Genomic DNA, 114382 nt, shown 5'->3' on the forward strand with positions numbered 1-114382 from the left:
GATCACAATTGTTCGGAAACGCCAAGAGATTAGGCATGCATCTAGACTCGTTTCACCGGGCTGTAGGCGCACGTTACGGCATTAGTCGCCCACTTTCCAAGCCGCGATTAAGCGCAGCTATGCGCAATTTCATCGTTGCCGAGGTAGCATCTACATTGAACGCTATCAGTGGTTTGACCGAAGAGACGGTTCGGATTCTCCTCGAACCTCATCGGAAGAGCCCACACGCTCTACAGGAGCACTTCAGCATCCCCCTGCCGGCAAAAGCCGTCACCAAAATTCGTAGTTCCGTGGAAATTCTTACGGCGAAAGTGAAGCCCGAACGCCAGATGTTCTCTCACCGGACCGTACGAACTGCTCAGTAGGCTCACCGTTGAATAGTTCAGAAACCTATCCTTGTGTAGGTTTCTGAACTGATGCGGCAGCATTTAGGTAGTTGCAGGCGGATAGAGACTCAGAAGGAAGCGCTCGACTTCGTCACAGCCGCCGACTGACTCCATAAAGTCGATGGGCCTGTTTCCCATCAGCTGGTGTCTGAACGGTGTTGCGAACCATCGTTGTGCTGCTCCTCGGGATCCCAGTAATTTGTCGGCGAGTGCACGCACTTCCAACCGGCGCTCTAAAAGCTCCCTTGAGAAGCGGGATTCGCGGCCCATCGATGGTGGCAGAGATCCGTTATATCCAGGTGGAGCTAGTGGAGTTAAGGTGGCTGGAAGAGCTCGCCTTAGGATGCTGGTGATATCTGTTGGCTCTCCAATAACATCCTTGCTGTACAGATGGGATTTTAGGTCTGATTGTGCATGCGACTGCTCATCCAGAGGCTCATGGCTGATGATAGCTCCTTCACACTTCCAGTTGGCGTAGAAATCAGTGACGGCACGCATAGCAATGTCATCAGCGGTTTCCTGGGGCTTTCCCTCGTCGTTGTCGAAGTCGTCGGCATCCGTAGTCATGAGCATCGTACTTTCAAAAAATGGCAGATGCTTGATATTGTGACTCAAAAGCGGCTGACTTAAAAGCGTCACCTTGCAAGACTGCTGGCATGCCTTCCTCGTCGAAACATGCCCATCTAGTACGTCGCACTGCACGAGCTGTGCTGGCGGAGAACATGGTTCGGCTGCGCCGCAAACAAGCATGGTCGCAGGAACAACTCGGGTTCGAGGCAGGCCTTCATCGAACGTTCATCGCTCATGTTGAGCGCCAGTCTCGAAACCTATCGCTGGACAGCCTAGAGCGAATCGCTGTTGCACTGCAGGTGGAGCCGTATGAACTTCTGACTCCAGAGACTGAAAAAGAGACTCAGTAGGCCTCGGCCTCGTCGAGAATTGCAGTTCGGCTGGTTCGGCTGGCAACTATCAATGGTAGAGTTCGTTCTTTTGGCGCACTTAACGATGGATCCGCAAATTCCTCCGCACTACCGTCGTCCGCACTGGGAGCGACCGTTGCATTTTCATTGCATGCGTAGCAGCCCTGTCGATCCTCGGTGGGGCCTAAGTCGATGGCAACGCTTTAAATATGCGCTCAAAATACTGACAGGACGCGAATCTTTCGAGGAACGCATGGCGCGCAAGTACTACGACTAATTGGCTTTCAGGGCAGCTTGATGCGGCCCATTTGGCAAAAAACGCAAATGGACCCCACTGGACAGCTGAAATAGCAACCAAGGCTAAACGGAGACACGCAATCGCTTGGCTCGCTCCTTGAACGCATGTTTACCGCCCTCTAAGATTGCACAGACGGCTTCTCGGATCTCCGGCTCTTCCAGCCCCCCAGCCTGGTAACTCATCTGAGGCAACTGTCCCGGCTCATGGCTTCCACAACGAGCGACGATCACTTGGTCAGCGTCAGTATTGACGACCAAATTTGCGTTGTGTGTAACGATGATCACTTGCCGACGTTTCTTAGCACGTTGGAACTCAGTCACCAATTCGTCATAGATCGATTGGGGGTCAAGATTTTCCTCCGGCTGGTCAACAATCAAGGGCCTGTCGTCCTGCGCATCTAGCGCCAGATAAACGAGCAGCAGAACGATCCCGCGTGTACCCGGAGACAACCGTTCGATTGCAACTCCGTCGAACTCAAGACCGTATCCGACCGAAATATGGTCCGTACTAAATAACCAGCTTGAGACGCGCCGCGCCCACTCCTTGGGCTCGACTTGTGCGGGCCGCTGCGCCCGAAGATCTCCAGAATGTTCGGAGACAAAGTTTAAGAGCGCCTCTCCGGCCTGTGAAGCGTCCCCCTTCTCCCAAGCTTTCAGGAGGCCGTTGCTAGCTACCGCGCGTAGACTTCCTTTACCCTTAAACGCACCTCCGGCTCGAAGGTCTAATAACGACTCCCCTGATTCACACCAAGCGGTCACATCAACTTGACGTTTCACTATGAACGCAAGCTTTGAGAGCGAGCCTGACGCGGCTGCAATTCGTTCTTTAAGCGGTTGGTAAAGGTCTTTAAGTGCCTTTTCCTCTTCTACAATTGCTTGGAAGACCCCCATGTAAGCTACGCTTCGATCCGTACGTAGCGCATCAATACGTTCGCTCGCCGTCCTACCTTTCTCAATCTCGCCATCGAGTCTGCCCAGAACAACCTTTGCCTTTGCAATCTTGTCCGCTAACTGTTTGAAACGACGCGCATTCTGCCCATCTAGGCCAACGAGTTTGCGAAGCCGGGCAAGCTCAAGCTCTAGCAGCTCAAGGGGAAGTTCGGCAAGATCTGCCCCCGGCTCTACTAACGGGAGGTTAGGGTCCTTACTGCTTTCTTCGTTTGGCTGCGCCGATTCCCCTTGAAGAGACGCGATTTCCTTTAGAGCCTGCTGAGTTCGCTCCATGAGGATGGTGTGAACGTCGCCGGCAAACTGGAAACCAAACTGATCCCAATCCCTGCGCGAAAGTCCTGCCTCAGCCCATTCTTCACTAAGATTCCTTGCCATATCCGGCAGTACATGCTGCTCATAGTTTTCCACATCTTCAGCCAGATCGCAGAGCGCTTTGTGCCTGACCTTGGCCTTGACCAACAGAACTCGCTTTGCTTCAACTGCTTGCGTTAGCTTTTCATGACGGCTCGCACGTTCTTCGCTACCTTTAGGTATCAGTGACCTCAGGTCGGTTTCGTCCTTCTCAAGCGCCTTCTGCTGATCTTCGCGGTTCTTGATTAAACCAGGCAGACCATCCTTCCGAACCTGCTCAAGGGTCATCGACTCTGAAATCTTTCCAATTAGCTCAACGTTACGAGCGCGACTCACCCGCGCGCTCCTTAAACGAACCGCGAGCATCTCGTCGAATGTTGCCGCATCGAGGCGATCTGCCTCTGAATGCGCGTCGAATACCACTCGTTCGATCTCCCTTACCAACGGATCCTCAATGCCTTCCGCCGAGCACAACTGATCAACGAATTGCTGGGAGAGGTATTGGACCTGGGGCGCATCTACAAGGTTCTCATGCTCGATATCTGAGAATTCGTTAGAAGTCTCGTCATTCGACTCCCACACGAGTGTCGCGGCGGACTTGGTTAGATGCTGCCTCGCCCGGCGGAGAAAGGATTTATCACTCAGATGATCAGAGACTGCGCAGCCACCCATAGCGATAAAGTCGGCCAGTGCGGTCTTGCCGGAGCCACGGGCGCCGATGATGGCGATGAGTCCAGGGTTGACCTGTATAGTCGAAGGCGACATCCAAGGAGCGTTGCTCAGCGTGATAGAACGTATGGTGTTGCTTGGCAGCGCTCCGCGTGGCGGCTCTTTCCCAATGAAGGCTCGCCCGGCAGGATTCATGCAAGCCTGCCGGAGCGTGTCGAAAGTTGGCGCACCTTTCAGCCAACACAGCCGATCGAGATCGGGATTTCCTATTTTTTCGTGGGCATGCGCATCTGACCCGTGTAAGCATGGCTTGACACCATTCCACTTTGCATTGAGTTCCTTCAAGGAAACAGCCCCCTCGCCAAGATAAAAAGCCACCTGCTTGGGATTGCTACTGAAGATGATCTGCGCGAAGGCTTCGATATTGAGTCGCATCGCGTCAAAGGAACCTTTTCCATCACGTAAACCGGACGTCCCGTCTTTTCCTCCCACAGCAACTGCGACAAGACAGTTGCGCTGTGCCCAGTCGTTATTCTCCAGTGTCGAGCGTAGCTCGCCAAAATCAATTTTGAACTGGTTCACGCCAGCAGTTAGCGCAGCGCGCTCGTCGCGAATGCTCGGGTCATGCGCTTTCCCCAAACGAATCAGCTCAGACCGCTCGCAGCGAAATTCGTCGTTCAAGTAACGGAATTTAAAGGAGGCCATCAGTCGCCTGATGCGATCAAGGTGGTCATCAGAATCTGGCGAAAACAGCAGGTGAGCATTGATTGCTGCGTTGCTAGCTGTTCCAGTCGATAAACGGATTTCAACGTTGGGAAACAGCAACTGGACACCACCCAGACGGCCTGTAGCCTTTGCCTTCAAGCGGAACGTGTCAATGAATTTGAAACACCTGGTGGAATCGTGAGCGTCTAATTTTTCCTGTTCAGGCTGCTTTTTTCTCCGTGGCTGGCGGATTGATCCACGCTGCGGTCGGCAACTTGGCCTGGCGTGGCACGCGGTGCTTGAAGCGGCCCGGCGTGCGTTCGTAGGCGCTCTCGAGCGTTGCCTGGCGCAGCTGTCGGATCTCGGAGGCACGGCCGGTATGGACGCTTTCCGGGGTCATCATCCCGATGCCGGAATGGCGATGCTGCTGGTTGTACCAGGTGAAGAAGGTCGCGCAGTGGGCGCGTGCGTCAGCGAGCGAGCCAAAGCGCGCCGGGAAGCCGGGCTGGTACTTCAAGGTCTTGAATTGCGCCTCGGAATACGGGTTGTCATCCGAAACGTAAGGGCGGCTGTGCGATTTGGCGATGCCCAGATCGCACAGCAGCGTAGCCACCGGCTTGGAGCGCATGCTGCTGCCGCGGTCGGCATGCAAAGTCAATGTGCCGGGCGCGATGTTTTCCTTTGCGGCGCTGTCGGCGATCAGCTGTTCGGCCAGTTCGGCGGTTTCCCGTTCAGCCACCATCCAACCGACGACGTAGCGGCTGAAGATGTCGAGAATGACGTACAGGTGGAAGCAGGTGCCCCGGACCGGCCCTTTGAGTTTGGTGATATCCCAGCTCCACACCTGGTTCGGCGCGACGGCCAGTAGCTCCGGCTTGGTGTACTCCGGATGGCGCAGCTGGTTACGGCGTTCGCGCACGGCAGCGCAGCCTTGCAGCAGGCGGTACATCGTGCGCACCGACGCCACATAGCGCCCCTCGTCGAGCAACTGGGCATGGATTGCGGCCGGCGCACAGTTGGCGAAGCGCGGGCTGTTGAGTACCTCCAGTACGACGCGCCGCTCATGTTCGGACAACGCGAGCGGTGGACGTCGGGCTGGAGCAGCCGGCTTCACAGGCGTTGATGAACAAAGCCGTTGTGCGGTCCGATGGCGATACAACGCGCTGCGCGGCAGCTGCAACGCGCGGCAGGCGGCGGCCACGCCAACTTCGCCGGCGAGGTGTTCGGCGGCGCTGATCACTTCGGTTCGCTCGGCGTATCGTTGGTGCTCAGTCCCAGCAGGGTGGAAAGTTTTTTTTGGACGTCGATGATCAGGTCGGCCTTGGCCAACTTGTCGCGCAGGCGCGCTACCTCTGCCTCCAGGTCGCGCACCTTGCGGTCCTGCGCGGCAGTTGGGTCGACCTTGGGGCCACGCTTGCGCTCGAGGACTTGGGATGCCGCAGCGGCCTGGCGTTGCTTGCGCCAGGTCGCCAGATGGGACGAATAGATGCCTTCGCGGCGAAGCAAGGCACCGATGTCGCCTGGGGCCTGACAGGCGTCGGCAGCGGCAAGAATGCGCAGCTTCTCGTCGTTGGAAAAAGTGCGCCGCTTGGCGGTCGGAACGACCTCGGGATCGGGGCGGGACGCTGGCGTGGCTGGACTGCTGGGTTCGACAGGATTGCTGATTTGATGCTTTCGGCTGTGCATGTTGGGGACCTACCGTTGTACTCTAAATTAATCGGGTAGGTGTCTCAAGTTATATTGGCACAGGGGGAAGGCCTCCTCGTACGTATCGACGAGAAAGTAATCAGTGATTCCAAGTGCTCGAATGGGTGGATCCTGCCCCTCCACCCTATCTAAGAACTCGTTCCAAGGATCAGGCCCGGAAAACTGATCATTCAGCGCAGTCCCGGGCGCATGGATGTGAGGGTCCCACCGGTTCCAAAGCGAACCGCGAGAAGCACTGGGATCGTTCACGCACATTTCTCATCTCCTCTGAAATTTAACGCGTCAAATTGTCATTCTTATACAGAGCCCACCGATCGGAATCACTCGAAAGCCTGCATCGACTCAGCATATCATCTTGACAAGCGGAAAAAATCACGCAGCATCACACTGTCCAAAAACGACCGTTTATGAACACGAACCCACACCTACCTCTTGGGGTGTTCAAAAAATAATGAATTTACTTTTGAACATGTTCATATAGAATATGATGTTAATGAACACCTATGAACTACGTGCCGAGGGGAAAATGGCGGTTTTTGGATACGGTCGGGTTAGCACAAAAGAACAGACCACGGAAAACCAACGTCGCGAGATTGAGGGCGCCGGCTATGCTGTCGAATACTGGTTTGCGGATGAGGGCGTATCTGGCAAAGTTTCGGCGACTCAGCGCCCGCAGTTTGTAGAGATGCTTGGCAAGATCCGCGACGGTGAAACTTTGGTGGTAACGAAACTCGACCGGCTGGGTCGAGATGCTCAGGACGTGGGCGCCACGATCAAGATGCTGGCTGCTCGTCGCATCGAGGTAGTTGTCTTGCAGTTAGGTAAACTCGACGTCACCAGCGCGGCAGGCAAGATGATGCTGACCATGCTGGCCGCCGTCGCCGAGATGGAGCGCGACTTGTTGGTGGAACGAACCCAGTCCGGCCTTGCGCGCGCGAAGGCGGAGGGCAAAACCTTGGGGCGACCTACCAGGACGACCCAAGAGCAGCGCACTCTGATGGCTAAACGCCATCTAGAGGGGGAGTCAATTAGCGCGCTGGCCAAGGAATATCGCATCTCCCGAGCAAGCGTAATGAGGGTGGTGAAGCCGGCAGGCGCAGTTAGCACTTTAAGAGTTAGCGGGGAGGTTAGTGCCCGCTAACGACTCTGATCGCCTAATTTTCTTTTGCTTAGCAGTAATGTCTTGCTAAGGTTGTTACTCATGCACGATACGCGTGCACAGCCATTAATCGATCGTCCTGCTTTCGGCCCCCTCAATGCAACACTACGACACCATAAGCACGTCCGCTGGCGGCCCTAACGCAGAAGTTTTGCTGCGCCGCCTGGCCCAAACCACCTCAGGACCTTATTTGCGGCCCTTTACGCCTGACGCGGCCTGGCGTTCGGCCCGCGTGTTCATTGTTGGCACTAACCCGGCAACGCCTCTACGTGACGAGTTCGGTTCGTTCGATAAATATTGGCATGCGCTGACCTGCGACCCAGCAGCCTTCAATGCGGTGTACTTGGCTAAGCGCAGCGGGAAGCCCAGCAAGACGACTGCTCGAGCCAAGTGCTTCGAGACGCCCTTAACTGGCATGGGCGTATTGCGTGCAAACGCCTGCGCACTCCCGTCCAGACGCTGGTCTGAACTGCCTGCTGGGGAACGCCGCGAACAGCTGGCGACCGGTCTTCAGATCCTGCGCGCCTTGGTTGATATCTGCCGGCCAGCGGCGATCCTGGCTCATGGAAAAGAGGGAGTTCGCGCTGTATCGACTTTATTCGCGGCGACGCTGGACCCATATGCCCCGCTGCTTCGCCAGTCGGTGCGTGCTTCGCTGGTGTCAGGTATGGAACCTGTCCAACTGTTCGCCTATCCGCACCTTTCTGGCATCGGCGTAGAGAAGGGGTTCGCTGTCAGCCGTATGAACGACGAGCTGGAAGCACTTGGCCGCCAGTTGGCATTGACGCTACAAGTCGCCTGAACACAAGCTAGTGTACGCGCATACGTCCACAGCTATGGTCTAGGCCTGTGGAGGTTTCGTGCACGAATCGCGGTTAGGGACTTCATATGCGGCCGTTCGTTCAACCAGAAGAATAGCCCGTTCAGTCACGATTATTGCTGAGCCGTCAGAGAAGTACTGTGTCTTGCACGCTGGCGAACTGTAACCCGCTGGGGGATTGTATGTGCCCCTTCTGATGACCTTGGGCTCCATTCAGTCCCACCGTTTCTTAGCAAGTGTGATGGCAAGGCGCTCCTCCTTGGATTTGGGTCGGAAGTACTCACGCACATGCCAACGAATCCTACCGAGAAAGCTGATTCCTGGCTTTGGCTCAGGAAGAACGGGGGAGTAAGAGTCCCGCACCATGGCAGCCGCCACAACGCTGTTGGAAATTCTCAAAGCTATCCGGGGTTCATCAATCGACCTCATGAGCATTGTTGCTCAGCAGTTGTACCGCTGAATCGCCACACCGGCCTCCACGAAAGCCGGGGCAGTTCAGTGAGCCCACATCATAGCGGCGTTCCACTCCGCCACAACATCCGTCCCGTGAATGCCTATTCGACATGACCAAGATTCTTGGTGGCAAGTATGAAAATTGTGTACTATCCTGTCGTCTTTTTCCTGCGTAATTGGCCTTGCGATGACCAGAAACAACAGCGAAAGCGGCATCTTAACGATCAAGGAGGTCGCTGAGTATCTGAAGGTCACAGAGCGAACGATCTACCGGCTGGCAGCGGCCAAGAAGATACCGGCCTTCAAAGTTGGCGGGACATGGCGCTTTCGGACGGCGGACATCGATGGCTGGATAGCCGACCAGTCGACGAAGTCGGAGGGCACCGATTGATCTCAGCCTACCATGCCAAGTACTACGCTCACGAACTAACCCGGCGGCACGCTGCTGATGGCGTAGATCGCCTCTCCCAGTCGTTGTTCGACGCCAGCGTTGATCTGAACCCGCATCAGATCGATGCGGCCCTGTTCGCTCTTCGGAACCCCTTGCAGGAAGGCGTACTGTTGGGTGATGAAGTAGGTTTGGGTAAAACCATCGAAGCCGCATTGGTGGTTTGCCAGTACTGGGCTGAGCGTCGTCGTCGCTTGCTGGTCATTTGCCCGGCTAGTTTGCGCAAGCAATGGGCGCAGGAGCTGCACGACAAGTTCGCCGTACCCACCACCGTGGTGGATTCGGTTTCGCTGCGCAAGCACTCCGCCGGAGATATGCTCACCACCATGCAACGGCTGGTTGGCAAGGCAGTCGTGATCATGTCTTATCAGTTTGCCGCGAAGCTGGAAGCCGAGCTGCGGGCCGTGCCCTGGGATGTGGTGGTCATCGACGAGGCGCACAAGTTGCGCAACGCGCATCGCGCCAGCAACCGCACCGGGCAGGCGCTCAGGCGCGCACTGCAAGGCCGCAAGAAGCTGCTGCTCACCGCCACGCCGCTGCAGAATTCGTTGATGGAGCTGTACGGCTTGTCCACGCTGATCGACGAGCACCTGTTCGGCGACGAAACCGCTTTCCGCAAGCAGTTCATGAACAGTGCGGCTGGCCTGGACGAACTGCGCGAGCGTCTTGCCTGCTTCGCGAAACGCACACTGCGCCGTGACGTGCTGGAGTACATCAAGTACACTGAACGCAAGGCGCTCACCCAGCCGTTCAATCCCACCGACGACGAGCAGGCGCTGTACGAGCGCATCTCAGCCTTCTTGCAGAAGGAAGACTCCTACGCTCTGCCCAAACAGCAGCGCCATCTCACGGCGCTGATCTTGCGCAAGCTACTTGCGTCCAGTTCGCACGCCGTCGCTGCCACGTTGGTCACCATCCGCGAGCGCCTGCAGGGCTTGCTCACGGCAGAGCAGACGGAAGAAGACGGCGGCCATCTTGTCGAACAGCTCATTGCCGAGGACGATCTGGAGCAGAACTATCTGGACGAGGAGGCTAGCGAGGCCGAAGAAGACTCCGAACTCCCCCTCCCTGCACCAGCCGAAGGCAGTAAACCGGGACCTGCAAAAGATGCCCATGCCGTCCGCGCTGCCATTACCACTGAAATCGCGGAGCTGACGGCGTTCATCGATGCTGCCCAGGCTCTGCAAACCGACACCAAAGCGCAGGCGCTACTGAAGGCGCTCGCCCTGGGCTTCGGCAAGATGGCCGAGCTGCGCGCGCCACGTAAGGCCATCATCTTCACGGAATCCAAGCGCACGCAGGAATACCTGCACCGCTTTCTCTCAGCCAACGGTTACGCAGACAAGCTGGTGCTGTTCAGCGGTACCAACAACCATGAAAGCTCCACCGTCATCTATCAACACTGGCTGGAAGAGTATAAAGGCACGGATCGCATCACCGGCTCCCCACAGGTGGATCGCCGCACCGCGCTGATTGACCACTTCCGCAAAGACGACGGCACCGGCGCAGAAATCATGATCGCCACCGAAGCCGCCGCCGAAGGCGTTAACCTGCAGTTTTGTGCGCTGATCATCAACTACGACCTGCCGTGGAACCCGCAGCGCGTTGAGCAGCGTATTGGCCGTTGCCACCGCTACGGCCAGCGTTTCGATGTGGTGGTGATCAACTTCCTCAACACCCGCAACCAGGCCGACCAGCGTGTGCTGGAACTGCTTACCGAAAAGTTCAAGCTGTTCTCCGGCGTGTTCGGCGCGAGCGACGAAGTTCTGGGCCGCATCGAAGGCGGTCTCGATTTCGAGAAACGCATCCTCCAGATCTACGACACTTGTCGCCAGCCGGAGCAGATCGAAGCCGCCTTCAACGCTCTGCAAGCGGAGCTGGAAGAAGTGATCGCCGACCGCATCAAAGACACACAGTCCCAACTGTTGGAGAACTTCGATGAGGACGTTCACGATCGCCTTAAGCTGCGCCTTCAGGACGCCGAAGCGCGGCTCGACAAGCTAGGGCGCTGGTTCTGGGGCGTCACCTGCTATGCATTGGATGGCCGCGCGCGCTTCGACGAGCAGTCGTATGCGTTTTCTCTGAGCACGCCGCCGACGGGAATCGCCCCCGGCCGTTATCAGCTCATTCGTGGTGCTGCGCAGCCGGATATGCTGGCACACGCCTACCGCCTCAGCCACCCGTTGGGGGAATGGAGCATTGAGGCCAGCTTGAGTGCGGACACACCTATCGCCAACCTCAAGCTGGACTACGGCAAACATGGCGCACGCGTCTCTGTCATCGAAAAGCTGCGCGGCAAGGCTGGCTGGCTGACGCTGGCCCGGGTGGAAATTACCGCCTTCGAGACTACCGAGGCGCTGTTGTTTTCCGGCCTCACCGACGAAGGTCAGGTGCTGGATCAGGAAACCTGCGAAAAGCTGATGGCCATTCCAGCGGCAGGCAAGCCCGCGCCGTTGAGCAGCACCGTGCCCCAGGCCCTGCTGGCCGACAGCCAGCAGGCGGTTGCGGCAACCATAGCCCAGGTGCTGGAAGCCAACCAGCGCCTGTTCAATGAAGAGCGCGACAAACTGGAACGCTGGGCCGACGACAAGCTTCTGGCCGCTGAAGAAGCGCTGAAGAACACCAAGGCCAGTATCGCTCAATTGAAGCGTGACGCCCGCAAGGCTGCCACCTTGCAGGAGCAGGACGGCATCCAGCGCGAACTGTCTGAACTGGGACGCAAGCAACGCCGCCTGCGGCAGGAAATTTTCGCCGTCGAGGACGAGATCATCTCCAAGCGTGACGAGCTCATTACCTCACTCCAGCAGCGTCTCCGAGAAAAAACAAGCAATGAAACCCTGTTCAGTGTGCGCTGGCAGGTAGTTTAACTAGAATCAAAAAGCCCAAGATAAGTGCAACCGATGACCAACAAACAAAACCCAAAGTTCCAAGAGCTTGTCGCCAAATTGCGCGAGATCTTCCAGATAGACCGTCCGGAACTAGACTTCGGCATCTACCGCATCCTCAACGCCCGTGCGAGCGAGATCAACGATTACCTGCAAAACCGGCTCGCCGAGAAGGTGCAGGCAGCCCTCTCTGCAGGCAGCGCCGCCAGCGGACAGCAATTGCAGGCAGAACTGCAGGATGCCGAGAAGAACGCCCAGGCCCTGGGCGTCAGCCCCGACTCCGTACCCGAGGTGCAGGAACTGCGAGTCAAGCTGAAGAATGCCAGCGCAGGTAGCAGCGAACACGAAAACGCTGTGTTCTCGCACCTGCTGGCCTTCTTCTCTCGCTACTACGAGCAAGGCGACTTCATCAGTCAGCGCCGCTACAAGGGCGACACGTACGCCATCCCCTACGCCGGCGAAGAGGTGATGCTGCATTGGGCCAACAAGGATCAGTACTACACCAAGAGCGGCGAAAACTTCAGTAACTACAGCTTCAGGCTCGATGACGGTCGCACCGTGCATTTGCGCCTGGCCGCTGCCGACACCGCCAAGGACAACCGCAAGGATAACGACAAGGAGCGCCGCTTCGCCCTCGTGGCGGCCAAGACCATCACTCGTGTGGATGAAAACGGCGACGAATACGAAGAAGAGCTGGTGCCGGTGGAGGAAGTAACGGGCATCGACGGCAGCAAGGAGCTGATCATCCGCTTCGAGTACGCCGCCCATCCCAAAGGCACCAAGCAGGAGGCGCTGGTCACCAGGGCGGTGGGGGCCGTGCTGACGGACGCCGCCGTCAAAGCCCGCTGGCTGGCCCTGGGCAACCGCGCACCTACCGAAAAGAACCCGCAGCGCACCCTGCTGGAAAAGCACCTGTCCGCCTACACCACCAAGAACACGGCAGACTACTTCATCCACAAGGATCTGGGCGGTTTCCTCCGGCGCGAGCTGGATTTTTACATCAAGAACGAAGTCATGCACCTGGACGATGTGCAGAACGCAGGCGCGTTCGCCGACATCGAAAAAAATCTGCGCATGATCCAGTGCCTGCGCAGCATTGCGCTGGAGCTGATCGCCTTCCTGGCCCAGTTGGAGGACTTCCAAAAGAAGCTGTGGCTGAAAAAGAAGTTTGTGGTGTCCAGCCACTACTGCATCACGCTGGATCGGGTACCGGAAGCGCTGTGGCCGGAGGTGGTGGCGAACGGGCAGCAGTGGGCGCAGTGGAAACAGCTGGGCGTTTGGAATGGTGATGCGCCAGGGACGATGGGCGACTTGAAGGTGTCTCCGTATCGGATTGTGGATACCAGCTTGTTCAGCGCCGATTTTCGCAATCGTTTTCTGGCTTCAATCGAGGACCTCGACTCCGTTGCAAATGGACTTGTTGTTAAAAGCGATAACTTCCAGGGTCTGCGGTTTTTGGCTGAAAAACACAAATCATCCGCGAAGTGTGTTTACATCGACCCCCCTTACAACACGGGTAACGACTCGTTCCTCTATCGTGACCAGTACCGGCACTCTTCCTGGTTGGCTCTTCTGAACCAGACCTTACAAGCCACCATGCCGTTGCTGGCTGGCGGAGCCAGCTTCTTTGCGAGCTGCGACGACAACGAGTCGTCCAGGATGAAGACGCTTTTGGACAATCAGTTTGGGGAAGGCAACCTTGAGTCCCAGATGATCGTGCAGTCCAATAAGCGCGGGCAAACATACAAGTCCGTGGCAAAGACCCACGAGTATCTGTTTGCGTACGACAGTGATGCGGAAACAATATTGAATGGCTTGCCGCGCGATGTCGAAGATGCGGAAAAGGACGAGCATGGCCCGTATGAGCTTTGGGAACTGAGAAACCGGAATCCAAAATTTGGCCGGTTCAATCGACCGAATTTGTTCTTCCCTCTCTACGCATCCGAAAGTCAACTAAGCGGAAGTGGATTCTCCTGTGTCTCCACGCAGAAGACCGCAGAGTATTCCGAGGAAATATACCCACGAAACAGCGAGGGCGCCGATTCGTGCTGGCGCTGGGGGATTCCCACGGTGCGAAAAGAATCAGGAGAAGAGTCAGGCAAGCTTACGGACAAAAATCTGGTCGCTAGAAAAACGCGGAACGGCGAGTGGCGTGTGTTCGAGAAGGCGAGGATGTCAGTGAAGGCCCCGAAGTCCATCCTGTTTGATGTAGATGTCATCAACGAAAAAGGGACTGTGGAACTCGGCTCGCTCGGCTTCTCCGACTTTAGTTTTCCCAAGCCCTTGGGATTGATGAAAACGGTTGTCCGCCTTGGCACGAAGGAAAACGAGCTGATCCTGGACTATTTCGGAGGTACAGGAACCACGGCCCACGGCGTGCTCGCCATGAACCGGGAGGACGGTGGGGCAAGGCGTTATGTGCTGGTCGAGCAAGGGGACTATTTTGACAGCATCCTCGTTCCCAGGATCAAAAAGGTCGTGTTTTCGGATGCATGGGCAGATGGGAAGCCATTTGCGCAAGAAACCGGCATCTCCCACTGTTTCAAAGTCCTCAAGCTCGAAAGCTACGAAGACACACTGAACAACCTGCAACTACGCCGCACGGCCGCGCAAGGTGATCTGCTGCACACGCTGCCGCAGCAGGCCAGAGACGACTACCTACTTAACTACCTGCTGGACGTGGAAAGTCGTGGCTCGCTGCTGTCTGTGGAGGATTTCAGGAAGCCCTTCGACTACACCCTCAACGTGGCCCTGGATTCCGCAGGCGCGTTCGCGCCGCGCAAGATTGATCTGGTCGACACCTTCAACTACCTGATCGGCCTGCGCGTGAAGCACATCGACGCCCAGCCCCAGCGCGGCTTTGTTACCGTCACCGGCACGCTGCCGAGCGGTGGAAGCTGCCTAGTGCTGTGGCGCGACTGTGATGTGCTGGATTACGAAGGCGTCAGCAAGCTCTGCGACAAGCTTGCCATCAACCCGGCGGACAACGAGTTCGACGTGGTCTATATCAACGGCGACCACAACATCCCCACCGAGCTAACACAGACGGCCGAGGAAGGCGGAGCCACCCGTGCACTCAAGCTGCGCCAGATCGAGCCAGAGTTTCTAGATCGCATGTTCTCGGTGGAGGACATCTAATGGCACGACCACGTAAGACCCCTGCCGCTGGTTCAGGCACAAGCGGCGCAGCCCGCTCCAGTCGCGGCGGCAAGAAGCGCAGCTTTCATCAGGAATTGGTGCTCAACCGCTGGGTGCTGGGTTTCTTTCAGGGCGGCACGCTGGCGGCACTGAAGATGCGCTTGGGCGATGACCGCTTCGAGGGCATTGACGAGGACGGACAAACTAGGTTCTTCCATGAGCTGACTCGAGGCTTGTTCGATCCCAACAAGGTGCCCGAAGCTGACCTGCGGCGCTACGACCTGAACATTGTCGCCCACTGGCAGGCCATCACCGTCCAGCGCAACAAGTTGGAAGGCCACGAATTGCAGATGAAGTACTTCCAGTATCTCTCGCTGTTGTTTACCGAACTGTATCTGGACTGGTACTTCAACCACCGTCAGGACTTGCTCGATGGCCTGAACGAGGAATTAACGCGCTACCGCACCGAGACGGGCGCGGAACCGTTCCGCGATTTCGAGGCGGACGACCTGAACAAGATCGCCTTCTGGAACGCCACCGGCAGCGGCAAGACCCTGCTCCTGCACGTTAACATTCGCCAGTACCTGCACTACTTTCAGGCGGGCCGCAGTGACCACTACCCGAGCAAGATCATCCTGCTCACGCCCAACGAAGGATTGAGCCGCCAGCATCTGGAGGAGCTGCACCTGTCCGGCTTTGGATTCTCGCAGCTCTTCAACAAGGCCCAGTCACCTGCGCGAGGCACCATCGAAGTCATCGACATCAACAAACTGGGTGATGAGATGGGCGACAAGACTGTTGCCGTGGATGCCTTCGAGGGTAACAACCTGGTGCTGGTGGACGAAGGCCACCGGGGTACGGGCACGGCGGCGGGCGCGTGGATGGCGCGGCGCGATGCGCTGGTGCGAGGCGGTTTTGCGTTCGAGTACTCGGCCACCTTCGGGCAGGCGGTGGCCAAGGGCATGACCGTGGCGGCGGCCGAAGAAGACATCCAGAAAAAGCGCGCCAAAATGCTGTTCAACACCACCAGCCTGCGTAGTCTGGATGATGGGCAAATGGCGCAGTTGGCGCTATCGGCAGAGGACAAGCGCCGCGCGCGCCTCACCGCTACCCGGGAGATCTACGCCAAGTGCATCCTGTTCGATTACTCGTACAAGTTCTTCTATGAGGACGGCTACGGCAAGGAGTCGCTGATCCTCAACATGAATGGCGAGGCCTACGAGCAGGCGGACAACGCCCGTAAGTATTTCACCGCCTGCCTGCTCGCCTACTACCAGCAGCTTTGGCTGTGGAGCACGCACCGCTCGGCGCTCACCGACTTCAACATCGAAAAGCCGCTGTGGGTGTTCGTAGGCAACACCGTGTCAGGCGAGGAGTCGGACATTCTGGAAGTGGTGAGCTTCCTCGCCGACTTCCTGAACAACGACGCGCAGATCAAGAGCTGGCTGGCCGATCTGATTGCCGACAAAGCGCAGATCCTCGACGCCAAGGGCAACAACATCTTCAGTGGGCGCTTCACTCCTTTGATGGACTTCAGCGGTCGCGTGGATGAGCTGTACGCCGACATCCTGCTGCGCGTGTTCAATGCTTCGGCCCGCCAGCGCCTGAAACTGGTCAACATCAAAAGCAGCAAGGGTGAGCTGGCGTTGCGCGTAGGCGATGCCGATCCCTTCGGCCTCATCAACATCGGCGACGATGCTGGCCTCTTCGGGATGGCGGAGGATGTGGAAGCCTTCGATAGCGAACGCGACGACTTCGGCAGCGCGCTGTTCGGCACGCTGAACAACAAGGATAGCCGCCTCAACGTGCTGATCGGCTCGCGGAAATTCACGGAAGGCTGGAGCAGTTGGCGGGTGTCCACGATGGGTCTGTTGAACATGGGCCAGGGTGAAGGTTCGCAGATTATCCAGTTGTTCGGACGCGGGGTGCGCCTCAAAGGCAAGGGCTTCTCGCTCAAGCGCACCTCGTTGCAGGACCGACCCAAGGGCGTGCATCTCGACAAGCTGGAGGCGCTGAACATCTTCGGCGTGCGCGCCAACTATATGGCAGCGTTCAAGAACTACCTGCGCGAAGAAGGCATTACGCCCAGTGACGAGATGCTGCAGCTGGACTTCCCGACACGGACCAATCTGCCCAAAGGCAAGCTCAAGACCCTGGCGTTGAAGGACGGCTACAAGGACAACCAGAAACTCGGGTTCAAGCGCACGCATTTCCCGTGGCTGTACGAAATTCCCATGCAGTTTCAGGGCAAGATCAAGCCACCCCATGTGGTGCTCGATCTGTACCCGCGTGTCGAGGCACTGTCCAGCAAGGACAAGGCCACGACTCCCACGACGGAAGCACGCAACAAGGGCAAGCTGAACCAGACCCTGTTCTCGGGGTTCAATTGGGATCGCGTCTACCTGGCCTTACAGGATTACAAGCTGCAGCGCAGCTGGAGCAACCTGCGCCTGGATAGGCAGAAGCTGGTCGACTTCTGCGCGGGTGCGCAGGATTGGTACACGCTGTTCATCCCGGCGACAGAACTAAAGGTGACGACGTTCGCCGACATCCGCAAGCAGGAAGACATCCTGCTGCGACTGCTGACGGACTACACCGACCGCTTCTATAAAGCTCTGAAGACCGGCTATGAAGGGCAGTTCTACGACATCACCCACATCGACGACGATCACGGATCGATGCTCAAGCTGTACCGGTTCGAGATCGAGAACAGCGACGACGGTCTGGAGTATCAGGCGAAGCTGGAAATGCTGAAAAAGCTGGTAGCGGACGGCAAGATTGGCGAGGCCAGCAAATGGAACGCGCCGCACATGGTTGCCATCAGCTTCGACCGGCACTTGTATTACCCGCTGTTGGCATTGGAAGACAAGGATGCTGTGCCGCTGAAGCTGCGTCCGCTAGCGTTTGACGCGCCGAGCGAATTGGAGTTTGTCCGCGATCTGGAGGCCTTCTATAACTCCGGCGAAGGCAAGGAAGCGATTGGCCCGCGCAGTCTGTATCTATTACGCAACGCGGATCGAGAGGAGAAAGGCTTGGGCTTCGCTTTGGCAGGCAACTTCTATCCCGATTTCCTGCTGTGGCTAGTGGACGATGTCAGCGGCAAGCAATGGCTGACCTTTGTCGATCCGAAGGGACTGCGCAATCTCGACTTGTCACACCCTAAGCTGGGGTTGTACAAGGAAGTGAAGACGCTGGAAACGACGCTGGCATCGCAGGCTAAGGCAGGCGACTCGCCGTTGGTCTTGAATGCCTTCGTCCTGTCGCCCACGAAGTTTGCGGAACTGCTCAACGTGGGCGACCCTGCGAAGAAGGCTGATCTGGAAAGCCGCCACATCCTCTTTATGGAAGAGGGGGGAAAGACTTACTTAAAGAAACTGTTCGCGGCGTTGACGTGACAGGCTGTAACGCTTGATGCCCGATGCGATAGACGCATTCGGCATATCAACTGAATGCTCCCATTTGTTAATTTCAGCAAATGGGAGCCTTTCTCAACACCTCGCGACACTGAATCTAACGAGCCAACATGAATCGGCCTTAGTTGAAACACCTACACAGCGCCTACATGCAGACAAACATCGGAATGAATCAAGGGCTCACATTACCGTAAGCCCTTGATTTTATTGGTAGGCCTCCCGTGAGTCGAACACGGCACCAACGGATTATGAGTCCGCTGCTCTAACCAAGCATGAGCTAGAGGCCCAGAAACTGGTACGGTGGAAAGTGAACTCGCCACCTGCTCACCGGCTGGACACCAGATGAGCGAAGTGGCGAGAGCATATTGCCTTTACTGCCAGTACGTCAAGCCTTCACGACCAATCAGCTGCTGCCCTCGAGGAAGCTCTTCAGCTTGTCCGAGCGCGATGGGTGACGCAGCTTGCGCAGCGCCTTCGCTTCGATCTGGCGAATCCGCTCGCGGGTCACGTCGAACTGCTTGCCCACTTCTTCCAGCGTGTGGTCGGTCGACATCTCGATGCCGAAGCGCATGCGCAGCACCTTGGCTTCGCGTGGCGTCAGCGAGTCGAGCACGTCCTTCACCACGCCGCGCATCGAGGCATGCAGGGCCGCATCCGACGGCGCCAGGGTGTTGTTGTCCTCGATAAAATCGCCCAGATGCGAATCGTCGTCGTCACCGATCGGCGTTTCCATGGAGATTGGCTCTTTCGCAATCTTCATGATCTTGCGAATCTTATCTTCCGGCATTTCCATCTTGATCGCGAGGGTCGCCGGATCCGGTTCGGCGCCGGTCTCTTGCAGGATCTGGCGCGAGATCCGGTTCATCTTGTTGATCGTTTCGATCATGTGCACCGGAATACGGATCGTGCGCGCCTGGTCCGCGATCGAGCGGGTGATCGCCTGGCGAATCCACCACGTCGCATAGGTCGAGAATTTATAGCCGCGACGGTATTCGAACTTGTCCACCGCCTTCATCAGGCCGATATTGCCTTCCTGGATCAGGTCGAGGAATTGCAGGCCGCGGTTGGTGTACTTCTTGGCGATCGAAATCACCAGACGCAAGTTCGCCTCGGTCATTTCGCGCTTGGCCTTGCGGGCCTTCATTTCACCAGCCGCCATTTGACGGTTGATGTTGCGCAGGTCTGGCAATGGCAGCACGACGCGCGCCTGCAGGTCGATCAGGCGTTGCTGCAGTTCCTTGATCGTCGGGATATTACGGCCCAGGATGGCGCTATAGGCGTGGCCGGCGTCCACTTCGCCGTCGACCCATTCCAGGTTCGTCTCGTTGCCCGGGAAGACCTTGATGAAGTGGGCGCGCGGCATGCCGCAGCGGTTCACCGCGACGTCGAGGATCTGCTTCTCGATGTGGCGCACTTCGTCGACCTGGCCGCGCAAGGTGTCGCACAGCTTCTCGACCACCTTGGCCGTGAAGCGGATGCCCAGCAGCTCGTTGGAGATCGCTTCTTGCGCCTTGACGTAGGCTTTCGAGTTGTAGCCGTCCTTCTCGAAGGCCTTGCGCATCTTGTCGAATTGCTGGCCGATCTCGTCGAACTTGCCGAGGGCGGCGGCTTTCAGGGCCTCGAGCTGCTCGGCCGAGTAGCCCGCGGCGGCGCCGGTGCCGGTCGAGGCTTCTTCTTCCTCTTCCTCTTCTTCGGCGTCCTCTTCGTCTTCTTCATCCTCATCGGAATCGGTCGAGGTCGGGGCGACCGCGCTCGGCGAGGTTTCTTCGCCTTCTTCGGGGTCGACCATGCCGTCGACGATTTCGTCGATCTTGATTTCGTCGCGCTCGATCTTGTTGGCGGCGTCGATGATCTCGGCAATGGTCACCGGGCAGGCGGAGATCGCCTGGATCATGTCCTTCAGGCCGTCCTCGATGCGTTTCGCGATCTCGATCTCGCCTTCGCGCGTGAGCAGCTCGACCGAGCCCATCTCGCGCATATACATGCGGACCGGGTCGGTGGTGCGGCCGAAGTCGGAGTCGACCGTCGACAGCGCGGCCTCGGCGGCAGCCTCGGCCTCGTCGTCGCTCGTGACGTTAGGAACGTTATCGGACAGCAGCAGCGTCTCGGCATCGGGCGCGTGCTCGTACACGGCGATGCCCATGTCGTTGAAGGTGCCGATGATGCCTTCGATCGCTTCCGGATCGACGATATTCTCGGGCAGGTGGTCGTTGATCTCGGAATACGTGAGGAAGCCGCGCTCCTTGCCCGACTTGATCAGGGCCTTGAGCTTGTTGCGGCGCAGCTCGAGCTCTTCCTCGCTGGCTTCGGTATCGGACGAGAACGCGTCTTTCAGCAGCGCTTTTTCTTTGGCCTTGCGGTCCTTGGCCTTGGCCTTGTCCGCCGCCTTCAGCTCGGCGCGCTCGACCGCGTTCAGTGCGGCGATCTCGTCGTTTTCGGGGGTGAATTCCTTCGGCTTGCGGCCACGCCGTCCCGGCACCTTGACGGAAGGCAGGACGTAGCCCGACGTGTCGATCGCGGCCAGGGTAGCCGCATCGGTCGTCTGACTGACAGGCGCTGGGTTCGCCGTACGAACCTCGGCCTTGTCTTGCGAATTGTCCGCCTTGGCGGCAGACGCTCTCGTGGTTTTCGCAGCCACGTTGGTTTCGGGTTTCTTGGTTGGCACAGGCGCTTTCGATGTCACAACGACTAACTTTACGATGGTTAAAAATAAAGTTTTGTTACCTTACATCATCCTGCAGGCACAAATCCATGGGCCTCGCTAACTGAAACACCACGCGTCCGATTGAACCGAAAATCGTTTCAACAGTTGCAATAGTTAGCGTTTTATTATAGCACGCACCCCACCTTTTTCCAGTTGCGAGCGCCTGGGCGTCCAGGGCGGAGCCAGGTGATCATCGGGGTGCCATCTCGGCAGCAGCCTCGCGGGCCAGAAGGTCCTGCTGAGCAACAATCTCGCGGTAGCGAGCACTCACCTGATCTGGGGTCAATCCAGAAGAAAACAACTGGTTAAGCTCCTGTTTTAACGAATCCATCTTGATCTGTCGCACAGAACTTAACAGAACAATGCGGTCTCCATCGACCTCATTTTCCGGCTCCGCCGCGATTTCTGCGATCATCGCGTCGTATTCATTCGTCACTTCCCTGAGCTGCTGGGACAGGGCCGCGAAGGTGCCGTGTTCGCCCAGGGCCTGCGCGGTCTCGACCAGGTGGCGCAGGCGATCGGAACTTTCTTCTCCAAAATAATCGAAGGCCTGCAGCGCCTGCTCGTCGAGCAGCAGGGCCAGGTGCGGGTGCGCGACCAGGATGCGCAGCATCTTGAGCTCGAGTCCCACCGGCTCCGGCCGCCCCTGGCGCGGCGGCGCGCGGCGCGCGGTCGCCACCGGCTTGGACAACTCGAACAGGCTTTCGATCTCCGCCGGCGTCGATTGGGTCATGCTGGCCAGGCCGCGCACGATCTGCAGGCGCAGGCTCGACGGCGTCATCGCCTGGAGCAGCGGCTTGGCCTCGAACTGGGCGTGGGCGCGTCCTTCCGGCGTGTCGAGGTCATGTTCCTGCGTCACTTCGCGCAGCAGGAATTGCGACAACGGCATCGCGTCGGCAATTTCTTGCTCGAAGGCTTCGGCCCCGCGCTCACGCACGAAGCTGTCCGGATCGTGCTCCCGTGGCAAGAACAGGAACTTGATCGTCTTGTCATCGCTCACCTGCGGCAGGCAGGCCTCGAGGGCGCGGCGCGCGGCGCGGCGGCCGGCCTTGTCGCCGTCGAAGCTGAAGATCACGTCGTCGGTCTGGCGCAGCAGTTTTTGCACGTGGGTCGTGGTGCAGGCGGTGCCGAGGGTGGCGACCGCTTGCGGAAAGCCCAACTGGGCCAGCGCAACGACGTCCATATAGCCTTCGGTCACCAGCACGTAGCCGGCGTCGCGGATCGCCTGGCGCGCCTCGAACAGGCCGTACAGTTCCAGGCCTTTCTGGAACAGCGGCGTTTCGGGCGAGTTCAGGTATTTCGGTTCGCCGCCGTCGAGCACCCGGCCGCCGAAGCCGATCACCTGGCCCTTGGTATTGCGGATCGGGAACATCACGCGCTCGCGGAAGCGGTCGTAGCGGCGCTGGTGATTGCCCTGCTCGTCGACCTTGTCGATCACCAGACCGGATTCGACCAGCACGTGGGCGTCGTAGTCGGGGAAGATCGCGCGCAGGCTGTCCCAGCCGGACGGCGCGTAGCCCATGCCGAAGCGAGCGGCCACTTCGCCCGTCAGCCCCCGGTTCTTGAGATAGGCGATGGCATTTGGCGCATCCCGCAACTGGGCGCGGTAAAAATTGCAGGCCTGGGTCAGCGCATCGGTCATGGCCAGCGTCTGCGCCTGCTGGGCGGCGCGCTGGGCCGGCGGGATACGGTCGTCGGCGTCGGGCACGATCATGCCGACGTTCTGGGCCAGGTCCTTGACGGCGTCGACGAAGCCCATGCCGGAATACTCGATCAGGAAGCCGATCGCGGTGCCATGGGCGCCGCAGCCGAAGCAGTGATAGAACTGCTTGGTCGGGCTGACCGTGAAGCTGGGGGATTTTTCGTTATGGAATGGGCACAGGCCCATGAAGTTGGCCCCGCCCTTTTTCAGCTGGACGTAGCGGCCGACGATGTCGACGATGTCGACACGGTTGAGCAAATCGGTAATGAAAGTTTGCGGAATCACTTGGCGTTACACAGTGTTTGTCTAGAGTCAGACTATACCGCAGCGCTTGCTGCAAGTTGATATGCAACAAGATGATGTCCCCGCACGGTAGCGCGCGGGAACAGCATGTGGCAATCAAGCGCCGGCGAGGGCCTTCTTGACCAGGCCTGATACGACGGTCATGTCGGCACGGCCCGCCAGCTTCGGCTTGAGCACGCCCATCAGCTTGCCCATGTCTTGCGGACCGCTGGCGCCAGTGGCGGCCACGGCGGCGGCGACTTCGGCGGCGATTTCTTCGTCAGACAGGCCGGCAGGCATATAGGTCGACAGGATGGCCATCTCGGCCTTCTCGACGTCGGCCAGGTCGGCGCGGCCGCCGGCTTCGAACTGGGTGATCGAATCCTTGCGCTGCTTGATCATCTTTTCGATCACGGCCAGCACCTGGGTGTCGTCCAGCTGGGTCTGCTCGTCGAGTTCCTTGCGCTTGACTTCGGCGATGATCAGGCGCACGGCGGCCAGGCGGCCGCTTTCCTTGGCGCGCATCGCGGCTTTCATATCTTCGGTCAGTTGTTCTTTCAAGCTCATGGAATCTCCGTATTCGGTGGTGTGACTGGATGTGCGACGCCACTGACGAGACCGGCTATGGCGTGGCACAAACGACAAAACCCGCTGCGGCGAAACCGAAGCGGGTTTGCGGACATCAGCGACTCGCCGGGACAGACATGGCCGTCACCGGGTCTTGGCCGGCTGAGCTGTAATTAGTACAGTTTCTTCGGCAGTTGCTGGCTGCGGATGCGCTTGTAGTGGCGCTTCACGGCAGCTGCCAGCTTGCGCTTGCGCTCTGCGGTTGGCTTTTCGTAGAACTCGCGCGCGCGCAGTTCCGTCAGCAGACCAGTTTTTTCGATGGTGCGTTTGAAGCGACGCATTGCGACTTCGAACGGCTCGTTTTCTTTAAGGCGGATAGTGGTCATGTAAAAATCAAACCGTTGGATTTAGATAAGAACGAAATTCTAGCACCGTTTTTCGATCAATGGAAGCGTTTATCACGCCGTCAACTGCGGTGTGCCGCAATTGACACATCAGCCATTGGCAATGGCCAAGCCTGCCGCGACGCCCGATGCCCAGGCCCACTGGAAGTTGTAGCCGCCCAGCCAGCCGGTGACGTCGACCGTTTCGCCGATGAAGTACAAACCCGGCACCTTATTGGCCATCATGGTTTGCTGCGACAATTCCCGGGTATCGACGCCGCCCAGGGTCACCTCGGCCTTGCGATACCCTTCCGAGCCGGTCGGCACGATGGACCAGCGATTGATCGCGTCACCCAGCTTGCGCAATTTCGCGTCGGCCATGTCGGGCAAGCGCGCGGCTGGGTCGAAGCCATTGGCTGTCAGCAAGCCGTCGGCCAGGCGCGCCGGCAGCCATTGGGCCAGCACATTGCCCAGCTGCTTTTTCTCGGTCTTCTTCAGGCCGATCAGGGTCTCCGCCACGTCCATCTCGGGCAGCAGGTCGAGCACGATCGGCGTGCCCGGCTGCCAGTAGCTGGAAATCTGCAGGATCGCCGGGCCGGACAGGCCGCGGTGCGTGAACAGCAAATCTTCGCGAAAATGGCCGCGCAGCGAGCCCTTCCCTTTCGCGCTGCCTGTGCTCACCTCGACCTCGAGCGCGATGCCGGCCAGCGGCACGAAGGGCTCCCAGCTGGGACCGTCGAAGGTCAGCGGCACCAGGCCGGGACGGGTTTCCACCAGTTTCAGGTCGAACTGTTTTGCGATGCGGTAGCCCAGGTCGGTCGCGCCGATCTTCGGGATCGACAGGCCGCCGGTGGCCACCACCACGCTATCGACCAGCAGTTCGCCGCCGTCGGTGTCGATGGAAAAACCGCTCTCCAGTTTTTGCACGCCGGCCACCTTGCATGGCATGCGCCATTCGACGCCGCCCAGTTCGCACTCGGCGCGCAGCATGGCGATGATCTGCTCGGCCGAATCGTTGCAGAACAATTGACCTTTGTGCTTTTCGTGGTGGGCGATGCGGTATTTCTTCACCAGCGCCAGGAAGTCCTGGGCCGTGTAGCGCGACAGCGCGCTCTTGCAGAAGTGCGGATTCTGCGACAGGTAGTTTTGCGGGCCGGCATTGATATTGGTGAAATTGCAGCGACCGCCGCCCGAGATGCGGATTTTCTCGGCGAGTTTGACGGCATGGTCGATCAGCACCACGCGCTTGCCGTTCTGGGCCGCCACGGCCGCGCACATCATCCCGGCCGCGCCCGCGCCGATCACCGCCACATCGTATTGTTTTGCCATGCCTGCTGCTTCCTGCCTTGCGTCGAACCCGCCATTGTAATGCCAGCGGCGGGTCCCGGTCAGCACTCACGTAAGCAACTAAGCCAGCGGCTGGCTGCGCGCGCGGATCTTGCGCGACACTTCCACGCAATACGCCACCTGGGTCGCGATCGAGGCCGGCACCGGCACCTCGCCGCGCAGCGCGGCGCCGATCCAGGCCGCGGTGGTGGCCGCGTCACGGCCATCGGGCACCTCGGACAATGCGTCGGTCGGCGCATCGCGCTCGACCAGCAGCGCGCGCTGGCCGGCATGGAACCAGTCGATGCGCTGGGCGCGATGCGGATGGGCCACGGTCTCGCCCTCGGTGCCGCGCATCAGGAAGGCGTCGCCCTGGCTTTCACTGTCCACGCCCTCGAAGAAGCCGCCCAGGGTTTCCAGGTATTCGGGATGGGTGTACGACACCAGGCGCAGCGCCGGGCCGTCGAAGGGCTGCAGGATCTTGACCAGGGTGTGGGTCGAGTTGCGCACGCCCAGCACCCGCCGCAGCGACAGCATCTGGGCCAGCCGCGGGGCCAGGTGCTCGATCGGCATGAAGGCCGGACGCAGGTGGGCGAACTCGTTCTGCACCTCGGCGGCGGTGGTTGCTTCAAGCAGCCCCAATTCACGCAGGATCTCGGCGGTGGCCACGCGCCCCGGGTCGGTGCGCACGCCGTGCACCAGGGTCGGCACGCCCTCGCGCGCCAGCAGCAGGGCCAGCAGCGGCGTCAGGTTGGCCAGCTTGCGCGCGCCGTTATAGGTCGGGATCAGGACCGGGGCGAACTCGCCGCGCGGCGTGGGCAGCGGCGCGAACGAGGCTGCGGCGGCGTCCATGAAGCCGGCCAGCTCGTCCACGGACTCGCCCTTGATGCGCATGGCGAGCAGGATGGCGCCCAGTTCCAGGTCCGAGACCCGGCCTTCCAGCATGGCGGCGTAGAGCGCGCGCGCATCCTCGCGCGTCATGCTGCGCGCGCCTTTGACGCCGCGGCCGATTTCCTTGATGAAGGGGGCCGCGACAAAGCGTTCGATGTCATTCGTGTCGGTAGTCATGGCAAAAGGATACACGGGAACGGGACTGGCCTGCAGCACAGGGCGGCACCGGGGCATGGATTTTGCGATATCGCTTATGCACGTGCAGCAATTTCCGTCTACACTGGTCGATCCACCTGAAGAATTTTAGATAGCACCATGACCAGCACGCCACAAATCGAAAATACCAACGTCAGCTCGTTCACCCGGATGCCCACGCCGGTCGAACTGCATGCGGCCCTGCCGCTGAGCGAGCGCGCCTATGCGACCGTCATGGGAGGCCGCGAGACGCTGCGCAATATCCTCGACCGCAAGGACAAGCGCCTGTTCGTCGTGGTCGGCCCCTGCTCGATCCACGACCCCGAAGCCGGCCTCGACTATGCGCGCCGCCTGAAAGCGCTGCAGGACGAAGTCAGCGACACCATGGTGCTGGTGATGCGCGTGTATTTCGAGAAGCCGCGCACCACCACCGGCTGGAAGGGCTATATCAACGATCCGTTCATGGACGACTCGTTCCGCGTCGACGTCGGCATGGAACGCGCGCGCCGCTTCCTGCTCGACGTGTGCGAGCTGGGCTTGCCGACCGCGACCGAGGCGCTGGACCCGATTTCTCCGCAATACCTGGGCGACCTGATCGCCTGGACCGCGATCGGCGCGCGCACCACCGAATCGCAGACCCACCGCGAGATGTCGTCCGGCCTGTCCACGCCGGTGGGCTTCAAGAACGGCACCGACGGCGACGTCAGCATCGCGATCAATGCGGTGCTGTCCTCGGCCAATCCGCACGCCTTCCTGGGCATCAATGGTCAAGGCTCGGTATCGGTCGTGCGCACCAGCGGCAATGCCTACGGCCACGTCGTGCTGCGCGGCGGCGGCGGGCGGCCGAACTACGATTCGGTGTCGGTGGCGATTGCCGAGCAGGCACTGACCAAGGCCAAGTTGCCGGCCAACCTGGTGGTCGACTGCTCGCATGCGAACAGCTACAAGAAGCCGGAACTGCAGCCGCTCGTCATGTCCGACGTGATCCAGCAGATTCGCCATGGCAATCAATCGCTGGTGGGCGTGATGATCGAGTCGAATATCGTCAGCGGCAACCAGGCGATTCCCGCCGACCTGTCGCAGCTGACCTATGGCTGCTCGGTGACCGATGGTTGCATCGGCTGGGAAGAGACCGAGGCCATGTTGCGACAGGCGCACAAGGAGTTATTGCAGCGTCCGTGAATTCGAACGAACCGTACGGTAAAATCGACGGTTCTGCCTAATTCACACTGCTCCTCCCATGATCGTTCTCGGCGTCGAATCCTCCTGCGATGAAACCGGCTTTGCTCTGTATGACACCGAGCGCGGCCTGCTGTCCCACGCCCTGCACTCGCAGGTCGCCATGCACGAGGAGTATGGCGGCGTGGTACCGGAACTCGCTTCGCGCGACCATATCCGGCGCGCCATTCCGCTATTGGACGAAGTCCTGAAGCGCGCCGACCTGCCGGCATCGAACATCGACGCCATCGCCTATACGCAAGGCCCGGGCCTGGCCGGCGCGCTGCTGGTCGGCTCCTCGGTCGCCTGCAGCCTGGCGCTGGCGCTCGATAAACCCGTGCTCGGCGTGCACCACCTCGAAGGCCACCTGCTGTCGCCGCTGCTGGCGTCGGAGCGCCCGGAATTTCCCTTCCTCGCGCTGCTGGTTTCGGGCGGGCATACCCAGCTGATGCGGGTCGACGGCGTCGGCAGCTATACGCTGCTGGGCGAGACCCTGGACGACGCGGCCGGCGAAGCCTTCGACAAATCGGCCAAGCTGCTGGGCCTGGGCTACCCGGGCGGGCCGGCAATTTCGCGCCTGGCGGAGTTCGGCGATCCGACCGCCTATACCCTGCCGCGCCCCATGCTCCACAGCAAGGATTTCAACTTCAGCTTCTCGGGCCTGAAGACCGCCGTGCTCACCGTGGTCAAGAACCACGAAGAAAAAGTCGTCGCCAATATCTGCGAGCAGGACAAAGCGAACATCGCGCGCGGCTTCGTCGATGCGATCGTCGACGTGCTCACCGCGAAATGCGTGAATGCGATGAAGCATACGGGCTTGACGCGCCTCGTGATCGCGGGTGGCGTCGGCGCCAACAAGCAATTGCGCGAATCGCTCAACGCGGCCGCCGCCAGGCGCAAGTTCAAGGTGTATTACCCGGAGCTGGAATTCTGCACCGATAACGGCGCCATGATCGCCTTTGCCGGCGCCATGCGCCTCGAGCGCAACCCGGCGCTGGCCCAGCGCGATTACGCCTTCACGGTGCGCCCGCGCTGGCCGCTGGACGAGCTGGAAGCTGCATGAATAGCAAGGGAATCGCTCGAATTCGCCATTGAACTTGCCAGCCTGACATCGATCCTACCGTGTGACCGTTGCTCGCCAAACGGTGGCAATATCCGTCGATCAAGATTTACGGAGGTGAACGATGCGCGTAGTAAGCTGGAATATTCGTTGGGGTTGTGGCAAGGACGGTCGAATTCGCATCCATGCGATCATCGACGTGCTGCGCCGGCTGAACCCCGATGTGATCTGCCTGCAGGAGGTGGCGGCCAACCACCCCGAGCTCGAGGGCAGCGCCAGCGCCAACCAGTTCAAGCAGCTCAGCGGCGCATTCGGCGGCTACCACGCGATGGAGCACGCCCCGAGTGAAATCTACAAGAACAACGTTCCGCGCCTGTTCGGCAACCTGATCCTCTCCAAATACCGTATCTCGCAGGTGCACCGCCACCTGTTGCCCTGGCCGGCCGATCCGGAGCACCCGGCCGGCATGCCGCGCGGCCTGCTCGAAACCGTGGTCGATGCGCCGACTGGCAAGCTGCGCCTGCTGACCACCCATCTCGAGTACTATTCGCCGCCGCAGCGCATGGCGCAAGTGGCGCGCATCCGCGAGCTGCATGCCGAGGCCTGCGCCCGCTCGCGTTTGTTCCAGCCCGATCCGAATCTCGATGCGCCGTTCCAGCTGGGCTTCCGGCCCGGCTCGGCGATTCTTTGCGGCGACTTCAATTTCGCGCCGGATGCGCCGGATTACCAGGCGCTCCTGGGCGCGCCGGAACCCGGCGCGCTGCCGCTGGTGGACGCCTGGCGCGCGGTGCACGGCGACATGGCGCGCGCACCGACCACCGGGCTGCACGGTTTCCCGTGGCCCGAGCGGCCCGAGTGCTATGACTATTTCTTCGTCACCGACGACCTTGCGGCGCGGCTGACGGCGATCGACGTGCAGTCGGAGACGGCGGCGTCGGATCATCAGCCGGTGGTACTGGAACTCACTTGATCGACACCGTTGGGTTGGCGGCTTGCCGCCAACCCAACGCCTGAATCACGCCGTGGTTTCCGGCTCCAACCCCGGAATCTCGCGCAGCGCCCGCTCGAACACTTCCGGCGGCTGGCCGCCGGAAATCAAGTGGCGCTGGTTGATGATGATCGCCGGCACCGACTTGACGCCGGCGCGCTGGAAGAATTGTTCGCGCGTGCGCACGTCTTCCGCATATTCATTGGAGCCCAGGATGATGGCTGCCCGCTCACGGTCCAGGCCGACGCTTTCGGCCGTGCGCAGCAGCACCTCATGGTTGCTCGGGTCTTCGCAGCGGGTGAAATAGGCTTCCAGCAGCGCGGTCTTGAGCTGGCGTTGCATGCCCTCGTCCTCGGCCCAGGCCAGCAGGCGGTGGGCGTCGAAGGTGTTGTAGATGCGGCCGCGCCGCTCCATGTCGAAGGTAAAACCGACGGCGGCGCCGCGTGCGCGGATCGTCTCGCGGGTGGCGGCTTGCTGCTCGGCCGTGGCGCCATATTTCTGCGTCACGTGCTCGACGATGTCCTGGCCATCCGGGCCCATGTCGGGGTTCAGCTCGAAGGGCTGGAAATGCAGGTCGACGCGCACTTCGTCGCCGACCTTCAACAGGGCCTGTTCCAGCGATTTCAGGCCGATCGCGCACCAGGGGCACGAGACGTCCGACACAAAATCGATCCTGAGTTGCTTGCTCACGGGGTACCACCTTTCTGTCCGGCGCGGCGCGGGTGCGCCGCTGTTCAAGACGAATGGTAACGCCTGCAAGAAAATCCGGCGCGCGGCGGCCCGTTTCGCTTACTTGGCTTTCTTGGCCCCGGCCGACTTGCTGCCGATCTTCGATTCCTTGCCGGCGATCAGGTTGCCGATATTGCTGCTGTGACGCCACAGCAGCAGCGCGCTCATCACGAACACGGCGAACAGGATTGCATCGACGCCGAACAGCAGGCCATAGTAGAACGGCGCGAAGATCGCGGCGACCAGGGCCGCCAGCGAGGAATAGCGGAAGGCGTAGGCGACGATCAGCCAGGTCGCCAGGGTCGCCAGGCCGAGCCATGGATTGATGCCGAGCAGGACGCCCAGCGCGGTGGCCACGCCCTTGCCGCCCACGAAGCGGAAGAACACGGGCCACAGGTGGCCGATGAAGACGGCGATCGCGACCAGGGCGATGCCGGTGTCATCCAGGCCGACATCGGGGCCGAACCGCATCGCCAGCCAGACCGCCAGCCAGCCCTTGGCGGCGTCGCCGACCAGGGTGGCGATCGCGGCCTTCTTGCTGCCGCTGCGCAGCACATTGGTGGCGCCGGGATTCTTGGAGCCATAGGTGCGCGGGTCGGACAGGCCAAAGACGCGGCTCATCACGACCGCGAAGGAAATCGAGCCGAGCAAATAGGCGGCAATGGTGGCAATCAGGGTGTTCATCTACTCTCTCAGTGGGTTCCGGCCGATGTCATTACCGGAAATCGGTCGTGAATATACACCATCGGCCGCTGGTGGGAAAAGCTACTCGGCCAGGGCGCACTGCACGGGACGCGCCTTCAGCACGTCGACCAGCACCTTCGGGTCGATGCCGACCAGGTAGCCGCGGCGTCCACCATTGATGTAGATCTTGTCCAGCGCCAGGATGCTTTCCTCGACGTAGACCGGCATCGCCTTGCGGATGCCGAAGGGCGAGGTGCCGCCGACCAGATACCCTGAGTGGCGCTGGGCGACGTCCGGCTTGCACGGCTCGACCGATTTGCAGGGAATGGCGCGCGCCAGGTTCTTGGTCGACACCTTGCAGTCGCCATGCATCAGCACGATGAGCGGCTTGGCGGCCTCGTCCTGCATCACCAGGGTCTTGACCACGTCGTGTTCGGGCACGCCGAGCGCGCTCGAGGACACCGCCGTGCCGCCATGCTCTTCGTACTCATAAGGATGCTCGGAAAATGCGACGGCATGCTTGCGCAGGAATTGGGTGGCGGGTGTCTCTGAGACGTGCTCTTTCTTGGCCATGCGTGTTACGCTAAAGACGAACAATAGGGGTTTCTATTATGCAGGAAGAACTTCGGTTTGCCACCTTCAACACTTTCAACCTGGCCCCGCCCGGCGCCCGCCTGTACGACAATCTCGCGCCCACCACGGCCGCCGAGTACGAGGCCAAGCTCGACTGGACCGCGCACCAGCTCGACCTGATCAATGCCGACGTGATCGGCTTCCAGGAGATCTTTTCGCAGAGCGTGCTGAAGGAAGTGCTGCGGCGCAGCCGGCGCTATCGCGACGCCCACCACATCGGCTTCGACCCCGACCCGGCCGCCCCGCGCCTGACCCCGAGCGTGGCCCTGGTCTCGCGCCTGCCGCTGGCCGAGCCCGGATCGCAGCTGCCGATGTTCCCGGCTAACGTCACGATGCCGCCCGGCAGCCGCGACCCGGACCGCTTCACCCGCGCGCCGCTGCATGCGGGCGTGATCGCGGCGTCGGGGGTGGTGATCGACGTGATCGTGGTCCATCTCAAGTCGCGCCGGCCCGACTACCGTTCGAGCGACAGCGGCGCCGACCCGCACCTGTATGCGCTGGCCTGCCTGCGCTCGCTGATCCGGCGCGGCACCGAGGCCACCGCGCTGCGCGTGCTCTTGACCGACATGGCCCACGCCAACCGGCGCCCGCGCATCGTGCTGGGCGACTTCAACGACGTGGCCGATTCGGTGACCACCGAGATCGTGCTGGGCGAAGGCACGCCGGTCGGCGAGCGCATGTTCGACGCCAGCCAGGTGCAGCGCCGGCTCGACCACCAGCGCCACGTCGGCTTCTCGATCCTGCACGACACGCGCCATTCGACCATCGACCACATCCTGGTGTCGCCCGAATTCAACCCGGCGCTGCCGGGCGCGATCGGGGAAGTGGTGGACGTGGTGTACCTGAACGATCACCTGAATCTGGCGCTGCCCGAGGCGTCGGATCATGGGCAGGTGCTGGCCAGGATACGGTTGTTCGGGCAACGTGATTTGACGTGAACGTCCAACAACGTATCAGCCAGGATGCGGTGACAGGTCGGGTGTCGCCATGGCCGCGCTGGCATAAAACCCCTGGTAATCGTCACAGCCATGCCGGCGCAGGAAATCCAGCTGCTCGGCCGTCTCCACGCCCTCTCCCACCACCCGCAAGCCCAGGCTGCGCGCCACCGAAATGATGGCCGGCACCATGGCCGCATCGACCGGGTCGTGGCCGACGTTGCCCACATAGCTGCGGTCGATCTTGAGCTTGGTGAGCGGGAAGCGGCGCAGCGCCTCCAGGCTCGACAGGCCGGTGCCGAAGCGGTCGATGCTCAGCTGCACGCCGCGTGCGCGCAGCGCCATCGCCGTCTCGAAAGCCGGCTCGCCGCGCACCAGCGCCTCTTCGGCGATCTCGAGCTCGAGCGCTCCCGGCCCCAGGCCGGCGCCCTGCAAGGCGGCGTCGACCGCCGCCAGCAGCCCCGCATGCGCGAGCTGGGCGGCGGACAGGTTGACCGCGACCGTGACCGGAAACCCCGCATCGCCCCAGGCGCGCGCCTGGCGACAGGCTTCCTTCAATACCCATTCGCCGATCGGGACGATCAGGCCGGATTCCTCGGCCACCGGCAAGAAGTGCTGCGGCAGCAGCAGGCCGCGCTCGGGATGGCGCCAGCGCAGCAAGGCCTCGACCGTGCCGACGCGGCCGCTTGCCACCTCGACCTCGGGCTGGTATTCGAGCACGAATTCATGGCTCTCGATCGCCTGGCGCAGCCGGTTCTCGAGCTCGACCCGCTCGATCACATGGGCGTTCATGGCCGGATCGAAGAAACGGAAGGTGTCGCGTCCGTCCTGCTTGGCGTGGTACATCGCGACGTCGGCATGGTGCAGCAGGGCCTCCACCTCGTCGCCGTCGTCGGGGCACAGCGCGATGCCGATCGAGACCGACAGCGCCACCTGCTGCCCGCCAACGTCGATGGGCCGCGCCACCGCCTGGGTGACGGCGCCGGCCACGTGCGCGGCCTGGTCGGCGCCCTTGATGTCGCCCAGCAGCACCACGAATTCGTCGCCGCCCAGTCGGCTGATGGTGTCGACCCGGCGCACGCAGGCGCGCAGGCGCGCGGCGACCTCGCGCAGCACGGCGTCGCCGGCCTGGTGGCCGTGGTGATCGTTGATCGGCTTGAATTTATCGAGGTCGAGGAACATCACGGCGCAGCGGTCGCGCTGGCGGCGCCAGGTGGCCAGCGCCTGGTGCAGGCGGTCGAGGAACAGGATGCGGTTGGGCAGGCCGGTCAGGGCATCGTGCTCGGCCTGGTGCCGCACCTGCTCCTCGAGCCGCTTGCGCTCGCTGATGTCGGACAGCATCGCCATATAGCTGGACACGTCGCCGTGGGCGTCGCGGATCGCCGTCAACGCCACCCGCACCGGATAGCGCTCGCCATTGCTGCGCACGCTGGCCAGTTCGCCTTCCCAGTGGTCGTGGCCGTCGAGTTCGGACCAGATGCGCTCGTAGAAGCCGTCGGCGGCATCCCAGCCCAGGCTGGCCAGCGACTGGCCGAGGATGTGCTCGGGGACGTGGCCGGTGATGCTGGTGAAGGCGCCATTGACGGCGCGCACGCGGTAGTCGGCATCCATCATGATGATGGCGTCGCGCGCGTTCTGGAACACCTGGGCCGCCTGCGCCAGGTTGCTCTCGGCCTCTTTACGCGCCGTGATGTCGACTTCCATGCAGAAGATCTCTTGCATCACGCTGTCGTGCCTGACCGGGTAGTGGCAGGAATAGACCCAGTGGCGGCGGCCGGTGCGCGATTGCACCTGCCAGTCGCGCGCCGGCGGCGCGTGGCCGCTGCGCCAGATCGCGGCGATCGCATCCTCGAACTCGGCCTGGCGGTCGAGGTGGCACACCAGCTCGCGGAAGGGCTTGCCGACCGCCTCGTTGGACGGGATGCCGTACAGTTCTTCGCTGGCGCGGTTCCAGAAACGGATGGCGCCGGCCTGGTCCATCGAATGCACGGCGACCGCCGGCGCCAGCTCGAGCGCCGTGACGAAATGGTGGAGCCAGCCGAAGGCTTCGGCCCCACCGTCGCCACGTCCCGGGAGGTCGCCTGCGGGACTGGCTTGCCCATCCCCGGCAAGTGGAGAATCGAGGGAGGGCGCGGCCGACGGCGCGGACGGGTGCGCCGCGGAATTCGGCGGTGGTTCGCTCACAGCAATGGCCTTTCGCTATGGAAACGACAATAATCAGGTAGACAACACCGACATTGTCATGCCATGGCCGGCCATGCCGTTTGCGAGCTCGCAAACGGCGGGCGGCATGCGCTTTGTCACGCCATACCGCCATTCACACCGGCCAACTGACAGCTTGTCGCATTCAGATGGCTCAGACCGTTGTGGATGCTTATAGTTCCATCATGCGCCAGGGGCTCCATCGATGTCGACGGAGCACGCGCGCAATCCTTTTGATGGGCTGGCCGCTCAGGCCAGGCTCGGCGGCGCCGCGGCAGGGGTGCGCTGTTCGCCGTCCTCGCCGTTCGCAGCGCCGTCCGGCTGCATGGCCCCGGCGCCGTCGGCCGGCGCGTTCTTCGCTTCCAGCTTGCGCTTGGCTTTTTCTTCCGCCTTGCGCTTCTTTTCGAGTTCCCGCTGCCGCTTTTCGTAAGAAAAATTGTTCCGTGCCATAGTCACCTCGACGTGTTTAATTCAAGGAAAATGCTGCACCTGCACAGCCATTATGGACTACTTCGCGCTTCCCGACTTTGAACCTATCCCGGTAGGTGGGAGGAAGTTCATGGCGACATGCGCGTAGGCGATGCATGGCGAGCGTGAGCAAGGCGCGAGGAGGCCGCATGGCGAGCCATGCAACGACGAGCAACGCAGCACACGCTTGCCAGGCGCGGCAGAAACGACTCTCACCTACCGGGATAGGTTCTTGCGCTAGCCACGTGGGTGATGCTGCGCGTGCAGCCGTTTCAGGCGTTCGCGCGCCACGTGGGTGTAGATCTGGGTCGTCGAAATATCGGCGTGACCCAGCAATAATTGCACCACCCGCAGATCGGCCCCGTGGTTCAGTAAATGCGTGGCAAAGGCGTGGCGCAGCGTATGCGGCGACAGCGGACCGGTGACGCCGGCCTTCGACGCGTGTTTCTTGATCAGGATCCAGAACATCTGGCGCGTCATCGGGCCACCGCGGCCAGTGACGAACAAGGCGTCGTCGACCTGGCCGTTGAGGATGATGCCGCGCGCATCCTTCAGGTAGCGTTCGAGCCAGCGCCGCGCCTCTTCGCCGAACGGCACCAGGCGCGTCTTGCTGCCCTTGCCGGTCACGCGCAGCACGCCATCGTTCAGGCTCACTTCGACCAGTTTCAGGGCCACCAGTTCCGATACCCGCAAGCCGCTGGCATACATCAGCTCCAGCATCGTGCGCTCGCGCAAACCCAACGGCGTCGAAATATCGGGGGCGGCCAACAGGGCCTCGACCTGGTCCTCGGTCAGGGTATGCACGAAACGGGTCGGCTGGCGCGCCGACGGCATCTTGAGGCAGGGGTCGGTCGATATCTGTCCGCGGCGCAGCAGCAGGCCATAGAAGCGCTTGAACACCGACAGCCGGCGGTTGGCCGTGCTCGGCCGCGATTCCGGATGGCGGTCGGCGAAATAGGCGCTGAGATCTTCCGCCCCCACGGCCAGCAGGCCGCGCCCCGGGCGCTTGGCGTCCAGCCAACCGGCGAACAGGCGCAGGTCGCGCCGGTAAGCGTCGAGCGAGTTCTTCGCCAGGCCCTGTTCCAGCCAGAGCGTGTCGCAGAACTCGTCGATCAGGGCCAGATCGACTGCTGCTGCCATGGAGCGGCGGTGGCGCCTTCGTGCCGCAGCAACCAGCGCTTGACCGAAAGATGGAAACCGTTCTCGTCGTTCTGGTTCGAGAAGCCGCCCAGACCGCCGGATGCCGTGACCCGATGGCAGGGAATGACCAATGGGAACCAATTGGCGCCGCAGGCCTGGCCCACGGCGCGCGGATGCGAGCCGATCACCTTGGCCAGGTGGCCATAGGTGCGCACGGCGCCGCGCGGGATGGCGCTGATCTCTTGCCACACCTTGCGCTGGAACTCGGTGCCGGCGTCCATCAACGGCAGGTCGAAGCTGAAATCCGGGTCGTCCAGGTAGCGCGCGAGCTGCTCGGCGCTGCGCTGCGCGATGGCGCTGTCCGCGCTTTTTTCGGCGAACGAAGGCGGTAAATACACCACTTCGCGCAGCTTGTCGTCGGCGGTGCGGATGCCCAGCGCGCCGAAGGGAGCGGGCACGATGGCATTGAAAATCTGGCTGGCAGGATCGGGCTTCATAGTGGGGGCGACTGAGCAATGTGTTGCCCAGGCATCTTAACCGGGCAGCGCCCATGCGGGCCAGCGATTGGACGATTCGAACGAAAAAAAAGCGCACCCTCAGGTGCGCTCCAATTCGGGTCACGTTTCCGGCCGCCGGGTCTTGCCAGCGACTTCTGTCAAACGTGGTGTCTCCTCGAATGTCTCCGGTATGGATTACCGTGCTTTTATCAATGCTCCCCCAAAAACCTTGCATGCCGCTTCTATTGCTTGTTCTTGGCACTGCCGCGCACCATCCCAGTGCGCATGAGCCCCATGATAACGCAAGTTCTTATAGAAAATGTATCTTTTCGGCCACAAATTTGGAAAATTATTTTACTTATAAACAAAACGTGATTGTCGACATGCTGTAGGCGCATGTCAGCGCGCCCTCCCGCATCGCCGATCCCTGCCTTACGTCAGCGCCCCACTTCGCGCAGGATGGCGCGCACGGTTTCCTTGCCGATTCGACCTTCCATCTGTCCATACACCGGCTGCATCGCACGCCGCCATTCGGCCTGCTGGGCTGGCGTGAGCGTGTGGATCGTCGTGGTGCCGGCCTGGCGGATGGCTTCGATGGCGTCGTCATTGGCGCGTTGGGCGATCTTTTTTTCGTACAGCGTGGCTTCGCGCATGGCGCGCGCCAGGGTGTTGCGGGTGTCGGCCGGCAGTCCATCCCAGAATTTTTTGTTAACGATCACCGCGTACCCCAGATAGCCGTGGTTGGACAGCGTCAGGTGGCTTTGCGTCGCGTGCATGCGCTGGGTGTACATATTCGACGGCGTGTTCTCGGTGCCGGCCACCACCCCATCGCGCAGGGCGGGTGCGGCTTCGGAAAAGGCCAGCGCCAGAGGCTGGGCGCCCAGCGCGCGCATCTGCGCATCCAGTACCTTGGACGCCTGGATACGCATGCGCAATCCCTCGAAATCCTTGGGCGAGGTCAAGGGTTGGTTGGCCGACATGATCTTGAAGCCGTTATGCCAGAACGCCAAGCCGGTGATGCCCTTGGGCTCGAGCTTGCGCAACAGGTTGCGGCCGATGCGGCCTTCGGTCACCTTGTACAGCGCCGCCCGGTCCGGGAAGATATACGGCAGGTCGAACGCCTCGAAGTCGCGCACGCCCAGCGGCGAGAACTTGGCCAGCGACGGCGCCAGCATCTGCACCGCGCCCAGCTGCAGGGCCTCGAGCTCCTCGCGGTCCTTGTACAGCTGGCTGTTCGGATACACTTCTACCTTGACTTGGCCGCTCGTCATTTGCTCGGCCAACTCCTTGAAACGCTCGGCGGCACGGCCCTTGGGCGTGTCGGGCGCCACCACGTGGCTGAACTTGATGACGATCGGCCCCTGCGCCAGGGCGTCGACACTCGCGGCCGCCGCCAGCACGAAAAACGCTTTGGCGGCCAGGGTCTTGATCTGCATGACGGTTTAATTCTTTCTAATGAAACCTTACACTGGCGGATGCACTGCCGCACGCAAGTCTGTGCCGTGCCCGTGTCGACCGCCATCGTGGACTTCCACAACAGCTGGACAGTTTAACCAATACAGGACTCTTGCATGAAAATTCCGTTCGCCCAGCCCATGTCGGAACCGCGCGCGCGCATCCGCGCCTGGCGGTTCTGGCGCTGGCTGGTGCCGATGCTGCTGGTGCTGCTGTTCCTCGCCGTGCTGATCTGGCTGCCCTGGCAGGCGCGCCAGATGGAAAGCACCGAGCGCCAAGAGCAATTGATTGCAGACACGCTGTGGGTCGAGCAGACCTTGCGCTTCGAGCTGGCGCGCAGCGAGGATGCGCTCAGCGCCCTCGGCGCCGACCTGGTGGTCGCGCCGCTGCCGCCGGAGAAACTGCAGGCGCGATTCCGCCAGATGTTCGTCAACGGCCCGGAGCTGGTGCGCGTGGTGTGGAGCGACGCCGCCGGCGCGGTGCTGGCCAGCCATGGCGCCGACCTGCCCGCCGCCGGCCTGCCCGAGACCACGGCCCTGGCCGGAGAAATGGCGCGCTCGATCCGGCGCGGCCGCTACAGCGAACCGTATGGCGCCACGCCATCGACCCATGGCCTGATCGATTTCTACCTGCCGCTGTTTCGCAATGGCCAGTTCATGGGCAGCCTGGTCGCGACCTACAGCCTGCAAGTGCTGCTCGACGAGACCGTGCCCTGGTGGTTTGCCCAGGATAATGCGCTGGCCCTGATCGACCGCGACGAACAGGCGGTGGCGCGGCGCGCCGCCGGCGGCCCGGGACGCGGCGTGTACACCCACCAGCGCGAGCTCGATCTGCCGGGCGCCCAGCTGGTGCTGTCGACCAACAGCGTCAAGCGCGCGCCGCAACTGCTGCCGAACCTGCTGGTGGGCTCGGTGATCGTGCTGGCCCTGGGCCTGTTGACCAGCCTGGCCGCGCTGTGGCGCCACATCTCGCGCACGCTGGCGGCGGAAAGCGCGCTGCGCCAGCAGATGGCGTTTCGCACGGCGATGGAAAACTCGCTGCTCACCGGCCTGCGCGCGCGCGACCTGGAGGGCCGCGTCACTTATGTGAACCGCGCCTTCTGCCAGATCGTCGGCCATCCGCCGGAAGAATTGATCGGCAAGAAGCCGCCGATGGCCTACTGGGCGCCGGAAGCGACCGCCGAATACGAGGAACGCTTCCAGGGCATCTTGTCGGGCAAGATCACGCCGCAATTCGAGACCGTGTTCCAGCGTCCGGACGGCACCCGGGTGCCGGTGCTGGTGTTCGAAGCGCCGCTGGTGGACGTCGACGGCCGCCATACCGGCTGGATGAGCTCGGTGCTCGACATCACCGACCGCAAGCGGGTCGAAGAGCTCAACCGCCAGCAGGAAGAAAAGCTGCAGGCCAGCGCGCGCCTGGCCACCATGGGCGAACTGTCGTCGATGCTGGCGCACGAGCTGAACCAGCCGTTGGCGGCGATTTCCAGCTACACGGTGGGCGCCCTGAACATGCTCGAGCGCGCCGCCGGCACCGGCGACGACCTCAAGCCGGGCATGCTGCGCCATGCGCTGGAACAGGCGCGCCAGCAAGCCCAGCGCGCCGGCCAGATCATCCGCAGCGTGCACGAGTTCGTCAAGAAGCGCGAACCGCTGCGCCAGGAGGTGACGATCCGCAGCGTCATTTCCAGCGTGCACGCCCTGATCGAGCTGCAGGCGCGCCAGGCCGGCGTGGCGCTGCGCGTGCAATTGCCGCCCGGCTTGCCGACCGTGCTGGCCGACCGCGTGATGCTGGAACAGGTGCTGCTCAACCTGACCCGCAATGCGATCCAGGCCATGCAGGACACGGCGCCGGACCAGCGTGTGCTGCGCATCGAGGCAGTACACGTGGACGAGCAGGTGGCGGTGTCGGTGATCGACCGCGGCCACGGCATCGCGCCCGAAGTGGCCGAGCGGCTGTTTTCTCCGTTCTACTCGACCCGGGCCGAGGGCATGGGAATGGGCTTGTCGATCTGCCGCACCGCGATCGAGTTCCATGGCGGCACCCTGAGCCATGCGCCGCATCCGGCCGGCGGCACCGTGTTCACATTTTCGCTGCCGGCCCAAGCGGCCAGCCGGGCGCTGGGCTAAAATTCGGTCTGCGGCGCGCAGGGCTATCCTGGATGCGCCATCTTTACGAGAAAAGCAACAAGGCGGGAAGCCCATCCCGCCACTACGGAGACCTGCATGCTGCACATCGTCGACGACGAAGAAGTCATTCGCGACTCGCTCGCCTGGCTGGCGCAATCGCGCGGCCTGCCCGCGCGCGGTTACGCGGGCGGCCAGGAATTCCTCGACGCCCTGCAAGACCTCGACGTCAGCGGCGACTGCCTCCTGCTCGACGTGCGCATGCCCGGCATGAACGGCATCGCCGTATTCGACGCGCTGATCGGCCGCGGCCTGCTGCCGCGCCTGCCCGTGATCTTTCTCACCGGCCACGGCGACGTGCCGATGGCGGTCGACTCGCTCAAGCGCGGCGCTTTCGATTTCTTCGAGAAACCCTTCAACGACAACCAGCTGATGGACCGGGTCGAGGAAGCCCTCGCCGCCTCGCGCAAGGCGGCCGCCTCGGCCGGCGTGCAGGCGCGCCTGGCCACCCTGTCGGCGCGCGAACGCGAAGTGCTCGACCTGATCCTGGCCGGCATGATGAACAAGGTCGTGGCCGATAAACTGGGCATCAGCATGCGCACGGTCGAGGTGCACCGGGCCCATATCTTCGACAAGATGCAGGTCAAGACCGCCGTCGAGCTGGCTGGGCTGTTGAAATAACCCGTCTTTTTGCCGACCTTGTCGCGCGTCAAGCGTTCCAGCTTCTCATGGGAAGCCTTGTAAAATAGTCTTGAACGCGCCGCGGCCCCGGGCGCCGCGATGCCACTCTCTTTTAGGAAACTCCAATGAACGAAAAGACAGTTGCAGACAAGATGTTTTTACGAACGGCGAAATCGATGCTGGTGCTCAATGGCCAGGTCAATCCGAACGTGGCGGCCCAGATGCCGGCCGAGATCGTCAAGGAGGGCGACGGTCCCTTCGACGTGATCCTGATGTTCTGCATGCACCGCAAGGATCTCGAGCACTATTTCGACATTGCCAAGCGCAAGCTGGGCGAGAAGGGTTCGCTGTGGATCGCCTACCTCAAGCAGACCGCCTCCAAGGCCACCGACATCAACCGCGATTCGATCAATGCCTATGCCAAGGAGAACGGCATCACCGGCGTGGCCATGATCTCGATCGACGGCGACTGGTCGGCCCTGCGCCTGAAGCGCATCGAGATCTGATGGCCTGACGCATACCGGCTCAGGCGGCGTGGCGCGCCAGGGCCCAGGCGACGTGTTCGCGCACCAGTTCGGATGGATGATCGAGCCGGGATTGCAAGGCCGCCACGATGACAGCATCCCCACGCTTTTTCTCGGCGGCATTTCCCAACCCTACCGCCAGATTGCGCAACCAGCGCTCATGGCCGATGCGGCGGATCGGACTGCCTTCCATGCGGCGGTTGAATTCTTCTTCGTCCCAGGCGAACAGCTCGAGCAGGTCGCCTCCACCCAAGCCATTGCGTTCGTCGAAATCCGGCACCACCGCGCGCTGCGCAAACTTGTTCCACGGACAGGCCACCTGGCAATCGTCGCAGCCATAGATGCGGTTGCCGATCAGGGGCCGCAATTCTTCCGGAATACTGTTCTTGAGCTCGATCGTCAGGTAAGAGATGCAGCGCCGCGCGTCGAGCTTGCCCGGCCCCAGGATCGCCCCGGTCGGGCACAGGTCGATGCACGACTGGCACTGCCCGCAATGCGCGCCGGTGGGCGGGTCGACGGGCAGCGGCAGGTCGACCAGGATCTCGCCGATGAAGAAGGTCGAGCCGGCCGCGCGCGACAGCAGCAGCGTGTGCTTGCCGCGCCAGCCCAGGCCGGCCTTTTCGGCCAGCGGCAACTCCATCACCGGCGCCGAATCGGTGAACACCCGAAAGCCGAACGGCCCGATCGCGTCCTGGATGCGGCCGGCCAGCGACTGCAGGCGGTTGCGCAAGACCTTGTGGTAGTCGCGGCCGCGCGCATACACCGAGACCACGGCGGCCTCCGGATCCTGCTGGCGCAGGCGCTCCCGGGCGCGCCAGTCGGCATCCTGGGCGGCGGGCAGGTAATCCATGCGCGCCACGATGGCGCGCACCGTGCCCGGCACCAGTTCGGCGGGACGGGCACGCTTCATGCCATGGCTTGCCATATAATCCATCTCGCCGTGGTAACCCGCGTCCAGCCAGGCTTGCAGCCCGGCCTCCAGGTGGCCCAGGTCGACGTCGGCGACGCGCACGTCGGCAAAGCCCAGCTCCTTGCCCCACGCCTTGATGGCGCGCGCAAGCTCAGGCAGGTCGGGGGCAGGGTTGGGGGAAGTGGGCATACCGCAAGAAATCACGCAGAACAACTCGCTATTTTATTCGATGCAGCCTTTTAAATCGCGCTTGCAGCGCTATCTGCCGGACGAATCCGCCACATCCGCCCTCGGCGCCGCCCTGGCGCGCGCCTTGCAGCCGGGCCTGGTGATCTACCTGCACGGCGACCTCGGCGCCGGCAAGACCGCCCTCACCCGTGCCCTGCTGCAGGCGGCCGGCCATGCCGGCACCGTGAAGAGCCCGACCTATACCTTGTCGGAACCGTATCGGGTGATGCTCGATGGCAAGCCATTGAACGTGATCCACTACGACCTGTACCGCATGTCGAGTCCGGAAGAATTCCTGGACGCGGGCTTTCGCGAAGACTTCGATGGGCGCAATGTGTGCATCGTCGAGTGGCCCGAAAAAGGCGATCCGGTGTTGCCGCCGCCCGACTTGCGTATCTTGCTCAACGTTAGCGGGCCCGGCCGTGATGTAGAATTGCAGGCGTTGTCCGAATTAGGCCTGCTATGCCTCGACCGTCTCGCTCCCCTTCTGCCGCCCCAGCCGCCCGCGTGACGCCTTCGTCCTCGCGTCGCCGTGTCCTGCTCAAGGCCGGCGGCACGCTGCTGCTGTCCGTCATCCCGCTGCGCGCCAGCGCCAATGAAATCCTGGCCGTGCGTGTCTGGCCCGCCCCCGACTACACCCGGGTGACGCTGGAAAACGACACCGACCTCAAGGCCGAACACTTCCTGATCCCCGATCCGCCGCGCCTGGTGGTCGATATCGACGGCCTCGCCCTGAGCAACACGCTCAAGAGCCTGGTGGCCAAGATCGAACCGAACGACCCCTACATCAAGCAGGTCCGGGTCGGCCAGAACCGCCCGAACGTGGTGCGCCTGGTGTTCGACCTGAAGGCCGAGATCAAGCCGCAGGTATTTACCCTGGCGCCGGTGGCCGGCTACCAGCACCGCCTGGTGTTCGACCTGTACCCGGCCACTCCGGTCGACCCGATCGCTGCCCTGATCGAACAGGGCGACTGGAGCCCGGGCCCGACCACGACCCTGGCGGCCGACCAGCCGGCCCTGGGCGACCCTGTCGCCGCCACCCCGGTGGCCGGCGCGCCGGCCTCGCCCAATCCCGCCACCGGCACGCCGCCGGTGCAGATTCCCGTGCCGCCGCCCGCCGTCCCGCGCACCCAGCCGAATGCCGGCCCGGACGCGATCGCCAAGCTGGAAGCCGAAATGTCGGGCCTGAAGGGCACGGCGCCGGCCCTGGCGGTGCAGCCGCCGCCGGCCAAGGCGACCGCCGCGGCGCCTGCCCAGAAGGTGGCGCGCATGATCACCATCGCCCTCGATCCGGGCCATGGCGGCGAAGACCCGGGCGCGATCGGCGCCAAGGGCAGCCGCGAGAAGGACATCGTGCTGGCGGTGGCCAAGCGCCTCAAGGCCAAGCTGGAGCAGATGCCGAATACCCGCGTGATGCTGACCCGCGACGGCGACTTCTTCGTGCCGCTGGGCACCCGCGTGCAAAAGGCGCGCAAGGTGCAGGCCGACCTGTTCGTCTCGATCCACGCCGACGCCTGGATTTCGCCGACCGCGCGCGGCTCGTCGGTGTTCGTGCTGTCGGAAAAAGGCGCCAGCTCGAGCGCGGCGCGCTGGCTGGCGAATGACCAGAACAAGGCCGACCTGATCGGTGGCGCCAACCTGACGGGCACCAGCGACAAGCACCTGGCCAGCGTGCTGTTCGACCTGTCGACCACGGCCCAGATCAACGACAGCCTCAAGCTGGGCAAGGCCGTGCTGAAGGAAATCGGCGGCATCAACCGCCTGCACAAGGCCTCGGTCGAGCAAGCCGGCTTCGCCGTGCTGAAGGCGCCGGACATCCCGTCCATCCTGGTCGAGACCGCGTTCATCTCGAACCCGCAGGAAGAAGCGCGCCTGAACGACGACGGTTACCAGGACCAGTTGGCCAACGCGATCACGAATGGCATCCGCCGCTATTTCGCCGATAATCCGCCCATGGCCAAGAGCCGCCAGACCTGAGTCCGACCCCATCATGGAAAACATCACCTTCGGGCAACTGCCCGCGATTCGCATCACGGCGCCGGATGGCGCCAGCGCCGTCGTCACCCTGTATGGCGGCCACCTGGTGTCGTGGCATGGCGCCGACGGCGGCGAGCGCATGTTCCTCAGCACCCGCTCGGCCCTGGACGGCAGCCGCGCGATCCGCGGCGGCGTGCCCGTCATCTTTCCCCAGTTCGCCGAGCGCGGCGACGGCATGCGGCATGGTTTTGCGCGGGTCAGCAGCTGGCGCCTGGAAGCGCACGGCATCGAGGGCGATGCGGCGTGGGCCGAGTTCGGCCTGACTGATGCCGACCTGGCGCCGGCGACGGCCGCCGCCTGGCCGCACCGCTTCGCGCTGGCGCTGCGCGTGACCGTGCGCGCCAATCAGCTGGAGATGGCGTTCAGCGTGCGCAACACGGGCGACGCGCCCTTCCCGTTCGCGGCGGCGCTGCATACCTATCACCTGGTGCCGCACCTGGCGGACGTGCGCATCGAGGGGCTCGAGGCGGGGACGCTGTCCATCGCGGACAAGCTCGACGTGGTCTACGAGAACGTGGGCGACGGCATCACCCTGGGCACCTGGGCGCGCGTCCTGACGCTGGAACAGGAAGGCTTCCGGGATGCCGTGGTATGGAATCCGGGCGCCGCGGACACGGCCGCGCTGGCCGACATGGAAGACGACGAGTACCAGCGCTTCGTGTGCATCGAGCCGGCGCAGCTGACGCCGGTCGAGCTGGCGCCGGGTGCGGTGTGGGAAGGCCGTTACCGCGTTTCCTGACGTTCGCGCCCAGATCATGAAAAAACGCGCCTTGGCGCGTTTTTTTGTTTTACATGGATTCCTTGATCATCCGCCCGTTCGCCTGCTGCACAGGCCGCGAATTGAAGGGATACAGGCGCGAGAACAAGGCCATCTGCTGCGGCGACGCCGTCATCGGCTGCTTCATCACCAGCCACAGCACGTTCTCGGTGCATGGCGGCTCGCTCAGCGACCCCATGTAGGTGAAGTAGTCGCGTCGCGCCGGCAGGATCTCGTTGACGTCGATCACGATCGACGGCGTCACCGTCATGTGCTTTTCCAGCGGCAGATTGTTCCACACGGTCTGGATCATCGGATTGGCGTCGCCGCGCTCGAGCAGCACCGCCAGGATCGCGATCTTGTTGTCGTAGCTCTTGTGCACCAGATGCACGACCATCTCGGTGCCCTTGCCGTTGATGCGCTCCTCGCCCGGACGGTGGAAGTGGAATTGCTGCAGCTCGTAGGTGGTCCCGCCCACGCTCAGGAAGTTTCCGCCCGCGACATTCACCTGGATCGTATGGCCATTGTCGATCTCGTTGAACGAGCTCGGGTGATAGTCGAAGTTGATCTGCTCCAGGTCGACCTTGATGCCGTCGCGCAGGTCGATCGGCGACTGGCGGTTGCCGGTATTGCAGGCTGCCCAAGCGGTATTGATCTTCGACCAGTTCTCGGGACCGAACTCGCCCTCATAGGTCCAATGGGTGCCGTTCTTCGGCTTGGCGGCTTCGATTGCCGCGGCGGCAGCGGCGGCGGCTTCCTTCTTGCGGCGGGCGTCCGCGGCGCGGCGTGCGCGTGCGGCTTCCTCGGCGCGCAGCGCCTGCTTGGCGCGCAGCTCGGCCAGTTTTTCGGCGATGCGGACCGACAGGTCGACTTCCGCGTCTTCTTCGGATTTTTGGGCAGCCGCCGGGGTGGCCCCGGCAGGCCGCAGGTTCGGCTTGATCGAGGCGATCGCCGCGGGCTTCTCGGCCGCAGGCTTGGTCGGGGCTGCATCGTTCGCATGCGCCGTGGCCACGGTCAGGCTCAGGCTCAAGGCGAATAGTGCGATCAGGTTACGCATGGGTGTCCAGATAGTGTGCTTACCCTATCCTTATCGGACCCGGCGCAGCTAACTTGAGTGCGCTGCAGCAACAAAAGGCGCTGAATTTACGCCTTTTGCCGACTTGTCATTCTAAATGTTAATTACGGCTGAGCATGCGCCGGCCAAGCTTGTACAGACCGCCGATCGCCAGCGGCACGATGGCCGCGCTCACGCCCACCAGCACGATCTCGGTCAGGTGGTCCTTGATGATCGGCACATGGCCAAAGAAATAGCCGGCCGTTACCAGGCTGACCACCCACAGCAGCGCGCCCGCGACGTTGTACAGCTGGAAGCGGGTGTGCGTCATGTCGGACACGCCGGCCACGAAGGGCGCGAAGGTGCGCACCACCGGCACGAAGCGCGCCAGGATGATGGTCTTGCCGCCATGCTTTTCGAAGAAGGCATGGGTGCGCGTGAGGGCATCCTTGTTGATCCAGCGATAGTTATGCGTGAACATGCGATGGCCTACCGCTTCGCCGATGAAATAGTTCACCGTATTGCCGGTGACGGCGGCGGTCACCAGCAAGGTCGTCAATAGCGGATAGCTCATCTCGCCGGTGGCGCAGAAGGCGCCGGCGATGAACAGCAGGGTGTCGCCGGGGAAGAAGAACAGGACCACCAGGCCGGTCTCGCAGAACACGATGGCGAACAGGACGAGGTAGACGTAGGTGCCGTACTGGGCCAGCAGGGCGCCGAGGGATTTGTCGACGTGCAGCAGCATGTCGAACAGGTGCATCAGGTCCATGATATTCCTAAACGAGAGCCTGACATTATAGCCCTCTCCCCTCTTGCAAGATGTTCACGCGATCTGGAGGGCCCGGCAGCGCGCTGGGCTACAATTGCCCGCACATAAATAAGAAGCGGAGCAGACATGCAGGCAATGACCATGATCGGAGCACTCACCGGCAGCGCCCTCCTCGCCCTGTTCAGCAGCGGCGCCAGCGCGGCGCCGGCCAGGCCCGGCAAGGAACTGCCGCCCAAGCCCTCGGTGGCGGACGTGGTCAAGGCGTCCCAGCCGGGCGACTGGCGCCCCCTCGATCCGGAAAACACGCTGTACATGGAACTGCCGGCCGGCCGCGTGGTCATGGAACTGGCGCCGAGCTTCGCGCCGAAGGCGGCCGGGAACATCCGCGCACTGGTGCGCGAGCGCTATTTTGACGGCCTGTGGATCATGCGCGCGCAAGATGGCTTCGTGGTGCAATGGGGCGATCCGGACGAAGAAACGCCGCGCCCGTTCAGGGCCGACAAGACAGTGGACGCCGAATTCACCGTGCCCGCCAAGGGCACCGGCAAATTCACGCAGCTGAAGGAGCGCGACGTCTACGCGCCGCAGGTGGGCCACGTGAACGGCTTCCCGGCAGCGCGCGACCCGAAGGCCGGCCAGGCCTGGCTGCCGCACTGCTACGCCATGGTCGGCGTGGCGCGCGACGAGGCGTCCAATACGGGCAACGGTTCGCAGCTGTACACCGTGATCGGCCACGCGCCGCGCCACCTGGACCGCAACATCACCGTGGTCGGGCGCATCGTGTCCGGCATGCCGCTGCTCACGGTGATGCCGCGCGGGACCGGCGCCGCCGGTTTCTACGAGAAAGCCGAGCAACGCACGCCGATCGCCAGCGTACGCCTGGCGGCCGACGTGCCGCTGCCTGAACGCAGCAAGCTCGAGGTGATGCGCACCGAGAGCACCGCCTTCCAGGCCGTGATCGAGGCCCAGCGCAACCGCGGCGGTCCGTGGACCAAGGTCGCGGCCGGCGCCATCGACCTGTGCAATGTGCCGATTCCCGTGCGCGAACAGCAATAAGCCATCGACGATCCGGGGCCATGGCAGCGCGATATAATCGCACCATGAACGCCCCAGCCCCGACCCACCGTCCCATCCAGCAGCTCCCCGACCAGCTCATCTCGCAGATCGCCGCCGGCGAAGTGGTCGAGCGGCCATCGGCCGTCGTCAAGGAACTGCTGGAAAATGCGCTCGACGCGGGCGCGACCCAGATCACCGTGCGCCTCGAAGAAGGCGGCGTCAAGCGCATCGCGATCACCGACAATGGCCGCGGCATCGCGCCGGAACAGCTGCCGCTGGCGCTGGCGCGCCATGCGACCTCCAAGATCTCCTCGCTGCACGACCTCGAGAACGTGGGCACGCTGGGCTTTCGTGGCGAGGCGCTGGCCTCGATCGCCTCGGTGGCCGCGGTGCGCATCACTTCGCGCACGCCCGACGCGGCCCACGCCTGGGAAATCGTCGGCTCGCACGAGGGCACGGTCGCTCCATCCTCGGGGGCCTGCGGCACCACGATCGACGTGCAGGACCTGTACTTCAACACGCCGGCGCGCCGCAAGTTTTTAAAATCCGAACAGACCGAATACGGCCACTGCGCCGAGGTCGTGCGCCGCATCGCGCTGGCGCGTCCGGACGTGTCGTTCAGCCTGTCGCACAACGGCCGCACGATCGACCACTGGAACGTGAGCGAAGCAGCCAAGCGCAGCGCCCACATCCTGGGCAGCGATTTCGCCGAGGCGCGGCTCGAACTGGACGAGTCGGCCGGCCCGCTGCACCTGCACGGCTACGTCGGCCTGCCCACGGCCTCGAAGGCGCGCGCCGACGGCCAGTTCTTCTACGTGAACGGGCGTTTTGTCCGCGACAAGGTGCTGGTGCACGCGGTGCGCGCCGCCTACCAGGACGTGCTGCACGGCGACCGCTTCCCCTCCTATGTGCTGTCGCTCGACCTCGATCCGGCGCTGGTCGACGTCAACGTCCACCCGTCGAAGATCGAAGTGCGCTTCCGCGACAGCCGCGCGGTGCACCAGTTCGTGTTCCACGCGGTGCAGCGCACGCTGGCCCAGACCTCGGCCACGGCGCACGGCAGCGTGCCGGCGCCGATCACGGCGGCCGAGGTAAGGCCCAGCGGCACGCCGCTATGGCAGTTATCGGAATCGCCGTCACGGCCGCAGATGCGGCCACACGAGCAGACCTCGTTCGGGTCGCAGTTGTCGACCTTCTCGCCGTCGCCGTATCCGGCGGGCAGCCGCTGGGATGATCCTTCCACGCAAGGCGGCGTGGCGCAGCGTACCGAGGCGTATGGCGCGCTGTTCAAGTCGGATGCGACGACCACGGTGCCTGCGCCTTCGTCCGCCCCGATGGACGTGCCGCTCTCGGCGTCGGACCGCCCGCTGTCGAACGACGACTTCCCGCTCGGCTTCGCGCTGGCCCAGCTGCACGGCATCTACATCCTGGCCCAGAACACGCGCGGCCTGGTGCTGGTCGATATGCACGCGGCCCACGAGCGCATCCTCTACGAGCAGATCAAGAACGCGCTCGACGCCCAGGCCCAGGGCCAGGAGATGCAGGTGCAGTCGATGCTGATCCCGGTGACCTTCTACGCCGACGCGATCGAAGTCGCGACCGCGACCGAGCACCAGGACACGCTGAAGGCGCTGGGCTTCGACATCGCCGCGCTATCGCCGACCACCCTCGCCGTGCGCAGCGTGCCGACCCTGCTCAAGAACGCCGACGCCCAGACCCTGGCGCGCGACGTGCTGCGCGACGTGCGCGAATACGGCGGCTCGCGCGTGCTGATCGAGCGCCGCAACGAGCTGCTCGGCACCCTCGCCTGCCACACGGCGGTGCGCGCCAACCGCATCCTGGCCGTGCCCGAGATGAACGCGCTGCTGCGCCAGATGGAGAGCACCGAGCGCGCCGACCAGTGCAACCACGGCCGCCCGACCTGGGTCCAGCTCGAGATCTCCGCGCTCGACAAACTGTTCTTGCGCGGCCAATGATGAACGAGACGAACAAGCCGATGGCCGTGGCCATCATGGGCCCGACCGCGTCCGGCAAGACGGCCAGCGCCCTGCGCATCGCGCAAACGCGACCGTGCGAAATCATCTCGGTCGATTCGGCCCTCGTGTATCGCGGGATGGACATCGGCACCGCCAAGCCCACACCCGACGAACTGGCCGCCGTGCCGCATCACCTGATCGACATCCTCGATCCGCTCGAGGCCTATTCGGTGGCGCAGTTCCGCGACGACACCATCCGCCTCGTCGGCGAGATCACGGCGCGCGGCAAGCTGCCGCTGCTGGTGGGCGGCACGATGATGTATTTCAAGGGGCTGGTCGACGGCCTGGACGACCTGCCGACGGCGGATGCCGGCGTGCGCGCCGCGCTCGATGCCGAAGCCGCCCGCATCGGCTGGCCCGGCATGCACGAGAAACTGCGCGCGGTCGATCCGGTGACGGCGGCGCGCCTGGCGCCGAACGACGCCCAGCGCATCAACCGCGCGCTGGAGATTTTCGAACTGTCCGGCCAGCCGATGTCGGCCCTGCTGGCAAAGCGTGCCAAGCCCGAGCTGCCGTTCGAACTGGTGTCGTTCGGCCTGGAGACTGAAGACCGCTCTGTGCTGCACCGACGCATCGCGCTGCGCTTCGACCAGATGCTGGGCGATCGCGACGACGGGGGCCTGGTGGCGGAAGTGGCGCGCCTGCGTGCGCGCGGCGACCTGTCGCCGGCGCTGCCGTCGATCCGCTGCGTCGGCTATCGCCAGGCTTGGGACTACCTGGATGGAAATATCAGCCGCGCGGAACTGCGCGAACTGGGCATCATCGCCACCCGCCAGCTGGCCAAGCGCCAGATCACCTGGCTGCGCGCGATGCCGGACCGGATCGTGATCGATTGCCTGGGGCTAGAACCGGCGGGGGCAATGCTGGATCACCTGGCGACGTTAAGTAAATGACATCGGCGCGACATTTTTCCGCGCAGAACACGCCACGATCTTGACACGCAACCAGTCGCGCCCGATAATATTGGTCGTTGCGGTGATATAGCTCAGCTGGTTAGAGCACAGCACTCATAATGCTGGGGTCGGTGGTTCAAGTCCACCTATCACCACCAAGAATTCCAAGCGAATGGCTTGGCTCTCCAACGAGTCAAGCCATTTTTGCTTTGTCAGTTTCGGTGATATAGCTCAGCTGGTTAGAGCACAGCACTCATAATGCTGGGGTCGGTGGTTCAAGTCCACCTATCACCACCAGATACAGAACGGCCCGGTTGGCGACAACCGGGCCGTTGTTGTTTCCAGCGTCATCGTTCAATGCTTCTTGCCGCCACCCGAGACCTTGTTCTCGGTGGCCCAGGCACGACGCTCGGCCTCCTTCTTGCCGACGCCCTTCTTCTCGTAGCCTTCCTTGATGTGCTCGGCCTGGCGCTTTTGCTTGTCGGTGTACGACGATTTATCACCCTGGGGCATGATGTTCTCCTTTTGACACAAGAGAGCACAGCGTACGCCTGTGGCGCGCGTCGATTCGTGCGCCACCCCACGCTCGCGCGCGGTCTACTCAGCCTTATGCCACTCGCCGTCCGGCGCGTGCTCGTCGAGCGCATAGTCGCCGCGCGCCAGGGCTTCGAGCACCGCATACGCCTGTTGCACGTGTCCGGCATCGACCAGCAGGCGCACGCCGCCCAGGGCCGGCGCCAGCAGCAGGTCGGTCTGCATCAGGTGGGCGTCGGCCAGCATGGCGGGGATGCCCGACGCTTCCAGGCAGCCCTGGGCCAGGTTGGCGTCCAGCGGGATCATGTAGCGCGCCACCACGTACAGGTCGCGCTCGGGAATGCGCTCGACCTCGGGGTGGGCGGCCAGCCAGTCGTTTAGTGCGAGCGTGTGCATGGTGAGGCCTTCAGTTCAGGAGCGCGGGCAGGTGGGACAGCAGGTACAAGGTCACGCCGATCATGCCGCCCACGATGGTGCCGTTGATGCGGATGTACTGCAAGTCCTTGCCGATATTGAGTTCGATCTGGGCCGACATCTCGCGGTCGTCCCACTGCTTGACGGTGTCGGCGATGTGGCGCGTCAGGAAGCCCGCGAACTCGGGCGCCACGCCGCGCGCGGCTGCTTCCAGGTTCTCGTGCAGCGACTGGCGCAAGGCCGGGTCTTCGCTGAGCACCTTGCCGATCCAGGCGCCCATGGCGACGATGCGGCGGCGCAGGCTGGACTCGTCGCTTTCCAGGTCGCGCTTGAGCCAGGCCTTCAGCTCGGCCCACAGCGAGCCCAGATAGGCGTTGAGGGTCTCGTCCTCGAGCAGGTAGCGCTTGACGTCGTCGGCCTTGGCCAGGAAGGCCGGGTCGCCTTTCAGGCGCTCGATAAAGCCGGCCACGTAGTCGTCGAAGCGGTGGCGCAGCGAATGCTCGGGATCGGCCGCGACCTTGTTCAACACGCCGGCGGCCAGGCGCACGGCGATGTCGGCGCCCTTGCGGCCGATGAGGTCCGACGGCAGCATCTTCTCGATGAAGGCGTAATCTTCCTTGAGCCAATCGACGATGCCCTGGGCGATGTAGTCCTGGGTATCCGCGTTGTCCAGCAGCCGCGCCAGTTGCCGGATGCCCTCGTCGAGCAACTCCTGGTGGCGCCGGCCGCGGGTCAGGCTTTCGAGGATCGCGCCGCTCGACTTCGACAGGTCGACGCTTCTCACCATCGTGTGCACGCCGCGGCGGATGAAATTCTGCACCGCCGCGTCCTCGATGAAGTCGAGCATGAAGGTGGCGGCGCGCACCAGGTGGGCGCCCATCAGCTCCGTATTGGCGGGCTTGACCAGCCACTCGGCCACCTTCTGCACCGGATCGTGACGCCGGATCAGCCCGACGATGGAATCGGTGTCGAGGAATTTTTCGCGCACGAACAGGGCCAGGTTGTCGGCGATCTTGTCCTTGTTGCTGGGGATGATGGCGGTATGGCGCGAGACGATCGGGATCGGCACGCGCCGGAACAGGGCCACCACCGCGAACCAGTCGGCCAGCGCGCCGACCATGGCCGCTTCGGAAAAGGCGCGCAGCAGACCGGTCCACCAGGTAGCCGGCAGCAGCAGGCTGATCACGAACAGCACGGCCGCGCCCACGAAGAAGCCCAGGGCGATCAGTTTGGAACGGCGCAGTTCATCCTGTTTTTCCATGCGGCCTGGCTCGGCAGTGACGTTATGCCAATGCTATCGCACTTCCCGCGCGGACGACGCGCCGACGCTGTCTACCTTGCTCGCGGCGTTTTCACGACCTGTACATACTGCTGACATATACTGAAGATCTTCCAACCACATCGAACGCTCCCCCTGCATGCACCATGAATTAAGCCTGATCACCACGATTGCCGCCGCGCTGGGTTTTGGCCTGATATTCGGCATGCTGGCGGTGCGCCTCAAATTGCCGGCGCTGGTGGGCTACCTGGCGGCCGGCGTCTTCATCGGCCCGGCCACGCCGGGCTTCGTGGCGGACATCGGCCTGGCCTCGCAGCTGGCCGAGATCGGGGTCATGCTGCTGATGTTCGGGGTCGGGCTGCACTTCTCGCTGAAGGACTTGCTCGACGTGCGCCGCATCGCCCTGCCCGGCGCGCTGCTGCAGATCGGCGTGGCCACCGCGATGGGCATGGCCCTGTCGTGGTGGTGGGACTGGAGCCTGGGCGCCGGCATCGTGTTCGGCCTGGCGCTGTCGGTGGCGAGCACCGTGGTGCTGCTGCGCGCGCTGGAGGCGCGCGGCGTGCTCGACTCGATGAACGGGCGCATCGCGGTGGGGTGGCTGGTGGTCGAGGACCTCGTCATGGTGCTGGTGCTGGTGATGCTGCCGGCGCTCGCCGGGCCGCTGGGCGGCAAGGGCGATGCCGGGCTCGATCTGTGGCCGGCGCTGGGCATGACCCTGCTGCAGGTGGGCGGCTTCATCGCCTTCATGCTGATCGTCGGGCGCAAGGTCTTCCCGTGGTTTCTGTGGCGCGTGGCCAGGACCGCGTCGCGCGAACTGTTCACCTTGTCGGTGATCGCGGCGGCGGTCGGCATCGCCTATGCGTCCTCGAGCCTGTTCGGCGTGTCGTTCGCGCTGGGCGCCTTCTTTGCCGGCATGGTGCTGCGCGAATCGGAACTGAGCCACCGCGCGGCCGAGGAGTCGCTGCCGCTGCGCGACGCGTTTTCAGTCCTGTTCTTCGTCTCGGTCGGGATGCTGTTCGATCCGATGGTGTTGGTCGACAATCCGCTGCACGTGCTGGGCGTGGTACTGGTGATCGTGGTCGGCAAGTCGCTTGCCGCATTCATCCTGGTGCTGGCGCTGCGCTATCCGCTCAATACCGCGCTGACGGTGTCGGCCAGCCTGGCGCAGATCGGCGAGTTCTCTTTCATTCTCGCTGCGCTGGGCATGCAGCTCGGGCTATTGCCGGAGCTGGGGCAGAACCTGATCCTGGCCGGCGCCATCATCTCGATCGCCTTCAATCCACTGGTGTTCTCGTCGATCGAGCCGGTGCAGCGCTGGCTGGGCAAGCAGGATCACCTGATGCACTTGGCGCGCAAGCTGGAACGGCCGGCCGACCCGCTGGCGGAGCTGCCGATGACGACCTCGCGCGAAAAGCTCAGCAACCAGGTAGTGCTGGTGGGCTTCGGGCGGGTCGGGCGGCGCATCGCCGAAGACCTGACGGCGCGCGGCATTCACTTCGTACTCGCCGAGCAGCACCGCGAACTGGTCGAGACGGCGCGCGAGCGCGGGATTCCGGCGGTGGTGGGCAATGCGGCGGAACCGGCGGTGCTGATCCAGGCGCATATCCACAAGGCGGCGATGCTGGTGATCGCGACGCCGGATACCTTCGACGTGCGCAAGATGGTGGAGATTGCGAAGGCGCTCAATCCCGCCGTGCGGTGCGTGGCACTTACGCATAGCGACAAGGAAGCGGAGTTGTTGCGGGCGGAGACGGGTGGGCGGGTGTTTGTCGGTGACGAGGAGCTGGCCGGCAGCATGACAAGGCATGTGCTGGAAACGCTGCGGGAGCAGCAGCGTGCTCCACTCGAGCATTGAGCGATATTAGCGGATAGCTGGCACGGGTCTGTCAATCGCCACATCCTGGACCCGCTGCCAGATGATCCGGATCCTGGTGCCGTCCGGCCTCTGGAAGTTTTCGGTCATGCGATCGCCTTCGACGACCAGGCGCAACTCCTTGCGGGTACGGACCTGCCCGATCCAGTTCGGAAACGTCGATGCCTCGACGCGGTTGCCGCTGAAGACGCCTTCCTTGTCCACCGTATAGGTGCCGAAGAAGCTGATGTTGCCGGCCATCGCGGCGCGGTTTTCCTCGGCCGTGCCCTGCCCTCTGACATCGGAGGCAAATTTCGGAATAGTTGCATCGGTCAGCACTTCGATGAAGTGCATGTCTTCGGTGAACACGAGCAGGCCGTTCGGCTTGCTGCCATACGCCGGCAGGTTCTTGCTGTCAGGGTCGATTTGGGCGGTCACCATGCGCCAGGTGCCCAAGATTTGGTTCAGCGATTCGGCCTTGGCAGACGTACTGACACCAATCAGCATCGCTATCAGAATGGATAGAGCGGACTTCGATTTACACATGATATCTCCTGGGTGCGAAATATCCGTCACGTGCGATCTTGGGCCGGATAGCTATCCTACCCTTGCTACGATCGTAATCGAGTAGAACGGACTGATCATCTGCCAAGCCTCGTACGCGGTGATGAATCACGCTGAACAATAACGTCACTCAGATCAGTTTTTAGAAGACGAGGTAGGCTTTTGAAAACGATGACATAGCGCAATAGGCATCTGTCAGAGCACCGATATCGTGTACCCGACAAATTTATCTAGAGCATATCCGCTATGGCTATCGAAGTAGCGAAAAAAATCATTACTGCCCTGCGCGAGTATTCTCGAATAGCCCAGTGCGCGGCACATATTTGCTCATTCTGTACTGTAAGCGCTACGACAAAATTTCGGATAGCAAGTTGGCGACTCCAGGCATTCAACTTAACTCGAAAAAATGGGACGTCGGCACTAACGATTTTGAGCCCTACTAAATTGTTCGCAAGTATGAGCATGCTGGTCCTGACGTTCAGCATTGCGGGCTGCGACCAGAAAGGCGCGCCTTGTGTACATCGAGGCACTGACAACATGCCACAGTATGAAGGCTGTCTTGCGCGTCATGAGACCCTAAAAATCGTCACCGAGCTTAAGCCGTTTACAGTCCTCACGATCGACTATTACAAGCCCGGCTGGGGTGGATACTACTTTTCCGACGTGCGAGAGAAATACTTCCGGATCCTGCATGACGAGCGTGTTGTCCTGGAGCGAGCAGAAGGAGTGGAGCAGTGGGAGGGCGCCGGGCGTAGCGTGCTGTTGGCGACCGTGCAAATGCTGGACGATGGCGGCCTGCATTTGCTGGACGCTGCAGCCGGTAAGCCTGTAGTGCGTCATCTTGTCACCGGCGTGAATCATTGGGAAGGAGAAAAAAACTTTGAGCACGGCTATCCGGAGCCTGTCAGAATTTCTGTGTGGAACGGGGTCATGAAATAATCCCGAAAGGACTGTTCCATGACCGAAGTGATGACCACCAAGAAGCCCAAAAAACAGAAAGCAGCGTACCCGTTTCCCGTTGAGCTGATCGACCAGTTGCTGGCCCAGGTTGAGAACAAGGACGCCGAGTCGATCCTTGGCGAATCGGGCCTCGCCGGGCAGCTCAAAAAAATGCTGGCCGAGCGTATGTTGTCGGCCGAGTTGAACCACCACCTGGCCAACGAGGAAGACGGCAGCAGAAACCACCGCAACGGTAGCAGCCCGAAGAAGGTCTTGACGCCAGGCGGGGAGCTCCACCTGGACATTCCGCGCGATCGTCTGTCGAGCTTCGAGCCCAAACTGGTGGCCAAACATCAGCGCCGGATGTCGGGCTTCGACGATCACGTTATCAGCATGTACGCTCGTGGTATGAGCGTGCGCGAGATTCAGGCGCATTTGCTGGAGTTGTACGGCACCGAGGTGTCGCCAGACCTGATTTCGACCATCACCGACGAAGTGCTCGAGGAGGTCGCGCAGTGGCAGCAGCGGCCGCTCGAGGCGATGTATCCGATCGTGTATTTCGACGCGTTGCGCCTGAAGATCCGGGACGAAGGCACGGTCAAGAACAAGGCCGTATATCTGGCCTTGGGCATTCGTGCCGACGGCCGCAAGGAAGTACTGGGTCTGTGGATCGAACAGACCGAAGGCGCCAAATTCTGGCTGAAGGTTTTCAACGAACTCAAGAACCGCGGACTGGACGATATCCTGATCGCCGTCGTCGATGGCCTGCGCGGCTTCCCGGAGGCCATCGAGGCCGTTTATCCGCAAGCGCAGATCCAGACGTGCATCGTGCACCTGATCCGCAATTCGACGACGCTTGCGGCCTGGAAGGACCGGAAGGAACTGGCAGCGGCGCTCAAGCCGATCTACCACGCTGCCAACGCCGAGCTGGCCGAAGCGGCGCTGGATGCCTTTGCAGAAGGCCCATGGGGCACCAAGTTTCCGACCGTGGCCGCGATGTGGCGGCGCCAGTGGCAGCAGGTGATTCCGTTCTTTGCCTACCCACCTGAAGTGCGCACGATCATCTACACGACCAACGCTATTGAAAGCCTGCATATGCGTCTGCGGAAGATCGTCAAGAACCGTGGTCACTTCCCCAGCGACGAAGCCGCGACCAAGTTATTGTTCCTGGCCTTGCGCAATATCGAGAAAGATTGGAAGATGCCACAGCGTACCTGGAAGCAGGCTGCCAACCAGTTCGCCATCATGTTCGGCGAGCGCTTCACGAACGCGATTATCTAACTACGAATTCTGGCCCCGCACACAGAATTTCTGACAGGTCCGCTATCCGTGGGGGCCAGAACGGCGTTACCTGCCACGCCGTTACTACAGCAACGATGCCGGCTTCCTCCTTGAGCTAGATCCAATACGTCTGCATTTAATGCCGCTAGGCTCGACGGGCATCGCGGAGCCCACGATCACGACGCTGGCAGCTGTGTCACCTGACGGACGTGCTTATGCTTATGTTGACAGTCGCAACACCCCTTCAGCTATCAAAGTAGTAACGGCTGACGGTGGTCAGCGTGACCCAGTGGCACTGCCACTCACTGCGCTGGCATCAAGTGCGCCCGATGTCAGCCCCTACGAACCGCTGCGGAACTGGTTCGCCACCTCCTACAAGTGGGAAACTGATCGCACGGGCGCCTGGGATATTGTCCCACGCCAGCCGGTGCGTGCTCCCTCGAGCATGACGGATACGCTGGAAGACCTATTCACGGATTCCTTGTACGGTTACCGCCAATGTTTTGCACCAGGGAATCGGCGTTGTCTACCAGGATGGGAGCTGGCCAGGGAACCCGAGGCACTGACCGGCTTCTGCTGCAATCCGTCTGTGACCTATTCTCCAACCGAGTCAGTTATGGCATTCGACGTACGCGTAGTGGCGCTCTCGCTCCGCAGGTTAAGCGATGGTGGTGCAGGCTATGGACTAGTGGTTGAGGGGAATGCAGCCAAGCTGGTTGCAACGTTGGAGCGACGTCTGCAAAGGCGCAAGATTCCATTTGTACAGGCCAGTCGCTGTCCTAATTTAGCGACTAGCCACGAATTCTGCGAACGCAAGCTGCGTGACACTATCAACTGGCAGCATCCGCCCAACGATACGTCAAAACTGTCGCGCATTCTGTCCGCGGCCGAGAAGAACATCGTATTTCTGACTCCCACTCTGGCGTTCGGCCTTTATCCGGACGATCGTGGACGTACTTGGATACTGCCACTTGCACGCTATGTAATGCCCCCCAAGGTTAGCGCCCAGGGGAAAACGGCCGCTGCTACCGCACCCATATTTCGCGGTGTATGAACGCATGCCACTATTACCAATGGGATCAGGCGGTCCGACGGTCGCTTGCACGGTAGCGGATCAGAGTATCCTCAGCTACTTACTGCCGCTCGTGGTTGAGAATGAACCAACCAAACGGTCACTTTTAAGATAAGAACCCGTTCAGCCTTCGCGAAACGGGTTCTGTAAGATGTTATTGTCACCTATGCCGCGACCTCTTCCTCGCACAAAGTCAGCTTGGCTGTCCGATGCCCATGCAACTGCGGCATCAAGAGTTCGCTGCGATCTTCCAGCAGCGCAAACACCTCGTCCTTCGACAGCACATACTGCTCCAGCAACGTGTCCTTGAGCGACTCCATCACCAGCTTGTAATCGCGGATCGAATCGAGGGTGTAGCTGTACAGCGCATCCGCCTTCTCTTCCACCAGGCGCACGGTGTGCTCGCCGCTGGCTTCCTGCCCCAGCTGGCTGTAATCGATCTTCGAGCGCGAATACATCGACAGGCGGCTCACCATCAGGTTCAGCATCTTGGTGATCTTCTCGATGTCGTTCTGGCTGCCGACCGAAATGCCGCGCGCGCCATAGAACATCTCTTCGGCCGCCACGCCGCCATACAGGCCGACCACGTCACGCTCCAGCTCTTCCAGCGTACGCAGCGACATGTCCTCGCCCGACTGCAGCACGTAACCCAACGCGCCGATCTTCGACACCGCCTCGGTGCTGATCTTGAGCAGGTGCGACTTTTCCTTCACTTCGGCCAGGCTCATACCTTGACGCAGATACGGATCGATCTGCATGAAGAAGTGCCCCAGCTCGTGCAGGGCGATGCGCTCGCGCTGCTTGTGCTTCTCGGCCGTCGTCGCGCGGTCGGTCAGGCCGATGGTGGCGCGTTCATAGGCACGGAACATCAGCTTGGTGTTGATGATCGCCTTTTCCTGGATCGACAGCATGCTGGCGCGTTCGACCACGGTTTCCAGCAGCGCCGGGCTCAGGTTCTGGGTGATCTCGGCCACCTGGTCCAAGTTCAGGTCTTCCCAATCGACCAGGCCGTCCTTTTTACGCGCCAGGAAGCTGCGTAGCAGTTCGCGGCGCTCGGCCTTGTTCGGCAAGCGGAAGTTGATCTTCACCGAGAAGCGGCGCAGCATCGCTTCGTCCATCTCGGTCGTGTTGTCGTCGAAGTTCGAGGCGACGATCCAGATTACGCCTTGTCCCTTGTCGCTCTTCACGCCGTCCAGCAGGCCCAGCATGGTGTTGGCGGTATCGTCTTCCCACTTCTTTTCGCTGCGGCCGCGCGGCATGAACAGGCTTTGCGCTTCATCCAGGAAGATGATGCACTTGCCCTTGGCGCAAGCCTTGCGATACAAGGCGTTCAGGGCCTTCGAGCCGCCGCCGACGTAGCCCGACTCCAGCGCCGAACCCGAGGCCGAGATCATCGGCATGTCGAGGCGCTTGGCCAGGTAGCCCACCAGCTTGGTCTTGCCGGTACCGGCGGGCCCGGTCAGCATCACGTTGAACGGCTTGTCGATATTGTGCGACTGGTATTCCGCGCGGTTGCGGATCATGTCTTCCAAGTGCAGCACTTCCTGCTTGATGTCGTCCATGCCGATCAGGTCGTCCAGGCTGCCTTTCAGCTTGTCCGGGGTGATCATCGACGCGCTCGTGCCCATGCCCGGGATGCCGAATTTCATCACGTACAGGATCATCAGCACCAGGATGATCGGGAATGCATTGCGCTTGAGGAAGTCGCCGGCCTGGTCGAGCATGCTCACGCCCTCGTCCATCACCGCCTTGTGGCTGGCCAGGAAATCATCCTTGGCGATCGAATACGGGATGGCGTTCTTGAGCAGCACCTCGCGCTCGAGCGACAGGTGGGAGGTGCTCGGCACCTTCACCACGTGCAGGTTCGCCGCATCCTTGAATTTGTAGATGTAGCGCGGCGCCTCCGACAGCGGGTTGGCGATCAGGAGGTAATCCAGGCGCGCCTTCTGACCGGCCAGCGACGTGATCTCGGCGATGTTCTGCGAGTGGATCACCGGGCTCGGATCTTGCGGCACATCGGACTTGAAGATCGCCAGCGCCACCAGCATGCCCAGCAGGATGGCGGACAGGATACGGACGTAGACGTTCTTGAAGGCAATCTGAAGTCGGGCGAAGTTGGGCATCTGGTTACTCGTCGAAAGGTGCGTCGTGCAAAAAGTGGGACTGCTGGTGCCGTGTCGCAAAGGCGGCGAGCGCGGCGTCGGCCAGGGCCGAGGGTTTCAGACGTGTTGGTTGGGACGTTGCTGTGATGCCCGAAGGCAAGGGGATAAGGAGACTATACCTTCAAAAAAAACCGCGGTGAATACCCTGCGAACAAAAAAATGCGGAATTTGATGATGATGAAAAAGCTGCTAACGTTTTTGATTATCCAAGTGACAGCAATCATGATGAACATGCCAATCAAACAGCGATTTCTTGCGAAATTCGCATTATCAAACCACCCAATCCAGGCATTATATTGACACCTGAGTTACTGCTGAGCGCAGCTTATTTACCACAGTCAACTTTTGCATTGAGTGAACGCAACATGTTTGCATCCTTCAGCAAAAACATGACTTCTTTCTACAACTCATCGGCTCAATTGCGCGCAGTGAGGCCAGCGGATTTGCTATCCTGATTTGGCAAGATGGCGACCGCGGATGAAGTTTCAACCCATCCAAAGCTTGGTGGCATTTAGCTTGTAAAGAGGAATGGCTATGAAAAGATATGCTTTGACGGCGGCGCTTGCGGTCTTCCTCGGCAATGTAGCCCAAGCCGCCGTGATCGATCTTGTTCCTGGCAATGGCATTCAAGCCATTCCAGCGCCACAACCGGTGCACGACCTGGCAGTCACGGGCCATACGCACATCGTCACCCCACCGTCGCACCTGCCCGAACTGCCCGAGCCGGAGGTGTTCGCGATGATGCTGGTCGGTCTGATCCTGATCGGCTACCGCGCCGGCCGCGACAGCAGCGACAAGTTCAAGTAGGCGGCCAGCAGCGCCGCCGGCGCCGCGCCACTGCCGGTCAGCACCCGGCCGGATGGCTGCACAAGCCGTGCAGCTTGGTGATCGTGCGCCAGTTGCGCGAGGTCGTGCCGTCGCCCAGCCCCTTGCCGAGGGCCGCCGCGGCGGCGCTGTCGAGCACGCCTTCCGGGCACCAGACATAGGCGGCGCGGCGACCGATCGCCAGCGCCTCGGGCTGCCAGTCCTGGCCGCACAGGCAGGCCGCCATCTCGCGCTGCGGCTCGCCGGTCAGCAGGAAGGCGAACAGGCGCGCATGGTCGTCGGCCAGGTCCAGCAGCGGATTGTCGTCGATGATGTCGGCCAGCTCCTGGCGCTCGAGCACGAACACGCGCGCCGCGACGCCAAGGCGCAGCACCATCGCTTCCTCGATCGCCTCCGCCGCCTGGGCGGAGGCCACGTCGGCGTCGAAGATCACATTGCCGCTATTGAGCAGGCTGCGCACGCCGGTATAGCCGAGGCTTTCGACCAGCTTGCGCAGGTCGGCCATGGCAATCCGTTTGGCGCGGCCGACATTTACGCCGCGCAACAAGGCAATGTAACGTTGGCTGGTCATGGGGCATGGTAACGTGACCCCGGCATTCGGTGCGCGCGTCTTGACGCATATCGCGGCCGGGACAGAGAAACAATTGCCAATGCTTACAGATATTCATCCGCGCCGGTGATAACATCGGCGCAGAATTGAATGGAGGGAATATGAGCGATGACCACACGATGGTCCCCGTGACCCAGGTAACGCCGGGCATGGTGCTCTCGGACGAGCTGCTGGACAATCAAGGCCTGGTACTGCTGGCCAAGGGCGCCGTTCTGGGCGAGGCGACCATCGCCTCGCTGCAGCGTCACCATATCGAGGCGGTGCCGGTGGCGCGCGTCGAGGCGCACCGCGCGCCGGACGAGGGGGCGGTCGTTGCCCGGCTCGACCACCTGTTTCGCAAGCACGATCTCGAGGGCGACGACGACTGGGCCGGCAAGCTGCTGCGCCGTTACGTCGAGGATTACCGCCTGGAACGGCAGGTGGCGCCATGACGGCCACCCCGGCAATCACCTCTGAACAGCTGGTCCAGGGCCTGGAAGACCTGCCCTCGCTGCCTGCCGTCGTGATGGAACTGCTCGGCAGCATCGACCAGGAGGATGTCGACATCTCGGTGCTGGCCAGGAAAGTGTCGGCCGACCAGGCGCTGACGGCGAAGACGCTGCGCCTGGCCAACTCGTCGGCCTTCGGCTTGCAGGTCAAGGCCACCACGATCCAGCAAGCCATGACGTATCTGGGCTTCCAGGCCACGCGCAACCTGATCATGGCGGCGGCGATGACCGGATGTTTCCCGAGCGGACGCTGCCCCAGCTTCGACGACAAGGCCTTCTGGCGCCTGTCGATCGCCACCGCCGCCTGCGCGCGGGTGCTGGCGCGCCATATGCGTTTCAACCAGGACGTGGCGTTCACGGCCGGCCTGCTGCACGGCATCGGGCGGCTGGTGCTGGTGACGCGCTATCCCGAGCAATACGACGCCGTCCTGCGCGAACGCAAGCGCCGCGATGGCGATCTGCTCGATACCGAACGGGCCATGCTGGGAGTCGACCATTTGCTGGCCGGCGCGGCGCTGGCCGAGCACTGGCAGTTCTCGGGCACCATGCAGCAGGCGATCGCCTTTTATCATGCGCCGGAAACGCCGGGGGCCGGCTTCTTGGCCACCATCGTCCATGTGGCCCATGCGGTGGCCCATGCGCTCGACCTGGCCGGCGACGTGGACGAGCTGGTGCCCGCCGTGTCCAGCGTGGCCTGGACGGCGCTCGGTCTGCCTGAGGAAACATGGCTGCACGTGTTCCGCGAGACGGAACTGCAGTTCGAGGAAATGACAGCCATCCTGATGGCCTAGGCCGCAGGACGGTGCACGATGAATCAATAGGAGCTAGTGCGGCGCCGCTGCTGCAAGATCAGCGTGGCGGCGCCGCAGCCCGCCAATACCGAAGGCATGACAGATGCGGCTGTCATGCCCACGGCATCAGTGCGCATAATTGCCGGAGGTCTTGTTCGACGCTTCGTTGGTTTGCGCGCCCTGGCCTTGTGCCGGCTGGGCCTGTTGCTGGGCGGCAGCGGCCGCGGCTTGTGCAGCTTTCTCTTCTGGCTTCGGGCGGCCCTGGGCATCCGACAGGCGGTATTTGGTGCGGCGGTCGCCCATCAGGTCGCGCAGGTCGCGGATGCTCATGCCGGTCACTTCGTGCATGCGGATCAGCAGCGAGGCGCCGACCGGCAGGCGGTGGTGGCGGATCTTGCTGATGACCGGCGGCGCCACTTCCAGCATGCGCGACAGGGCGGCGTCGTTTTTCAGCTGCATCTTACCGAGCAGGATGTCCAACAAGTGGTTCGGGTTGTAACTTTCCTGCGAAGATAGAGCGTGATGTTGTTGTGCCATGATAATTACCTCACGAGTTTGGTTAAAATAGTTCCCTTACGAACTTTTGTTAAAGACTACCTTTCGTCAACATAAGTTCCCGGAACTTGTTCAGGGATTAAACAGCGCTAATCTGAACATTCCCTTAAGAATTCCGGCCCACAGTGCTCCATGTTTCTTTCCACATACGCACTTGTCTTTCAAACAAATTATCTGTCGCGTACGCCAGTGCGATGACGAACCTGCGCATGTGACTCCTTGTCGGAAATCAAGCTATCGTGTGGAAAGCTTGTCACGTTTGCATTTCAGCACATGGGGCTCAATTGTGGCGCACGCAAGAGATTTCTTGGATAAATTTTGTGAATCGGAATCCACTCAGAAGTCGTTGATTTACATAGGGAAACACTTCATAACATCTAAGCTATGTATCATGAATAACAAAGTATGTTCGCTAGCAGACATTTAACAATCTGAGCATAAATACAATTACTTTAGGTAAAGAAATTAACCATTCCGAGCAGCATTAAAACAGCCACACTGGTGGCCGACGGGGTCCATGCCGAATTACGGTAAACTGGCTCCCGTCCACGCCTTGTCGATGCCGCGCTCGCCCCCAACTAGCAATTCCATGCAAAAAAAAGTATTTATCAAAACCTTCGGCTGCCAGATGAACGAGTACGACTCGGACAAGATGGTCGACGTCCTTGGCGCCTCCGACGGACTGGTGCGCACCGACACGCCGGAAGACGCGGATGTGATCCTGTTTAATACCTGCTCGATCCGCGAAAAATCGCAAGAAAAAGTGTTCTCCGACTTGGGCCGTATCAAGGAACTCAAGCGCAAGAATCCCGAGCTGGTCATCGGCGTGGGCGGTTGCGTCGCGTCGCAAGAAGGCGACGCCATCGTCAAGCGCGCCCCCTATGTCGATGTGGTGTTCGGCCCGCAGACCTTGCACCGCCTGCCCCAGCTGATCCAGGACCGGCGCCAGTCGGGCAAGTCCCAGGTCGACATCAGCTTCCCCGAGATCGAAAAGTTCGACTTCTTGCCACCAGCCAAGGTCGAAGGTCCGGTCGCCTATGTCTCGATCATGGAAGGCTGCAGCAAGTATTGCAGCTACTGCGTCGTGCCCTATACCCGCGGCGAGGAAGTCTCGCGCCGCTTCGAGGACGTGCTGACCGAAGTCGCCGGCCTCGCGGTCCAGGGTGTGAAGGAAATCATGCTGCTGGGCCAGAACGTGAACGCCTTCCGCGGCGCCATGGAAAGTGGCGACACCGCCGACTTCGCCCTGCTGCTGGAATACATCGCCGAGATTCCCGGCATCGAGCGCCTGCGCTTCGTCACCAGCCACCCGAAGGAATTCAGCCAGCGCCTGATCGACGCCTATGCCAGGATCCCGCAACTGGTGAGCCACCTGTACCTGCCGGTGCAGCATGGCTCCGACCGCGTGCTCAATGCCATGAAGCGCGGCTATACCGGCCTCGAATACAAGTCGATCATCCGCCGCCTGCGCGCGGTGCGCCCGAACATGACGTTCTCGTCCGACTTCATCGTCGGTTTCCCGGGCGAGACCGAGGCCGACTTCGAGGCCATGATGAAACTGGTCGAAGACGTGAGTTTCGACAATAGCTTCAGCTTTATCTTCAGCAAGCGTCCCGGCACGCCGGCCGCCAACCTCGAAGACGACACCCCGCACGAGGTCAAGCTGGCGCGCCTGCAGCGCCTGCAAGCCCTGATCGACCTGAACACCCGCAAGCACAGCGCCGCCATGGTCGGCACCGTGCAGCGGGTGCTGGTCGAAGGCGTCGCCAAGAAGGACGCCACCCAATTGCAGGGCCGCGCCGAGAACAACCGCGTGGTCCTGTTCCCGCTGGACGAGACGAATGCCTCGCTGATCGGCCAGTTGGCCGACGTGCGCATCGTCGCCAGCCACGATTACTATTTGCGCGGCGAACTCGTCGCCAACCTCGATACGATAGCCAAAGCCAGTTGAAAACACAGCCAACCCTGCCCTCGTACTTCACTCCCGAGCCGCTCGACAATACGCGGCTCGCCCACCTGTGCGGCCCGCTCGACGAGAACCTGCGCCAGATCTCGGCCGCGCTCGACGTCACGATCTTCCGCCGCGGCGAGAAATTCATCGTCAGCGGCGCCAATGCCGAGCGCGCCGTCGAATTGCTGGAACGCTTCTATGCGGTCGCCAACAAGGTCGTGCCGATCGAAGAGGTGCAACTGGCCCTGGTCGAGCAGCGCGCCGGCCTGAAGCCGCGCGCCACCGATCCCGATGCCGCCCCGGCCGCCAGGGCCGACGCCCCTGAAGAAACCGACGTCGACGCCGAAGCGGTGCCGGAAAGCCTCGAAAGCCCGCTCCTCAAGACCCGCCGCAGCGACCTGCGCGGCCGTACGCCGCACCAGATCCAGTACCTGAACGCGGTGCTGAACCACGACATCAGTTTCGGCATCGGTCCGGCCGGCACCGGCAAGACTTATCTGGCCGTGGCCTGCGCCGTCGACGCCCTCGAGCGCGACGCCGTCAAGCGCATCATCCTGACCCGTCCCGCCGTCGAGGCCGGCGAGCGCCTGGGCTTCCTGCCGGGCGACCTGGCGCAGAAGGTCGATCCCTACCTGCGCCCGCTGTACGACGCGCTGTACGACCTGCTGGGCTTCGACCGCACCCAGAAGCTGTTCGAGAAACAGGTGATCGAGATCGCGCCGCTGGCCTATATGCGCGGGCGCACCCTGAACCACGCGTTCGTGATCCTGGACGAAGCCCAGAACACGACCGTCGAGCAGATGAAGATGTTCCTGACCCGGATCGGCTTCGGCAGCAAGGCCGTCGTCACCGGCGACGTGACGCAGGTCGACCTGCACAAGACCCAGCGCAGCGGCCTGGTGGACGCCATGCACGTGCTGAAGGATGTGCGCGGCATCGCCTTCACCCAGTTCTCGAGCGCCGACGTGGTGCGCCACCCGCTGGTGGCGCGTATCATCGATGCATACGATAAAGATACTTCGGTCCAGGAACTGGCCGCCCTCCCCAAACCGACCCCGGTGAAAAATGCAAGAAAAAAAACATCCACTTGAACTGGAAGTCCAGTTCGCCGATACCCGCCTCGAAGGCGAGATCACCGAAGCCAAGCTGCAGCGCTGGGTCGAGGCGGCCCTGCTCGGCCCGGCCGAGCTGACCATCCGCTTCGTCGATGCCGAGGAGGGCCAGGCGCTGAACAAGGCCTATCGCGGCAAGGACTACGCCACCAACGTCCTCACCTTCGCCTACAACGAAGAAGAGGAGCTGGGCGAGGACGACCCGACCCAGGCCGACATCGTGCTGTGCACCGACGTGCTGCAACGCGAGGCCGAGGAGCAAAAGAAAACGGTCGAGGAACACGCGGCCCACCTGGTCGTGCACGGCGTGCTGCACGCCCAGGGCTGGGACCACGAAAACGACGATGACGCCGAAGAAATGGAGCAGTTCGAGCGCGACATCATGGAGGTGCTGGGCTTCCCGGATCCCTACGCTGATTGAGGCAAGCCGTCGGGTGCGCACTCGTGTAAATACTGGGCGCACCCCTATTTGGTGTATCCTACACCCCATTGCAACAACGGCTTCCCGCCAACTATGCCCGAGTATCCCAGTGACGTCCGACCGGACGCCAAACCCCACAGGTCACTGCTGGAGCGGCTGACCGCCTTCATCTCCCCCGAGCCCGAAAATCGCGCAGAGCTCCTCGAAGTGCTGCACGATGCCCACGAACGCAACCTCCTCGACGCCGATGCGCTGTCGATGATCGAGGGCGTGTTCCAGGTGTCCGACCTGTCGGCGCGCGACATCATGGTTCCCCGTTCCCAGATGGACGTGATCGACATCACGAAACCGATCGAGGAATGGATGCCTTACGTGCTCGAAACCGCCCACTCGCGCTTCCCCGCCATCGAAGGCGAGCGCGACAAGGTGGTCGGCATCTTGCTGGCCAAGGATTTGCTGCGTTATTACGCTGAAGAATCTTTCGACGTGCGCACAAAATTGCGCCCGGCGGTCTTCATTCCCGAATCGAAGCGCCTGAACGTGCTGCTGCGCGATTTCCGCGCCAACCACAACCACATGGCGATCGTGGTCGACGAGTATTCCGGCGTGGCCGGCCTGATCACGATCGAGGACGTGCTCGAGCAGATCGTCGGCGACATCGAGGACGAATACGACTTCGACGAAGAAGAAGACAACATCATCTCGATCCGCGAGGGCCAGCACGGCCCGCGCTGGCGCATCAAGGCGCTGACCGAGATCGAGCAATTCAACGAAGAGCTCGGCACCGAGCTGCCGGACGATGAGGTCGACACCATCGGCGGCCTGATCGCCAGCCACCTGGGCCACATGCCGCACAAGGGCGAAGTGGTCGACCTGCACGGCCTGCGCTTCGAGGTGCTGCGCGCCGACGCACGCCAGATCCACGTCCTGCTGGTCGAACGGTTGCCATCGCTGGAAGACGAACGCGACTGATGCTGCGCCGCCGGACCCAGCCTTTGACCGCGGCGGAACTGGCCGAACGCGCGGCGCTGCGCGGCAGCAAGCCTTCGCTTCTGCTGCTGCTCACCGCCGCGCTGGCCGGCGGTTCATCCATCCTCTCGTTCCAGCCCTTCGGCTGGTGGCCGCTGCAATTCCTGTCGCTGGCCTGGCTGTTCTACCAGGTCGGCATGGGCAATTCGGTCAAGCGCGCAACCCTGATCGGCTGGGCCTTCGGCTTCGGCTGGTCGGTCGCCGGCATGCACTGGCTGTCCGTCCTCATGACCCGCTTCGCCCACCTGCCGGTGCTGCTGGCGGTGGTGGCGATCGTCCTGCTCGGCCTGTACATGGGCCTGTTCGCCGCCTTCACCGCCGGCGTGGCGAGCTGGCTGCGCAAGCGCTGGTCGCTGCCGGTGGCCGCCTTCCTGCTGCTGGTGCTGCCGACCTTGTGGGGCGTGTCCGAATGGCTGCGCGGCTGGGTGTTCACGGGTTTCCCCTGGGCCTCGTCGGGCTATGCCCATGACCTGGCGCCGCTGGCCGGCTTCGCGCCGCTGATCGGCGTGTACGGCCTCGGCATCCTGGTCGGCGTCGGCGCCGGCTGCATCGCGATGCTGACCCAGCGCGCGCGCTGGCCGGCGATCGGCCTGCTGGCCGGCCTGCTGCTGGCGGGCGCCGGCCTGCGCACGGTCGAATGGACGCAGGAGACCGGCCAGCCGATCAGCGTGCGCCTGCTGCAAGGCAATATCCCGCAAGACAGGAAGTTCGATATGGAATTCCTGACCAGCATCGTGACGCGCTACCAGGCGATGATCACGGCGGCCCCGGCCGACCTGATCGCGACGCCGGAAACCGCCCTGCCCGTCTTTCCGCACAATCTGCCGGACGGCTACCTGGACGGCCTGCAGCGCTATGCCACGAGCACCGGCAGCACGCTGGCGATCGGCATGCCCTTGTTCGACGGCCCCGAAAAATACGGCAACAGCCTGATCGCGATGAGCCCCGAGCCACGGCCCTATCGCTACGACAAGGCGCACCTGGTGCCGTTCGGCGAATTCATCCCGCCGGGCTTCCGCTGGTTCACCGACATCCTGAACATCCCGCTGAGCGACGCCACCCGCGGCGCCGCGCTGCAGGCCCCGTTCCAGGTCAAGGACCAGTGGGTGCTGCCGAATATCTGCTACGAAGACGTGTTCGGCGAAGAGATCGCCTACCAGCTGCGCAATGCGCAGCACCCGGCGACCCTGCTGCTCAACGTGTCGAACCTGTCGTGGTACGGCCAGTCGGTGGCCATCCCGCAGCACCTGCAGATCTCGCGCATGCGCACCCTGGAAACGGGCCGTCCGATGCTGCGCTCGACCAACGACGGCGCCACCGCCGTGATCGACCACCGCGGCAACATCACGCAAGTGCTGCCCTTCTATACCGACGGCGTCCTGAGCGCGACCGTGCGCGGCGCGAGCGGCATGACGCCGTTCATCCGCCTCGGCAATGCGGCCTTCCTGACGCTGGGCGGCTTGATGCTGCTCGGCGCGTGGTTCGCGGGCCGCCGCTACCGTCTTAAATCGAATAGCTGAGTTGAAATCGCCCCCCAGAGGGGCGCAAAAATTCAGTAGAATTAGTCATTTGGCAAACATACCGTGTTCGCGGCCCACCAGCCCCGTCCCATTCGAGATGCTCACATTCCAACAAATCATCCTTACCCTGCAGTCCTACTGGGACAAGCAGGGCTGCGCACTGCTCCAGCCCTACGACATGGAAGTCGGCGCGGGCACCTTCCACACCGGCACCTTCCTGCGTGCGATCGGACCGGAGCCGTGGCGCGCCGCCTATGTGCAGCCGTCGCGCCGCCCGAAGGATGGCCGCTATGGCGAGAATCCAAACCGCCTGCAGCATTACTACCAGTACCAGGTGGCGCTGAAGCCGGCGCCCGAGAACATCCTCGATCTGTACCTCGGTTCGCTCGAGGCGCTGGGCCTGGACCTCAAGAAGAATGACGTGCGCTTCGTCGAGGACGACTGGGAAAGCCCGACCCTGGGCGCCTGGGGCCTCGGCTGGGAAGTCTGGCTGAACGGCATGGAAGTCACCCAGTTCACCTATTTCCAGCAAGTCGGCGGCCTCGATTGCAAGCCGGTGCTGGGCGAGATCACCTATGGCATCGAGCGCCTGGCCATGTACCTGCAGGGCGTCGAGAACGTGTACGACCTGGTGTGGACCGAGTGGGAAGAAAACGGCGTTAAAAAGAAGCTCTCCTACGGCGACGTCTTCCACCAGAACGAGGTCGAACAATCGACCTACAACTTCGAGCATTCGAACACCGAGATCCTGTTCCAGGCTTTCAATAACCACGAATCCGAAGCCAAGCGCCTGGTCGAGCTGCAACTGACCCTGCCGGCCTACGAGCAGATCATGAAGGCCTCGCACAGCTTCAACCTGCTGGACGCGCGCGGCGCGATCTCGGTGACCGAGCGCGCCGCCTACATCGGCCGCGTGCGCACCCTGTCGCGCCTGGTGGCGCAAGCCTATTACGATTCGCGCGAAAAATTGGGCTTCCCCATGGCGCCCAAGGCCGAACAAGCAGCTTGAAAAGAACAGAACAGACCATGAACCAAACACTCCTCGTCGAACTGCAGACCGAAGAACTGCCGCCGAAGGCGCTCGTCAAGCTGGGCGCAGCCTTTGCGACCGGCATCGCCAATGGCCTGAAGGCGCGCGACTTCCTGGAAGCCGACAGCACCATTACCACCCACGCCACCCCGCGCCGCCTGGCCGTGTCCATCACCAATGTGCGCGGCACCTCGCCCGACAAATCGATCCGCGAGAAGGTGCTGCCTGTCTCCGTGGCCCTCGACAAGGAAGGCAATCCAAGCGCGCCCCTTGGCAAGAAGCTGGCCGCGCTGGGCTTCCCCGATCTGACCGTCGACCAGCTCGAACGCGCCCAGGACGGCAAGGCCGAGAGCTTCTTCTACACCTATACCGCCGCCGGCAGTGCCCTCGCGGGCGCCGTGCAGGACGTGCTGGCCGAGACGGTGGCCAAGCTGCCGATCCCGAAGGTCATGAGCTACCAGCGCCCAAGCGGCGACACCGTGCAGTTCGTGCGTCCGGTGCACCTCCTGACCGCGCTGCATGGCGACCAGGTGCTGCCGCTGTCCCTGCTGGGCCTCACCGCCGGCCGCACCACGATGGGCCACCGCTTCCTGTCGCATGGCGGCCCGATCGCGATCGACCATGCCGACAACTACGCGCAAGTGCTGGAAACCGAGGGCAAGGTCTTGGCATCAAGCGAGGCGCGCAAGGAAAGCATCCGCACCCAGCTGCTCGAAAAAGCGGGCGCCGACCAGGTCCTGATGCCCGAGTCGCTGCTGGACGAAGTGGCGGCCCTGGTCGAATGGCCGGTGGTCTATGAATGCCGCTTCGAGGAAGAATTCCTGGCCGTGCCGCAGGAATGCCTGATCCTCACCATGCAGACCAACCAGAAATACTTCGCGCTGACCGACGCCGAAGGCAAGCTGCGTTCGCGCTTCCTGATCGTGTCGAACATCGCGACCGACGACCCGACCGCCATCATTGGCGGCAACGAGCGCGTGGTGCGCCCGCGCCTGTCGGACGCCAAGTTCTTCTTCGAGCAGGATAAAAAGAAGACCCTCGAGTCGCGCCTGCCGCAACTGGCCAGCGTGGTCTACCACAACAAGCTGGGCACGCAGGCCGAGCGCAGCGAGCGCGTCACCAAGCTGGCGACCTATATCGCCACCCGCCTGGGCTTCGACGCGGCGCTGGCCGAGCGCGGCGCGCGCCTGTCCAAGGCCGACCTGCTCACCGACATGGTCGGCGAGTTCCCCGAGCTGCAGGGCATCATGGGCACGTACTACGCGCGCCACGATGGCGAGCATGACGACGTCGCGCGCGCGGCGTCCGAACACTACCAGCCGCGTTTCGCCGGCGACCTTCTTCCCGCGACCAATACCGGCCTCGCGGTGGCCCTGGCCGACAAGCTGGAAACCCTGGTCGGCATCTGGGCCATCGGCCTGCAGCCGACCGGCGAGAAGGATCCGTTCGCGCTGCGCCGCCACGCGCTGGGCATCATGCGCATGCTGGTCGAGAAGCGCCTGCCGCTGTCGATCGCCGACATGCTGGCCGACGCGATGACCACCTTCGCCGACGAGCCGGCGCGCTTCGAATCGCTGCGCGATCCGCGCACCGAGGTGACCGCGTTCATGCTCGACCGCCTGCGCGGCATGCTGCGCGAGCGCGGCTTCTCGCCGAACGAGGTCGAGGCGGTGCTGGCCCAGGACCCGGACCGCGTCGACGACGTGGTGCAGCGCCTGGAAGCGGTGCAGGCCTTCGCGGCGCTGCCCGAGGCGGCCTCGCTGGCCGCCGCCAACAAGCGCATCACCAACATCCTCAAGAAGAACGAGGAAGCGATGCCGAAGGACGCCGCGGTCGACCCAGCCCTGCTGCAGGACCAGGCCGAGAAGGACCTGGCGGCCGCCGTCGCCCGCGTTCAGCCCGACGTCGACGCGGCCTTCGCCGCGGGCGATTTTGCCGGCACGCTCAAGACCCTGGCCCAGCTGCGCGACCAGGTCGACGCCTTCTTCAACGACGTGATGGTGATGGCCGACGACGTCAAGCTGCGTAACAACCGCCTGGCCCTGCTGGCGTCGCTGCACGGCATGATGAACCGCGTGGCCGACATCTCGAAGCTGGCGGCATAAGATGGGCAAGGAGCGCGACAAGGAAGAGCGGGCGATGAAGCTCATCATCCTCGACCGGGATGGCGTGATCAACCACGATTCGCCGGACTTCATCAAGTCGCCGGCCGAATGGATCCCGATTCCCGGCTCGCTCGAAGCGATCGCCCGCCTGAACCAGGCGGGCTACCGGGTGGTGGTCGCGACCAACCAGTCGGGCATCGCGCGCGGCCTGTTCGACATCGCGACCCTGAACGCCATCCACGCCAAGCTGCATGCGGCGGCCCAGCTGGTGGGCGCCGACATCGACGCCATCTTCTTCTGCCCGCACGCGGCGATCGACGGCTGCGACTGCCGCAAGCCCAAGTCGGGCATGTTCGAAGAGATCGGCAAGCGGTTCAAGGTCAATCTCAAGGGCGTGCCCACCGTGGGCGACTCGCTGCGCGACCTGCAGGCCGGCTTCAACCGCGGCTGCACGCCCTACCTGGTGCTGACCGGGAAGGGCGAGACGACCCAGGCCACCGGCGGCCTGCCGCCCGGCACCCAGGTGTTCCCGGACCTGGCGGCGATGGTGAGCGCCTTCCTCAAGCCGGGATCTCCGTCGAGCGCCGCCTCTGGCACAACCGGCGCGCAGCCTGCATAATCAATAAAAAATTCGCAGTCCAGTCCAGAACCAGATCGATTTGTCCGGAGCCCCTTTGCGTAACTTCAGTTTGTTCCTGCGTTCCCTGCTGTTCACGATCGTCATGATCGTCGCCACCGTCATCTGGGCCTCCCTCTGCTTCCTGGCAGCGCCGCTGTCGTACAACAAGCGCTTCTGGTTCACCTCGCGCTGGAACGTCTTCATCATCTGGTGCGCGCGCGTCATCTGCGGCATCCGCTACGAATTCAAGGGCTACGAGAACCTGCCCGACGCGCCGGCCATCGTGCTCTCGAAGCACCAGTCGGCGTGGGAAACGATCTTCCTGCTGCCCAATCTCACGCGGCCGCTGGTCTACGTCTTCAAGAAGGAAATCCTGTACATCCCCTTCTTCGGCTGGGCCATGGGCTTGCTGCGCATGATCCCGATCGACCGCAAGCAGGGCAAGAATGCTTTCAGTTCGGTCGTGCGCCACGGGAAGCGCCGCCTGGCCGACGGCCAGTGGATCATCATGTTCCCCGAAGGCACCCGCATCCCGGTCGGCCAGAAGGGCAAGTACAAGAGCGGCGGCACACGCCTGGCTGTGGAAACCCAAGCGGTCGTGGTGCCGATCGCGCATAATTCGGGCGAGTGCTGGCCCAAGAATTCATTCATCAAACGGCCCGGATTGATCACGGTCTCGATCGGCAAGCCGATCTCGCCCGAAGGCCATACCCCCGACAGCCTGATGCAAGAGGTAGAAAATTGGATAGAATCCGAAATGCGCGTCATTTCGCCCCACGCCTACAAAGGTGGTTGAGCGACGTCAGCGCCCAGATTCGTGAGTCGAGGCCTCAGACCATGGCCTCGGCGAAGGTCGACGGGCATCAGCTGGAGTTGTTCGCGCAAGAATTCTTCGCGGCGCTGAAGCCTTCCGACAAGCCTGCGCCGCCCGCGCAGCCGCTGTTCAAGGCGCCGCCGGCGCCGCCCCGCATCAAGCTCCCCTCGCCGCCCGTCGGCCCGCAAGACCCTCCCCTGAAACGCATCGCCCTCGGCCACCACACCATCGAGTACGCCCTGCGCCGCTCGTCACGGCGCTCGATCGGCTTCACCATCGACGACGACGGCCTGCGCGTGACGGCGCCGCGCCGCGTGACGCTCGAAGAGATCGACAACGCGCTGCGCGCCAAGCAGCGCTGGATCGTCACCAAGCTGCTCGAACGGGGAGAACGGCGCGACCAGCGCCAGCAGCGGCTGCCTGTCGAATGGAAGGATGGCGCGCGCCTGCCCTACCTGGGCGGCGACATCGTGCTGCGCCTGGAGGAAGCGGAGCGCAGCCACTGCCAGTTCGACGCCGCCAACAATGAATTGTGGATCGGCGTGGTGCCGGGGCTGTCCGAATGGCAGCTCAAGGAAAGGGTGAAAATCTGGTTCCAGGCCGAAGCCAAGCGCCTGTTCCGCGAGCGCCTGGACCATTTCGCGCCGCAGCTGGGCGTGGCCTACAGCAGCTTCACGCTGTCGTCGGCCGGCTCGCGCTGGGGCTCGTGCACGGTGGGCGGCAGCATTCGCCTCAACTGGCGCCTGATCCATTATCCGCCAGCGCTGATCGACTACGTGGTGGCGCATGAACTGGCCCACCTGCGCGAGATGAACCACAGCCCTGCGTTCTGGGCCACGGTGGGCGAGGTGTATCCCGATTACGACGGCGCGCGCCTCGCATTGCGCAAGCGCTCGCACGAGATGCCGGTGTTGTTCGACGATTGAACCGTAGGGTCGGCAGGCCCCCTGCCGAAGCGTTCAACGCAAGCTGGAAAATGCGGGAAACTAGCGCAGGCTCAGCTCATGCCGCGCCGCCGCCAGCTCGCGCATGGTGGCGACCTGTCCCTCGGACAGGCAGCGGAACGGAATCGGCAAGGTGCCGCGCTTGAGCACCATCATGAAGCCGCGCGAATAGGTGCGCACGGCGGCCACGTCTTCCCAGCCGATCAGGGTCACGCCGCCGCTGGTGCGCACGATGCCGTGTTCGTCGATGGTGAACTCATAGGTGCGGCGCCCGCGTCCGAGCAGGACGAAGTTCAGGGCCGCGCTGAAGGTGCTTCTCAGGCGCAGGAGCAGGCTGGCCGGCCAGCGCACACGCCGGCGGCGGATCAGGAAGCCGCCATGCTGCCACATGAAACTGGTGTACTCGCGCAGCGAATAGCGCACGAAAAAGTGCAGCGCATCCAGCGGCGGGAGCGCAACGCCAGCGGGTGGCGATGCCGGGACTTCGGTCGGTGCTGCGGTCATGATCGTCTCCAGCGCCTCTGCCGCCTGTTCCTGGACCAGTACCGAAGTTGGCAAAACCGCGGGCTTCCCACTACCGACCGGCCTCGGGTGATTGAACGACAACATGGCGCATCCCCTTTTGTTTTGTACCGTGCAGTTTGGAATGGTAACAAAACCTAACGGATATGCCGTTGCACGAGTTCAACAGTGCGCAGGGTCGCCCCGCGGTGGCGGCGCGCGAAGGCCAGCGCCTTTTCCCCCATCGCCACCCGCGCCGCACCGTCGCGCAGCAGGCGCACGGCCGCCGCCACCAGCGCGTCGGCGTCAGGCAGCCGCAGCGCGGCGCCGTCGTCCACCGCCTCATTGGTGGCGTCGAGGAAGTTGAAGGTATGCTCGCCCACCAGCACCGGCTTGCCCAGCGCGCAGGCTTCGATCAGGTTCTGGCCGCCCAGCGGTAGCAGGCTGCCGCCGATATACGCGCAGTCGCAGGCCGCGTAATAGGCGAACATCTCGCCCATCGAATCGCCCAGCAGCACGTCGGCGCCGCCCACGCCATGGTCGACGCCGTGGTCAAGCCCGAACTGCGAACGCCGCGCCAGCGTGAATCCGCGCGCCGAGGCCAGGGAAGCGACTTCGTCGAATCGCTGCGGATGGCGCGGCACGATCACCAGCAGCGCGCCGGCCGGCTTGTCGGGCATCCGCCGCCAGGCGTCGAGGATCAGCGCCTCTTCGCCTTCGCGCGTGCTGGCGCACAGGAACACGGGCCGCTCGGGGCCGCCGGAGCGGATGCGGTTGCGCAGCCAGTCGCCCTTTTCCAGCGCCGCCGGCGGCGGCGTCACGTCGAACTTGACGCTGCCGGTGACCTCCACGTTCGGCGCGCCGAGCGAGCGGATACGCTCGGCGTCAACCTCGGTCTGGGCCGCGACCAGGGTGAAGCCGCGCGCCGCCTCCCGCATCACGGCGCCCGCCTTGCGGCCACGCTTCAGGGATTTTTCGGACAGGCGGGCATTGGCCAACACCACCGGAATGTCCAATCGTGTGCAGGCGTGGATCAGGTTGGGCCAGACCTCGGTCTCCATCAGGATGCAGGCGCGCGGGCGATGGCGGCGCAGGAAGCGCCGCGTCATCAACCCGGTGTCGTACGGCAGGTAGCTTTGCACCACGCGCTCGCCATGGTGGGCGAACAGGGATTGTCCGGTGGCGCGCCCGGTCGGCGTCATATGGGTCAGCAGGATGCGGCAGTCGGGATAGGCCGCCAGGAGCGCGTCGACCACCGGTTCGGCGGCGCGCGTCTCGCCGACCGAGACGGCGTGCACCATGATGGTCGGACGTTCGCTCGGCGCCGGACCGATCAGGGCCAGGCGTTCGCCCCAGTGCGCGCGGTAGCCCGGCTCCTTGCGGCCACGCCACCACAGGCGGCCCAGCACGGCCGGCAGGGCCAGCCACCACAGGCTTGAATACAGCGTGCGGTTCATGCCGACGCCAGCAGGCGGCGCGCGGCCGCCACCACCTCGTCGCTTGATGGCGGCGCACCCAGCTCGCCCAGGTTGACGATGCGCTCGGACCAGTTGCCCTCGGTCTTCCACTTCGGCGAATCGCAATAGATCTCGATCGTCGGCCGCACGAAAGCGGCGGCGATATGGGTCAGGCCGGTGTCGACGCCGACCGCGAGCCGCGCATGCTGGGCCAGGGTCACGGCGTCCATCATCGACAGCCTGGGCAGCACGCGCGCGTTCGGGATGCCGGCGGCCAGCGCCTCGGCGTCCCGGCGTTCGGCCTCCGAACCCCAGGGCAGCAGCACCGGCATCGGCGCCAGCGCCTTGCCGAGCGCGATCCAGTTGGCGTCCGCCCACTTCTTGGCCGCGCGCGCCGTGCCGTGGAAGAACACGGCGTAGTCTTCGGCCGGCAGGAAGGCCGGACGCTGCGACGCATCCGGCGCCGGCAGGCCGAAATCGGGCGCCGTATCGACCGGATAGTCGAGCGCCGCGCCCGCCACCAGTCGTCCGCGCGCCACCGCGTGGGTGCGCGGGCTCAGGGGAATGCTGTCGGTATGGAAGATGCGCGAGACGCCTTCATAGCCCGAGCCTTCGCTGCCGTTGGCCAGGCCGACCTTCTTGCCGCCCTTGCGAACGCGCGCGGCGCCCATGATGATGCCGGTCTTGAGCAGGCCCTGGGTGTCGAACACATAGTCGTATTCTTCCTCGCGCAGGGTGCGAAAGAAAGCGCGGATCTCGGCGCGCGTCCCGGATTTGCCCAGGCTCTTGCGCCAGCGCCGCAGCGCCCAGGGGATCACCTTGCGCACGTGCGGATTCAGGCGCACCAGGCTGACGTAGCCTTCCTCGACCACCCAGTCGATCGTGGCGCCCGGATGGCGGCGCAGCAGGTCGGCCACCATCGGCAGGTTGTGCAGGACGTCGCCCAGGGACGATACCCGCACAAGTAAAATCTTCAAGCAATCACCTCAGAAAGGCAGGTGAGCATCCGGCTTGGCGGCCAGGATCACGCTCTTGAATTCGGACTGGATGCGCGCGAGCGCTTCCGGATTCTCGCCCTCGAAGCGCAGCACCACGACCGGGGTCGTGTTCGACGAACGCGCCAGGCCGAAGCCGTCCGCGTACTCGACGCGCAGGCCGTCGATGTCGTTGATCTTTTCCGAGGTCGGGAACTTGGCGTCACGGCGCAGCTGGTCGATCAGGGCGAAATTCTCGCCCTCCTGCAGGTGCAGGTGCAGTTCCGGGGTGCTGCTGGCGAGCGGCAGGCCGTTGAGCAGCGCCGACGGATTCGGTCCCTTGGTCAGGATCTCGAGCATGCGCGCGCCGGCATACAGGCCGTCGTCGAAGCCGTACCAGCGGTCCTTGAAGAAGATGTGGCCGCTCATCTCGCCGCCCAGCGGGGCGCCGGTTTCCTTCAGCTTGGCCTTGACCAGCGAGTGGCCGGTCTTCCACATCAGCGGCTTGCCGCCATTCTTCTCGATGTAGGGCGCCAGGTGGCGCGTGCACTTGACGTCGTACAGGATCTCGGCGCCCGGGTTGCGCGACAGGACGTCGGCCGCGAACAGCATCATCTGGCGGTCCGGGAAGATGATCTGGCCATCCTTGGTGACCAGGCCCAGGCGGTCGCCGTCGCCGTCGAAGGCCAGGCCGACCTCGGCGTCGGTCTCTTGCAGCGCGCGAATCACGTCCTGCAGGTTTTCCGGGTGGGCCGGGTCCGGGTGGTGGTTCGGGAAGGTGCCGTCGACTTCGCAGAACAGCTCGACGACCTCGGCGCCCATGCGGGTAAACAGCTCGGGCGCGAAGGCGCCAGCGACGCCGTTGCCGCAGTCGACCACGATCTTGATCGGACGCGCCAGCTTGACGTCGCCCACGATGCGCTCGATGTAGGCGGCGCGGATGTCGTGGGTGCTGTAGCCGCCGCGCTGGTCGGCGATCGCGCCGTCGTAGGCAGCGATGCTGTCGTGCAGGCCGGTGATGGCGTCGCCATAGATCGCCTCGCCCGCCATCACCATCTTGAAGCCGTTGTAGTCGGGCGGGTTGTGGCTGCCGGTGACCATGATGCCCGAGCGCGTTTCCAGCACGTTGGTGCCGAAATACACCATCGGGGTGGCGACCATGCCCAGATCGATCACGTCGACGCCAGCGTCGCGCAGGCCTTCGCTGAGGGCGGCGCTGAGTTCCGGGCCCGACAGGCGGCCGTCGCGGCCGATCACGACCTTGCGCTCTCCCTTGGCCAGCGCGGCGGCGCCGAAGGCACGGCCGATGTGGCGCGCGATCCCCGCATCCAGGGTCTTGCCGATGATGCCGCGAATGTCATAGGCCTTGAAAATCGTTTTCGAGAGAGCAACCATGTTCTTCCTTGGAATTCTTGAGAGGCATGCGCCGGTCGCTGGATCGACCTTGGTCATCGCCGGATGTTGGAGGAATGATAAAAAATCGCTTGCTATTGTACCGGCAAGCGCTGGCGCCGTGGGATTGGCGCGCGGAGATCGGGCGGCGTGGAAAGCGCCCGGTGCCTGGCGGAATGCTACTTTCCGCCTGCGCTGCGGAAGTGAGGTTCCTCAGCGCAGGGGAAATTGGAATCAGACGCGCAGATCGTCGATCGACTTGCCGCCTTCGACCCATTCCTTGACCCACTTCGGCTGGCGGCCACGGCCGGTCCACTGCAGGTTGGAATCGTCCGGGTGACGATAGCGCACGGCGACGGTGGCGCCTTTCGAACCGCGGCCGGTGGCGGCCATCAGGTCTTTCAGCGGCATGCCGACGCTTTGGGCGATGGCCAGGATTTGGTCGCGTGCTTTTTGCACTTCCTGGACTTCACGCTTCTTCATCTCCTGCTTGATTTGCTCCTGCAGGTTGCGCAAATCGCCTACGGACATATTCGACAGATCCATCATCATTCCTCGTTCGTTAAAGATTAAATGCAGATTCAGCAATTACCGAATCTAGTGAATTCTCACTAAATGTCGCAATATAATACAACAATAAACCCGGACTAGTCCTTCTTGCTTAAAAAAAGCCAACGTGGGGACTTGAATCGAACAATACGGCCATACAACCAGAGGTAACTGATTATGAACAACAAACAGAAGAACATCAGGGCCGTCGTGTTTTTCCAGAACACCGTTGCCGGTATCACGGCCAGCAGTGAAAACAGCCATAAATAAGGAGAAGTCCGCGCATTGCGCTTCATCAATGCGCGTGCTTCGCGCGGCCCTACCGTCCATTGCACGATACGGCGAAATATCAAGCTGTGCAGGTGAATACCATCCGGCATCGCCGGCGACTTACCGCGCACAAACATGCGGCGATAAGCGGAGAATATCGTTTCGAAAGCCGGATAAATCAGTAACAGCGCCGCATACCAGGTCGACACGCCGGGATTGCGCATCACCAGCAGCAGCGCCAGCTCGCCCAGCAGGAAACCGATGAAATAGGCGCCGCCGTCGCCCAGGAAGATCAGCCCCACCGGATAGTTCCAGATCAGGAAGCCGGCGGTGGCGCCGGCCACGATCAGGGCCGCCACCAGCACGAACATATCGCCCACCTGCAGCGCCACGTAGGACAGCGACAGCAGCATGAAGATGCTGATCACGCCCGCCAGGCCATTGAAGCCGTCGATGATATTGATGGCGTTGGCGATGCCCGCCACCGCCAGCATCGTCAGCGGCAGCACGATCCACAGCGTCTCGATCGGCAGCACGGCCCACGGCAGGTCGAGCCGGCCGACGCGCGCGTCGAGCAGCCAGTAGCCGAGGGCCGCCGCGACCATCGTCAGCGCCAGCCGGCGCAGCGGCGAAACGCGGCCGGTGTAATCCTCGGCGATGCCGCCGGCGAGCGCGATCGTGGCGCAGGCAATCAGGGTCGCGAGCCACGCCATCATTTGCGGCTCGCGCAGGATCGAAATCCCGGACGCCACCACCACCGCGAGGAAAATCGGAATGCCGCCGATACGCGCGACCGCATGCGAGTGCACTTTCTGCACGCCGCCAAAATCGCCATCGAGCCCCAGCCCATGTTTTCGCGCGGTCTTGATAACCAGCAGCGTCAGCAATGCGCAGGAAAGGAAGCTCACGAAAAACGAGAACATTATTGTTTTCTTTCGATGCCTGTATGTGGAGCCTCGGGCGGCGGCGGTTGGCAAATGGAATGGCCAGTGCACGCTATTCGCGGGAGGAAAGCCGGATTCATTGTACCGGAATGGACGGGTATTTCCGGGCGCACGTATTTAACGCGCACGCAGTGTTGGAAGCGAGTCAAAAAATGCCGATGCGCGCGCATTCCGGGCACGAGACAGGCGCAGGGAACCACAAGCGCGGTGCCCGGCGACAGCGCCGGCGGGTAAAATCATTTAGTATCCGCAAAAGCAACAACGACAGCTTCACGGGCCAATCTCGAAAAATATGAAAACCTATGCCATTGGCGACCTCCAGGGTTGCGCGCACGAAGCGCAACTGCTCCTCGACCGGATCTTCGAGACGGCGGGCCCTGATGCGCGCATCCTGTTCGTGGGAGACCTGATCAATCGCGGTCCCGATTCGCTCACCGCGCTGCGGCGCATGAAGGCCTTGTCGGAATCGAGCGGCGGGCGCATCGAAGCCCTGCTCGGCAACCACGACCTGCACCTGATCGCGGTGGCGGCCGGCGCCCAGCGCCTGAGCCGCTCCGACACCCTCGACGAGATCCTGGCCGCGCCCGACCGCGACGCCTTGATCGGCTGGCTGCGCCAGCGCCCGCTGGCGATGTTCGTCGACGCCCACCTGCTGGTGCACGCCGGCGTGGCGCCGCAATGGGACGCGCGCCAGACCATGGCGCTGGCCGCCGAAGTGGAGGCCGCGCTGCGCGGCGAGGGCTGGATCGATTTCCTGGGCGCGATGTACGGCAACCTGCCGGACCGCTGGGACGATGGCCTGGTGGGCATCGACCGCCTGCGCTGCATCGTCAACGCCCTCACCCGCATGCGCCTGTGCGCGCCGGACGGCACGATGGACTTCAAGCACAAGGAAAGCGACGCCGGCCCGGCCGGCAGCGGCCTCCTGCCCTGGTTCGACCTGCCGCAGCGCGGCACCCAGGATGTGACGGTGGTGTTCGGCCACTGGTCGGCGCTGGGCCTGGTGCAGCGGCCGAACCTGATCGGCCTCGATAGCGGCTGCGTGTGGGGCGGCAAGCTGACGGCGGTGTGCCTCGACGACCGCACGCTATTGCAGGTGGATTGTCCCGAGTACCGGGAACACGGCGGCAAGAAGCGTTAAACGCGCACGGCGGCTTCCACCGCCTCCTGCGCCGCCAGCGCCAGCTCGCGCCGGTGCGCGCCAACGCTGTCCAGCGGCGCCAGGCAGGCCAGGCGCGCTTTCACGGGCGGGCCCTGCAGGATGCGCAGCAGGCTGTCGACGAAGGTGGTGTCGCCCACGTAATCGATCGACGGGTGCAGGCCGCCATCGGCATCGACATAGGCCAGCGCATACGGCTGCACCGGCACGCCTGCGTCGATCGCGGCCTCGAACAGGTTGGCGTGGAAGGGCAGCACCGCGCCCTGCAGGCCGGTCGTGCCTTCGGGGAACAGGGCGACCCGTTCCCCTTGTTGCAGCACCTCGACCAGTCCCTTGAACACGTGGCGCAGCTCGCGCCGGTTGCCGCGCGCGATGAACACGGTGCCGGCGCCGGCCGCCAGCCAGCCCATCACCGGCCAGGAACGGATCTCGGCCTTGGCCACGAAGCGGCAGGGATCGAGGGCGTTGATGACGAAGATGTCGAGCCAGGACACGTGGTTGGCCACCACCAGCGCGTGCTCGAGGGCCGGCACGCCGCCGACATGGTCGACCTCGACCCGGCACAGGCGCAACAGGCGGCGCGACCAGCCGCGGGTCAGGCGCGCACGGCGGCTGGACGACACGAAGGGAAACACCAGCGCGCAGGTCGCCAGGCCCTCGCACAGGTGGACGACGACGCGCGCAAGGCGCCAGGCAAGGCGGATCTTCAAGATAGCAAACACAGTAAGGACGGCGGCTTCATGGCAGGCCCGCCGTCCCGGGTGGATCAGCGCTGGTACGCCACGCGGCCGCGCACGATGGTGGCCTTGACCTGTCCGGCCAGTTCGTAGCCGAGGAAAGGCGTGTGCTTGCCCTGGCTGGCCAGGGTCTTGCCCTCCACCTTCCAGCGCGCGTTGGGATCGAACAGCACCACGTCGGCCGCGGCGCCGACGCCCAGGGTGCCGGCCGGCAGGCCGGCGATGCGGGCCGCGTCATGCGTGATGCGGCTGAGCGCCACGGCCAGCACCTTGTCGCCATCCACGCCATGCTGCTGGTCTTCGGCCCACTTGAGCGTGAGGCTGAGCAGCAGTTCCAGGCCGGTGGCGCCGGGCGAGGCTTCGCCGAACGGCAGCAGCTTCTCGTCGTCGTCGACCGGGGTGTGGTCGGAGCAGACCGCGTCCACGGTGCCGTCCAGCACGGCCGCACGGATCGCGTCGCGGTCGCGCTGCGAGCGCAGCGGCGGGGTCAGGCGCGCGTTGGAATCGAAGAAGCCGATGTCGGCGTCGGTCATGTGCAGGTGGTGCACGCCGACATCGACGCTGAGGTCCAGGCCTTCCTGCTTGGCGGCGCGGATCAGCTCCAGGCCGGCGGCGGACGAGATGCGGCACAGGTGCACGCGGGCGCCGGTGGCGCGCATCAGTTCGAAGATCGTGTGCAGCGCGATGGTCTCGGACATCACCGGCACGCCCGACAGGCCCAGGCGCGACGCCAGCGGGCCGCTGTGGGCCACGCCGCCGCGGCCGATGTGGGCGTCCTGCGGACGCAGCCACACGGTGTAGCCGAAGGTCTTGGCGTACTGCATGGCGCGCAGCAGCACGGTGGTGTCCAGGATCGGTTCCTCGGCCTGGGCGAAGCCGATGCAGCCGGCTTCGGTCAGTTCGGCCATCTCGGTCAGCGCCTGGCCCTTCAGGCCCACGGTCAGCGCGCCCAGCGGGTGCACATTGGCCTGGTCGAGCATGCGCGCGCGGTGCTTGAGCATCTCGACCAGGCCGGGTTCGTCGAGCACCGGATCGGTGTCGGGCGGGCACACCAGCGTGGTCACGCCGCCCTGCATCGCTGCCTGCAGCTCGGATTCGAGCGTGGCCTTGTATTCGTAGCCCGGCTCGCGCAGGCGCGCTGAGAGGTCGACCAGGCCGGGAGCGACCACCAGGCCGGTCGCGTCGATGGTCTGGTCGGCGTTGAAGCCCGCCGGGGCGGCGCCGAGCGCCGCGATCCTGCCGTCGGCGATGAACAGGTCTTGCGCTGCGTCGATGCCGTTCGCCGGGTCGATCACTCGCCCGTTCTTGATATGAAGTTTCATGCGTGGGTTCCTGCCAAAATGCTCATCACCGCCATCCGTACCGCGATCCCGAAAGTCACCTGCGGCAGGATCACCGCCTGGGCGCCGTCCGCCACCGCCGAGTCGATCTCGACGCCGCGGTTCATCGGGCCCGGGTGCATCACGATCGCGTCCGGTTTCGCCAGCGCCAGGCGCTCCGGCGTCAGGCCATAGCTCTTGAAGTATTCTTGCGCCGAGGGCAGCAGCGCGCCGCTCATGCGCTCGTTCTGCAGGCGCAGCATGATGATGACGTCGACGTCCTTCAGGCCTTCGTCCATGTTGGTGAAGGTGCGCACGCCCATCTGTTCCAGGCCGCCCGGCAGCAGCGTGTGCGGGCCGATGGCGCGCACTTCGGGCACGCCGAGGGTGGTCAGCGCATGGATGTCCGAGCGCGCCACGCGGCTGTGCAGGATGTCGCCGACGATGGCCACGCGCAGGTTGGTGAAGTCCTTCTTGTAGTGCCGGATCGTGTACATGTCCAGCAGGCCCTGGGTCGGGTGGGCGTGGCGGCCGTCGCCGGCGTTGACCACGTGCACGTCCGAGCGGGTGCGGTTCAGGTGCTGGGCGATCATGTAGGGCGCGCCCGATTGCGCGTGGCGCACCACGAACATGTCGGCGTGCATCGCGGCCAGGTTGTCGATGGTGTCGAGCAGCGACTCGCCCTTGGTGGTCGACGAGGCCTGGATGTTCAGGTTGATGACGTCGGCCGACAGGCGCTTCGAGGCGATCTCGAAGGTGGTACGGGTGCGCGTCGAGTTTTCGAAGAACAGGTTGAACACGCTCTTGCCGCGCATGAGCGGGACTTTCTTGACTTCGCGGTCGGAGATGCCGACGAAGCTCGATGCGGTGTCGAGGATGTGGTCGATGTGCGACTTCTTGAGTCCCTCGATGGTGAGCAGGTGTTGCAGCTCGCCGTTCTTGTTCAGTTGCGGATTATTGTGCAGGGTCGGCATTGTCTTCTTCGATGGTCAGCGAGAGTTGGCCTGTTTCGTCGCGCTGCAGGCACAGCGACTGGTTTGCCGCGAGCGACACGCGCGCGCCGGCGAAATCGGCCGCCACCGGCAGCTCGCGCCCGCCGCGGTCGGCCAGCGCGGCCAGCTTGATGCAGCTTGGCCGGCCATAGTCGAACAGCACGTTGATCGCGGCGCGCGTGGTGCGGCCGGTCTGCAGCACGTCGTCGACCAGCACCACCGTGGCGCCGTCGACCGGGAAGCGGATATGGGTCGGCTTCACGTCCGGGTGCAGGCCCTTGCGCGCATAGTCGTCGCGGTAGAACGACACGTCGATCGAGCCCAGGCGGGCGGTGAGATCGAGGTCGCGCGCCAGGCGCTCGGCCAGCCAGGCGCCGCCGGAATGGATGCCGACGATGGCGGCGTCGGGCACGCCGTCCAGGCCCGCGCGGACCTGGCCCAGCAGCTCGCGGTAGAGCGCCTCGGCGTCGAGGTTGAGATTGGTTGTTGGCATAGGGTGAGAAGATGCGGCTAAGGAGATGCGTCGAAATATTGCTGCAGAATGATGGCGGCCGCCTTGTCGTCGATGACGTCGCCGCGCTTCGATGCGATCACGGCCGACGAATAGCGCTCGTCGACCAGCTCGACCGGCAGGTTGAAGCGGCCATGCAGCTGGTTGGCGAAGCGGCGGCTGCGCAGGGTCATGTCGTGTTCGGCGCCGTCGGGATGGCGCGGCTCGCCCACCACCAGGCGCGCCGGGCGCCACTCGGCGATCAGCTCGCCGATGATCTTGAAGCGGGTGGCGTTGTCGATGGCGGCAATGACGCGCAGCGGCTGCGCCTGCCCGGTCAGGGTGTTGCCCATGGCGATGCCGATCCGCTTGACGCCGAAGTCGAAGCCGAAAACGATATCGACCATCATGCGCAACCACGCAGGCACAGCAAATCACGCATGGCCGGCTTCGGTGGCGAGCATGAAGGGATCGATCCCCAGCAGTTTGATGGCGGCGTTGTAGCGTTCCTCGATCGGCAGGTCGAACAGCACGCGCGCGTCGGCGCCCACCGTCAGCCAGCCGTTGCGCGAGATTTCTTCTTCGAGCTGGCCCGGGCTCCAGCCGGCGTAGCCGATCGAGACCAGCATGCGCGCGGGACCACCGCCGCTGGCGACGGCTTCGAGCACGTCGATCGAGGTCGTGAAGGCGACGTCGTCGGTGACGCTGAGGGACGAGGAATAGCGGCCACCGGGCGAATGCAGCACGAAGCCGCGGTCGTCCTGGACCGGCCCGCCGAACATGATCGGCTCGTCCACCACGGTCGCGCGCAGGCCTTCGGCCAGCTTCAGGTCGACGCGGTCGAACAGGGTTTCCATCGTCATGTCGGTCGGCTTGTTGATGACCACGCCCAGCACGCCCTTGTCGTTATGCTCGCAGACATAGACGACGGTGCCGCCGAAGATCGGATCCTGGATCGATGGCATGGCGATCAGGAAATGGTTCGCAAGGTTGAGCCCGGATGCTGCCGGACCGGCCTTGGCGAGCGCTTCATCCTGCTCCCGGGGCATGCCCGGCATCGGTAGAGTTTTGCCAACTTTGCTTTTTTTCATACGGATACTCTCAAAAGGCGCACTCTTGCGTTAAACATGATCGACTGCCAACGTTCTGCAGCACAACGTTACGCTTTTCCCTAGTTTACACCCATTTGGCCGGAGGACCCTCGGAAGCATCACGACACGCACACCATGGTCCGATCCTAGACAGTAAAATCTGCTCCCGCCTTGACCTCGCACACAGTGATGAATTTGAGCAAGTCTTTAGTCTGGTTCCGGCGCGACCTGCGCGCATTCGACCACGCCGCCCTGCACCACGCCTTGCGCTGTTCGCAACAGGTGTACTGCGTCTTCGTGTATGACACCGATATTCTCGACGGCTTGCCGCGCGACGATCGCCGCCTGCGTTTCATTCACGCCAGCCTGGCCAGCCTGGATGAGGAATTGCGTCGTCTTGGAGGCTACCTCATCGTGCGCCACGGCAGCGCCCGGGATGAGGTGGTGGCGCTGGCGAAGGCACTCGATGTTGATGCAGTGCATGCCTGCACCGATTATGAACCGCTCGCGATCGCGCGCGATGACGAGGTCGCGCGGCTGCTGGCGGCGCAAGGCCGCGCCTTCCATACGTACAAGGACCAGGTCATCTTCGAGAAGGATGAAGTGCTGACGCTCGCGGGACAGCCGTACTCGGTGTTCACGCCCTACAAGAACGCCTGGCTCAAGCGGCTGGCGGCCCATCCCGAGACGCTGGCGGCGTATCCGGTCGATGCCTGTGCGCATGCGTTCGCGCCGCCATCGTCACCACCGGCATTGCCGTCGCTGGAAGACATCGGCTTCGACGCGGGCGAATCGCCGCTGCCGGCCGGCATGGCAGGAGCGGAAGCGCTGTTCGAGGCCTTCGTCGAAGACATCGCCGACTACGGCCGCGCACGCGATTTCCCGGCCGAGGATGGCACGTCGAGGTTATCGACGCATTTGCGTTTCGGCACCACCTCGATCCGCCACCTGGTGCGCACGGCGCAGCAATTGACGCTGTCGGGCGCGGGCGGCGCCGGCGCCCCGGTATGGCTGTCCGAACTCATCTGGCGCGATTTCTATGCGATGGTGCTGGCCCGGCACCCGCATGTGGTCGAGCGGTCGTTCAAGCCGGCCTTCGATGCGGTGCAATGGGATGAGGGTCCGGAGGCCGACGCCCTGTTCGCCGCCTGGTGCGAGGGCCGCACCGGCTATCCGCTGGTCGACGCGGCCATGGTGCAGCTGAACACGACGGGTTTCATGCACAACCGGCTGCGCATGGTCACGGCCAGTTTTCTCACCAAGGACCTCGGCATCGACTGGCGCCGCGGCGAAGCGTATTTCGCCTTGCAGCTGAACGACTACGAGATGGCCTCGAACAACGGCGGCTGGCAGTGGGCGGCGTCGACCGGCTGCGATGCCCAGCCCTGGTTCAGGATCTTCAATCCGGTGACGCAATCGACGCGTTTCGACGCCCGCGGCGAATTCATCCGGCGCTACCTGCCGCAATTGCGCAAACTGGATGCGAAGCAGATCCACGCGCCGTGGCTGGTCAAGCCCGAGGCGCTGGCCGAGCGCGGCGTGGTGCTGGGCGAGGATTATCCGGCGCCGGTCGTGGACCACGACGCGGCGCGCAGGCGCACGCTGGAGCGGTTTGCGGTGGTCAGGAAAAGCGTCAGCGTTTGAGCAGCTCTTCGATCGCCGCCAGCAGCACCGGCTCCTGGTACGGCTTGCCGTAATAGGCGTTCACGCCCAGCCCCAGCGCCACGTTGCGGTGCTTGTCCGCCGTGCGCGAGGTGATCATGATGATCGGGATGTCTTTGGTGGCCTCATTGCCGCGCACATTGCGCGTCAGGTCGAAACCATCCATGCGCGGCATCTCGATGTCGACCAGCATCAGGTCGGGCGCGCCCTGCCCAATGAGTTCGAGCGCCTCGACGCCGTCCTTGGCCAACTGCACGCGATAGCCTTCGCGTTCCAGCAGGCGCTGGGTCACGCGGCGCACCGTCAGCGAGTCGTCGACCACCATCACGGTCGGGCGCCGCACCTGGCGCGCCACTTCCTTCTTCACCTGCGCGGCGGCCTGCGGCTGCTGCGCCAGTGCCAGCGGATCGAGGATCAGGACGATCTCGCCCGAGCCCAGCACCGTCGCGCCGGCGATGCCCGGCACCCGCGACAATTGCGGGCCGATGTGCTTGACCACCACCTCGCGGTTGCCCAGCACCTCGTCCACGCGCAGCGCGATGCGGCCGGCGCCGCCGCCCAGCACCAGCACCGGCGTCGAACGCTGGCGCGCCGTCCGCTCTTCGTCATCCTCGCCCAGCAGGGCAGGCAGCGCATGCAACGCCAGCGCGGCGCCGGCCAGCGAGATACTGCCGGCCTCGATCGCCGCCGCCAGGTCCAGCTCACGCACCTGCTCTACCCGCTCGACCAGGGTCGAGGGCACCGCATGCGTGCGCCCGCCGGCCGTCACCAGCACCACCTGGGCGACGGCAAGCGTCAGCGGCAGCGTGATCGTGAAGCGCGCGCCCTGCCCCGGCTCGGACACGACCGCCACCCGTCCGCCCAGCGCCTGGGCTTCGGAACGCACCACGTCCATGCCGACACCGCGGCCGGCCAGCTCGGTCAGCGTGTCCGCCGTCGAAAAGCCCGGCTCGAAGATCAGTTCGGTCACGTCCTGGTCGGACACGGCGTCTTCCTCGGCCAGCAGGCCGTTCTCGAGCGCCTTGGCGCGGATGCGTTCCAGGTCCAGGCCGGCGCCGTCGTCGCCGAACACGATCAGGACTTCGTTGCCGTGCTGGCTGACCTGCACCAGCAATTCTCCCGTCTCCGCCTTGCCCGCATCCTGGCGCGCCGCGCGCGGCTCGATGCCGTGCACGATCGCATTCCTCAGCAGGTGCTCGAACGGCGCGGCCATCTGTTCCAGCACGCCGCGGTCGATCTCCACGGCGCCGCCGCGGATGTCGAGGTTGACGCGCTTGTCGGTTTCCTTGGCGGTCTGGCGGGCGACGCGGAACAGGCGTTCCGACAGGCTGGCGAACGGCACCATCCGCACCCGCATCAGGTCGCGCTGCAGGTCGCGCGTCATGCGCGCCTGGCTGGCCAGTTCCTCGTTGGCGCCGTCGACCGTGCGCGCCAGGCTTTCCTGGAACGAGGCGACGTCGTCGACGCTCTCGGCCAGCATGCGCGTGAGTTCCTGCAGGCGCGTGAAACGGTCGAATTCGAGCGGATCGAATTCGCGTTCGCCCGAGATCGACAGCTTCGATGCGATCTGCGATTCGGCCTGCATCTCGATCTCGCGCAGCTGGCGCCGCAGGCGCGCCACGTTGTCCGAGAAGTCGCCCAGCGAACCCTTGAGCGCGCCCATCTGGTTTTCCAGGCGCGAGCGCGTGATCGACACCTCGCCGGCCTGGTTCATCACGCGGTCGAGGATGTCGGCGCGCACCCGCACCAGCGGCGCGCGGGCCGGTTCAAGGGCCGGCGGCGTGTGCGCCCGCGCCCGCTTCTGCTCCTGTGTCTGCGCCGGTGCGGCGTCCGCTGGCGCCGGTTGCTGCAAGCCCTCGAACAGCAGCAGCGCCGCGTCGTAGTTGGCCAGCAGCTCGTCGAAGGCGGTGGCCGGCAAGGTCGAGGTGCCGGCGTGGACCATGTTCTCGATCTGGGTTTCCAGCTCGTGCGCGTGCTGGCCCAGGCGCATCGCGCCGGCCATGCGCGCGCTGCCCTTGACCGTATGCAGGTCGCGCTGCATGCCCTGCGCGATCGCGGTATTGCCTGGCTCTTGCTGCCACTGGCGCAGGTCGTGGCCGATGCGCGGCAACAGGTCCGCCGCCTCTTCCAGGAACACCGGCAGCAGGTCCGGGTCGATCTCGTCGGCATAGCTGGCGCCGACCAGTTCGGGTTCGGGCTCAGGCTCGGGTTCGGCCAGCACCGCTTCGTCCGGGGTCACGGCCACGAAATCGGCGTCCGGCGCGGCGTCCGGCGCGGCATCCTGCGCCTGCGGCGCCGCCTGATCGAGTTCCGGCGCGGCGAAGGTGTCGTCGAGGAAGGAGTCGAACAAGTCGTCGACGTCGTCGGTCGCGGCAGGCTTTGGCGCGGCCGGCGGCGCCTGGCGCGCTTCGAAGGCGGGCGGCGCGGCCAGCAACTGCTCGTAGGCGGCCGCGAACAGCGCGTCGAGCTGGCTGGCCAGGGCCGGATCGGCCTCGCCATACAAGGCCGCTGCCTGCTGGCTGGCCAGGCGCTCGCGCAGCGCCGCCAGCTGTTCCACCAGGTCGGGCTGGCTTGGGGCCAGCTCGCCCAGGGTAAACACCTGCAGCATGGTGCGCATGCGCGACAGGGTCGAATCGAACAGGTCGAACTGGCCGTCCTCGAGCTGCGTGCCCGGCGCCGCCAGCTTCTCGAGCGTCGTCTCCAGCTCGTGCGCGAGGTCGCGCAGCGAGGTATAGCCGACCGTGGCCGAGGTGCCGGACAAGGTATGCGCCGCCGTCACCGCGTCGTGCACCACCTGTTTGTCCAGGCCGCAGCGCAGCGCGTCGAAGCCCTGTTCGAGGGTGGCGCACAGGGTCTCGGTCTCGCCCAGATAGACGTCGTGCAGCGCCTGCGGGATGGCCAGGTCGCCGACGCGCTTCACGCCATCGTCGCCCGGCATGGCCAGCGGCTCGTCGAGCAGCGGAATGTCGTCGAGCGCCGGCGTGTCGATGATGTCGTCCAGCACCAACGGCTCGTCGCTCGGTGGCTCGAACTTCAGTGGCTCGAACTTCAGCGGCTCGAACGGCCCGCCCTCCTGCACCCGCGCGGCGGCGGCGATCAGCGCCGCGCCATCGCGTTCCGGCAGGAGGCCGGCGGCCAGCTCGGCCACCCAGGCATCGAGTTCGGCATAGGCATGGGCCAGCAGGGCCAGCAGGTCGGCGGTGGCCGAACGGCCGTCGGCCAGCCACACGTTCATCACGCGTTCGATGGCGGCGGCGGTGGCGGCGAAGGCCTCCAGGTCCACCATGCGGCTGCTGCCCTTGAGCGTATGGAAGCCGCGGCGCAGCTGGGTCAGGATTTCCTGGTTGGCCGGCTCGTCGGCCGCGCGCGGCAGGGTCTCGACCACGAAGGCCAGCACTTCCTGCGCCTCGGCGATGAAGATGCCGAGCAGTTCGGCGTCGACGCCGTCCGCGGCCTGCGCCGTCTGCGCCGGCATATCCACAGGCGCGGCCTCGGCCGGCGCCGCGACGAACTCGAACGGCAGCTCGCGCAGCAGGAGCTTGTCGGTGTCGAAGGTGAAGCGGCCGCGCGCGGCCTCGCTGTCCTGGGCCAGCAGGTCGGCGAAGAAACCGAGCGCGCCGATGTTCTGGGCGATGTTGTGCAGCGACGCGTGCTGGTCGGTCACGTTCGCCTCGCTGGCGGACAGCAGCCGCACCGCTTCCTCGACGTGGCGCACGGCAAGCACCGCCTGGTCCTGGTCGAGGATGGCGAACGCCCCCTGCAGCTGGTGCAGGATCGGCGTCGCCTGCCCGAGCACCTGGCGCTTGCCCGGGTCGTCGTAGTAGTCGTCGAGCAGCTTCTCGATCTGGCGCAGGCCCGCCTTGACCTCGTTCGCCAGCACGGCCACGGTCTGGCCCTGCTGGATCTGGCGCGCCAGCTCGCCCTGCCAGTGCGGGGCGTCGGGCGGCGTCTCGCCGGCGGCCAGCGCCAGCAGGCGCGCGCCGACGGCTTCGGCATTTTCCGAGAAATCGTCGGGCAGCTGGCGCAGCTGGTCCAGGCCGTTCTCGACGAACAGCATGGCGGCCGCCATCTCGAGCCCGAACTGGTCGTCGCGGCCCGACTGCACCGAATCGCTGGCCGCGCGGCCCAGCTCGCGCAGCAGCTGGGCCAGCGCCGGGGCGCCCAGCTTTTCGCTGGCGCCGGCCAGGCGCGCCAATGCGTCGTTGAAGTCGTGTTCGACGTCAAGGTCAGGCTCGCCCTCGCCGGCGATGCGGTCCCAGTCCAACTTGGTGCGGGCCAGCGCTTCGCGCGCCTCTTGCAGGGCTTGCGGGTCGAGCTTGCCATAGCGGCGCTCGGCATAGTCGGGCGGCACGGCGCCGTCCAGGCCCAGGGCCTGGCGCAGCGCGCGCGCCTGCGGCCCCGGTTCGCGCGCGGCGGCGATGAAGAACAGCGCGTCGCGCAGCATCGCCTCGGGCGCATCCATCTCGCCCTTGGCCAGGCGCCGCAATTGCAGGTTGATTTGACCGAACAGCTGCTTGATGTACAGATCGCTCTCGACCTGGCCGTCGGCCACCACGGTGGCGAAGGCATGCATCGCCTGCCAGAACAGGCGCGCGCGAACATCCTCTTGCGCGGCGCCGATCGGCGCGATGGCCGCCACCAGGTCGGCGGCATGAATCTGGCGCCCGGCGTCGTCCTCGGCCTTCAGGTAGGGCAGCAGGGCTTTTTCGAAACGGCTTCGGCAGGCCGCGACATCGACCTGGCCGTCACCTTCCAGCGCGGGCAGCTCGGGCGGCGTCGACAGGTCGAGCGGCATCAGGTCGGATGGATGCACCTTGCGCTCGCCCTGGCGCTCGACCATGTCGCGGTAATACGGGAACAGGCGCGCGGGCTGTTGCGGCATGCCGGCCAGCAGTTCGTCGAGGTATTCGCCGAGCGCCCCGAAGGCGTCCAGCACCACCTGCACGCTATCCACGGTGCATGGCAGGCTCCCATCTTTGAACCCGTCCAGCACCGCCTCGGCCGCGCCGGTGTACACCCCGACGCCTTCGACGTCGACCAGTTGCAGGGCGCCGTGCGCCTGGTGCAGGTGGGTCTTGGCGTGCAGCAGCAGGGTCGGCTGGGCTTCTGGCGAACGCCCGGCGGCCTCGCGCAATGCGGTCGACGCGCGCGCCAGGGCATCGCGGATTTCGCCGATGACCCAGGACAGCGGGCCGGTGTCGAAGTTGCTGGAGCGTTGCAAGGTCGGGCTCAGGGTTGCCATGGGCCGCTCAGGATACCACGCGGAAGCGCGACACCGAATCCTTGAGCTCCTGGGCCAGGGTGGCCAGTTCATGAATCGACTGTGCGGTCTGGCGCGTGCCCTGCTGGGCATGTTCGGTCACCGACAGGATCTCCTGCATCTTGTCGGCCACGCCGGTGGCTTGGGTAGCCTGGCGGTCGGTGGCGTGCGACATGTCCCCGATCAGTTCACCGAGGCGGTTCGACACGCGCGAGATGTCCGACAGCGCGGCGCCGGCGGCGTCCGACAGGCGCGCGCCCTCGACCACGCCCTGGGTCGATTTTTCCATGGCCGCCACCGCGTCGTGGGTGTCGGTCTGGATGGTGCGCACCAGCGCGCCGATCTGCTTGGCCGCCTCGCCCGAGCGTTCCGCCAGGCGCTGCACCTCTTCCGCCACCACCGAGAAGCCGCGACCGGCCTCGCCGGCCGATGCGGCCTGGATCGCGGCGTTCAGCGCCAGCACGTTGGTCTGCTCGGTAATGTCCGAGATCAGCTCGGTGATCTCGCCGATCTCCTGCGACGATTCGCCCAGGCGCTTGATGCGCTTCGAGGTTTCCTGGATCTGCTCGCGGATCTCCTGCATGCCGCGAATCGCGTTCTGCACCGCGGTCGCGCCCTGCTCCGCCGCCGCCACCGACTGGCGCGCCACGTCGGCCGATTCCAGGGCCGAGCGCGACACGTCGGTGATCAGGCCGGCCAGGCGCATGGTGGTGCTGGACGCGTCCTGGATCTCGCGCGACTGCCGCTCGGCCGCGCCCAGGAGCTCGGTCGAGACCTGCTGCGCGCCGTTCGAGGCGCGCGCCACCTGTTCCGAGGTCTTGATGACGCGCACCACCAGCTCGCGCAATTCCTCGACCGTGTAGTTGACCGAGTCGGCGATCGCGCCGGTGATGTCTTCCGACACCGTGGCCTGCACCGTCAGGTCGCCGTCCGCCACCTCTTGCAGCTCGTTCATCAGGCGCAGGATCGCGGCCTGGTTCTGGTCGTTGGTGGCCTTGGCTTCTTCTTCCTTGGCCTGGGCCAGCTGGCGCATCGTTTCCGCTTCGCGGCGGCGTTCCTCGGCGGCGCGCGCACGGGCGGCGGCGTCCTGCAGCATGGTGCGCGAGATGCCCAGCGCCGCGACCAGGGTGAACAGGGCGGCGGCGACCGTCAGCCAAAACCAGCCGCTGGCGCCGGCCTGGTCGCGCTGGTAGTCGTGGTGCAGCTCCGCCAGCATGACGCGCAGCTGTTCGCTGTCGCGCGAGATCACGCGCTCGGCGGCGCGCGCGCTGGCGTAGTTGGTCAGGTTGCCCAGTAGCGGGGTGATGGTCTTGACGTACTCGTCGAAGCTGTCGCGGGTGCGCGCCAGGCGCATGCGCTGTTCGAGGTCGGTCAGCGGCGCCAGGCCCAGCTTGCCGCCGCCATCGAGCAGGCCGCCGATGATCGCGCTCAGCGACTCGATGTCGCCCATGATGTAGGTCACCGCGTTCTGGGCCGAGCCCGGGGTGGTGAAGGTCTGGGTGCCGGCCGACAGGCGCTGGGCCAGCGACTGCATGCTCAGCGCCGCCACCTGGCGCCGGGCGTCGCTCGACGCGTCCTTTTGCAGGCGCTCGGCGATCGCGGTCAGCTCCGGCCCCACTTCTTCATACTGGCGCAGGCTGACGCCGAAGGCCAGCAGGTTGCGCTTGTTGGCGATGATGCTGGCGGCCGCCTTGGACGAGGCGTTCCACAGCACGATCGCCTTTTGCAGCTCTTGCGCGCGCGCTCCGCTGGCGGCCGGGATGCGCCCGGTCGGCGACTGGCCGCCGCGCGCCAGCAGGTCCAGTTCGCGGCCCAGCTGGGCGCGGCTGTCTTCGAGCTGGTCGAAGGCGGCGGCGTCGCCGCGCAGCGCGATCGGCGCGGCCTTGGCGAAACGCTGGGAGTGCATCACGGCGTCGCCGGTCACCTGGCTCTGGCCGGCCAGGCGGGCGTCAAACGCCGAATTCTGCCAGGCCGCCAGCATGGTCAGCAGCACGCCGCCCACGAAGGCGCCGAGCAGCAGGTTCAGGCGGCTGGGCTGGAACTGCGCGCCGATCGGGACGGCGCGCAGGTCGTCGGCGCTTTCCGCCGCCATCGCCTCGCTCGCGCTGCGGCTGCGAAAGCCCCCGAGCCGGCGCGCGGCCGCGGCGGCCGAACCGCCCGCATCCGGATGCGGCGCCGAAGGGGATTCGCCGGCCGGCGCCGGCGCCAGGGCGGCGTCGCCCTTCGCGAAGAAGTTCGTGGTCAGTTTCGAAGCGAATCCCATTGCTGCTCCCTGTTCCTGCTGTAAGTGTGGTTGTTGTTAGCGTGCGAGTTAGGCTGCGAGTTAGCCTGCAACCCGCAGGAAACGCTCTTCCCGCACCAGCGCCGCCAGCGACAGCGGCGTCCATGTGTTGCCGTCGGCGTCGCGCAGGACGTCGCCCACACGCTCCATCGCGCCGGCCTGGCGCAGTCCGTGGACGTTCGAGGCCAGCAAGGCGCAGTTGAAGCCGAGATGCGGTGCGAACACCACCAGGCGCGGCGTCGCGGGGCCATCGGGCGATGCTTCCTCGCCCAGGTAGCGCGCCAGGTCGATCACGCCCAGCAGGCTGCCGCGCACATTGGCCAGGCCCAGGTACCAGGGCTGGGTCAGCGGAACGACGGTCAGGGGCGCGGGGGAGACGATCTCGCCGACCTCGAGCAGGTCGACCAGGTAGCGCGTGGCGCCGATCGCCAGGCCCAGCTGGCCGGCATTGCCGCCGGCGCCGGTCCGGGCCGCCTGCATCTTTTCCAGCAGCTGCTCCTGGTACAGGCGCAGGCGGGTACGGCGCGCCGCAGGATTGCGCCGGCCGCTCTCTTCACGCTCCTTGCCGTCGCCCGCCGCGATGGTCATGCGCTCACGCCGCCGGCGGTCGCCACGGCCGCGATGCTGGCCAGCAGGCGCTCGGGATCGACCGGCTTGACCAGGTAGTCCTTCGCGCCCTGGCGCAGGCCCCAGATGCGGTCGGTTTCCTGGTTCTTGCTGCTGCAGATGATGACCGGCAGCGCCGCCAGCTCCGGGTCGCGCGCGATGGCGCGCGTCACCTGGAAGCCGTTACTGCCCGGCATGACCACGTCCATGAGGATCAGTTCGGGGCGCTCGGCGCGGATGCGCTCGATCGCTTCGTCGCCATTCACAGCGGTGCTGACGGCAAAGCCGTTCTTCACCAGGATGTCGGTCAGGTACAGGCGTTCGGTCGGGGAATCGTCGACGATGAGGATCTTGTTGATGGCCACTTACGGCTCCGGCTCGTATGGATGTCAGTCCTGGGGCGTGGCGTGCTCGCGCACGGCCGCCAGCAGGCTGTCTTTGGTAAAGGGTTTGGTGAGATAGGCGCTGGCGCCGACCATCGCGCCGCGCGCGCGGTCGAACAGGCCATCCTTGGACGACAGCATCAGCACCGGCGTCGCGCGAAAGCGCGCGCTCTTCTTGATCAGGGCGCAGGTCTGGTAACCGTCCAGGCGCGGCATCAGGATGTCGCAGAACACCAGCGCCGGATGATGGTCGTTGATCTTGGCCAGGGCGTCGAAACCGTCATCGGCCAACACCACCTGGTAACCGGCCTGGTTCAGGAAAATCTCGGCGGAGCGGCGGATCGTGCTGCTGTCGTCGATCACCATGATGGTCAGGGCCGTGGATTGCGGCGATGTCGTCATTTTCGTTTCACTTCGGCTTGAAGCGCCACGATAGCACAGCGCATCTTTCTTGTGCGCAAAGTGTTGCAGAGAGTCAACTACTACAGAAGATGGCATCCCGGGAGTAGACGAGATGCCATTATCAAGCTGATCACATTGTGATCTTTATTGCATGATTGTTTCTTCAGATTGCCGTCATCTCGAAGTCGTCCTTGCGCGCGCCGCACTCCGGGCAAGTCCAGTTCATCGGAACGTCGGCCCAGCGCGTGCCGGGAGCGATGCCATCGTCGGGTGCACCGACAGCCTCGTCATAGACCCAGCCACAAATCAGGCACATCCAGGTCTGGAAAGGCGCGGTGGATTCGGTACTCACAGTATTGGTCCTTGTATCTAGTAAAATGTGGAATCGGAATCCGGCATCTTAATCTACCCGACGTGCAAAACCAAACGTTCCCCCTCATCCTGAGCTTCGGCGTCTGCGATCCCGTCGGCGCCATCGGCGTGCAGGCGGATTGCGCCGCGTTCGCCGCCCTCGGATGTCACGGGCTGTCGGCCATCGCCGGCCTGCTGGTCGCGGACAGTGCCCGCATCGAGAATATGTACGAGCTCGACAGCGACTGGATGGCCGAGCAGGCGCGCACCTTGCTGGAAGACATGCCGATCGCCGCCTTCAAGGTCGGCGCCGTCGGCTCGGCCCTGCACCTGGCCGCGATCGCCGAGATCGTGTCCGACTACCCGGACGCGCCGCTGGTCCTCGACCCCTTCCTGTCGGCCCTGCCCGACGCCGGCCTGGGCGACGAGGAAATGCTGTCCGCGCTGCGCTCGATCCTGGCGCCGCAGGCCACCGCCCTGATCCTGTCCCAGTCCGAACTGGGCCGCATGGCCGAGCTGTGGCGCGATGGCGCCGAACGCAAGGACGGCGACCTCGAAGAAGACGTGGCCGAGCTCACCTCGAGCGGCCTGCACTACGTGCTGGTGACCGGCAGCCGCGACGAACACGGCGGCTGCTCGAACCGCCTGTACGACGCCGGCGGCGAAGTCGCGCGGGTCGACTGGCAGCACCTGCCCGGCCCCTTCCTGGGCGCCGGCAACACCTATTCGGCGGCCTTCACCGCCTGCCTGGCGCGCGGCATGGACGCGCCGCAGGCGCTGGCCCTGGCTCAGGAATACACCACCGGCGCGCTCGAGCATGCGCAGCGCTTCGGCATGGGCAAGTTCATTCCCAGTAAATTCTTTCGTCCCTAGGCGTTTTGCGCCGGGACGGGTTCTTTTCAATCACGAAGCAGCCATCATGACCACTGAACAATCCACCTCGCGCAACGACATCCTGTTCGCCCGCGCCCAGCAATCGACCCCTGGCGGCGTCAATTCTCCGGTGCGCGCCTTCCGCTCGGTGGGCGGCACCCCGCGCTTCATCGAGCGCGCCCAGGGCCCGTATTTCTGGGACGCCGACGGCAAGCGCTACATCGACTACATCGGCTCCTGGGGCCCGGCCATCCTCGGCCACGCCAGGTCCGAAGTGGTCAAGGCGGTGCAGGCCGCTGCTGCTAACGGTCTATCTTTCGGCGCGCCGACAGAAGGCGAGATCGAGATCGCCGAGGAAATCTGCCGCCTGCTGCCGTCGATCGAACAGGTGCGCCTGGTCTCGTCCGGCACCGAGGCCACCATGAGCGCGCTGCGCCTGGCGCGCGGCGCCACCGGCCGCGACAAGATCGTCAAGTTCGAAGGCTGCTACCACGGCCACGCCGATTCGCTGCTGGTGAAGGCCGGCAGCGGCCTGCTGACCTTCGGCAACCCCACTTCGGCCGGCGTGCCGGAAGACTTCGTCAAGCACACCCTGGTGCTCGACTACAACAATGTCCCGCAACTGGAAGACGCCTTCGCCTCGATGGGCGACACCATCGCCTGCGTGATCGTGGAGCCGGTGGCCGGCAATATGAACCTGATCCGCGCCACCCCTGAATTCCTGCAGCGCATGCGCGAACTGTGCACCGAGCATGGCGCGGTGCTGATCTTCGACGAGGTGATGTGCGGCTTCCGCGTGGGCCTCGAAGGCGCCCAGGGCATGTACGGCATCACCCCCGACCTGACCGCGCTGGGCAAGGTGATCGGCGGCGGCATGCCGGTGGCGGCCTTCGGCGGGCGCGCCGACCTGATGCAGAAGATGGCCCCGATCGGTCCGGTGTACCAGGCCGGCACGCTGTCGGGCAACCCGGTGGCGGTGGCGGCCGGCATGACCACCCTGAAGCTGATCCAGGAAGAAGGCTTCTACGAGAGGCTGACCGCGACCGCGGATCGGCTGGTGACGGGGCTCACCGCAGCCGCGCAGGAAGCCGGCATCGATTTCTGCGGCGACTCGGTGGGCGGCATGTTCGGCTTCTACTTCTCGAAGGACGTCCCGTCCAGCTACAGCGAGATGATGGCGGGCGACAAGGAGCGCTTCAACCGCTTCTTCCACGGCATGCTCGAAGAAGGCGTGTACTTCGCGCCGGCCATGTTCGAAGCGGGCTTTGTGTCGATCCAGCACGACGACGCCGTGATCGACGCCACGATCGAGGCGGCGCGGCGCGTGTTCAAGCGCATCGGCTAAGCACGCTCGACGCAAAACAACACGGCGCACCGAGGTGCGCCGTTTTTCATTGCCGGATTACTTCAACCAGCCGCGCCGGCGGAAGTACAGCAGCGGCGCCACCGCGCTGGCCGCCATCAGGGCGATCGCGAACGGATAGCCGAAGCGCCAGTTCAGTTCCGGCATCAGGGCGAAGTTCATGCCGTACAGGCTGGCGATCAGGGTCGGCGGCAGGAAGGCGACCGAGGCCACCGAGAAGATCTTGATGATCTTGTTCTGGTTGATGTTGATGAAGCCGACGGTGGCGTCCATCAGGAAGTTCACCTTGTCGAACAGGAAGGACGTGTGGCCGTCGAGCGACTCGATGTCGCGCAGGATCTGGCGCGCTTCCTCGAACTGGTCGGAGTTGAGCAGCCGGCCGCGCATCAGGAAGCTGACCGCGCGCCGGGTATCCATCATGTTGCGGCGGATGCGGCCGTTCAAGTCTTCCTCGTGGGCGATGGCGTTCAGCGCGGCGGCCGCGTCCTGGTCGGTGAATTCCTTCTGCAGCACGCGGGTCGAGACTTCTTCGAGGCTTTCGTAGATGCCTTCCAGCGCGTCGGCCGAATATTCGGCGTCGGTCGCGTACAGGTCGAGCAGCACGTCCATATAGTCTTCGATCGAGCCGGGCCGCGAACGCGCGCGCATGCGCACCAGGCGGAACACGGGCAGGTCGTCGTTATGGACCGAGAACAGGATTTTGCCGGACAGGATGAAGGCCACCGTCACCACCCGCGACGGGCCGTCTTCCTCCTCGAGCAGGAAGTCGGTGCGCAGGTGCAGGTCGCCGTTTTCGGCCTCGTAGTAGCGCGCCGAGGCTTCGATGTCCTGGACTTCGTCCTCGCCCGGCAGGGTCACGCCATACCTGGCCTTGACCCAGGTGCGCTCTTCCTCGTCCGGGTCGGTCAGGTCGACCCACACCGGCGCGACGTTCTCCAGGTCTTCCCGGGAAGCGATCGTTGCCTGGTTCAGGCGGCCATTCTGTAGGACAAATACGTTGATCATGCGCTGGGGTCTCGTTCGCTATTTTCTGGCCGGGGGGAGAAAAATTAGCGCAAGTGTAACCGCTCGCCGTGCACTGAGCCAACTCAGTAACGACATTTCGCGTCAAGGCACCTCGGCGAAGCGCATCTGGCGCAGGATGGCGTTGGTGCGCCGCTGCAGGTAACTGGTCGAGCGGTGCTTGTCGTAATAGCGCGGATTGGGCAGCATCACCGCCAGCCGGGCGGCCTGGGCCGGGCTCAGATTGGCAGCCGACGTCTTGTAGTAGTAGCGCGCCGCCGCCTCGGCGCCGAACACGCCGCGCCCGAATTCGACCACGTTCAGGTAGAGCTCGAGGATGCGCTCCTTGCTCATCACCGTTTCCAGCATATAGGCAATCACCAGCTCCTGGCCCTTGCGGAACATGCTGCGCGAGCCGGACAGGAACAGGTTCTTGGCCAGTTGCTGGGTGATGGTCGAGCCGCCGCCGACCACCTTGCTGCGCCGCTGGTTGCGCTCGTAGGCGCGTTCGATCGCTTCCCAGTCCACGCCGCCATGCACGCTGAAGTTGGCGTCTTCCGAGGCCACCACCGCGCGCTTCAGGTTGCGCGAGATGCGTTCGTACGGCACCCACTGGTGCTTGAGGGTCGCGTCCGGATTCTTTTCGCGCAGCTGGGACAGCTGTTCACGCATGAAGCTGGTCGAGCCGGGATTGAACTGGGAATACCAGCACACCATGGCGAAGAAATACAGCTGGACCAGCAGCACCAGCAGCAACGGGGCCAGGAAGATCCACTTGATCCAGCGGCGCCCGGTCGGCGCGGCCTTGCGCGACTTGGCCATGGTCAGCCTGCCTGGCGCATCGCGCCCAGCACGGCGTTCGTCTCCGGCCGCACGCCGCGCCACAGCAGGAAGGCCTCGGCCGCCTGCTCGACCAGCATGCCCAGGCCGTCACGCACGGTCGCGCCATGGCGCGCGGCGAATGCCATGAACACGGTCGGCTCCTTCCCGTACATCATGTCCAGCGCCAGCACGCCGGGGCCAAATACCGATGGCGGCACCGGCGGCACGTCGGCCGCCAGGCTGGCCGAGGTGGCGTTGATGACGACATCGAAGCCGCCTTCCACGTCGGCGAAACCGCTCACCGCCAGCCGGTCCGCGTGCGCCGCGAAGTCGCCTGCCAGCCGTTCGGCGGTCGCCAGCGTGCGGTTGGCAATCACGATCTGGCGCGGGTTTTCCGTCAGGAGCGGCAGCAGCGCGCCGCGCGCGGCGCCGCCGGCGCCCAGTAGCAGGATGCGTTTATCGGCCAGCGGCACGCCGGCATTGCGCACGATGTCGGCCACCAGGCCGGGGCCGTCGGTGTTGTCGCCGACGATCTCGCCGTGTTCGAAGATCAGGGTGTTCACGGCGCCCGCCGCCTGGGCGCGCGGCGCCAGCCGGGTCGCCAGCCGCGCCGCCTCGAGCTTGAACGGCACGGTGACGTTGGCGCCCCGATAACCTTCGGCGACCAGGCGCCGCACGGTGGCCTCGAAACCGTCCAGCGGCGCCAGGCAGCGTTCATACGTCAGCTCCTGGCCGGTCTGCAGCGCGTAGGCGGCGTGGATCTGCGGGGATTTGCTGTGGGCGATCGGATTGCCGATGACGCAATATTTATCGGTCACAGGGCGGCTCATTTGGCGGCTTCTCCAAGGGTTGCCTGCATCTTGTCCTCACGGGTGAAACGGAAACGGGTGAACACTTCCCACAGGTCGTCCTTGCCCTGGGTGCGCATATTGGCCGGGAAGGCGCCGAACGGGGCCGAACGGCGCACGATCTCGAGCGCCGCCTTGTCGAGGGCCGGATTGCCCGAGCTGCGTTCGACGCGCGGGCCGCCATCGCCCAGGTACAGGGTGCCGTCCTGGAACACGGGGATGTAGACCACCAGGTCGCCATACAGCTTGCGCCCCGCCTGCTGGGGGAAATTCAGCGTGCCGACTTCTTCGATGCGCTTTTGCATCGCCTTGTAGTACAGCGCGTAGCCGACCTGGCGCGTGCTGGGTGTGATCTGCGTGCGCTTGGGGCGGCGGTTTTCTTCCTCGATGCGCTCGAAGATCTCGGCGCTGGTGCGCGAAATGGCGCGCGCGGTGTCGATGTTGTCGCTACCCGTGCGGGTCGGATCGGGCTTGTCGCGCTCGGTGACCGGCGGCGCAGTGAAATTGCCGCCGCTGCGCGCGCGCGTCAGCACGTTCTGCTGCAGGCGCTCGAGTTCGGCGATGCGGCGCTGCAGGGCCTTGATGCTGTCGCCGTCCTCGACCTTGCGCAGGTCGGGCAGCGGCGACTTGGCGCGGCCCGCCTCCGCCGTCCCGCCACCGTCCAGGTTGGCCTGGGCCAGCGCGTCGGCCTTGGCTGGCGCCCGGTCGTGCCTGGCATTGACCAGCACCACTTCCAGTCCCGGATCGGCCGGCTGGTGGCGAAACGCCTCCGGCGCGGCGAAGCGCAGCGCCAGCAGGCCCGCGTGGGCTGCCACCGATACGGCCAGGGCGATCATCAGGGGACGGTGTTGGAGAAAGGACTTCACGCGCTACGGGTGGCCTGGTGGGGCAATTGAATCAGAGAATTGATCCATTCTAACCCGACGCGAACGGATGAGGGAGGTCGAACAATGCGGAGGATGCGGAACGTGGTTGCTTCGATAACAGGTGTGGCGAACGGTGCAACCGTCCGCCACGGTCCGCATATTATTCCACCTGTTATTGCGCCGACGCCGGCGCCGGCTGCGGCGCGTCGCCGGTATCGACCGCCGCCACCGCGCCTTCGGCCTCGACCACTTCGGCCACCGCCGCTTCGCCGGTGTCCGCTTCTTCCTCGTAGTCGAGCGACGCGTCCGGTTCGGCCGACGCCACCTCGAGCAGGCGCGCTTCGAGCTGCAGGTCGATCTCGTCCCAGCGCACGATGTCGAGTTTCACCTGGGCGCCGCGCGCCACCTGGGGCATGCCGGTCAGGCGCACCACCAGCGGCACGTCGACCAGGCGCACCAGTTCGTCCTTGAGCACGACGGCGTCGGCCTGCTTCACGTTCTCCTGCCCCAGCCAGCGCAGGCACCAGTAGCGCTCCATGTTCTGCTGGAAGTCGTTATACGCCGAATAGGCCGCGTCGAAGCTCGAGACGATCGCGAACAGGGTCGCATCGCGGTGTTTAAAGGGAGCCACCAGCGGCGCCGTCACGCCGTGCTCGGCGGCGGCCAGGATCTGCCACTGGTTGACCAGGTCGGTGTAGCGGCGCAGCGGCGAGGTGCTCCAGGCATACTGGTCCACGCCCAGGCCCTGGTGCGGCGCCGCGTGCGTGACCATGCGCACCTGCATCTTGGCGGCCCAGCCGCCGGCGCCCGGCGTCTGCGAACGGTAGATGCCGGGCACGCCCGAGTCGTGCAGCAGCTTGCCCCAGGTGCTGTTGGCGAAGATCATCAGCTCGGCCACGATCTTGTCCAGCGGCGCACCGCGCTTGCGGCGCACGATCGAGACCACGTCGTCCTCGACGTAGAAATTGAAGTCGACCCGGTTCGCCTGTTCCGGCTTGAGGCCGAAGGCTTCGCGCTTCTTCATGCGGCCCGCTTCCAGCTGCAGCGCCCACTTCCACAGCAAGCCCAGTTCGTCCTTGTGCGGATAGTCGCCCGCGCCGCTCTCGAGCGTCTCTTCGTTGACCACGTGATCGAGGTCGTTGTGGCGCAGGTTGTTCTTGATCGGCACGCGCTCGGCGCGGGTCGTGGTCGACTTGACGCTCCAGTCGCTCGGATCGAGCACGGCGTACAGCGACAAGGCCGGGCAATCGTTGCCTTCGGCGAGGGTGAAGGCGTTGACCACCTCGTCCGGCAGCATGGTGATCTTGTCGCCCGGCATATACACGGTCGACATGCGCGCGCGCGCGATCTTGTCGATCGCGTCGTCCGGGCGGATGCCCAGGCCCGGCGCGGCGATGTGGATGCCGACCTGCACGCTGCCGTCATCCAGGCGCACGACCGAGAAGGCGTCGTCGATCTCGGTGGTGGTGACGTCGTCGATCGAGAAGGCGGCAACATTGGCCAGCGGCAGGTCGCCAGGCGCCTTCGGAATGTCCACCGGCGCGAAACCGGCGCCGCGCGGGAAGTGCTCGAACAGGAAGCGGCCCATGTGCAGCTCTTTCGGCGAAGCCAGGCCGCCGACGTCCAGCATCAGGCGCGGCGCGCTGGTCTGCAGTTCGCTGGCCGCCGTCTCGAAAGCCTTATATTCGATGGTGTTCTTGTCGGGCTTGAACAGCAGCTGGTGCACGATCTGCTGCATCGATTGCGGCAGCTTGCCCGCCTTCAGCTCTTCCACATAGCCGGCCTGGACGATGGCCTGCTGCTTTTTCTTTTCGATGCCGGCCAGCGCGGCCTTGAGCGACTGTTCCGGCGCCGCCTTGTAGCGGCCACGGCCCTTCTTGTAGAAATAGATGGGGGAACCATGCAGGGCCAGCACCAGGCCGGCGGCTTCGTGCGGCAGCGGGGCGTGGCCGAAATATTCGGCGCCCAGCTCGGCGAAACCGAATTCTTCTTCGCCCGCGACTTCCCACAGGAAATCGAGATCGACATCAAGAACGATCGCCTTGGCCGCATCCAGCAAGGCTTGGGGCTCGGGCTTGTCGAACTGCAGCAGCACGTCGCGCGTCTTGACCTTGGTGCGCTTACCGCTCGGCATCTCCACCTGGTAGGCCTCGCCCGCTTGCGACAGGATGGCGCCGACCTTGAAGTCGCCCGATTCCTCGAAAAATACGTTCATATTAAGTAATGTTCTTCATGGTTGCAGCCGCTCCCAGTGTCAGTACCGCGGGCAAGAATACCTCGGTGACCAGGAGCAGGCCTTGACGGCGGCGATAGACGCAGCGCCGCGCGTAATAAATAGTCGTGTCGGCGCCGCCTTGCCTGCCGAGCGCCGCGTGCGCGCGGCGCACCAGCGGATGGTCGGCAGACAGGCGCGCGAATTCCAGTTGCCCACGCCGTACCAGCGGATCGTAGAACAAGGTCGTGCCCAGCGAGCGCTCGCCCAGCGCCGAGAACAGCGGCCAGTCGGTGGCATCGCAATCCATCGGCACCACCGTGTGGGCGAACACCACCGGCGCGCCGTCGCACTCCAGCAGCACTTCGCGTTCCCAGGCCCGCTGTGGATGCGCCAGGCCGATCACCTGCGCCTCGTCCGCCAGGCAGGTGGCGCTGCGCTGGTGCAGGCGGCGCACCCGGAACGCGGCGCTGCTGGACACCAGGCGCGCCGTCAGCGAACCTGGCGTGACCAGCCAGTCGTGCATGCCTTCCGGCGCGCGCACCGCGCGCGCATGCGGCTGCCATGCAGCCAGGCGTAACGACTTGCCCCTCACTGCGCCGCGTCCACCGGCGCAAAACCGCAAAACGCCAGCACCTCGTCCACATACTGCGGGAACTCCGGGATCGCATGGTCGCTGCCCTCGATCACGTGCTGGCGCGCTCCCGCATAGTGGGCCACCATGTCGCGGTAGTCCAGCACTTCGTCGCCGGTCGCGGCCAGCAGGAAGTAACGCTCCGGACGGGTGATATTCGCCACGCGCAGCGCCTGCAGCTCGCCGATGTACTCCTGGCGGAATTCGAACGGCTCGTCGGAGTGCCAGGCGGTGGTCACGCCGACATGCTTTTCCAGGTTGCGCGTCGGGTCGACCGCAGGATTGATGACGACCGCGCGCACGCCCAGGCGCTCGGCCAGCCAGCATGCATAAAAGCCGCCCAGCGAAGAGCCGACGATGGCGAGGTCGTGAGGCGCGTGGCGCTCGGCCAGCGCCAAGGCAAGATCCATCGCCGCCTTCGGCGAGGCCGGCAGCTGCGGGCAGATCAGGCGCTCCTTCATGCCGGCCTGCTCGAGCCTTTCCTGCACCACGCGCGCCTTGAACGAACGCGGCGAGGAGCGAAAGCCGTGCAGATACAGCAGATAGGGATTGGCCGTCATGGCGCCAGCGCGTCCAGCAGTTTCTGGTGCACGCCGCCAAAGCCGCCATTGCTCATCACGAGGATGTGGTCGCCCGGCTGCGCTTGCTGCACGATGGCCTGCACCATATAGTCGATCTGGTCGAAGCTGTGCGCGATCTTGCCCAGCGGTGTCAAGGCGTCGGCCAGCGACCAGCCCAGCGCCTGCTGGCTGCCGAAGCCGAACACCAGGTCGGCATCCTTCAGGCTGCCCGGCAGCGCATCTTTCATGGCGCCCAGCTTCATCGTGTTCGAACGCGGCTCGAGCACGGCCAGGATGCGGCCGCCCGTTCCCAGCTTCTGGCGCAGGCCGCCGACCGTCGTGGCGATCGCCGTCGGATGGTGGGCGAAATCGTCGTACACCGTAATATCGTTGACGACGCCGCGCACTTCCATGCGCCGCTTGACGTTCTGGAAACGCGCCAGCGACGCGATCGCCTGGGCGGTCGGCACGCCGACGTGGCGCGCGGCGGCGATTGCGGCCAGCGCGTTCGAGCGGTTGTGCTTGCCCGTCAGGTCCCAACCCACGGTGCCCTGGTGTTCGCCCTTGAAGATGACGTCGAAACTGGCGCCGCCCGGATGCTCGACCATTGCCCAGTCGACGCCGTCGGCCGAACCGAAGCTTTCCTTGTCGCTCCAGCAACCGCGTTTCAGCACGCGGCCGAGCGACGCTTCATCGCCGTTCACGACCAGCCGGCCCACGCCCGGCACGGTGCGCACCAGGTGGTGGAACTGGGTTTCGATGGCGCCGATGTCGGGGAAGATGTCGGCGTGGTCGTATTCCAGGTTGTTCAGCACCGCGGTCTTGGCATGGTAGTGCACGAACTTGCTGCGCTTGTCGAAGAAGGCGGTGTCGTATTCGTCGGCCTCGATCACAAAGAAGTCGCTCTGCTTGTCGCCATGCAGGCGCGCCGACACGCCGAAATTCATCGGCACGCCGCCGATCAGGAAGCCCGGCGCGTAACCCGCGTCTTCCAGGATCCAGGCCAGCATCGACGTGGTCGTGGTCTTGCCGTGCGTACCGGCCACGGCCAGCACCCATTTTTCGCGCAGAATATGTTCGCCGATCCACTGCGGGCCCGAGACGTAGGGCAGGCCGCGGTTCAGGATCTCTTCGATCAGCGGATTGCCGCGCGTCATGACATTCCCGATCACATACAGGTCGGGGTTCAGCGCCACCTGTTCCGGGCCATAGCCCTGGATCAGTTCGATCCCTTGGGCTTCCAGCTGGGTGCTCATCGGAGGATAGACGTTGGCGTCGCAACCGGTCACGCGGTGGCCCGCCTCCTTGGCCAGGACGGCCAGGCCGCCCATGAAGGTGCCGCAGATGCCGAGGATATGAATGTGCATGGAAAATTCTAGCCAGGAATGAATGGACGAATACGCGATTCTACCCGAGCCGCTGTCATTTTCCGTTCAAGAGTATGATCCCAGGCATGATGCCGAATCTGAATACCGATCTCCTCCAGTTGCGTAACGAGATCGCCCTGCTGGCTGCGCGCCTGGTCGCGCAGGACGGCGCCGATCTCGATACCGCCCGCCGCAAGGCCGCCCGCCAGGTGCTGGGCGTTACCCCTTTGAAACCGAATATGCTGCCCGACGACGGGCAAATCGAGGACGAGGTGCGCAAGTACCTGGCCCTGTTCGGTGGCGCTGCCCACACCGAGCGCCTGGCCCACCTGCGCGCGACCGCGCTGCAGGTGATGGAAGCGCTGGCCGACTTCAATCCCTATCTCACCGGCGCCGTCCTCAACGGCACCGCAGGCGCGCACGACGACATCCACCTGCAGCTGTTCGCCGACAGCGCCAAGGAGGTGGAAATCTACTTGCTCAACCGTAATGTTAATATCGACATTTCGGAAACCCCGCATTTCAAGGGGGGCCGCCATGCCCCGGTCGAAACCGTGTCCTTCCCATGGATGAAGGAAACGGTGCATGCCGAACTGTATGAATACCAGGACCTGCGCGGCGCGCTCAAGCCGCGCGCCGACGGTCGGGCGCAGCGCATCGACATGGCCGGCCTGCGCGCACTGATCGCCGCTGGCGAGCAAAACGGAAACTGAGTGGAAGCTGACGAATGAACAAGAAACATCTGGCCGCCTACGCGGCAGTCGCCGCGCTGTTCGGCGTGATGGGCGCCCTGGTGGCGGTCTACAAGAAACCGGCGCAAAGCGTGCTGCCTGCGCCGACCACCGTCGCCCGCGACGGCCAGGTCACCAATCCCGTCACCAGCCTGTATGCACAGTCGCTCAACGACCTCGAAGGCAAGCCGCAGCCGCTGGCCCAGTGGAAGGGCAAGCCCTTGCTGGTCAATTTCTGGGCCACCTGGTGCGGTCCCTGCGTGCGCGAGATGCCCGAGCTGGCGCACCTGGCGAGCGAGGACGGCGGCAAGCGCTTCAACGTGATCGGCATCGGCATCGATTCGCCCACCAATATGAGCGAGTTCGCCGCAAAAATGAACGTCACCTATCCGCTGTACGTCGGCGGCATGGGCGGCACCGAACTGTCGCGCGGATTCGGCAATACGAATGGCGGCTTGCCGTATACCGTGCTGATCGGCGCCGATGGGCAGGTGATCAAGACTTATCTGGGCGAACTGAAGTTCGATGAATTGCGCGCCGACCTCGCCAAACTCGACTCCTGATCCGGAAAATTACGAACGATCGTACGATTGATAATGCCGCCAACTTCTCCTATCGACTGGCAATTTTACTGCTTGCCAATAGCTGAGCTAGGCGGCACAATGCCTGACTTTCGGGCAACCAGACTCTCACCATGGCGAAAAAGCTACTGCTGCTGAACGGCCCCAACCTCAATCTATTGGGGACGCGGGAACCGGCGGTGTACGGCACGACCACCCTGGCCGACATCGAACAAGCTGCAGTCGCACAGGCCAGCCAGGCCGGCGCGGCGCTGGAATATTTCCAGAGTAACCATGAGGGAGCGTTGATCGACCGCATCCATGCCGCGCGTAGCGAAGGCGTGGATTTCATCGTCATCAACCCTGGCGGCCTGACCCATACCAGCGTAGCCCTGCGCGATGCGTTCGCCTCGATGGCCATTCCCTTCGTGGAGGTGCATATTTCGAATATCCACCAACGCGAGTCCTTCCGGCACCACTCTTATTTGTCTGGAATCGCGCGCGGCGTGATCTGCGGACTGGGGGCGGACGGATATCGGTTTGCCATCGACTTCGCACTTAAATAGCGTTAATCTACGTCAACTTCATGTAACAGCGGCCGCGCGACCCATTTCCGACGCTGCGGCCTGCTCTCTAAAACGAATAATTCCAAGGGGTTTCACATGGATCTACGAAAACTCAAGACTTTGATCGACCTGGTCGCTGAATCGGACATCGCCGAGCTGGAAGTGACCGAAGGCGAAAGCAAGGTTCGCATCGTCAAGTCGTCCGCAATCCCGCAGAACCAGATGGTCATGCTGCCGCACCAAGGCGTGCAGCAATACTCGGCGCCTGCCGCTGCCCCTGCTGCCGCGCCTGCGCCGGCAGCCGCGCCGGCCGTCGCCGCCGAACCGACCGGCCACGTGGTCAAGTCGCCGATGGTCGGCACCTTCTACCGCTCGTCCGCGCCTGGCGCCGCCGCCTTCGTCGAAGTCGGCCAGAGCATCAAGGAAGGCGATACCCTGTGCATCATCGAAGCGATGAAGCTCCTGAACGAAATCGATGCCGACGTCTCCGGCACCATCACCAAGATTCTCGTTGAAAACGGCCAGCCGGTCGAATTCGGCCAGCCACTGTTCGTGATCGGCTGATCTGCTTCTCCAAGCCGGCCCGCGCCCACGACGCGCGCCGCCGGCTCACCCATGACGTGTCCGGCGCCGCCTGTTCTCTCAGCCGCGCCGGTTTTCACTGAATACCGGACCTACCATGTTTGAAAAAATCCTCATCGCCAACCGTGGTGAAATCGCGCTGCGTATCCAGCGCGCCTGCCGCGAGCTGGGCATCAAGACGGTCGTCGTCCACTCCGAGGCCGACAAGGACGCCAAGTACGTGAAACTGGCGGACGAATCGGTCTGCATCGGACCGGCGCAATCGACCCTCAGCTACCTGAACATGCCCGCGATCATCAGCGCGGCCGAAGTGACCGACGCCGAAGCGATCCACCCGGGCTATGGCTTCCTGTCCGAGAACGCCGACTTCGCCGAGCGCGTCGAAAAGTCGGGCTTCGTCTTCATCGGCCCGCGTTCCGACTCGATCCGCCTGATGGGCGACAAGGTCTCGGCCAAGCAGGCGATGATCAAGGCCGGCGTGCCGTGCGTGCCGGGTTCGGACGGCGCCCTGCCGGACGATCCGAAGGAAATCGTGCAGACCGCGCGTCGCATCGGCTACCCGGTCATCATCAAGGCCGCCGGCGGCGGCGGTGGCCGCGGCATGCGCGTGGTGCATACCGAAGCCGCGCTGCTCAATGCCGTGCAGATGACCAAGACCGAAGCCGGCACTGCCTTCGGCAATCCGGAAGTCTATATGGAGAAGTACCTGGAGAATCCGCGCCACGTGGAGATCCAGATCCTGGCCGACGAACACAAGAACGCCGTCTGGCTGGGCGAACGCGACTGCTCGATGCAGCGCCGCCACCAGAAGGTGATCGAGGAAGCGCCGGCGCCGGGCATCCCGCGTAAACTCATCGAGAAGATCGGCGACCGCTGCGCCGAAGCCTGCCGCAAGATCGGCTACCGCGGCGCCGGCACCTTCGAATTCCTGTACGAGAACGGCGAGTTCTACTTCATCGAGATGAACACCCGGGTCCAGGTCGAGCATCCGGTCACCGAGATGATCACCGGGATCGACATCGTGCAGGAGCAGATCCGCATCGCCTGCGGCGAGAAGCTGCGTTTCCGCCAGCGCGACATCATGCTGTCGGGTCACTCGATCGAGTGCCGCATCAATGCCGAGGATCCGTTCAAGTTCACCCCGTCGCCAGGCCGCATCACCGGCTGGCACCCGCCGGGCGGCCCTGGCATCCGTGTCGATTCGCACTCGTATGCGGGATACTATGTTCCACCTCACTACGACTCGATGATCGGCAAGGTAATTTCGTACGGTGCGACCCGTGAGCAAGCGATCCGCCGCATGCAAATCGCGCTCTCCGAAATGGTGGTCGAAGGTATCCTCACCAATATTCCGCTGCATCGCGAACTGATGGTCGACGCCCGCTTCATCGAGGGCGGCACCAATATCCACTACCTGGAGCAGAAACTGGCCGCCAAGCCCGACCTGCCGAAGGAAACGGCGCTCGGCGCCAAATCGGAAGCCAAGGTACAAGAATGAGCTGGACTGAAGTCGTCATCGAGATCGCCCGCGACCACGCGGAAGCGCTGTCCGACGCCCTGATGGAAGCCGGCGCGCTGTCGGTGTCCGTCGAGGACGCCGACGAAGGCACCGAAGACGAAAAACCCCTGTTCGGCGAGCCGGGCATGGAGCCGACCCAGGCCGCCTGGGACCACAGCCGCGTCGTCGCCCTGCTGGAGGCCGACGCCGACCAGCTGGCGATCGTCACCGAGGCCGCGCAGGCGGTCAGGCTGCCCGTCGTGCCGGCCTTCACCACCCGCAAGGTCGAAGACGCCGACTGGGTGCGCCTGACGCAATCGCAGTTCGAGCCCATCCACATCGGCAAGAACATCTGGGTCGTGCCGAGCTGGCACGAAGCGCCCGATCCGTCCGGCCTGATCCTCGAACTCGATCCGGGCCTGGCCTTCGGCACCGGCAGCCATCCGACCACCCGCCTGTGCATGGAGTGGCTGGAAGCCCATCCGGCGCCGGGCAAGTCGGTGCTGGACTACGGTTGCGGCTCGGGCATCCTGGCGATGGTGGCCAAGAAGCTGGGCGCGCAGGACGTCGCCGGCGTCGACATCGATCCGCAGGCGATCGAGTCGGCGCGCGCCAACGCCGAGCGCAACGGCGTCGAGATCGACTACTACCTGCCCGACACCTTCGCCGCGTCCGGCAACGAGCGTCATGCGGGCGGCAAGTTCGACATCGTGGTGGCCAACATCCTGTCGAGCCCAC

At 63.8% G+C, this 114382-nt stretch carries 100 protein-coding genes, 3 tRNA genes and 2 pseudogenes (2 of these 105 cut by a window edge); 50 read left to right on the forward strand and 55 right to left on the reverse strand.

Annotated features, from left to right (window positions below):
* Nucleotides 1–365: the end of a plasmid recombination protein gene (locus KY496_RS14560; RefSeq protein ID WP_219861251.1), read on the forward strand. Its footprint begins 427 nt before the window's first position; only the last 365 of its 792 coding nucleotides appear in the window; its start codon lies beyond the left edge, outside the window; it ends in the stop codon at nt 363–365.
* Between the two features lie 63 nt (nt 366–428).
* Here the strand turns inward: KY496_RS14560 and KY496_RS14565 are convergent, their stop codons facing one another.
* A complete protein-coding gene (locus KY496_RS14565) occupies nt 429–1025 on the reverse strand; it encodes an MbcA/ParS/Xre antitoxin family protein (RefSeq protein WP_219861253.1) in 597 nt (198 codons plus the stop codon).
* A gap of 83 nt (nt 1026–1108) precedes the next feature.
* On the opposite strand from KY496_RS14565, the gene KY496_RS14570 reads away from it, so the two are divergent.
* Nucleotides 1109–1306: a helix-turn-helix domain-containing protein gene (locus KY496_RS14570; RefSeq protein WP_229520541.1), complete on the forward strand. Its 198-nt coding sequence runs from the start codon at nt 1109–1111 to the stop codon at nt 1304–1306.
* A 360-nt stretch (nt 1307–1666) separates the two neighbouring features.
* Here the strand turns inward: KY496_RS14570 and KY496_RS14575 are convergent.
* The 3 genes and pseudogenes from KY496_RS14575 to KY496_RS27450 form a co-directional block, all read right to left on the reverse strand.
* Nucleotides 1667–4453 (reverse strand): annotated as a pseudogene (locus tag KY496_RS14575) (TrlF family AAA-like ATPase); the annotation flags it as partial.
* 46 nt (nt 4454–4499) lie between these two features.
* A protein-coding gene (locus KY496_RS14580; RefSeq protein ID WP_152570955.1) for an IS3 family transposase occupies nt 4500–5944 on the reverse strand; the annotation gives its coding sequence in 2 pieces (ribosomal slippage) (nt 4500–5549 and nt 5552–5944; 1443 coding nt in all).
* A gap of 93 nt (nt 5945–6037) precedes the next feature.
* Nucleotides 6038–6241 (reverse strand): annotated as a pseudogene (locus KY496_RS27450) (hypothetical protein); the annotation flags it as partial.
* 238 nt (nt 6242–6479) lie between these two features.
* On the opposite strand from KY496_RS27450, the gene KY496_RS14590 reads away from it, so the two are divergent.
* The 6 genes from KY496_RS14590 to KY496_RS14615 all read left to right on the forward strand — a co-directional run bounded on the left by KY496_RS14590 (nt 6480) and on the right by KY496_RS14615 (nt 18284).
* Nucleotides 6480–7127 (forward strand): recombinase family protein, encoded by a 648-nt coding sequence (locus tag KY496_RS14590; protein ID WP_229520283.1) that lies wholly within the window; start codon nt 6480–6482, stop codon nt 7125–7127.
* 115 nt (nt 7128–7242) lie between these two features.
* Entirely contained in the window at nt 7243–7947 is a 705-nt protein-coding gene (locus KY496_RS14595; RefSeq protein ID WP_219861259.1) for a hypothetical protein, read from the forward strand.
* A 658-nt stretch (nt 7948–8605) separates the two neighbouring features.
* The gene (locus tag KY496_RS14600; protein WP_219861261.1) at nt 8606–8809 is read left to right on the forward strand and encodes a helix-turn-helix domain-containing protein; all 204 of its coding nucleotides are present in this window, start codon (nt 8606–8608) and stop codon (nt 8807–8809) included.
* Nucleotides 8806–11733, forward strand: a complete 2928-nt coding sequence (locus KY496_RS14605) for an SNF2-related protein (protein WP_219861263.1) — start codon at nt 8806–8808, stop codon at nt 11731–11733. Before KY496_RS14600 ends, KY496_RS14605 begins: the two co-directional genes overlap by 4 nt.
* A gap of 33 nt (nt 11734–11766) precedes the next feature.
* Nucleotides 11767–14889 carry a site-specific DNA-methyltransferase gene (locus KY496_RS14610; RefSeq protein WP_219861265.1) on the forward strand — a complete coding sequence of 1041 codons (3123 nt, stop codon included), beginning with the start codon at nt 11767–11769 and terminating at the stop codon, nt 14887–14889.
* Nucleotides 14889–18284, forward strand: a complete 3396-nt coding sequence (locus tag KY496_RS14615) for a DEAD/DEAH box helicase family protein (RefSeq protein WP_219861267.1) — start codon at nt 14889–14891, stop codon at nt 18282–18284. The genes KY496_RS14610 and KY496_RS14615 overlap by 1 nt, the downstream gene beginning before the upstream one ends.
* 226 nt (nt 18285–18510) lie before the next feature.
* Here the strand turns inward: KY496_RS14615 and KY496_RS14620 are convergent.
* The 7 genes from KY496_RS14620 to ybiB form a co-directional block, all read right to left on the reverse strand.
* Nucleotides 18511–18589, reverse strand: a tRNA-Ile gene (locus KY496_RS14620).
* Between the two features lie 116 nt (nt 18590–18705).
* Nucleotides 18706–20940: an RNA polymerase sigma factor RpoD gene (gene rpoD, locus KY496_RS14625; RefSeq protein ID WP_040775841.1), complete on the reverse strand. Its 2235-nt coding sequence runs from the start codon at nt 20938–20940 to the stop codon at nt 18706–18708.
* Nucleotides 20941–21196: 256 nt separating this feature from the next.
* Nucleotides 21197–22993, reverse strand: a complete 1797-nt coding sequence (gene dnaG / locus KY496_RS14630; RefSeq protein WP_219861269.1) for a DNA primase — start codon at nt 22991–22993, stop codon at nt 21197–21199.
* A 114-nt stretch (nt 22994–23107) separates the two neighbouring features.
* Entirely contained in the window at nt 23108–23557 is a 450-nt protein-coding gene (locus KY496_RS14635) for a GatB/YqeY domain-containing protein (protein WP_005665412.1), read from the reverse strand.
* Between the two features lie 173 nt (nt 23558–23730).
* Nucleotides 23731–23943 carry a 30S ribosomal protein S21 gene (gene rpsU, locus KY496_RS14640; RefSeq protein WP_005665410.1) on the reverse strand — a complete coding sequence of 71 codons (213 nt, stop codon included), beginning with the start codon at nt 23941–23943 and terminating at the stop codon, nt 23731–23733.
* Nucleotides 23944–24051: 108 nt separating this feature from the next.
* On the reverse strand, nt 24052–25269 hold the full coding sequence (locus KY496_RS14645) for an NAD(P)/FAD-dependent oxidoreductase (protein ID WP_219861271.1): 1218 nt from the start codon (nt 25267–25269) through the stop codon (nt 24052–24054).
* A 78-nt stretch (nt 25270–25347) separates the two neighbouring features.
* Complete coding sequence (ybiB, locus tag KY496_RS14650; RefSeq protein WP_040775214.1) at nt 25348–26334, reverse strand: DNA-binding protein YbiB; 987 nt, start codon at nt 26332–26334, stop codon at nt 25348–25350.
* Nucleotides 26335–26472: 138 nt separating this feature from the next.
* Here ybiB and KY496_RS14655 point away from each other — a divergent pair, with 138 nt between their 5' ends.
* The 3 genes from KY496_RS14655 (at nt 26473) to KY496_RS14665 (ending at nt 29600) form a co-directional block, all read left to right on the forward strand.
* Nucleotides 26473–27534 (forward strand): 3-deoxy-7-phosphoheptulonate synthase, encoded by a 1062-nt coding sequence (locus KY496_RS14655; RefSeq protein ID WP_005665404.1) that lies wholly within the window; start codon nt 26473–26475, stop codon nt 27532–27534.
* A 58-nt stretch (nt 27535–27592) separates the two neighbouring features.
* Nucleotides 27593–28633, forward strand: a complete 1041-nt coding sequence (tsaD, locus tag KY496_RS14660) for a tRNA (adenosine(37)-N6)-threonylcarbamoyltransferase complex transferase subunit TsaD (RefSeq protein WP_184237019.1) — start codon at nt 27593–27595, stop codon at nt 28631–28633.
* Between the two features lie 121 nt (nt 28634–28754).
* Nucleotides 28755–29600 carry an endonuclease/exonuclease/phosphatase family protein gene (locus KY496_RS14665; protein ID WP_184237016.1) on the forward strand — a complete coding sequence of 282 codons (846 nt, stop codon included), beginning with the start codon at nt 28755–28757 and terminating at the stop codon, nt 29598–29600.
* Nucleotides 29601–29645: 45 nt separating this feature from the next.
* Here the strand turns inward: KY496_RS14665 and KY496_RS14670 are convergent, their stop codons facing one another.
* From KY496_RS14670 to ybaK, 3 genes are all read right to left on the reverse strand, one after another.
* Entirely contained in the window at nt 29646–30308 is a 663-nt protein-coding gene (locus KY496_RS14670; RefSeq protein WP_040775211.1) for a DsbA family oxidoreductase, read from the reverse strand.
* A 99-nt stretch (nt 30309–30407) separates the two neighbouring features.
* Nucleotides 30408–31031 (reverse strand): glycerol-3-phosphate 1-O-acyltransferase PlsY, encoded by a 624-nt coding sequence (gene plsY, locus KY496_RS14675; protein ID WP_005665398.1) that lies wholly within the window; start codon nt 31029–31031, stop codon nt 30408–30410.
* A gap of 81 nt (nt 31032–31112) precedes the next feature.
* A complete protein-coding gene (ybaK, locus tag KY496_RS14680; RefSeq protein ID WP_005665396.1) occupies nt 31113–31604 on the reverse strand; it encodes a Cys-tRNA(Pro) deacylase in 492 nt (163 codons plus the stop codon).
* A 38-nt stretch (nt 31605–31642) separates the two neighbouring features.
* Here ybaK and KY496_RS14685 point away from each other — a divergent pair, with 38 nt between their 5' ends.
* Nucleotides 31643–32602: an endonuclease/exonuclease/phosphatase family protein gene (locus tag KY496_RS14685; RefSeq protein WP_184237013.1), complete on the forward strand. Its 960-nt coding sequence runs from the start codon at nt 31643–31645 to the stop codon at nt 32600–32602.
* A 15-nt stretch (nt 32603–32617) separates the two neighbouring features.
* On the opposite strand, the gene KY496_RS14690 is transcribed toward KY496_RS14685, so the two are convergent.
* The 5 genes from KY496_RS14690 to KY496_RS14710 all read right to left on the reverse strand — a co-directional run bounded on the left by KY496_RS14690 (nt 32618) and on the right by KY496_RS14710 (nt 38342).
* Complete coding sequence (locus KY496_RS14690) at nt 32618–34783, reverse strand: bifunctional diguanylate cyclase/phosphodiesterase (RefSeq protein WP_219861273.1); 2166 nt, start codon at nt 34781–34783, stop codon at nt 32618–32620.
* Between the two features lie 267 nt (nt 34784–35050).
* Nucleotides 35051–35251: a hypothetical protein gene (locus KY496_RS14695; RefSeq protein WP_219861275.1), complete on the reverse strand. Its 201-nt coding sequence runs from the start codon at nt 35249–35251 to the stop codon at nt 35051–35053.
* Nucleotides 35252–35506: 255 nt separating this feature from the next.
* Nucleotides 35507–36409 (reverse strand): site-specific tyrosine recombinase XerD, encoded by a 903-nt coding sequence (gene xerD / locus KY496_RS14700; protein WP_071361430.1) that lies wholly within the window; start codon nt 36407–36409, stop codon nt 35507–35509.
* Complete coding sequence (locus KY496_RS14705) at nt 36382–36906, reverse strand: methylated-DNA--[protein]-cysteine S-methyltransferase (RefSeq protein ID WP_184237004.1); 525 nt, start codon at nt 36904–36906, stop codon at nt 36382–36384. The genes xerD and KY496_RS14705 overlap by 28 nt, the downstream gene beginning before the upstream one ends.
* Before the next feature lie 437 nt (nt 36907–37343).
* Nucleotides 37344–38342 (reverse strand): TRAP transporter substrate-binding protein, encoded by a 999-nt coding sequence (locus KY496_RS14710; protein ID WP_219861277.1) that lies wholly within the window; start codon nt 38340–38342, stop codon nt 37344–37346.
* Nucleotides 38343–38477: 135 nt separating this feature from the next.
* Between KY496_RS14710 and KY496_RS14715 the strand changes: the two genes are divergently transcribed.
* The 3 genes from KY496_RS14715 (at nt 38478) to KY496_RS14725 (ending at nt 41671) form a co-directional block, all read left to right on the forward strand.
* The gene (locus KY496_RS14715) at nt 38478–40487 is read left to right on the forward strand and encodes a nitrogen regulation protein NR(II) (protein WP_219861279.1); all 2010 of its coding nucleotides are present in this window, start codon (nt 38478–38480) and stop codon (nt 40485–40487) included.
* A 96-nt stretch (nt 40488–40583) separates the two neighbouring features.
* On the forward strand, nt 40584–41165 hold the full coding sequence (locus KY496_RS14720; RefSeq protein ID WP_184236995.1) for a response regulator transcription factor: 582 nt from the start codon (nt 40584–40586) through the stop codon (nt 41163–41165).
* Between the two features lie 125 nt (nt 41166–41290).
* On the forward strand, nt 41291–41671 hold the full coding sequence (locus KY496_RS14725; RefSeq protein WP_005665381.1) for a DUF3052 family protein: 381 nt from the start codon (nt 41291–41293) through the stop codon (nt 41669–41671).
* 19 nt (nt 41672–41690) lie between these two features.
* On the opposite strand, the gene queG is transcribed toward KY496_RS14725, so the two are convergent.
* Nucleotides 41691–42788 carry a tRNA epoxyqueuosine(34) reductase QueG gene (queG, locus tag KY496_RS14730; protein WP_184236992.1) on the reverse strand — a complete coding sequence of 366 codons (1098 nt, stop codon included), beginning with the start codon at nt 42786–42788 and terminating at the stop codon, nt 41691–41693.
* A gap of 40 nt (nt 42789–42828) precedes the next feature.
* Between queG and tsaE the strand changes: the two genes are divergently transcribed.
* From tsaE to KY496_RS14745, 3 genes are read left to right on the forward strand one after another with little or no spacing between them, the layout of a single operon-like run.
* Nucleotides 42829–43338, forward strand: a complete 510-nt coding sequence (tsaE, locus tag KY496_RS14735; protein ID WP_219861281.1) for a tRNA (adenosine(37)-N6)-threonylcarbamoyltransferase complex ATPase subunit type 1 TsaE — start codon at nt 42829–42831, stop codon at nt 43336–43338.
* Nucleotides 43290–44804, forward strand: coding sequence for an N-acetylmuramoyl-L-alanine amidase (locus tag KY496_RS14740; protein ID WP_219861283.1), 1515 nt, complete (start codon nt 43290–43292; stop codon nt 44802–44804). The genes tsaE and KY496_RS14740 overlap by 49 nt, the downstream gene beginning before the upstream one ends.
* Before the next feature lie 13 nt (nt 44805–44817).
* Nucleotides 44818–45603, forward strand: coding sequence for a D-hexose-6-phosphate mutarotase (locus tag KY496_RS14745; RefSeq protein WP_005665376.1), 786 nt, complete (start codon nt 44818–44820; stop codon nt 45601–45603).
* 49 nt (nt 45604–45652) lie between these two features.
* Here the strand turns inward: KY496_RS14745 and KY496_RS14750 are convergent, their stop codons facing one another.
* Together KY496_RS14750 and KY496_RS14755 are read right to left on the reverse strand one after the other, a co-directional pair.
* On the reverse strand, nt 45653–46678 hold the full coding sequence (locus KY496_RS14750) for a carbonic anhydrase (RefSeq protein WP_184236989.1): 1026 nt from the start codon (nt 46676–46678) through the stop codon (nt 45653–45655).
* Nucleotides 46679–46796: 118 nt separating this feature from the next.
* Nucleotides 46797–47444, reverse strand: a complete 648-nt coding sequence (locus tag KY496_RS14755) for a VTT domain-containing protein (protein ID WP_071361421.1) — start codon at nt 47442–47444, stop codon at nt 46797–46799.
* A gap of 126 nt (nt 47445–47570) precedes the next feature.
* On the opposite strand from KY496_RS14755, the gene KY496_RS14760 reads away from it, so the two are divergent.
* From KY496_RS14760 to KY496_RS14780, 5 genes are all read left to right on the forward strand, one after another.
* Nucleotides 47571–48500, forward strand: coding sequence for a peptidylprolyl isomerase (locus tag KY496_RS14760; RefSeq protein ID WP_184236986.1), 930 nt, complete (start codon nt 47571–47573; stop codon nt 48498–48500).
* A 44-nt stretch (nt 48501–48544) separates the two neighbouring features.
* On the forward strand, nt 48545–50476 hold the full coding sequence (mutL, locus tag KY496_RS14765; protein WP_040775208.1) for a DNA mismatch repair endonuclease MutL: 1932 nt from the start codon (nt 48545–48547) through the stop codon (nt 50474–50476).
* Complete coding sequence (gene miaA, locus KY496_RS14770; protein ID WP_219861285.1) at nt 50473–51429, forward strand: tRNA (adenosine(37)-N6)-dimethylallyltransferase MiaA; 957 nt, start codon at nt 50473–50475, stop codon at nt 51427–51429. The genes mutL and miaA overlap by 4 nt, the downstream gene beginning before the upstream one ends.
* 81 nt (nt 51430–51510) lie before the next feature.
* A tRNA-Met gene (locus KY496_RS14775) sits at nt 51511–51587 on the forward strand.
* Between the two features lie 62 nt (nt 51588–51649).
* Nucleotides 51650–51726: transfer RNA gene (locus KY496_RS14780), tRNA-Met, on the forward strand.
* Nucleotides 51727–51783: 57 nt separating this feature from the next.
* Here the strand turns inward: KY496_RS14780 and KY496_RS14785 are convergent.
* The 3 genes from KY496_RS14785 to KY496_RS14795 form a co-directional block, all read right to left on the reverse strand.
* A complete protein-coding gene (locus tag KY496_RS14785; RefSeq protein WP_219861287.1) occupies nt 51784–51942 on the reverse strand; it encodes a hypothetical protein in 159 nt (52 codons plus the stop codon).
* Nucleotides 51943–52026: 84 nt separating this feature from the next.
* Nucleotides 52027–52359: a putative signal transducing protein gene (locus KY496_RS14790; protein WP_184236980.1), complete on the reverse strand. Its 333-nt coding sequence runs from the start codon at nt 52357–52359 to the stop codon at nt 52027–52029.
* 10 nt (nt 52360–52369) lie between these two features.
* Nucleotides 52370–53638: a DUF445 domain-containing protein gene (locus KY496_RS14795; RefSeq protein WP_005665365.1), complete on the reverse strand. Its 1269-nt coding sequence runs from the start codon at nt 53636–53638 to the stop codon at nt 52370–52372.
* Nucleotides 53639–53795: 157 nt separating this feature from the next.
* On the opposite strand from KY496_RS14795, the gene ybaL reads away from it, so the two are divergent.
* Entirely contained in the window at nt 53796–55511 is a 1716-nt protein-coding gene (gene ybaL / locus KY496_RS14800; protein WP_071361415.1) for a YbaL family putative K(+) efflux transporter, read from the forward strand.
* A 6-nt stretch (nt 55512–55517) separates the two neighbouring features.
* Here the strand turns inward: ybaL and KY496_RS14805 are convergent, their stop codons facing one another.
* On the reverse strand, nt 55518–56054 hold the full coding sequence (locus tag KY496_RS14805; protein ID WP_184236974.1) for a lipocalin-like domain-containing protein: 537 nt from the start codon (nt 56052–56054) through the stop codon (nt 55518–55520).
* 480 nt (nt 56055–56534) lie between these two features.
* Here KY496_RS14805 and KY496_RS14810 point away from each other — a divergent pair, with 480 nt between their 5' ends.
* From KY496_RS14810 to KY496_RS14820, 3 genes are all read left to right on the forward strand, one after another.
* Entirely contained in the window at nt 56535–57011 is a 477-nt protein-coding gene (locus KY496_RS14810) for a hypothetical protein (protein ID WP_219861289.1), read from the forward strand.
* Nucleotides 57012–57041: 30 nt separating this feature from the next.
* Nucleotides 57042–58292, forward strand: a complete 1251-nt coding sequence (locus KY496_RS14815; protein ID WP_157225494.1) for an IS256 family transposase — start codon at nt 57042–57044, stop codon at nt 58290–58292.
* Between the two features lie 616 nt (nt 58293–58908).
* Nucleotides 58909–59346 carry a hypothetical protein gene (locus KY496_RS14820; RefSeq protein ID WP_219861291.1) on the forward strand — a complete coding sequence of 146 codons (438 nt, stop codon included), beginning with the start codon at nt 58909–58911 and terminating at the stop codon, nt 59344–59346.
* Nucleotides 59347–59528: 182 nt separating this feature from the next.
* Here KY496_RS14820 and KY496_RS14825 read toward each other — a convergent pair whose 3' ends face one another.
* Nucleotides 59529–61487, reverse strand: a complete 1959-nt coding sequence (locus tag KY496_RS14825; RefSeq protein WP_219861293.1) for an AAA family ATPase — start codon at nt 61485–61487, stop codon at nt 59529–59531.
* Nucleotides 61488–62060: 573 nt separating this feature from the next.
* Here KY496_RS14825 and KY496_RS14830 point away from each other — a divergent pair.
* The gene (locus tag KY496_RS14830) at nt 62061–62333 is read left to right on the forward strand and encodes a hypothetical protein (RefSeq protein WP_005665352.1); all 273 of its coding nucleotides are present in this window, start codon (nt 62061–62063) and stop codon (nt 62331–62333) included.
* Between the two features lie 37 nt (nt 62334–62370).
* Here KY496_RS14830 and KY496_RS14835 read toward each other — a convergent pair whose 3' ends face one another.
* Nucleotides 62371–62922, reverse strand: coding sequence for a DUF1697 domain-containing protein (locus tag KY496_RS14835; RefSeq protein ID WP_184236965.1), 552 nt, complete (start codon nt 62920–62922; stop codon nt 62371–62373).
* Nucleotides 62923–63062: 140 nt separating this feature from the next.
* Here KY496_RS14835 and KY496_RS14840 point away from each other — a divergent pair, with 140 nt between their 5' ends.
* Both KY496_RS14840 and KY496_RS14845 read left to right on the forward strand, forming a co-directional pair.
* Complete coding sequence (locus KY496_RS14840) at nt 63063–63392, forward strand: hypothetical protein (protein ID WP_005665349.1); 330 nt, start codon at nt 63063–63065, stop codon at nt 63390–63392.
* Nucleotides 63389–64240: an HDOD domain-containing protein gene (locus KY496_RS14845; protein WP_184236962.1), complete on the forward strand. Its 852-nt coding sequence runs from the start codon at nt 63389–63391 to the stop codon at nt 64238–64240. Before KY496_RS14840 ends, KY496_RS14845 begins: the two co-directional genes overlap by 4 nt.
* Before the next feature lie 126 nt (nt 64241–64366).
* Here the strand turns inward: KY496_RS14845 and KY496_RS14850 are convergent, their stop codons facing one another.
* On the reverse strand, nt 64367–64777 hold the full coding sequence (locus KY496_RS14850; protein WP_005665347.1) for a hypothetical protein: 411 nt from the start codon (nt 64775–64777) through the stop codon (nt 64367–64369).
* 607 nt (nt 64778–65384) lie between these two features.
* Between KY496_RS14850 and miaB the strand changes: the two genes are divergently transcribed.
* From miaB to KY496_RS14900, 10 genes are all read left to right on the forward strand, one after another.
* Entirely contained in the window at nt 65385–66746 is a 1362-nt protein-coding gene (miaB, locus tag KY496_RS14855; RefSeq protein ID WP_219861295.1) for a tRNA (N6-isopentenyl adenosine(37)-C2)-methylthiotransferase MiaB, read from the forward strand.
* Entirely contained in the window at nt 66743–67837 is a 1095-nt protein-coding gene (locus KY496_RS14860; RefSeq protein WP_219861297.1) for a PhoH family protein, read from the forward strand. Before miaB ends, KY496_RS14860 begins: the two co-directional genes overlap by 4 nt.
* Nucleotides 67812–68279: an rRNA maturation RNase YbeY gene (ybeY, locus tag KY496_RS14865; protein ID WP_005665343.1), complete on the forward strand. Its 468-nt coding sequence runs from the start codon at nt 67812–67814 to the stop codon at nt 68277–68279. Before KY496_RS14860 ends, ybeY begins: the two co-directional genes overlap by 26 nt.
* 93 nt (nt 68280–68372) lie before the next feature.
* Nucleotides 68373–69251 (forward strand): HlyC/CorC family transporter, encoded by an 879-nt coding sequence (locus KY496_RS14870; RefSeq protein WP_005665342.1) that lies wholly within the window; start codon nt 68373–68375, stop codon nt 69249–69251.
* Nucleotides 69251–70828, forward strand: a complete 1578-nt coding sequence (gene lnt / locus KY496_RS14875) for an apolipoprotein N-acyltransferase (protein ID WP_005665341.1) — start codon at nt 69251–69253, stop codon at nt 70826–70828. Before KY496_RS14870 ends, lnt begins: the two co-directional genes overlap by 1 nt.
* A 97-nt stretch (nt 70829–70925) precedes the next feature.
* Nucleotides 70926–71837 carry a glycine--tRNA ligase subunit alpha gene (gene glyQ / locus KY496_RS14880; protein ID WP_005665340.1) on the forward strand — a complete coding sequence of 304 codons (912 nt, stop codon included), beginning with the start codon at nt 70926–70928 and terminating at the stop codon, nt 71835–71837.
* Nucleotides 71838–71854: 17 nt separating this feature from the next.
* The gene (gene glyS / locus KY496_RS14885; RefSeq protein ID WP_219861299.1) at nt 71855–73963 is read left to right on the forward strand and encodes a glycine--tRNA ligase subunit beta; all 2109 of its coding nucleotides are present in this window, start codon (nt 71855–71857) and stop codon (nt 73961–73963) included.
* A 34-nt stretch (nt 73964–73997) separates the two neighbouring features.
* On the forward strand, nt 73998–74582 hold the full coding sequence (gene gmhB, locus KY496_RS14890; protein ID WP_219865122.1) for a D-glycero-beta-D-manno-heptose 1,7-bisphosphate 7-phosphatase: 585 nt from the start codon (nt 73998–74000) through the stop codon (nt 74580–74582).
* A gap of 55 nt (nt 74583–74637) precedes the next feature.
* Nucleotides 74638–75378 (forward strand): 1-acyl-sn-glycerol-3-phosphate acyltransferase, encoded by a 741-nt coding sequence (locus KY496_RS14895; protein WP_071361406.1) that lies wholly within the window; start codon nt 74638–74640, stop codon nt 75376–75378.
* A 41-nt stretch (nt 75379–75419) separates the two neighbouring features.
* Entirely contained in the window at nt 75420–76322 is a 903-nt protein-coding gene (locus tag KY496_RS14900; protein ID WP_219861301.1) for a M48 family metallopeptidase, read from the forward strand.
* A 60-nt stretch (nt 76323–76382) separates the two neighbouring features.
* Here the strand turns inward: KY496_RS14900 and KY496_RS14905 are convergent, their stop codons facing one another.
* From KY496_RS14905 to KY496_RS14930, 6 genes are all read right to left on the reverse strand, one after another.
* Nucleotides 76383–76844, reverse strand: coding sequence for a YcxB family protein (locus KY496_RS14905; RefSeq protein WP_229520284.1), 462 nt, complete (start codon nt 76842–76844; stop codon nt 76383–76385).
* Between the two features lie 155 nt (nt 76845–76999).
* The gene (gene waaA / locus KY496_RS14910) at nt 77000–78298 is read right to left on the reverse strand and encodes a lipid IV(A) 3-deoxy-D-manno-octulosonic acid transferase (protein WP_219861305.1); all 1299 of its coding nucleotides are present in this window, start codon (nt 78296–78298) and stop codon (nt 77000–77002) included.
* Entirely contained in the window at nt 78295–79275 is a 981-nt protein-coding gene (waaC, locus tag KY496_RS14915) for a lipopolysaccharide heptosyltransferase I (RefSeq protein ID WP_219861307.1), read from the reverse strand. Before waaC ends, waaA begins: the two co-directional genes overlap by 4 nt.
* 9 nt (nt 79276–79284) lie before the next feature.
* Entirely contained in the window at nt 79285–80667 is a 1383-nt protein-coding gene (locus KY496_RS14920) for a phosphomannomutase/phosphoglucomutase (RefSeq protein ID WP_219861309.1), read from the reverse strand.
* A 231-nt stretch (nt 80668–80898) separates the two neighbouring features.
* Nucleotides 80899–81210: an H-NS family nucleoid-associated regulatory protein gene (locus tag KY496_RS14925; RefSeq protein ID WP_071363755.1), complete on the reverse strand. Its 312-nt coding sequence runs from the start codon at nt 81208–81210 to the stop codon at nt 80899–80901.
* 101 nt (nt 81211–81311) lie between these two features.
* Nucleotides 81312–82406, reverse strand: a complete 1095-nt coding sequence (locus KY496_RS14930) for a glycosyltransferase (RefSeq protein ID WP_005665330.1) — start codon at nt 82404–82406, stop codon at nt 81312–81314.
* A gap of 313 nt (nt 82407–82719) precedes the next feature.
* Here KY496_RS14930 and KY496_RS14935 point away from each other — a divergent pair, with 313 nt between their 5' ends.
* Nucleotides 82720–83568 carry a symmetrical bis(5'-nucleosyl)-tetraphosphatase gene (locus tag KY496_RS14935; RefSeq protein WP_219861311.1) on the forward strand — a complete coding sequence of 283 codons (849 nt, stop codon included), beginning with the start codon at nt 82720–82722 and terminating at the stop codon, nt 83566–83568.
* Here KY496_RS14935 and KY496_RS14940 read toward each other — a convergent pair.
* The 6 genes from KY496_RS14940 to KY496_RS14965 are packed head-to-tail and all read right to left on the reverse strand — an operon-like array spanning nt 83565 to nt 88173.
* Nucleotides 83565–84296, reverse strand: coding sequence for a 1-acyl-sn-glycerol-3-phosphate acyltransferase (locus KY496_RS14940; RefSeq protein ID WP_219861313.1), 732 nt, complete (start codon nt 84294–84296; stop codon nt 83565–83567). The genes KY496_RS14935 and KY496_RS14940 overlap by 4 nt on opposite strands.
* Before the next feature lie 56 nt (nt 84297–84352).
* On the reverse strand, nt 84353–85645 hold the full coding sequence (locus KY496_RS14945; RefSeq protein ID WP_219861315.1) for a dihydroorotase: 1293 nt from the start codon (nt 85643–85645) through the stop codon (nt 84353–84355).
* Nucleotides 85642–86616, reverse strand: coding sequence for an aspartate carbamoyltransferase catalytic subunit (locus tag KY496_RS14950; RefSeq protein WP_005665326.1), 975 nt, complete (start codon nt 86614–86616; stop codon nt 85642–85644). Before KY496_RS14950 ends, KY496_RS14945 begins: the two co-directional genes overlap by 4 nt.
* Nucleotides 86597–87127, reverse strand: coding sequence for a bifunctional pyr operon transcriptional regulator/uracil phosphoribosyltransferase PyrR (gene pyrR / locus KY496_RS14955; protein ID WP_005665324.1), 531 nt, complete (start codon nt 87125–87127; stop codon nt 86597–86599). Before pyrR ends, KY496_RS14950 begins: the two co-directional genes overlap by 20 nt.
* Nucleotides 87128–87144: 17 nt before the next feature.
* Complete coding sequence (ruvX, locus tag KY496_RS14960) at nt 87145–87534, reverse strand: Holliday junction resolvase RuvX (protein WP_005665321.1); 390 nt, start codon at nt 87532–87534, stop codon at nt 87145–87147.
* A 24-nt stretch (nt 87535–87558) separates the two neighbouring features.
* Complete coding sequence (locus tag KY496_RS14965; RefSeq protein WP_085986709.1) at nt 87559–88173, reverse strand: YqgE/AlgH family protein; 615 nt, start codon at nt 88171–88173, stop codon at nt 87559–87561.
* 231 nt (nt 88174–88404) lie between these two features.
* On the opposite strand from KY496_RS14965, the gene KY496_RS14970 reads away from it, so the two are divergent.
* Nucleotides 88405–89859 carry a deoxyribodipyrimidine photo-lyase gene (locus KY496_RS14970; RefSeq protein ID WP_219861317.1) on the forward strand — a complete coding sequence of 485 codons (1455 nt, stop codon included), beginning with the start codon at nt 88405–88407 and terminating at the stop codon, nt 89857–89859.
* On the opposite strand, the gene KY496_RS14975 is transcribed toward KY496_RS14970, so the two are convergent.
* The 6 genes from KY496_RS14975 to KY496_RS15000 all read right to left on the reverse strand — a co-directional run bounded on the left by KY496_RS14975 (nt 89849) and on the right by KY496_RS15000 (nt 99125).
* Nucleotides 89849–95119 (reverse strand): Hpt domain-containing protein, encoded by a 5271-nt coding sequence (locus KY496_RS14975; RefSeq protein WP_219861319.1) that lies wholly within the window; start codon nt 95117–95119, stop codon nt 89849–89851. The genes KY496_RS14970 and KY496_RS14975 overlap by 11 nt on opposite strands.
* A 7-nt stretch (nt 95120–95126) precedes the next feature.
* Entirely contained in the window at nt 95127–97400 is a 2274-nt protein-coding gene (locus tag KY496_RS14980) for a methyl-accepting chemotaxis protein (protein WP_219861321.1), read from the reverse strand.
* A gap of 60 nt (nt 97401–97460) precedes the next feature.
* Nucleotides 97461–98006 (reverse strand): chemotaxis protein CheW, encoded by a 546-nt coding sequence (locus KY496_RS14985; RefSeq protein WP_219861323.1) that lies wholly within the window; start codon nt 98004–98006, stop codon nt 97461–97463.
* Entirely contained in the window at nt 98003–98389 is a 387-nt protein-coding gene (locus KY496_RS14990) for a response regulator (RefSeq protein WP_307729052.1), read from the reverse strand. Before KY496_RS14990 ends, KY496_RS14985 begins: the two co-directional genes overlap by 4 nt.
* A gap of 24 nt (nt 98390–98413) precedes the next feature.
* Nucleotides 98414–98809 carry a PleD family two-component system response regulator gene (locus KY496_RS14995; RefSeq protein WP_184236918.1) on the reverse strand — a complete coding sequence of 132 codons (396 nt, stop codon included), beginning with the start codon at nt 98807–98809 and terminating at the stop codon, nt 98414–98416.
* A 163-nt stretch (nt 98810–98972) separates the two neighbouring features.
* A complete protein-coding gene (locus tag KY496_RS15000) occupies nt 98973–99125 on the reverse strand; it encodes a rubredoxin (protein WP_040775196.1) in 153 nt (50 codons plus the stop codon).
* A gap of 98 nt (nt 99126–99223) precedes the next feature.
* On the opposite strand from KY496_RS15000, the gene KY496_RS15005 reads away from it, so the two are divergent.
* Together KY496_RS15005 and hemL are read left to right on the forward strand one after the other, a co-directional pair.
* Nucleotides 99224–100033, forward strand: a complete 810-nt coding sequence (locus KY496_RS15005) for a hydroxymethylpyrimidine/phosphomethylpyrimidine kinase (protein WP_219861325.1) — start codon at nt 99224–99226, stop codon at nt 100031–100033.
* Between the two features lie 46 nt (nt 100034–100079).
* A complete protein-coding gene (gene hemL, locus KY496_RS15010) occupies nt 100080–101378 on the forward strand; it encodes a glutamate-1-semialdehyde 2,1-aminomutase (protein WP_219861327.1) in 1299 nt (432 codons plus the stop codon).
* Between the two features lie 57 nt (nt 101379–101435).
* On the opposite strand, the gene corA is transcribed toward hemL, so the two are convergent.
* The 8 genes from corA to mpl all read right to left on the reverse strand — a co-directional run bounded on the left by corA (nt 101436) and on the right by mpl (nt 109707).
* Entirely contained in the window at nt 101436–102401 is a 966-nt protein-coding gene (gene corA / locus KY496_RS15015) for a magnesium/cobalt transporter CorA (RefSeq protein WP_005665296.1), read from the reverse strand.
* Nucleotides 102402–102503: 102 nt separating this feature from the next.
* Nucleotides 102504–103220, reverse strand: a complete 717-nt coding sequence (gene mtgA / locus KY496_RS15020) for a monofunctional biosynthetic peptidoglycan transglycosylase (RefSeq protein WP_005665294.1) — start codon at nt 103218–103220, stop codon at nt 102504–102506.
* 2 nt (nt 103221–103222) lie between these two features.
* Complete coding sequence (gene aroE, locus KY496_RS15025) at nt 103223–104050, reverse strand: shikimate dehydrogenase (protein WP_219861329.1); 828 nt, start codon at nt 104048–104050, stop codon at nt 103223–103225.
* Nucleotides 104047–104904 (reverse strand): TonB C-terminal domain-containing protein, encoded by an 858-nt coding sequence (locus tag KY496_RS15030; RefSeq protein ID WP_071361387.1) that lies wholly within the window; start codon nt 104902–104904, stop codon nt 104047–104049. The genes aroE and KY496_RS15030 overlap by 4 nt, the downstream gene beginning before the upstream one ends.
* A 202-nt stretch (nt 104905–105106) precedes the next feature.
* A complete protein-coding gene (locus KY496_RS15035) occupies nt 105107–107149 on the reverse strand; it encodes a ribonuclease catalytic domain-containing protein (protein WP_219861331.1) in 2043 nt (680 codons plus the stop codon).
* 1 nt (nt 107150) lies between these two features.
* Nucleotides 107151–107741, reverse strand: coding sequence for a chorismate lyase (locus KY496_RS15040; protein ID WP_219861333.1), 591 nt, complete (start codon nt 107739–107741; stop codon nt 107151–107153).
* Complete coding sequence (locus KY496_RS15045; RefSeq protein WP_219861335.1) at nt 107738–108340, reverse strand: YqiA/YcfP family alpha/beta fold hydrolase; 603 nt, start codon at nt 108338–108340, stop codon at nt 107738–107740. Before KY496_RS15045 ends, KY496_RS15040 begins: the two co-directional genes overlap by 4 nt.
* Complete coding sequence (mpl, locus tag KY496_RS15050) at nt 108337–109707, reverse strand: UDP-N-acetylmuramate:L-alanyl-gamma-D-glutamyl-meso-diaminopimelate ligase (protein WP_219861337.1); 1371 nt, start codon at nt 109705–109707, stop codon at nt 108337–108339. Before mpl ends, KY496_RS15045 begins: the two co-directional genes overlap by 4 nt.
* 86 nt (nt 109708–109793) lie before the next feature.
* Between mpl and KY496_RS15055 the strand changes: the two genes are divergently transcribed.
* The 6 genes from KY496_RS15055 to prmA all read left to right on the forward strand — a co-directional run.
* A complete protein-coding gene (locus KY496_RS15055) occupies nt 109794–110420 on the forward strand; it encodes a hypothetical protein (protein ID WP_005665287.1) in 627 nt (208 codons plus the stop codon).
* 14 nt (nt 110421–110434) lie between these two features.
* Complete coding sequence (locus KY496_RS15060) at nt 110435–111001, forward strand: TlpA disulfide reductase family protein (protein ID WP_005665286.1); 567 nt, start codon at nt 110435–110437, stop codon at nt 110999–111001.
* Between the two features lie 131 nt (nt 111002–111132).
* Entirely contained in the window at nt 111133–111564 is a 432-nt protein-coding gene (gene aroQ, locus KY496_RS15065; RefSeq protein WP_219861339.1) for a type II 3-dehydroquinate dehydratase, read from the forward strand.
* 96 nt (nt 111565–111660) lie between these two features.
* Entirely contained in the window at nt 111661–112128 is a 468-nt protein-coding gene (gene accB, locus KY496_RS15070; RefSeq protein WP_071361382.1) for an acetyl-CoA carboxylase biotin carboxyl carrier protein, read from the forward strand.
* A 115-nt stretch (nt 112129–112243) separates the two neighbouring features.
* Complete coding sequence (accC, locus tag KY496_RS15075) at nt 112244–113644, forward strand: acetyl-CoA carboxylase biotin carboxylase subunit (protein WP_071361381.1); 1401 nt, start codon at nt 112244–112246, stop codon at nt 113642–113644.
* Nucleotides 113641–114382, forward strand: partial view of a 50S ribosomal protein L11 methyltransferase gene (gene prmA / locus KY496_RS15080; RefSeq protein ID WP_184236893.1) — the 5' portion only. The gene runs 209 nt beyond the window's last position; only the first 742 of its 951 coding nucleotides appear in the window; the start codon lies at nt 113641–113643; the stop codon falls past the right edge of the window. Before accC ends, prmA begins: the two co-directional genes overlap by 4 nt.

Origin of the sequence: Massilia sp. NP310 (assembly GCF_019443485.1) — a bacterium.
GTDB classification, from domain to species: Bacteria; Pseudomonadota; Gammaproteobacteria; order Burkholderiales; family Burkholderiaceae_D; genus Telluria; species Telluria timonae.

Excerpts from the sequence above, each read along its gene's own strand:
- KY496_RS14570 (WP_229520541.1), top strand. The coding sequence starts at position 1,109 with ATGGTTCGGCTGCGCCGCAAACAAGCATGGTCGCAGGAACAACTCGGG.
- KY496_RS14590 (WP_229520283.1), top strand. The coding sequence starts at position 6,480 with ATGAACACCTATGAACTACGTGCCGAGGGGAAAATGGCGGTTTTTGGA.
- KY496_RS14595 (WP_219861259.1), top strand. The coding sequence starts at position 7,243 with ATGCAACACTACGACACCATAAGCACGTCCGCTGGCGGCCCTAACGCA.
- KY496_RS14600 (WP_219861261.1), top strand. The coding sequence starts at position 8,606 with ATGACCAGAAACAACAGCGAAAGCGGCATCTTAACGATCAAGGAGGTC.
- KY496_RS14610 (WP_219861265.1), top strand. The coding sequence starts at position 11,767 with ATGACCAACAAACAAAACCCAAAGTTCCAAGAGCTTGTCGCCAAATTG.
- KY496_RS14615 (WP_219861267.1), top strand. The coding sequence starts at position 14,889 with ATGGCACGACCACGTAAGACCCCTGCCGCTGGTTCAGGCACAAGCGGC.
- KY496_RS14635 (WP_005665412.1), bottom strand. The coding sequence starts at position 23,557 with ATGAGCTTGAAAGAACAACTGACCGAAGATATGAAAGCCGCGATGCGC.
- rpsU (WP_005665410.1), bottom strand. The coding sequence starts at position 23,943 with ATGACCACTATCCGCCTTAAAGAAAACGAGCCGTTCGAAGTCGCAATG.
- KY496_RS14645 (WP_219861271.1), bottom strand. The coding sequence starts at position 25,269 with ATGGCAAAACAATACGATGTGGCGGTGATCGGCGCGGGCGCGGCCGGG.
- ybiB (WP_040775214.1), bottom strand. The coding sequence starts at position 26,334 with ATGACTACCGACACGAATGACATCGAACGCTTTGTCGCGGCCCCCTTC.
- KY496_RS14655 (WP_005665404.1), top strand. The coding sequence starts at position 26,473 with ATGACCAGCACGCCACAAATCGAAAATACCAACGTCAGCTCGTTCACC.
- tsaD (WP_184237019.1), top strand. The coding sequence starts at position 27,593 with ATGATCGTTCTCGGCGTCGAATCCTCCTGCGATGAAACCGGCTTTGCT.
- KY496_RS14665 (WP_184237016.1), top strand. The coding sequence starts at position 28,755 with ATGCGCGTAGTAAGCTGGAATATTCGTTGGGGTTGTGGCAAGGACGGT.
- plsY (WP_005665398.1), bottom strand. The coding sequence starts at position 31,031 with ATGAACACCCTGATTGCCACCATTGCCGCCTATTTGCTCGGCTCGATT.
- ybaK (WP_005665396.1), bottom strand. The coding sequence starts at position 31,604 with ATGGCCAAGAAAGAGCACGTCTCAGAGACACCCGCCACCCAATTCCTG.
- KY496_RS14685 (WP_184237013.1), top strand. The coding sequence starts at position 31,643 with ATGCAGGAAGAACTTCGGTTTGCCACCTTCAACACTTTCAACCTGGCC.
- KY496_RS14695 (WP_219861275.1), bottom strand. The coding sequence starts at position 35,251 with ATGGCACGGAACAATTTTTCTTACGAAAAGCGGCAGCGGGAACTCGAA.
- xerD (WP_071361430.1), bottom strand. The coding sequence starts at position 36,409 with ATGGCAGCAGCAGTCGATCTGGCCCTGATCGACGAGTTCTGCGACACG.
- KY496_RS14705 (WP_184237004.1), bottom strand. The coding sequence starts at position 36,906 with ATGAAGCCCGATCCTGCCAGCCAGATTTTCAATGCCATCGTGCCCGCT.
- KY496_RS14710 (WP_219861277.1), bottom strand. The coding sequence starts at position 38,342 with ATGCAGATCAAGACCCTGGCCGCCAAAGCGTTTTTCGTGCTGGCGGCG.
- KY496_RS14715 (WP_219861279.1), top strand. The coding sequence starts at position 38,478 with ATGAAAATTCCGTTCGCCCAGCCCATGTCGGAACCGCGCGCGCGCATC.
- KY496_RS14720 (WP_184236995.1), top strand. The coding sequence starts at position 40,584 with ATGCTGCACATCGTCGACGACGAAGAAGTCATTCGCGACTCGCTCGCC.
- KY496_RS14725 (WP_005665381.1), top strand. The coding sequence starts at position 41,291 with ATGAACGAAAAGACAGTTGCAGACAAGATGTTTTTACGAACGGCGAAA.
- queG (WP_184236992.1), bottom strand. The coding sequence starts at position 42,788 with ATGCCCACTTCCCCCAACCCTGCCCCCGACCTGCCTGAGCTTGCGCGC.
- tsaE (WP_219861281.1), top strand. The coding sequence starts at position 42,829 with ATGCAGCCTTTTAAATCGCGCTTGCAGCGCTATCTGCCGGACGAATCC.
- KY496_RS14740 (WP_219861283.1), top strand. The coding sequence starts at position 43,290 with ATGCCTCGACCGTCTCGCTCCCCTTCTGCCGCCCCAGCCGCCCGCGTG.
- KY496_RS14745 (WP_005665376.1), top strand. The coding sequence starts at position 44,818 with ATGGAAAACATCACCTTCGGGCAACTGCCCGCGATTCGCATCACGGCG.
- KY496_RS14750 (WP_184236989.1), bottom strand. The coding sequence starts at position 46,678 with ATGCGTAACCTGATCGCACTATTCGCCTTGAGCCTGAGCCTGACCGTG.
- KY496_RS14755 (WP_071361421.1), bottom strand. The coding sequence starts at position 47,444 with ATGGACCTGATGCACCTGTTCGACATGCTGCTGCACGTCGACAAATCC.
- KY496_RS14760 (WP_184236986.1), top strand. The coding sequence starts at position 47,571 with ATGCAGGCAATGACCATGATCGGAGCACTCACCGGCAGCGCCCTCCTC.
- mutL (WP_040775208.1), top strand. The coding sequence starts at position 48,545 with ATGAACGCCCCAGCCCCGACCCACCGTCCCATCCAGCAGCTCCCCGAC.
- miaA (WP_219861285.1), top strand. The coding sequence starts at position 50,473 with ATGATGAACGAGACGAACAAGCCGATGGCCGTGGCCATCATGGGCCCG.
- KY496_RS14785 (WP_219861287.1), bottom strand. The coding sequence starts at position 51,942 with ATGCCCCAGGGTGATAAATCGTCGTACACCGACAAGCAAAAGCGCCAG.
- KY496_RS14790 (WP_184236980.1), bottom strand. The coding sequence starts at position 52,359 with ATGCACACGCTCGCACTAAACGACTGGCTGGCCGCCCACCCCGAGGTC.
- KY496_RS14795 (WP_005665365.1), bottom strand. The coding sequence starts at position 53,638 with ATGGAAAAACAGGATGAACTGCGCCGTTCCAAACTGATCGCCCTGGGC.
- ybaL (WP_071361415.1), top strand. The coding sequence starts at position 53,796 with ATGCACCATGAATTAAGCCTGATCACCACGATTGCCGCCGCGCTGGGT.
- KY496_RS14805 (WP_184236974.1), bottom strand. The coding sequence starts at position 56,054 with ATGTGTAAATCGAAGTCCGCTCTATCCATTCTGATAGCGATGCTGATT.
- KY496_RS14810 (WP_219861289.1), top strand. The coding sequence starts at position 56,535 with ATGCTGGTCCTGACGTTCAGCATTGCGGGCTGCGACCAGAAAGGCGCG.
- KY496_RS14815 (WP_157225494.1), top strand. The coding sequence starts at position 57,042 with ATGACCACCAAGAAGCCCAAAAAACAGAAAGCAGCGTACCCGTTTCCC.
- KY496_RS14820 (WP_219861291.1), top strand. The coding sequence starts at position 58,909 with ATGGCATTCGACGTACGCGTAGTGGCGCTCTCGCTCCGCAGGTTAAGC.
- KY496_RS14825 (WP_219861293.1), bottom strand. The coding sequence starts at position 61,487 with ATGCCCAACTTCGCCCGACTTCAGATTGCCTTCAAGAACGTCTACGTC.
- KY496_RS14830 (WP_005665352.1), top strand. The coding sequence starts at position 62,061 with ATGAAAAGATATGCTTTGACGGCGGCGCTTGCGGTCTTCCTCGGCAAT.
- KY496_RS14835 (WP_184236965.1), bottom strand. The coding sequence starts at position 62,922 with ATGACCAGCCAACGTTACATTGCCTTGTTGCGCGGCGTAAATGTCGGC.
- KY496_RS14840 (WP_005665349.1), top strand. The coding sequence starts at position 63,063 with ATGAGCGATGACCACACGATGGTCCCCGTGACCCAGGTAACGCCGGGC.
- KY496_RS14845 (WP_184236962.1), top strand. The coding sequence starts at position 63,389 with ATGACGGCCACCCCGGCAATCACCTCTGAACAGCTGGTCCAGGGCCTG.
- KY496_RS14850 (WP_005665347.1), bottom strand. The coding sequence starts at position 64,777 with ATGGCACAACAACATCACGCTCTATCTTCGCAGGAAAGTTACAACCCG.
- miaB (WP_219861295.1), top strand. The coding sequence starts at position 65,385 with ATGCAAAAAAAAGTATTTATCAAAACCTTCGGCTGCCAGATGAACGAG.
- ybeY (WP_005665343.1), top strand. The coding sequence starts at position 67,812 with ATGCAAGAAAAAAAACATCCACTTGAACTGGAAGTCCAGTTCGCCGAT.
- KY496_RS14870 (WP_005665342.1), top strand. The coding sequence starts at position 68,373 with ATGCCCGAGTATCCCAGTGACGTCCGACCGGACGCCAAACCCCACAGG.
- lnt (WP_005665341.1), top strand. The coding sequence starts at position 69,251 with ATGCTGCGCCGCCGGACCCAGCCTTTGACCGCGGCGGAACTGGCCGAA.
- glyQ (WP_005665340.1), top strand. The coding sequence starts at position 70,926 with ATGCTCACATTCCAACAAATCATCCTTACCCTGCAGTCCTACTGGGAC.
- glyS (WP_219861299.1), top strand. The coding sequence starts at position 71,855 with ATGAACCAAACACTCCTCGTCGAACTGCAGACCGAAGAACTGCCGCCG.
- gmhB (WP_219865122.1), top strand. The coding sequence starts at position 73,998 with ATGAAGCTCATCATCCTCGACCGGGATGGCGTGATCAACCACGATTCG.
- KY496_RS14900 (WP_219861301.1), top strand. The coding sequence starts at position 75,420 with ATGGCCTCGGCGAAGGTCGACGGGCATCAGCTGGAGTTGTTCGCGCAA.
- KY496_RS14905 (WP_229520284.1), bottom strand. The coding sequence starts at position 76,844 with ATGACCGCAGCACCGACCGAAGTCCCGGCATCGCCACCCGCTGGCGTT.
- waaA (WP_219861305.1), bottom strand. The coding sequence starts at position 78,298 with ATGAACCGCACGCTGTATTCAAGCCTGTGGTGGCTGGCCCTGCCGGCC.
- KY496_RS14920 (WP_219861309.1), bottom strand. The coding sequence starts at position 80,667 with ATGGTTGCTCTCTCGAAAACGATTTTCAAGGCCTATGACATTCGCGGC.
- KY496_RS14925 (WP_071363755.1), bottom strand. The coding sequence starts at position 81,210 with ATGGATCTGTCGAATATGTCCGTAGGCGATTTGCGCAACCTGCAGGAG.
- KY496_RS14930 (WP_005665330.1), bottom strand. The coding sequence starts at position 82,406 with ATGTTCTCGTTTTTCGTGAGCTTCCTTTCCTGCGCATTGCTGACGCTG.
- KY496_RS14935 (WP_219861311.1), top strand. The coding sequence starts at position 82,720 with ATGAAAACCTATGCCATTGGCGACCTCCAGGGTTGCGCGCACGAAGCG.
- KY496_RS14945 (WP_219861315.1), bottom strand. The coding sequence starts at position 85,645 with ATGAAACTTCATATCAAGAACGGGCGAGTGATCGACCCGGCGAACGGC.
- KY496_RS14950 (WP_005665326.1), bottom strand. The coding sequence starts at position 86,616 with ATGCCGACCCTGCACAATAATCCGCAACTGAACAAGAACGGCGAGCTG.
- pyrR (WP_005665324.1), bottom strand. The coding sequence starts at position 87,127 with ATGCCAACAACCAATCTCAACCTCGACGCCGAGGCGCTCTACCGCGAG.
- ruvX (WP_005665321.1), bottom strand. The coding sequence starts at position 87,534 with ATGATGGTCGATATCGTTTTCGGCTTCGACTTCGGCGTCAAGCGGATC.
- KY496_RS14965 (WP_085986709.1), bottom strand. The coding sequence starts at position 88,173 with ATGCCCCGGGAGCAGGATGAAGCGCTCGCCAAGGCCGGTCCGGCAGCA.
- KY496_RS14970 (WP_219861317.1), top strand. The coding sequence starts at position 88,405 with ATGAATTTGAGCAAGTCTTTAGTCTGGTTCCGGCGCGACCTGCGCGCA.
- KY496_RS14975 (WP_219861319.1), bottom strand. The coding sequence starts at position 95,119 with ATGGCAACCCTGAGCCCGACCTTGCAACGCTCCAGCAACTTCGACACC.
- KY496_RS14980 (WP_219861321.1), bottom strand. The coding sequence starts at position 97,400 with ATGGGATTCGCTTCGAAACTGACCACGAACTTCTTCGCGAAGGGCGAC.
- KY496_RS14985 (WP_219861323.1), bottom strand. The coding sequence starts at position 98,006 with ATGACCATCGCGGCGGGCGACGGCAAGGAGCGTGAAGAGAGCGGCCGG.
- KY496_RS14995 (WP_184236918.1), bottom strand. The coding sequence starts at position 98,809 with ATGACGACATCGCCGCAATCCACGGCCCTGACCATCATGGTGATCGAC.
- KY496_RS15000 (WP_040775196.1), bottom strand. The coding sequence starts at position 99,125 with ATGTGCCTGATTTGTGGCTGGGTCTATGACGAGGCTGTCGGTGCACCC.
- hemL (WP_219861327.1), top strand. The coding sequence starts at position 100,080 with ATGACCACTGAACAATCCACCTCGCGCAACGACATCCTGTTCGCCCGC.
- corA (WP_005665296.1), bottom strand. The coding sequence starts at position 102,401 with ATGATCAACGTATTTGTCCTACAGAATGGCCGCCTGAACCAGGCAACG.
- mtgA (WP_005665294.1), bottom strand. The coding sequence starts at position 103,220 with ATGGCCAAGTCGCGCAAGGCCGCGCCGACCGGGCGCCGCTGGATCAAG.
- aroE (WP_219861329.1), bottom strand. The coding sequence starts at position 104,050 with ATGAGCCGCCCTGTGACCGATAAATATTGCGTCATCGGCAATCCGATC.
- KY496_RS15030 (WP_071361387.1), bottom strand. The coding sequence starts at position 104,904 with ATGATCGCCCTGGCCGTATCGGTGGCAGCCCACGCGGGCCTGCTGGCG.
- KY496_RS15035 (WP_219861331.1), bottom strand. The coding sequence starts at position 107,149 with ATGAACGTATTTTTCGAGGAATCGGGCGACTTCAAGGTCGGCGCCATC.
- KY496_RS15045 (WP_219861335.1), bottom strand. The coding sequence starts at position 108,340 with ATGACGGCCAATCCCTATCTGCTGTATCTGCACGGCTTTCGCTCCTCG.
- mpl (WP_219861337.1), bottom strand. The coding sequence starts at position 109,707 with ATGCACATTCATATCCTCGGCATCTGCGGCACCTTCATGGGCGGCCTG.
- KY496_RS15055 (WP_005665287.1), top strand. The coding sequence starts at position 109,794 with ATGATGCCGAATCTGAATACCGATCTCCTCCAGTTGCGTAACGAGATC.
- KY496_RS15060 (WP_005665286.1), top strand. The coding sequence starts at position 110,435 with ATGAACAAGAAACATCTGGCCGCCTACGCGGCAGTCGCCGCGCTGTTC.
- aroQ (WP_219861339.1), top strand. The coding sequence starts at position 111,133 with ATGGCGAAAAAGCTACTGCTGCTGAACGGCCCCAACCTCAATCTATTG.
- accB (WP_071361382.1), top strand. The coding sequence starts at position 111,661 with ATGGATCTACGAAAACTCAAGACTTTGATCGACCTGGTCGCTGAATCG.
- accC (WP_071361381.1), top strand. The coding sequence starts at position 112,244 with ATGTTTGAAAAAATCCTCATCGCCAACCGTGGTGAAATCGCGCTGCGT.